Genomic DNA, 112343 nt, shown 5'->3' with positions numbered 1-112343 from the left:
CAGGCCCAGGCCGAAGAGGACGGCGCCGACCGAGCCGAGCGCCACGCCCTGCGCGGCGAGCACCCACCGCAGCCAGACCGGCATGGTGCGGCGGGCGGCTCCCGGTACCCGGCTCCCCCGCTGCCGGACGAGGACCACGACGCCGCACACCGGCACCGTCAGGTACACCGCCACCCACACCCAGGCCGCCGCCCGAGCTCCGGGATCCGCGGCGGTGAGGTGCAGCCGGTGCGCGTGCCAGTACGTCGCGGCCAGGGTGAGGACCGTGAACGCGGTGACCGTCCCCACCGCGACGCGGACCCGCTCCCACGAGCGCTGCCGCAGGGACAGCACCGACAGGACGAAGCCGGCGGCGTACGCGGCGCCCAGGAAGGCGGCGGTCGGCCGGGCCTGGATGGTCCACGCCCAGTGGCGGTCGGTCTGCCCGCCCTGGACCAGCAGCTGGTGGGTGGCCAGGGCGGTGAGCAGCGCGAAGGCGGTGAGCAGGCGCCGCGCGCCGGCCCTGAGGGAGTCCTCGTCCGGCCGCGCCGTCGGGCGAGTGCCCCGCCCGCGCCCGGCGTCGATCGGTGCCACGGTGCCGGTCATGCGCCCGGTCCGCGTCGTCGTGCTGGTGTCCACGTCATGCGACGACGGTGTGCCCGGACCGTTGCAGGCCCGCTGCAATCCGCGTGGAGCGTCGCGCAACCCGGCTGTCACACCGGGGGGCAGCCGGGGTCGTGGGGCCCTCCGGGCCCTTGACGGGCCGCGGCACCGGCGCGACCATCGGCTAACACCGTTAGCCGAACGCGAGGTCGACATGAGCAAGCGACTGACCAGCGAGATCGACGTCGACGCCCCGCCCGAGCGGGTGTGGGAGGTCCTGACCGCGTTCCCGTCCTACGCCGACTGGAACCCCTTCATCGTCCGCGCCGAGGGGGAGGCGCGGGCCGGTGCGCGACTGACCCTGCGCATGCAACCGGTCGGCGGGCGGGCGATGACCCTGCGGCCCACGGTGGTGGAGGCGGTCGGCGGGCAGCGGCTGCGGTGGCTCGGCCGGCTGGGGGTGCCCGGCCTCCTCGACGCCGAGCACTCGTTCCGCCTCGAGCCCCGCCCCGGCGGGCGTACCCACCTCGTGCAGGACGAGGTCTTCCGGGGTGTGCTGGTGCCGCTGGTCGGCCGCTCGCTCGACCGCGGCACCCGGCCCGCCTTCCGGCTCATGGACCGGGCGCTCAAGGAGCGGGCCGAGGGCTCGCGGACGTCACCGGGTGCGTGAGCTCGGCCCGCGCGCCCGGGAGATCGTGGCCACCGCGCGCGAGGTGCTGGAGAGCGAGGGCCCCCGGGCGCTGACGATGCGCCGCATCGCCGACGAGCTGGGCATCCGGGCGCCGTCGCTCTACAAGCACGTCCCGCACAAGACGGCGCTGGAGACCGCGATCGTCGTCGACGGCTTCCAGGAGGCGGCGCAGCGGTTCGAGGCCGCCGTCGACGGCGCCGCCGATCCGCTCGGCGCCTTCGTCGACGCCTACCGCGCGTTCGCCGCCGCCCATCCGCACGTCTACCGGCTGATGACCCAGCGCCCGCTGCCCCGCGACGACATGCCCCCCGGCCTGGAGGCGCGGACCGCGGCCCCCCTCCTCCGGGCGGTGGGCAGCCCCCAGCGCGCGCGGGCGGCGTGGGCGTTCGTCCACGGGATGACCGTGCTCGAGCTCGATGCCCGGCTGCCGGACGACGGCGTGACCGAGGACGCCTGGCGGGAGGGGATCGCGGCCTTCCGCCCGCCGCCGCCTGCAGCAGGTCGCCCCGAGGAGCACTGAGCCGGCCCGGCGGACCTGCTGTGGCGCGGTCGCACCACACCAGGTCCGCCGGCTGCCGGTCCGCGGTCTACGCGTCGGGCGCCACCAGCTCGGGCAGCTCGGCGTCGAAGAGCGCCGCGAAGGCCTCCGCGGACAGGATCGCCCCCTGCGGTCGCGCGTCGTTGGCCAGGGCGGCCGCCCAGGCGGAGGCGCGCATCCGCTGCTGCGGGGTGCCGTGGTGGCCGGGGTCGTCGAAGAAGCAGTCGCCCACCTCGTAGAAGGTCTGCTCGGCCTCCAGCACCCGGCGGGTGTTCAGCGCCAGCCCGCGGGCGTGGACGGCGTAGTAGGTGGCGTAGGCGTCGGCCATCAGCTCGGTGCGCCGGGTCGCCTCGGCTCCGGTCAGCGGCGAGTCGAACAGGCCCAGCTCGAACTGGATGTGGTGGGCGAACTCGTGCGCCAGCACGAGGCGGGGGCCGACGTCGCCGATGCCGATGGCCTCGAGGAAGTCGATGACGCCGTCACCCATGATGATCTTGTCGGGGATCGAGGCGAACAGCGGGTCGGTCTCCCCTTCGCCACTGAAGGCGAAGGCGTTCAGGGTGAAGATCGGGTTGTCGCCGCCCTGGAACGCCGGGACCGAGGCGACGGTGTCGGCGATGTACTGAGCGCGCGCGGCGGCGTCGGCCTCGGTGTACCCGAAGGCCACGACCAGCACCCGTGCCACCCGGTCGACGTCGAGGAGGACGTCGCCGTGCATGGCGAGCAGCTGGATGTCGGAGGAGTCGATGTCCCAGAACCGCCGCAGGTCGCGGAAGGTGTTCTGCAGCTGCCGGGCCTGGCCCTCGAGGGCGTACTCGGGGTCGGAGGCGGTCCCGAAGAGAAGGGCGTCGTACGTCGGGATGTCGAGGGCCTCGGTGGTGAGCAGGAACTCCAGGTCGGACTCGGTGAGCTGGCCCAGCAGCTCCTCGAAGTAGGCGTCGAGCGCGGTGGGGCCGCAGACGTAGTCGCCCGGGTCGATCGCCTGCTCGACGATCCGGTGAGCGGGCGACTCGATGTCGGACCGGCTCGGCGGTGCGGCCGAGGCGGTCGGCGCCACGAGGCCGACCGAGAGGAGGACGGTGGCGAGGAGGACGAACGCCCCGCGCAGCCGGGTGATCACCATGGGACTCCCTGTCATCGTCGCCGACGAGGGTGCCGGCAGCGGATGTGAGCCGCGTCACCCTAACGGGCGATGGCGTTCCGCGGGAGCGGCGTCACCCCCGGCTCGACCTCCGGCTCCGGACCCGGTGTCCGGCGGGCCGGCCAGGAGCCGCTCCCCGCGGTCCCGTCGCTCACCGGCACGCTCCCGCAACAGGCGGGCCAGCGCCGGGCTGCTGACGGAGTCGGCGCGGCGCTCGAGGAGCTGCGCGGTCGCCAGCTCGTCGGCCGCACGCTGCATCCGCAGCAGCCGCCGGAGCTGCTCGTGCCGGTTCAGCGGTCGGCACCCGCCGTCGGCGGACGTGACCCCGTCCTGGTGGCCCCTGGTCATTCGCGTGCTCCACATCCCTGTCGTTCCCCGTGCACCGGTGACGACGCGGTGGTGCCGATCGCATGACGCGGAGCAGGTGGTCACCCGGACAGCCGGCGCGGTCGCATCTCCGTTCCGTGGCAGGGTCTGCCGCGTGAGCCTGACCCTGCTCGACTGGCGGCGCCTGGTCGCCGAGCTCTACGCCCGGGTGCGGGCGGCCGACGACCCCGAGGAGGGCTGGCGGGCCTGGGGCGCCGGCCGCGACGCCCTCTTCGTCGGCCACCCCGACTCGCCGCTGGACGAGGCCGGCCGCGCTCGCGGTGGTCTCCCCCTGGCGCCCTACGACCCCGCACTGCGCTTCCGCGCGCGGCTGGACACCGACGTCGAGCCGGCCCGCCTCCAGCTGCCCACCGCGGACGACGGGGTCGTGGCGATGGACCGGATCGGGCGGGTCACCCTGGGCGACCTCGGTCGGCTCGACGTCTGGTGGCTGGGCGGGTACGGCGGCGGGGTCTTCCTGCCGGTGCGCGACGCCAGCGCCGGGACGACGACCTCCGGCGGTGGCCGCTACCTGCTGGACACCATCAAGGGCGCCGACCTGGGCGGAGACGCGAGCTCGCTGGTGGTCGACCTGAACTTCGCCTACCACCCGTCGTGCACCTACGACCCGCGCTGGTCGTGCCCGCTCGCCCAGGAGGGGAACCGGCTCGACTCCGTGGTCGCCGCCGGGGAGCAGCTCCCCCCGGGCGGCTGGTACTGACGGCTGTCACACGTTGAAGCGGAACTCCACGACGTCGCCGTCGGCCATGACGTAGTCCTTGCCCTCGATGCGCACCCAGCCGCGGGACTTCGCCTCCGCCACCGAGCCGGCCTCCACCAGCTGGTCGTAGGAGACGACCTCGGCCTTGATGAAGCCGCGCTGGAAGTCGGTGTGGATGACCCCGGCGGCCTGCGGCGCGGTGGCGCCGACCGGGATGGTCCAGGCCCGCGCCTCCTTCGGCCCCGCCGTCAGGTAGGTCTGCAGGCCGAGCGTGCGGAAGCCGACCTTCGCCAGCTGGTCGAGGCCCGGCTCGCTCTGCCCGATCGACTCCAGCAGCTCCGCGGCCTCCTCGGCCGGCAGCTCGACGAGCTCGGCCTCGGTCTTGGCGTCGAGCAGGATCGCCTCGGCCGGCGCCACCAGCGCGCGCAGCTCCGCGATGAGCGACTCGTTGGCCAGCTCGTCGGCGTCGACGTTGAAGACGTACAGGAACGGCTTGGTCGTCAGCAGCGTCAGCTCCCGCAGCGGCGCGGGGTCCACCCCGGCGGCGAACAGCGTCTGCCCGGTGTTGAGCACCTCGACGGCGGCCTGCGCGGCCGACAGCAGCGCCGCGCGCTCCTTGTCCTTGCGCGCCTCCTTCTCCAGCCGCGGGATCGCCTTCTCCAGCGTCTGCAGGTCGGCGAGGACGAGCTCGGTGTTGATCGTCTCGATGTCGTCGCGCGGGGAGACCTTGCCCTCCACGTGCACGACGTCGGGGTCGCTGAACACGCGGATCACCTGGCAGATCGCGTCGCTCTCGCGGATGTTGGCGAGGAACTTGTTGCCCAGCCCCTGCCCCTCGCTGGCACCGCGCACGATGCCGGCGATGTCGACGAACGACACCGTCGCCGGCACGACCTTCTGCGAGGAGAACAGCTCGGCGAGCTTGGCCAGCCGCTCGTCGGGGACGCCGACGACGCCGACGTTCGGCTCGATCGTGGCGAAGGGGTAGTTGGCCGCCAGGACGTCGTTCTTGGTCAGCGCGTTGAACAGCGTCGACTTGCCGACGTTGGGCAGCCCGACGATCCCGATGGTGAGACTCACGCGTACTTCCTCGCTTCGCTCGTCGTCCGCGTTCGTCGGACTGCTGTGCCTACCGCCGAGCTCGCAAGCTCGCTCGGGCAGATCCAGCCTACGGGCCGCGGCGCGCGCGGACCGGGCACCCACGGATCCGGCTGCGAGACGTGCGAGGCTCGTCACCCCCTCGCCCCACCCCTGGAGGTCCCGTGTCCCAGGCGCCGACGGTGACGTCGCGGCACGCCACCGCCGCCGGTCCCCTCCCGGCGCACGCACGGGTGGTCGTCGTCGGCGGCGGGTTCTCCGGCATCGGCACCGTCGTCGCCCTGAAGCGGGCGGGCATCGACGAGGTCGTCGTCCTGGAGCGGGCCGACAGCCTCGGCGGCACCTGGCGGGACAACACCTATCCGGGCGCCGCCTGCGACGTGCCCAGCCACCTCTACTCGTTCTCCTTCGCGCCCAAGCGCGACTGGTCGCACGTCTACTCGCGGCAGGCCGAGATCCGGGAGTACCTCGAGCAGGTCGCCGCCGACCACGGCGTCCTCCCCCACCTGTACTGCAGCACCGACGTCGTCTCCGGGCAGTGGGACGACGACGCCCTGCTGTGGCGGCTGGAGACCTCGCGCGGCAGCCTCACCGCCGACGTCGTCGTGAGCGGCGCGGGCGGCCTCGTCGAGCCGCACCTCCCCGACGTGCCGGGCGTGGAGACCTTCCGCGGCCCGTCGTTCCACTCCGCCCGCTGGGACCACTCGGTCGACCTCGCCGGCAGGCGGGTCGCCGTCGTGGGCACCGGCGCCTCGGCCGCCCAGTTCGTGCCCGAGCTGCAGGCGACGGCGGCGGAGGTGGTCGTCTTCCAGCGCACCCCACCGTGGGTGATCGCACGGGCCGACCGCGCCTACAGCGACCGCGAGCACCGGCTGCACGCCGGGGTGCCGGGCTTCCTGCGGCTGGCCCGCGGGCTGCAGTACTGGTCCCGCGAGGCCCGGCTGCGCGCGTTCATCGGCGGTGGGCGGCTGCGCGGCCTGTTCGAGAAGCAGGCGCTGCGGTTCCTCGAGCAGGAGGTGCCCGACCCGCGGCTGCGCGCCGCGCTCACCCCGGACTACGCCATCGGCTGCAAGCGGGTGATCGTCAGCGACGACTACCTGCGCGCCCTGACCCGGCCGAACGTGCGGGTGGTCGCCTCGCCGGTCACCGAGGTGCGCCCGCACGCGGTGGTCGCCGCCGACGGGACCGAGCACGAGGTCGACGTCGTCGTCTACGGCACCGGCTTCCGGGTGATGGACATCCCGCTGGCCCACCGGCTGACCGGCCGCGAGGGACGCACGCTGCACGAGGAGTGGGCGCGCTCGGGCGTGCAGGCCCACCGCGGCACCACCGTGGCGGGCTTCCCCAACCTGTTCCTGCTGCTCGGCCCGAACACCGTGCTCGGCCACAACTCCGTGGTGATCATGATCGAGGCGCAGATCGGCTACGTCGTCGCGGCGCTGCAGGCGGTGCGGGAGGCCGGCGCCGACGCGCTCGAGGTGCGGCGGTCGGCGCAGGAGGCCTACAACGCGCGGCTGCAGGCCGAGCTCACCGGCACCGTGTGGAACGCCGGCGGCTGCCGGTCCTGGTACCGCGACGCGCAGGGGCGCAACTTCACGCTCTGGCCCACGCACACGCTCCCCTTCGTGCGCCTCATGCGGCGGTTCGACGCCGAGTCCTACGAGCTGCGCGCCGCCCGGCGCGTTCCCGTCCACGCCTGACCACCCGGGAGTCCGTCCCCATGCGCCCGTCCACCGCCGCCGCTGCCGGCCTCGTGGCCCTCGCCGCCGGTGCGGCCCTCGCCCGCCGCCGCGCCGCCCGTCCGGCCGGGACCCCGGACCTGCCCCCGCCGCCAGAGGGGCGGCTGCGCACGGTGACCACCGAGGACGGCGTCGCGCTGCACGTCGAGGAGTTCGGCGCGGAGCAGCCGGTCGCCACCGTCGTGCTGGCGCACGGGTACGTGCAGTCGTCGCGGCTGTGGGCCGGGCAGGTCCGCGACCTGCTCGAGGCGCGCCCCGACCTGCGGGTGGTCACCTACGACCACCGCGGGCACGGGCGGTCCGGGGCGACGACGCGCGACCGCGCCACCATCGAGCACCTCGGGCGCGACATGGCCCGCGTGGTCGAGGAGGTGGCCCCGGCCGGTCCGGTCGTCGTCGCCGGGCACTCGATGGGCGGCATGAACTCATGGCGCTGGCCGAGCAGCGGCCCGACCTGTTCGGGAGCCGCGTCGTTGGGGTGGCCTTCGTCGGCACCAGCAGCGGGGGCCTGGACGCGGTCACCTACGGGCTGCCGGCGCCCGTGGCCCGCGTGGTCAAGCGGCTGCTGCCGGTGCTCAACGAGCGCGCGGTGCGGGCCGAGCAGGCGGGCAGGCCGCGCGCCGTCGGCCCGCTGGACATGAGGCTGATCTTCAGCGGCACCGCCGACCCGGCCGACGTCCGGCTGGCGATGGAGGTGCACCGCGCCTGCACTGCGGAGACGGTGGCCGCCTTCCTGCCCACCTTCTCCGACCACGACCGCGCGACGGCGCTGGCGGCGCTCGCGGAGGTGCCGGCGCTGGTGGCCGTGGGCGACGCCGACCGGCTCTGCCCGGTCGAGCACAGCCGCGCGATCGCCGACGCGCTGCCGCTGGCGGAGCTGGCCGTCTACCCCGGTGTCGGGCACATGGTGCAGCTCGAGCGCCGTCCCGAGGTCAGCCGGCGACTGCTCGACCTCGTCGACCGGGCCCTCGCGAGGGCTCCCGAGTCGGTGGACGTGACGCCGTGAACCGCCCGGTCGACCTCGCCGCGGTGCTGGCCACGGTCGACCAGCCGTGGTCGCCGCGGACCGTCGCGGTGCTCAACGACTACGACGTCCGCGTCGTGCACACCCGCGGCGAGTTCACCCGCCACAGCCACCCGGGAACCGACGAGGTCTTCCTCGTCCTGTCCGGCTCGCTGACCATCCGCATGGACGACGGCGACGTCACGCTCGGCCCGGGCCAGCTCTACGTGGTGCCGCGGGGCACGCCGCACCAGCCGTACTCGCCCGAGGGCGCGCAGGTGCTGCTGATCGAGCCGAGCGCGACGGTGAACACCGGCGACACCCCGAGCGAACTCACCGCCGAGCGCCGGGTGGTCGAGCCGTAGCGGTCAGGCGGCGGGTGCCAGCGGCGTCAGGGCGGTGATCTCGGTGCCGTCGGGCCGGTAGGTGCGCCACCGGCCGTCGGGTTGTCGTGCGACCCGGAAGCCGTGGTGGTCGGCCCTCGCGTAGGGGCCCGCCGCGAGCTGGCGAGTGGCGGGGGAGGCGGGGGTCCTTCCACCAGTGCACCAGGTGGTGCACGTCCGCCCAGTGACTCGGCGGTGCTCGCGGGCCCCTGCACCAGTGCGTCGGGCAGGCCGGCGTCGAGGGCTGCGCTGACGACCTGCAGGCGCAGGGCGGCCTGCCCGTCCCGCGCGGCGCGCCACCGCGCGCGGAGGTCACCCGTCCGCAGCAACCGGACCAGCGCGCGGGGACCGATCAACCCGGCCATGCGGTCACCCTGTCGGTCCCACAAGCGACCAGCCAGGGTCCGGAGGCCGGGTGAGGTGCCAACAGCGCAACACAGGCACTCACCGGGCCGGGGTCGGGTGCCATCTCCACTACAAAGGCACCTACCGGGCGCCGGGGCCGGGGAGCAGGCCGCGCTCGACGGCGACCATGACCGCGCGGGTGCGGTCGTCGACGCCGAGCTTGGCGAACACCCGCAGCAGGTGTGTCTTCACCGTCGCCTCGCCGATGAACAGCTCCCGGCCGATCTCGGCGTTGGTCAGCCCGCGCGCCACCCCGGCGAGCACCTCGAGCTCGCGGGCGGTCGGCGCCTCCACCGTGGGCGCGCGCAGCTGCGACACCAGCCGGGCGGCCACCGGCGGGGCGAGCACCGTCTCCCCGCGCGCGGCCGCGCGGACGGCGTCGGCGAGCTGCGGCAGCGGGGCGTCCTTGAGCAGGTAGCCGGTCGCCCCGGCGGCCACCGCCCGCACGATGTCGGCGTCGGTGTCGTAGGTGGTGAGCACCAGCACCCGGACGGCGGGGTGCGCGGCGGCGAGCCTCTCGATCGCGGTGACGCCGTCCATGCGCGGCATCCGCAGGTCCATGAGGACGACGTCGGGCGAGAGCGCCGCGACCTGCGCGAGCGCCTCCAGCCCGTCGCCGGCCTCCCCGACGACGTCGAGGTCCTCCTGCGCCGCCAGCCAGCCGACCAGTCCGCCGCGCACCACCGGGTGGTCGTCGACCACGAGCACCCTGATCACGAGCCCGGCACCCGCACCGTCACGCGCGTGCCCGAGCCCGGCGCGGAGGCGACGTCGACCTCGCCGCCGACCTGCGCGACCCGCCCGCGCAGCCCCTCCAGGCCCGAGACGGTGACCGCCGACGGGTCGAAGCCCACCCCGTCGTCCTCCACGTGCACCGACACCTGCCCGCCCACCCGCGCCAGCCGCAGCACCACCGCCGAGGCCGCGGCGTGCCGGCGGACGTTGGTCAGCGCCTCCTGGGCGCCGCGCAGCAGCACGACCTCCTCGTCGGTGCGCAGCGCGGGCACGCCGTCGAGCGCCCCGGTGTCCACCCGCACCTGCAGCCCGGTCTCGCGGGCGAACCGGGCGGCCAGCCGCTGCAGCGCCTCCACCAGGGTCGACCCGTCCAGCGCCACCGGCCGGAACGCCGCCACCACGGCGCGTGCCTCGGCCAGGTTGTCGCGGGCGACGTCCTCGATGACGGCCAGCCGCTCCAGCGCGGCGTCGGGGTCGGCGCGCAGCAGCGCCGCCGCCGTCTGCGCCTGGACCACGATCGAGGTGTAGCCCTGCGCCAGCGTGTCGTGCACCTCGCCGGCCAGCCGCTCCCGCTCGGCGAGCACCCCGCGCTCGCGCTCGGCGGTGGCCAGCTCCGTCCGGGTGGCCTCCAGCTGCGCGATCAGCGAGGCCCGGTCGGCGCTCTGCCGCAGCACCTGGCTGATCCACAGCCCGAGCGCCAGGCTGAAGGCCAGGCTGACCACCGACTCGCGCAGCACCTCCAGCGTGGTCTCCCCCGCCCCCGCCTGCGCCAGCGGCCCGATCGCGCTGGCCACGGCCAGCAGCACCGTCCAGGCGACGCCGGTCGGCGTCCCCTGGACGACGAACCAGACCTGCGGGTAGGCGAGGAAGAGCAGGAACAGCAGCCCCGGCGCGAGCCACCCCAGCAGCCCGAAGCAGGCGACCACGACGCCGAGGTGGACCAGGGCCCGGCGCGGGTGCCCACCGCCGACGGCCGGCCCGCCGGCGAGGACGTAGGACAGCGCCAGGGCCCCGAGGACGGCGAGCACCGGCCCCTGCTCGCCCGCGTCGGTGACCTCGCCGGAGACCACGCTGACCACCGCCAGCGACCACAGCACCGCCGAGATGACGTGCATCCCGACGACGGTGGCCCGCCACCCGCGCGCGGACAGCGGCTCGCCGCCCTCCTCGCCCGAGGTGGGGAGGAGGGCGGCGGCCAGGGAGCGCCGCAGGCTCATGCCGTGCGGCGCCAGCGGAAGGCGCGGGCACAGACCACGAGCCCGATGATCACCCATGCGGCCAGCACCAGGGCAGTGGTGCCGTGCTCCCAGCTGCCGGCCGGCTCCACCGCGGCGGCCGAGTCGGGCAGGAACACCGAGCGCATGCCCTGCACCATCCACTTGAGCGGGAAGACCGCGGCCACCTCCTGCATCCACGGCGGCAGCTCGGAGAAGACGAAGAAGACGCCGGAGAAGAACTGCAGCACGACGGCGAAGGCGCTGATCCCGTTGCCGACCGACCGGCTGCTGCCGACCGAGGCGACCGCGATCCCGAGCACCGTGCCCGCCACCGCGCCGCCGACGGCCACCCAGGCGAAGGTCAGCCAGCGGCCGGGCTCGGTGGGCAGGGACACGTCGAAGGCCGTCGCGGCCACGGTGAGCAGCAGCGCCAGTTGCAGGACCGTCGTCACCAGCACCTGCCCGGCCTTGCCGAGGAAGTAGCCGAGCGCCGGCGTGCCGAGCGTCTGCAGCCGGGCGAGGTCGCCCCGGTCGCGCTCCTCGGCGATCGCCGTGCCGACCGCCTGGAAGCTGGTCAGCATGATCCCGGTGGCCGCGATCCCGGCGAGGAAGTACTGGGCGAAGGGCACCCCGCCGGGCCGGTCCTCGCCCTCGAACACGGACGCGAAGATCAGCAGCATCACGATCGGGTAGGCGAAGGAGAACACCACCTGCGCCGGGTCGCGGACGAACAGGCGCAGCTCCATCCCCGTGCGGGCCAGGCCGATGGCCGCGGCCGACGGCGGCGCCGGGCGGGTGCGGGGCGGGGTCAGGACGGCGGTCATCGGGGCTCTCCCTCGGGGGTGGCGGTGGCGCCGACCAGGGAGAGGTAGACCTCCTCCAGGTCGGGCCGGGTGACGGTCAGGCCGGGCACCTCCCCGGCGGGGTGCGCGGCGAGCAGGTCGCGCAGCACGGCCGCCGGCTCGCGGGTGACCACCTCGCGGACGGCGCCGTCCTCGGTCCAGCGCACGGTGGCCACCCGCCGCAGGTCCGCGCCGAGCTCGGCGGGCGGGGCGACCTCGACCAGCCGGCCCGCGGCCAGCACGCCCACGCGGTCGGCGAGCTCGGCGGCCTCGTCCAGGTAGTGGGTGGTGAGGAGCACGGTGGTGCCGGCCGCGCGCAGGCCGCGGACCAGCCCCCAGAACGAGCGCCGGGCGACCGGGTCCATGCCGGTGGTGGGCTCGTCGAGGAACAGCAGCTCCGGCCGGCCCTGGATGCCGAGGGCCACCTCCAGCCGCCGCCGCTGCCCGCCGGACAGCCGCGACACCCGGGTGCCGGCGGACTCGGCCAGCGCGACGTCGGCGAGCAGTTCGGCGGTGGGCACCGGCGTGGCGTGGTAGCGGGCGAAGTGGTCGAGGGTCTCGCGGACGGTGAGCGCGTTGCCGGCGCCGGTGGTCTGCCCGACGACGCCGGTGCGGTCGCGCCAGGCCCGCCCGGCGCGCGCGGGGTCCTCGCCCAGGACGGTGACCTCGCCGCCGTCGCGGGTGCGGACCCCCTCGAGGACCTCGACGGTGGTCGTCTTGCCCGCGCCGTTGGGCCCGAGGAGGGCGAAGACCTCCCCGCGCCGGACGTCGAGGTCGAGGCCGTCGACCACGGTCCGGCCGCCGTAGCGCTTGACCAGCCCGCGCACGCGGACCGCGTCGTCGTCGCGCACCCCTGCCGCGGCGGGCGCCGTCTGCATCGCTGTCATGGCACGAGCCTGGCGGCCCGGGGCCGCGGGCGGTACGGCCGTTCCGTGGGCCGGTGCGTCCACCGGTCGGTGGACGCACCGGCCGGGGTCAGCGCGACAGGCCCTGCCAGCGGCGCACCGCCAGCGCGGCGAACACCACGGTGAGCAGCACCGGCCAGGCGACGGCGAGCAGCGCGGCGTGCCCGGTGGCCCACCCGCCGTCGGGGACGGGGACGCCGGTCAGCTCCCGCACGGCGGTCACGGTGGCCGCCACCGGGTTCCACTCCGCGAGCGTCCCCAGCCAGGCCGGCATCGAGGAGACCGGGACGAAGACGTTGGAGAGGAAGGCGAAGGGCCACACGAGGACCTGCACGGCGGTGACCAGCGCGGGGTCGCGGGTCAGCAGCCCGAGCCAGATGCCCACCCACAGGAAGCCGACCCGCAGCAGCAGGAGCAGCGCGGCCGCGCCCAGCAGCCCCGGGCCGGGGTCCGGGCGCCAGCCCACGGCGAGCCCGGCGAGCGCGACGACGGCGAGCCCGGCGACCGAGGCCGCGAGGTCGGCCAGGCACCGCCCGGTCACCACGGCCGACGGCGCCATGGGCAGCGCGCGGAACCGGTCGGTGACGCCGCGCTGGGTGTCGGTGACGACGGCGGTCATCGTCCCCTCGAGCCCGAACAGCATGACCAGCGCGAGCATCCCCGGGACCATGAAGTCGCGGTAGCTGCCGCCGGGCACGGGGATGCCGCCGCCGAGCAGGTACACGAAGGTGACCATCAGCAGCACCGGGAACAGCAGGGTCGCGAGCAGGCCCGCGGGCTGCCGCCGCCAGTGCGCGACGTCGCGGCCGGCGACGGTGAGCGCGTCGGCGACGGCCCACCGCAGCCGCCCGGCGGTCCCCTCCCCGACCGCGGTCACGCCGGCACCTCCTCGGCCGCCCGGTCGCGGCCGGTGATGCGCAGGTAGGCCTCGTCGAGCGTGGCCGGCCGCAGCACCAGGTCGGCGACGTCGATCCCGGCGCCGTCGAGCGCGCGGACCACGTCGCCGACGACGCCGGCCCGCCGCGACACCGGCACCGTCACGCGCGCCCCCTCGTCGCGGCCGCCCGGCAGCGGGGGCCCGGCGGCCACCCGCTCGGCGAGGGCGGCGGCCTCCGCGGCGCGGCCCGGGTCGGCGACGACCAGCTCCAGCCGGTCGCCGCCGATGGCCGCCGTCAGCTCCCGCGGGGTGCCGGTGGCGACGACCCGGCCGGTGTCGAGCACGGCCACCCGGTCGGCCAGCCGCTCGGCCTCCTCCAGGTACTGGGTGGTGAGCAGCACCGTCGTCCCCCGGGCCACCAGGCCGCGCACCGCGTCCCACACGTCCCGCCGGCCGGCCGGGTCCAGCCCGGTGGTCGGCTCGTCGAGGAACAGCACCCGCGGCTCGAGCACCAGTCCGGCGGCGATGTCGAGCCGGCGGCGCATGCCGCCGGAGAACTCCCGGACCGGCTGGTCACCGGTGTCGGGCAGCCCCGCCAGTGCGAGCAGCTCGGCGGCGCGCCGGCGGGCGGCGGCCCGGTCGAGGTGGTGCAGCCGGCCGAAGAGCACCAGGTTGTCGCGGGCACCGAGCACGTCGTCGACCGTGGGGTGCTGGCCGACCGTGCCGATCCGGCGGCGCACCTCCCGCGGCCTCGCGACGACGTCGACACCGGCGACCTCGACCCGGCCGCCGTCGGGGCGCAGCAGCGTCGTGGCGATGCGGACGGCCGTCGTCTTGCCCGCGCCGTTGGGCCCCAGCAGCGCGCACACCTCCCCGGGCCCGACGTCGAGGTCCACCCCGTCGAGCACGGCCCTCCCCCCGTACCTCTTGACCAGTCCCCGGATCCGCACCGACGCGTCCACCCGCCACCTCCGTACACCGTACGACATTCTGCCCGGGCAGTACCGTACGCCGTACGGAGACGGCCGTGCAACCGGATGGGGGAGGCTGCAGCCATGGCGACGGAGTCCACGTCCGGCGGGGACCCCGCCCGCACCATGGCCCTGCTCTGGCGGAGCCCGGACGGCGCCGGCCGCCGTCCCGGCCCCCGTCCCGGCCTCGACGTCGACCGGGTCGTGGCGGCCGCGGTCGAGCTGGCCGACCGCGAGGGACTGGCCGCGGTGACCGTGCGCCGGCTGGCCGCCGAGCTCGGCGTCGGCGCGATGACGCTCTACACCCACGTCCCGGGCAAGGGCGAGCTGGTGGCCCTCATGCACGACGCCGTCCTCGGCGAGCTCTACCCCGAGCCCCCGGCCGGCGACTGGCGGGCGCGGCTGACCGCCGTCGCCCGGGCCAACTGGGACCTCTACGTGCGCCACCCCTGGGCGGCCTCCGTGGGCACCGGCCGGCCGGTCCTGGGGCCGAACCTGATGCGCCGCTACGACCTGGAGCTGGCCGCCGTCGACGGCCTGGGCCTGTCGGAGGTGGAGATGGAGCTGGTGGTGACGGTGGTCGGCGGCTTCGTCCGCGGCACCGTCGGCGGGCTGCACGACAAGGACGCCGCCGAGCGGGACAGCGGGCTCACCGAGGACGAGTGGTGGGCGGCCACCGAGCCGCTGGTCGACCGGGTCTTCGACGCGGCGCGCTTCCCCACCGCGGCGCGGGTCGGCCCGGTCGCGGGGAACGAGCTCGGCGGCTACTCCCCCGAGCGGACCTTCGAGTTCGGGCTGGCCCGGCTGCTCGACGGGATCGCGGTGCTCGTCGAGCGGTGAGTCAGCTGCCCGCGCCGAGCACCGGCCGCCCGGCCAGCGCGCCGACCACCTCGACGGCGTCGTCCCACCAGCGCTGGTAGTGGTACGGGTCGGCGTTGCGCTGGGTGCGGTGCGCGGCGATCGTCGGCGGCAGCGCGCGCCAGCCGGGCACCTCCTGCAGCGCGCGGAAGAAGTTGGTGGCGCTGGTGGTGGGGTCCATCCGGTCGGCGTAGCTGCCCCAGGCGCCGTTGTCGCGCTGCTGGAACAGCCCCCGGGAGTCCGGGCCGGCGGCGTCGCCGTGGTCGAGGACGCGCAGCGAGGACTCCCCCATCGCGGTCATCACCCCGACCACCTGCGCACAGGTGTCCAGACCCAGGTCGGCAGCGGCGTTGACGATCGCCGCCGCGTTGGCCAGCTGCTCCCCGGCGTACCCGGCGACCGGCCCCTCGGGCACCGCCGCCGGGTCGACCCGCACCGCCGGCTCCGCCGCCGCGCACTCGGCCGACGGCGCGGGCTCCGCCGTCCCCTGCCGGACCGCCAGCACGGCTCCTCCGGTCAGCAGGACGACGGCGAGCACGACGAGGAGGAGGCGGGGTCGCCCGGCCGGGGGGCTCGGCTGCACACCCGTCCAACGGGCGGCGACGCGGCAGGGTCCCCGCGCTACTGCACCGGGGCGTCCGGCGGCGGCAGCTGCACGCGCAGCTGCTCGTCGACGGAGCTCACGCCCGGGACGGCCAGCAGCGCCGGGCGGGCGTCGACCGGCGCCCGGCCGGTGATCAGCCCGAGCGTGCCGAGCACCCGGTCGACCTGCAGGCCCGAGTCGCGCAGCGCCCGGGCCACCTCGTCGAGGTCGGCCCGGTGCCCGTCGTCGACGGTGACGCTGAACCGCGCCAGCGGGGAGCCCACGGCCGGAGGCTACGCCGCCCGAGGGCCTCCGAGGCGGCGAGCCGTGATGGCGGCGTCCCACGGGGTGACGACCGGCTGCGTGCCGGCCCCCTGGCGAGACGTCGCCGGCACCTCCGTCGTGTCGGCGAGTAGGCAGGCCGGGTCGCTGCACGGCCGGACGACCAGGAGGTCCCGATGACCGACGACGCCGAGCAGATCAGGACGCTGGTCCGGCGGCTGGAGGACGCGATGAACACGCGCCGTCCGGACCTCCTCGACGACGTCCTCACCCCGGACGTCACCCGGCACTGCCAGGCGACTCCACACCTGTCGATCACAGATCGTGAGCAGTTCAAGGAGTTCCTGCGGCAGGACGCGGAGGCCTTCCCGGACAACGTGCAGACGTTCACGCAGGTCCTGGTCGACGGTGACCGGGCGGCCGTGTGGGCGACCTACGAGGGCACCCAGACCGGGCCGCTGGGCCCCTTCCCGCCGTCGGGGGAGAAGGCGCGGTTCGACTTCGCCGGCGTGTTCCGCATCCAGGACGGCCGGATCGCGGAGATGTGGCTGATCTGGGACAACGTGACGGTGCTGTCCCAGCTGGGCCACTTCCCGGGTTGACCGCCGAACCCGGCGGCGGGGATCACCGGACCCCCGCGGGAGCACGTGCCCGGACCGACGTCAGCCCGCTCCGGCGCCCTCCTGCGGCGCCAGCGCCAGCCCGCCACCGACGTCGGCCGACGGCTCGGTCAGCCGCCGGGCGGCCTGGGTGAGCGTGGCCCACAGCTCGAAGCCGCGCCGCCCGGTGGCCTCGGCCCACAGCGCGGCCAGCCCGGCCACGTGCGGGGTGGCCATGCTCGTGCCGCTGATCGTCTCGTAGCGGGTGGGCATGGGCCAGGTCGACAGCACGTCCACGCCGGGGCCGGCGACGTCCACCTCCCCGCCGGGCACCGGCAGGCTGCGCGCGGAGAACCAGGCCGTGGCCAGGCTCGCGTCGAGCGCGCCGACGGCGAGGATCTCCACGCTGTTGGCCGGGGCGCCGACGAAGCCGAAGTCGCCGGCGCGCCGGTCGGCGTTGTTGCCGGCCGCCGCCACGATCAGCGACCCCTGCTCCAGCGCCCGCCGCCCGGCGGCCGAGTAGGGCGGGTGGGCCTCGGCCACGTCGGCCCCCAGGGACATCGAGACGACGGCGCAGCCGTTGGCGACCGCCCAGTCGATGCCGGCCAGGATGCCGCCGTCGTCGCCGCTGCCCTCGTCGCTGAGCACCTTGCCGACGTACACCTCCGCCTTCGACGCGACCCCGTACCGCGGGCCGGCCGGGGGCACCCGCGGGCCGCAGGCGGTGCCGGTGCAGTGGGTGCCGTGGCCGTGGCCGTCCTGCGCGCTGGTCACCCCCTCCACGAAGGACTCCGCGGTGACCTGCCGGCCGGCGAAGTCGGGGTGCGCGAGGTCCAGGCCGGTGTCGAGGACGGCGACCCGGATGCCGCGGCCGGTGAACGGCGACGTCGTCGCCTGCACCGCCTGCACGCCCCAGGTGGCCGCCGCGGTGTCCTCGAACACCGGCGGCGCGGGCGCGGCGCCGTCGCCGCCGGTGCCGACGAGGCGGCCGGCGAGGTCGGCCACGCCGTCCCGGTAGCCGCGGACGTAGGCGTCGTCGGGCAGCACGTGGTGCACCAGCTCGGGCGACACCGACAGCACCGGCCGGCGCAGCGCACCCACCTGGTCCGGCGGGGCGGCGACCACGGCGATGCCGAGCCGGGAGAACACCGTGGCGCCGGCCTCGCGGAGGGTCTGCGCGGAGACCCGCCCGGCGGTGAAGTCGCGGGAGTCGGCGACGTCGGAGATCCCGGCGGCCGACCAGTCCACCGGCTCGTCGGCCGCGTCGGCGAAGACGACCACCTGCCGGCCGGTGGTCTGCACGGGCAGGCGGAGGTGGCGGCGCGCGGGCACGGACGGATCGATCACGGTTCCCCCTGGTCGGCGGCCCGGGCGGGAGCGCGGGCGGTGCGGGCAGTCTGCTGCGGGGCAGTGACAGCCGCACCCGGACACCGGCCCACGGTGGCGTCCGAATCCCGCCAGTCCCCGCCCCGGCGCGGTGCCATGCTCGGAGTCGTGACCGCCTCCCTCGACACCGACCGCTGCTACCGCGCGGTCGCCAGCCGGGACGCCCGCTTCGACGGCTGGTTCTTCACCGCCGTGCGCACCACCGGCATCTACTGCCGCCCGTCGTGCCCGGCGCGCACCCCGGCCGCCGCCAACGTGACCTTCTACGGCACCGCCGCCGGCGCGCAGGCCGCCGGCTACCGCGCCTGCCGCCGCTGCCGCCCCGACGCCGTCCCCGGGTCCCCGGAGTGGGACGTGCGCGCCGACGTCGTCGCCCGGGCCATGCGGCTGATCGCCGACGGCGAGGTCGAGCGGGCCGGCGTCCCCGGCCTGGCGGAGCGGCTGGGCTACTCCGAGCGCCAGGTGCACCGGCTGCTGGTCGGCGAGCTCGGTGTCGGTCCGCTCGCCGTCGCGCGGGCCCAGCGCGCCCAGACCGCCCGCGTGCTGATCGAGACCACCGACCTGCCGATGGCCGACGTCGCCTTCGCCGCGGGGTTCGCCAGCATCCGGCAGTTCAACGACACCCTCCGGGAGGTCTTCGCCTGCACCCCCAGCGAGCTGCGCAGCCGCCGGCGCGGCGGCGACCGCGGTACGCCCGGCTGGCTGACGCTGCGGCTGGCCGCCCGCGCCCCGTTCGACGCGGCCGAGGTGCTGACCTTCCTCGGCGCGCACGCCGTCCCCGGACTCGAGGAGTGGGACGGCACCACGTTCTCCCGCGTCCTCGACCTGCCCGGCGGGCCCGCCGTCGTCCGCCTCTCCCCCGCCCCCGACGGCGGCCCCGCGGTCACGGCGCGGCTGCTGCTGACCGACCTGCGCGACCTGCGCGCCGCCGTCCCCCGCTGCCGGCGGCTGCTCGACCTCGACGCCGACCCCGCCGCCGTCGACGACGCCCTCGGCGCCGACCCCGCGCTGGCCCCGCTGGTCGCCGGCGCGCCCGGCCGCCGCGTGCCCGCCTCGCCCGACGCCCCGGAGGCGGCGGCGCGCGCGGTCCTCGGCCAGCAGGTGTCGGTGGCCGGCGCGCGGACGCTCACCGCGCGCGTCCTCGCGCTGGCCGGCACGCCGCTGGCCGAGCCGGTCGGCACCCTCACCCACGCCTTCCCGCGGCCCGCGGCGCTCGCGCAGGCCGACCTGTCCGCCGTCGGGCTCACCGGCGCCCGCAGCCGCACCCTGACCGGGCTGGCCGCGGCGCTGGCCGACGGCCGGGTGGCCCTCGACCCGGGCTGCGACCGCGAGGAGGCCGTCCGCGACCTGCTGGCGCTGCCGGGCATCGGCCCGTGGACGGCGGCGGTCGTGGCGATGCGCGGCCTCGGCGACCCCGACGTCTGGCTCCCCGGCGACCTCGCACTGCGCCGCTCGCTCGCCGCCCTCGGCAGCTCCGACGCCGACGCCGCGACCCGCTGGCGGCCGTGGCGCTCCTACGCGGTGGTGCACCTGTGGTCGCTGGCCGCGCCCGCCCTGTTCACCCGCTCCCCCGCCCCCACGCCCGATCGGAGTGCGTCATGACCTCGTCCGCCCGCTACGCCACCGTCGCCACCCCGCCCGGCCCCTTCACCGTCGTCGTCACCCCCGGCCCCGACGGCGGCGACGTCGTCCTCGCCGCCGGGTGGACCGGCGACGTGGCCGACCTGCTGCCCGTCGTCCACCGCACGCTGCGGCCCACCCGGGTCGAGCGGGTGGAGCACCTGCCGGTCCTCGACGCCGTCGAGGCGCACGCGTCCGGCGACCTGCGCGCGATCGACGACGTCCCGGTGCAGCAGCGCTCCGGGCCGTTCCTCGAGGAGGCGTGGGACGTGCTGCGCACGGTGCCCGCCGGGCAGCCCGACACCTACGCCGCCTTCGCCGCCCGCTGCGGGCGGCCGGCCGCGGTGCGCGCGGCGGCCAACGCCTGCGCCCGCAACGCCGCGGCGCTGTTCGTGCCCTGCCACCGGGTGCTCGGCTCCGACGGCGGCCTCGGCGGCTTCCGCTGGGGCACCCCGGTCAAGCGCTGGCTGCTCGACCACGAGGCCGAGCACGCCCCCGTCCCCGCCTGAGCGGTGCCTCCGTGGCGCCATCGGCACCCACAGGTGCCTTTGTAGCGCTATCGGCACCGACAGGTGCCTTTGTAGCGCTGTCGGCACCGCCTCACGGGGGATGTCGGTGAGCTGAGGCACCCTGCTGCTCGTGGACGCCGCCTCGCTCCTCCTCGGCCTGCTGCTCGGCGCGCTGCTGGGAGCGGCCGTCGTGCTCGGCGTCGTCGCGATGGTCTCCCGTCGCCGGCCGGCCGGTGACGCCCTCGAGCCGGTGCACGAGTCGCTGGACCACCTGCACCGGCTGCTGGCCGGCATCGAGCGCGACCGCGCCACCGCCCACGGCGAGCTGCGCGAGCAGATGGGCACCGTCGGGCAGACCAGCGCGCTGCTGCGGCAGGAGACGGCGGCCCTGGTCCCCGCGTTGCGCACCCCGCACGTGCGGGGCCGCTGGGGCGAGGTGCAGCTGCGCCGGGTCGTGGAGGTGGCGGGGCTGCTCGAGCACTGCGACTTCGTCGAGCAGCCCTCCTCCACCAACGACGAGGGCGCCGGGGTCCGGCCCGACCTCGTGGTCACCCTCGCCGACGGCCGCCAGGTCGTCGTCGACGCGAAGGTCCCCTTCGCCGGCTACATCGAGGCCGTGCAGGCCACCGACGAGGCCGTCCGGGTCCAGCGCGTCGCCACGCACGCCCGGCAGCTGCGCGCGCACGTCGACGCGCTGGCCGCCCGCCGCTACCCCACCGCCTTCCGGCCCGCCGCACCGTTCACCGTGCTGTTCGTCCCCTCCGACGGCTTCCTCACCACGGCACTGGAGGCCGAGCCGGCGCTCCTGGAGTACGGCTTCGGCCGCGACGTCGTCATCGCCACCCCCAGCACGCTGCTGGCGCTGCTGCGCACGGTGGCCCACTCGTGGCGGCAGGAGCGGCTGGCCCGCGACGCCGACCAGGTCATCGAGGTCGGCCGCCGGCTGCACGCCCGCCTGACCACGCTCTCGGGGCACCTGACCCGGCTGGGGGCGGCCCTGGGCACCACGCTCACCCGCTACAACGAGACGGTGGGCTCCTACGAGCGCTCCGTCCTCGCCGCCGCGCGCCGCTTCGACGACCTCGGCGTCGGGGAGGCGGCGGTGCCATCGCCGCCGGAGGTCGAGGCGGTGGTGCGGCAGCTGCGGCCCGCCGCCGACGACGCGCCCGACGCCCCCGGCACGGCCGCCGACGACACCGCCGCGGACGACGTCCCGCTGCGCTGGCGGCTCACCGACGGAGGCTGAGCGGCCCGGCCGCCCGCGGCGGCGCCCGTCCCGGCGGTCGCGCTGGACCCCTCCGTCACACCCATCCCGCGGCCCACCCAGAGTTGCCAAATCGACACGGTGACGTGTCGAGAGTCCACACCGGAAGGTGCCCCGCCGCAGGGCCTGCCGTCGCTACGGTGTGCACCGGGACCGGCCCGGCACGGGACGGCGGACGGGACGGGGAGGTGGCCATGGCCTCGGCGAGCGCAGCCGACACCTGGCGCGACAGCGGGGTCCGCGGGCAGCGCCCCCTCGCCGGCGCGCCGGCTCCGCGCCCCGACCTCCCGCGGCACGACGCGACGCCCGCCCGGGCCTCGCGCATGTCGCTGCCGCCGGTTCCCCCGCCGCACCCCCGCGGCCGCCCGGGCGGCTCCGGTCACGGCGCGGGCACGGGGCACGGCCGTCCGGTCCCCGACTCCCGGCCGCCGGCGATCCGCCCGGGGCAGCGCCCCCCGCAGCCGGGCCCGCCCCCGGTCGCCGGCCGCGACGGCACGCAGGCCCCGCCGCGGCACAGCCGGCCGGTCGAGCGCGTACCGGCCCGCGACGCCGGTCGGAACGCGGTCCCCGGCCGCGGGTCGCGCGGCTCGTCCCGCCGCACCCCGCCCGACGGCCGCCGCGACACCGGGCTGCGCGGCGTCCTCGCCGTCCTCGGCGTCTTCGTCATCACCCTCGCCGGCGGTGCCGTCGACTCCTTCCTCGCCGTCGGCCTGGGCACGCTCACCCTGGTCACCCTGGTCGCGGCCACCGCCGTCGGCACCCTGCTGGTGCGCCCGCGCGACCTGCTCACCGTCGTCTGCTGCCCGCCGCTGGTCTTCGTCGCGGTCGCCGCGGTCAACATCGGCCTGGCGCCGTCGGCGAGCTTCACCCTCCCGACGCTCGCGACGATCCTGATCCGCGGCTTCCCCACCATGGCCGTGGCCACCGGTGTCGCCGTGGTGCTGGCCGTTGTGCGGTGGGCCGCCAAGCGCTGAGCGTGCGACGCGAGAAGGGCCCCCTCCCGTCCGGGAGGGGGCCCTTCTCGTGTCGGTGGCGGCCGCTCAGCGGGCGGGACGGGCGGACTCGCCGCGCTCGGGCCGCAGCTCGCGGGGCAGCGCGAAGACCAGCCGCTCCTCGGCGGCCTTGACCGTCTCGACGTCGGGGTAGCCGCGCTCGGCCAGCCAGTCGAGGACCTCGCCCACCAGCACCTCGGGCACCGACGCGCCGCTGGTGACGCCGACGGTGGACACACCCTCGAGCCAGGCGGGGTCGATCTCGGCGGCGTAGTCGACCAGGTGCGCGTCGCGGGCGCCGGCCTCCAGCGCGACCTCGACCAGCCGCACCGAGTTCGACGAGTTGGTGGAGCCGACGACGACCACCAGGTCGCACGCGGGCGCCATCTGCTTGACCGCCTGCTGCCGGTTCTGCGTGGCGTAGCAGATGTCGTCGCTCGGCGGGGACTGCAGCCCCGGGAAGCGGGTCCGCAGCTGGTCGACCGTGGTGAGCGTCTCGTCGACCGAGAGCGTCGTCTGCGAGAGCCACACGACCTTCTCGGGGTCGCGGACCTGGACGTTCGCGACGTCGTCGGGTCCGTCGACGAGCTGGATGTGCGACGGCGCCTCGCCCGAGGTGCCCTCGACCTCCTCGTGGCCGCGGTGGCCGATCAGCAGGATGTCGTAGTCGTCGCGGGCGAACCGCTTGGCCTCCTGGTGCACCTTGGTGACCAGCGGGCAGGTGGCGTCGATGGTGCGCAGCTGCCGGGCGGCGGCCTCCTCGTGGACGGCCGGGGAGACGCCGTGGGCGCTGAAGACGACGACCGAGCCCTCGGGCACCTCGTCGGTCTCGTCGACGAAGACGGCGCCGCGCCGCTCCAGGGTGGCCACCACGTGCTTGTTGTGGACGATCTGCTTGCGGACGTACACCGGGGCGCCGTGGATCTCCAGCGCCCGCTCGACGGCCACCACCGCCCGGTCGACGCCGGCGCAGTAGCCCCGGGGATCGGCCAGCAGGACCCGTCCGCGCTGATCAGCCATGACCTCATGGTAGAGAGCGGGCCCGCTGACCCCCGGTGTTCGCCCGCTCACACCGGGCCTCCGCCGCGGGCCGCCCGTGGGAGACGCTGGTCACGCCGCCGCGAGGAACTCCCCGCCCGACCGGGTGGCCCCCGCCGGGGCCGTGGTGCCGACCCGCAGACCCTGCGGCAGGCTGGGTGCATGTCCCGTGAGATCCCCGAGCCGGTCCGCGCCACCGTCGGACTGGCGGCCACCGTCCTCGACGACGTCCGCAGCCTCCCCCGGACGCTGCCGGGTCTGCCGGTGCGCATCGTCGGCATCGCGCTGCAGGCGGCGATGAAGCTGCAGCAGCAGTGGTCGGGGCTGGTGGCCCGCGGCGACGAGGTGCTCACCGGGATCCGCGGCGACCGCGAGCCGGGCATGGCCACCTTCGACGACGACGAGGACGAGCAGCCGGCGGGCACCGGGCTGGTGGCCCAGCCGATCGACGTGCTCCGCGACTCCGCGTTCGACCGCGCGCCCGACGTCGACACGACCGGCATCTCCGACGAGGAGGTCGCCACCCTCCCCGGCGACCCGGCCGCCGACGCCGTCGTGGCCGCCGTCGAGGACACCGCCGCGGCGCTGCGCGAGCCCGACACCGTCACCGAGCTCACCGAGGTCGACGTCATGGAGATCGACGTCGACACCGACGCGGCCGGCCTGGTCGACGACGAGCTCGCCGGCCTGCCGCCGGAGCCGTCCCCGGCCGCGGTGGTCGCCGCCGTCGAGGACGTCACCGACCAGGTCCTGGGCGCCGAGGAGGCCGAGGCGGCGCTCGGGGCCGCCGACTCCGCGCTCACCGCCGAGGACGCGCTGGAGAGCGCGCTGCTCGAGGCCGAGGGCACCGACGCGACCCCCGCGGCCGGCGCACCCGACGACACCCCGGCCGCCAGCGACCCGGGGGGCTCTCCGGTCGGTGAGCTCGCCGGCGCCCCCGACGTGGGCAGCGACGACACGACGACGCCCGACGCCGCCGACTCCGGCACCCCCGACACCGACATCGGCCTCGCCGACGCAGCCGCCGCGGCCGACACCACCCCCGACGCCACCCCCGAGGCCGACACGGCCGCCGAGGTCGACGTGATCGGCCCCGACGGGGAGGTCACCACGGTCGAGGGCACGGTCACCGACGAGGGCGTCGTCGCCCCCGAGGGCGGCCAGGACACCGGCCAGGACACCGGCCAGGACACCGGCCCGGACACCGGCCAGGACACCGGGGCACAGGACACCGCGACACAGGACACCGTGACCGACGAGAGCGGCACCCCGGTCGCGGCGGCCACCGGCGTGCGCACCGATGTCGGGGAGACCGACACCGCCGAGGAGGACGCCGCGCGCGCCGAGGGCGCGGCCGTCGACGCCGTCGGCGGGGACTCCGCCGCGCCCACCGACGACCCCGAGGGCGGCAGCGACGTCTCCGGGTCGCAGGCAGCCGGGACGGCGCCGGTCGAGGGCTACGACTCCTTCACCATCGCCCAGCTGCGCGGGCGGCTGCGCGGCTACCAGCTGGCCACCGTCCAGGACCTGCTCGCCTACGAGGAGGCCACCCGCAACCGCTCGCCGTTCGTCACGATGCTGCGCAACCGGCTGGAGAAGCTCGAGCAGCAGGCGGTCGACGCCAGCCCGCTGCAGCCCCGGGGATAGGCGTAGAACGGCAGACGGCCCGGGACCCCGCTCCGGGGTGCCGGGCCGTCGTCGTCACCGGCGCCTGGCACAGTCGCGGGCATGACCGCCCCCTCCTCCCCCGAGGCGCCCTGGCCGGTGCGCACGGTGGCCCGAAAGGTCGCCGAGTGGATCGGCCGGCTCGGTGAGGTGTGGGTCGAGGGGCAGGTCGCCCAGCTCAGCCGGCGCAGCGGCGCCGCGACGGTCTTCCTGACCCTGCGCGACCCCGCCGCCGACCTGTCGGTGCCGGTCACCTGCGCCCGCGACGTCGCCGACCGGCCGGGCCTGGAGCTCACCGAGGGCGCCCGGGTGATCGTGCGGGCCCGGCCCGACTACTACATCGCCCGCGGCTCGTTCTCCCTGCGCGCCACCGAGATCCGCGCCGTCGGCCTGGGCGAGCTGCTGGCCCGCATCGAGCGGATCCGCCGGCTGCTGGCCGCCGAGGGCCTGTTCGACGCCGCCCGCAAGCGCCCGCTGCCCTTCGCTCCCGCCGTCGTCGGCCTGGTCACCGGCAAGGACTCGGCCGCCGAGCGCGACGTGCTGGTCACCGCGCGGCGGCGCTGGCCGGCGGTGCGCTTCGCCGTCCACCACAGCCTGGTGCAGGGCGTCAACGCCGCGGCGTCGGTCATCGACGGGCTGCAGCGGCTCGACCGCGACCCGGAGGTCGAGGTCATCGTCCTGGCCCGCGGCGGCGGGTCGGTGGAGGACCTGCTGCCGTTCTCCGACGAGGGGCTGGTCCGCGCCATCGCCGCCTGCCGCACCCCGGTGGTCACCGCCGTCGGCCACGAGACCGACACCACGCTGGTCGACCACGTCGCCGACGTCCGCGCCGCCACCCCCACCGACGCCGCGCACCGCGTGGTGCCCGAGATCGGCGAGCAGCGCCGGCTGGTCGACGGGTTGCGCGCCCGCGCCCGGCACCTGCTCACCGTCCGGGTCGAGCAGTCCGAGCGGTGGCTGGAGAGCGTCCGCAGCCGGCCGGTGCTGGCCGACCCCGAGCGGCTGCTGCACGGCCGGGCCGACGACGTCGCCGCGCTGCGCGACCGGGCCCGCCGCACCCTCACCCACCGGGTCGAGACCGCCGAGCGCGACCTCGAGCACGCCCGGGCGCGGGTCGCCGCCCTCTCCCCGCAGGCGACGCTGCAGCGCGGCTACGCGCTCGTGCAGCGGGCCGACGGCGCGCTGGTCCGCGAGCCGGGCGAGGTGGCCGACGACGAGCGGCTGTCGGTGCGCGTCGCGGGCGGGCGGCTGCCGGTGCGGGTCGACAGGCAGGATGGGCACCCGTGAGCGAGCAGCCGACCGAGCAGCCAGCCGAGCAGCCGACGCAGACCTACGAGCAGGCGCGCGAGGAGCTGGCCGACGTGGTGCGCCGGCTGGAGGCCGGCGGGCTGACGCTGGAGGAGTCGCTGGCGCTGTGGGAGCGCGGCGAACAGCTGGCCGAGCTGTGCCGGCACTGGCTCGACCGCGCCCGCGAGCGGCTGGCCGCCGCCACCCCGGCCGAGCGGCAGGACTGAGCGCTCAGCGCACCACGACGGGCGCGAGGGAGCCGGCCACCGTCTCCAGCTCGTCGTCGTCGGCCGAGCCGGTGACCATCGTGGTGACGCCGCCGTCCTCGACGGTGAGCACCGTCTCGCCGCGGTCGCTGGTCAGCCGGGTCCACGTGCGGTCGCCGAGCTCCACGGTGCCGTCCTCCTCGGCGCCGTCGAGCACCGCGGTCAGCCGCTCGGCGCGGGGGTCGTCGGTGGTCAGGAAGCCCGCGTACTCCTCCGACGGCGTCACGTAGCCCACCTCCAGCGTCACCGGCGCGCCGTCGACGGCCTCGCCGGCGTCGGTCCGCGCGCTCGTCGGCCGGTAGCCGTCGGGCAGCCCGGTGGGGACCTCCACGGGGTAGGACGCCCGGGTGGCGGCCAGCTGCACGGTGCTGGAGGGGTCGATCGCCCGGACCGGGTCCACGTCGCCCTGCCGGAAGGCGATCCAGCCGACGACCAGCAGGCAGGCGACCACCAGCGGCAGCAGCGACCGGACCATGTTCGCCGCGCTCATCCGGTTGGCCCGCTCGACGGCCGACGGCGCCGGCGGCGGCTGCTCCGGCGCGAGCTGGTCCTGGGTGGGCTGCTGCTGGGCAGGCGGCTCCTCGGGGGCCTGCCGGCCCGACGGCCCGGTCGTGGTCATACCCCTAGGATCGCAGCACCGATCCAGAACCCCGTCGCTCCACATCCCGACGCACCGCCCGCCCGACCGGCACCGGGACCGGGGTGGCCGGAACGGTGGGCACCGGCGACGCTGCCGACGTTGGAGGTCCCGTGATCCTTCCCGTGCCCGACGGCCCCGTGCCCCCCGCTCCCCGCGTGAGCACCTTCCGCACCGACCGCCCCGCGCCCGACCGCAACCTCGCCCTCGAGCTCGTGCGGGTCACCGAGGCCGCCGCGATGGCCGCCGGCCGCTGGGTGGGCCGCGGCGACAAGAACGGCGGCGACGGCGCGGCGGTCGACGCCATGCGCGCCCTCATCGGCACGGTGACCATGCGCGGCGTCGTCGTCATCGGGGAGGGCGAGAAGGACGAGGCGCCGATGCTCTACAACGGCGAGCAGGTCGGCGACGGCTACGGCCCCGAGTGCGACGTCGCCGTCGACCCCATCGACGGCACCACGCTCATGGCCAAGGGCATGCCCAACGCCATCGCGGTCATGGCCGTGGCCGACCGGGGCGCCATGTACGACCCCTCGGCCGTCTTCTACATGGAGAAGATCGCCACCGGGCCGGCCGCCGCCGACGTCGTCGACATCACCGCGCCGGTCGCCGAGAACGTCCGCCGGGTCGCGAAGGCCAAGCACAGCTCGGTCGCCGACGTCACCGTCTGCATCCTCGACCGGCCGCGCCACGAGCAGCTCGTGCACGAGGTCCGCGAGGCCGGCGCCCGCATCAAGTTCATCTCCGACGGCGACGTCGCCGGCGCGATCGCCGCGGCCCGCGAGGGCACCGGCGTCGACCTGCTCATGGGCATCGGCGGCACGCCGGAGGGGATCATCGCCGCCTGCGCGCTCAAGTGCATGGGCGGCGCGCTGCAGGGCCGGCTGTGGCCCAAGGACGACGAGGAGCGGCAGAAGGCGCTCGACGCCGGCCACGACCTCGACCGGGTGCTGCAGATCGACGACCTGGTCCGCGGCGACGTCTTCTTCGTGGCCACCGGCATCACCGACGGCGAGCTGCTGCGCGGCGTGCAGTACCGGTCCGGGGGCTGCACCACGCAGTCGCTGGTGATGCGCTCGCGCTCGGGCACCATCCGCTCCATCGACAGCCTGCACTCGCTGGAGAAGCTGCGCGCCTACTCCGCGGTGCCCTTCGACCGCTCCCACGAGGACGACTGAGCGACCCGACGCCCCCGGCCGCCGGGTCTCAGCCGAGCCGCGCCTCGCAGGTGCCCTGCTCCTCGTAGGGCAGCCGGCCCGCGCACGTGCCGGCGTAGTCCTCGTAGGGCGAGCCGATGGGGGTCTCCAGCCACAGCCGGTCGCAGGCCGCCCAGTCCCCGGCGAAGCAGGCCTCGGCCAGCGGCTGGAAGGTCGCGTCGTCGCCCAGCCCGGTGGGCGGGGTGGGCTCGGCCGGCGTGGTCGTGCCCAGCCGCTCCTGGCAGGCGTTGGTCTGGTACGGCACGCGGCCGGCGCAGGTGCCGGCGTACTGCTCGTACTCCGAGCCCGAGGGGGTCAGCCGCCACAGCTCGTCACAGGCCGCGAAGTCCCCGTCGAAGCAGGCCTGGGCCAGCGGCTGGTAGGTGGCGTCGTCGCCCAGGCCGGTGGGCGGCACCGGCGCCGCAGCGGACCCGCCACCGGGGCTCGGCGGGGGCGGCGGCGGGCTGGACGACGACGGGGTCGGAGGCCGCGGCGCGCTCGAGGTGGACGGGCTCGACGACGAGCTCGACGACGACGGCCCGGCGGAGGACGAGGAGGCGCTCGTCGTCCGGGGCGGGTCGGCGACGGGGGTGTCGCCGTCACGGAGGAGGAAGAACAGCAGCGCGGCCAGACCGGCGACCACCAGGACACCGACGACGCCCAGCACGACCGCCAGGTTCTTCCGCTTCTGCGGCGGCGGCTGCTGGCCGTACTGCGGGCCGTACTGCTGCTGGCCGTACTGCTGGCCGTACTGCTGGCCGTAGCCCGGCGGCTGGCCGTACGGCTGGTTCGGGTCGTGGCCCTGTCCGTACTGCTGTCCGTACGGCTGGCCGTACTGCTGCGGGAACTGCTGCGTCGGGTCGTAGCCGGGCTGCTGTCCGTACGGCTGGCCGTACTGCTGCGGGTACGGCTGGCCCGGGTCGGGCCGGCCGAGGGGGGCGGTCTGCTCGCGCGGCTCCCCGCCGTGCTGACCGGGCCGGAACTGCGTGGTGGGCGGGGCGGGCTGACCGAGCTGCCGCGTCGGCTCCTCGGGCTGACCCCACCCCTGCTGCCCGGGCCGCCGGCCCGCGGGGTCGTCGCCGCCCTGCGGCGGGTACGGCGGCTGCGACATCGCGGGAGCTCCTCGGTACGGGTGCTGGCGGGGCCAGGCTAGGTCCGCAGGACCGGCGGCGACCAGCACGTCCGGGTCACGGGACGGCTGCGACCCGGCTCCCCCGCCCCGCTACTCCAGCTCGGTGCAGTACACGACCGACCAGGCCTTGACCCGGCCGCCGCAGGTGAGGGCGTACTCCTCGTAGTCCGACAGCGGTGGGGAGTCGGCGAAGAGGTCGTCGCAGGACTGCAGGTCGCCGTCGAAGCACTGCTGGGCGTAGCCGTCGAGCACCGGGTCGGGTCCGAGGTCCCCGGGTGCCACCGGGGCGGACTGCTCGACCTCCCCGAGGGTCCCGCCCACGAACGGATCGGTGGCACCGCCGTAGAGCGCGTCGGCCACCGACGTCCCCATGGCCTCGCCCGCCGCCCGGCCGGCGTCCTCCGCGACGCCGCGCAGCAGCACCGCCGCGACGACGGCGGCGAGGACGAGACCCACCACGAGCCCGGCGGCGACGACCGCGGCGCCGCCCAGACCCGCCCGGGCCGCGGGCACCTCCGGCGTGGGGAGAGGGGCCAGTGGCTGGCCGGCGGCGGGATCCCACGTCCCCCAGGGCGTCCAGCCCCCGACGGGGACCGTGCCGGGTGCGGGGTGGTGCGGGTGGGTCACGGAGCCTCCTGGGACGGGGGTGTCCGGCGCACGGTAGGAGTCCGGCCGACGCGGGCCGGGGTGCCGCTCCGGGCCCGGGGGCAGCAGGGGCGCAGGGGGTCCTCCTAAGGTCACGGCTGCAGCACAGAACCCACCGACACCACACGGGAGCCAGCGTGGCCGCCGAGCAGGACCACCGCATCGAACGAGACTCCATGGGGGAGGTCCGTGTGCCCGCGTGGGCGAAGTGGCGGGCCCAGACGCAGCGCGCCGTCGAGAACTTCCCCATCTCCGGCACGCCCGTCGAGCGCGAGCTCATCGCCGCCCTGGCCGCCATCAAGGGCGCCGCGGCGCGGGTCAACGCCGACCTCGGGGTGCTCGACGGCGACGTCGCCGCCGCCATCGCCGACGCCGCGGCCGAGGTGGTCTCCGGCTCGTGGGACGACCACTTCCCCATCGACGTCTTCCAGACCGGCTCGGGCACGTCGAGCAACATGAACACCAACGAGGTCATCGCCACCCTGGCCACCGAGGCCGGCGGCACGCCGGTGCACCCCAACGACCACGTCAACGCGTCGCAGTCGTCCAACGACGTCTTCCCCTCGGCCATCCACGTGGCGGCCACCCGCGCGATCGTGCGCGACCTGGTGCCGGCGCTGCAGCACCTGGAGGCCTCGCTGTCGCGCAAGGCGCGGGAGTTCGCCGAGGTGGTCAAGAGCGGCCGCACCCACCTCATGGACGCCACCCCGGTCACCCTCGGCCAGGAGTTCGGCGGGTACGCCGCCACCATCCGCTACGGCGTCGAGCGGCTCGAGGCCTCGCTGCCCCGCATCGGTGAGCTGCCGCTGGGCGGCACCGCCGTCGGCACCGGGATCAACACCCCGCCCGGGTTCGCCGCGGCGATCATCGAGCGGCTCGCCGCGGAGCTGGAGCTGCCGCTGACCGAGGCGCGCGACCACTTCGAGGCGCAGAGCTCCCGCGACAGCCTCGTGGAGGCCTCCGGGCAGCTGAAGACCATCGCCGTCGGCCTGGTGAAGATCGCCAACGACCTGCGCTGGATGGGCTCGGGCCCGCGCACCGGCCTGGCCGAGATCAACCTCCCCGACCTGCAGCCGGGCAGCTCGATCATGCCGGGCAAGGTGAACCCGGTGATCCCCGAGGCGACCATCCAGGTGGCCGCGCAGGTGATCGGCAACGACGCCGCGGTCACCTTCGCCGGCACCACCGGCGTCTTCGAGCTCAACGTGACCCTGCCGCTGATGGCGCGCAACGTGCTGGAGTCGATCCGCCTGCTGGCCAACGTCAGCCGGGTCCTCGCCGACCGCTGCGTCGACGGGATCACCGCCAACGTCGAGCGCTGCCGCGAGTACGCCGAGTCCTCGCCGTCGATCGTCACCCCGCTGAACCGGTACATCGGCTACGAGGAGGCGGCCAAGGTCGCCAAACAGTCACTGGCGGAGCAGAAGACGATCCGCCAGGTCGTCCTCGAGCGCGGCTACGTCGAGCAGGGCAAGCTCACCGAGGCCCAGCTCGACGAGGCCCTCGACGTCCTGTCGATGACCCACCCCTGACCCGCCGGTGACCCTCCGCCGGGTGGGCCGGGACGCCGGCCCACCCGGCGGGATGACCGTCCGTGTCGTCGGACGGGCCCGACGCCAGTAGCGTCGGACCACCATGACCGAGACAGCCAGCGCCGCAGCCGACAGCGCCGCGGCCGACCGCGCCCCCGAGGTATCTCTCCGGCACCCGGGAGGTGAGCTCCCGCTGCGCGTGGTGCCCGCGACGGAGGGGTCCGACGGGCTCGACGTCTCCAAGCTGCTCGCCACGACGGGCCAGGTCGCCCTCGACATCGGCTTCGTCAACACCGCCTCGTGCACCTCGGCGATCACCTACATCGACGGCGACGCCGGCGTCCTGCGCTACCGCGGCTACCCGATCGACCAGCTGGCCGGGAAGGCGAGCTTCCTCGAGGTCACCTACCTGCTGATCTACGGCGAGCTGCCGACGGCCGACCAGCTGGCCGAGTTCGACAGCCGGCTGCGCCGGCACACCCTGCTGCACGAGGACCTCAAGCAGTTCTTCCGGGGCTTCCCGCGCGACGCGCACCCGATGCCGGTGCTGTCCTCGGCGGTCAGCGCCCTGTCGACCTTCTACCAGGACTCGCTGGACCCCTTCGACGCCGAGCACGTGGAGATCTCCACCATCCGGCTGCTGGCCAAGCTCCCGACGATCGCCGCCTATGCGTACAAGAAGTCCGTCGGCCAGCCGTTCCTCTACCCGGACAACTCCCTCGGCCTGGTCGAGAACTTCCTGCGGATGACCTTCGGCTTCCCCGCCGAGCCCTACGAGGTCGACCCCGAGCTGGCCGCCGCGCTCGACATGCTCTTCGTGCTGCACGCCGACCACGAGCAGAACTGCTCGACGTCGACCGTGCGGCTGGTCGGCTCCTCGCACGCCAACCTCTTCGCCTCGGTCTCGGCCGGCATCAACGCGCTGTTCGGCCCGCTGCACGGCGGGGCCAACCAGTCGGTGCTGGAGATGCTGGAGTCCATCCAGCGCGAGGGCGGGGACATCCCGGCGTTCGTCGAGCGGGTGAAGCGGAAGGAGCCCGGCGTCAAGCTGATGGGCTTCGGCCACCGGGTCTACAAGAACTACGACCCGCGCGCGGCGATCGTGAAGCAGACCGCCGACACCGTGCTCGACAAGCTCGGCGGGGACAACCAGCTGCTCGACCTGGCACGCCAGCTCGAGGAGATCGCGCTGTCCGACGACTACTTCGTCGAGCGCAAGCTCTACCCGAACGTCGACTTCTACACCGGGCTGATCTACCGGGCGATGGGCTTCCCGACGCGGATGTTCACCGTGCTGTTCGCCCTCGGCCGGCTGCCCGGCTGGATCGCGCAGTGGCGGGAGATGATCGACGACCCGTCCACGAAGATCGGCCGGCCCCGGCAGGTGTACACCGGCGAGACCGAGCGGGCCTTCGTCCCGCTCGACGAGCGCTGACGACGGCGCCGGTGGGCGGCGAGCCGGCCGAGGACCTGCTGGTCCTGCCCCCGATCCCCCTGGCGACCGGCCGCCTGCTGCGTGACGACGACGACCGGGTGCGGGTGGTCACCGCCGTCGAGCTCGTGGTGTCCACCGCGGACGGGGGCGAGCACCGCATCGCCCTCGTCCCCCGGCACGGCGGCTGGTGGCCCCCCGACCGCTGACCTCCCCCGTGCACGTCCGCGGAAGTGCCCGGACCGGGTCGGCCCCACGGGTGCACTTCCGCGGACGTGCACCTCCCTGGCGTCCCCCGGGCGGGCGCACCTCCTCCCCCGCAGGGGTGAGGTCGCCCGCCCGCTCCCTCCTCCGGGTCCCCCGACCGGTCGATCCGACGGCGAGCGCTCCACGGCCCCGCGCCGCGGAGCCGGCCACGCCAGTCGAGACCGCCGGGGGACCACGCCGTGCCTGCACCGCGCACGCCCGCTCCCCCGGGCACCCCCGCCGCCGGCCCCCGCCGCGAGCTCACCGCCCGCGAGGCCGAGGCCCTGCGTGCGCTGCTGGCCGCCCGCGCCGCCGGACGCCCGGGCACGAAGCGCCCCGCGACCCGCACGGGGTCGCGCAGGCGCAAGCGCACCGCCCGCCGCCGCACCCTGCGCGCGCGGCTGCGCGGCCCCTGGCGCACCCGGCTGCTCGTCGTCGGGCTGGCCACGCTGCTGGTGCCCGCCCTGTCGGTGCTGCTGGCCCCCACCACCTCCGCGCCCGGCTCGGCCTCGGTGGCCGGCGACCCGGCCCGGCTCGCGCTGGCCGCCCGCAGCACGCTGCTGCAGGACGCCGACGCCTATCGCCGGCTGCAGGCCGAGATCGGCGCCCGCCGCGCCCAGCTCACCGACGCCACCGCTGCCGCGCAGGCCGCCCGCGCCGCCGTGGCCGCGGAGCGGGGCACCGTCGGCGCCGCCGCGGCCGACCTCTACCGCGCCCCGGCCACCGGGCGGATGCCGGTGCTCGCGCTCGACGCCGACGCCCCGGGCACGACCTCCGGCGTCCTGTACCTGCAGGCACTGGCCGACCGCGCCGACGGCGACCGGGAGGCCGCCGTCGTCCGGGCCCGGCGCGCCGCGGCCACCGCCGAGGCCGCCGAGGAGCGCGTGGCGACGGCGCAGGCCGCCCTCGACGGCGCCACCGCGCAGGCGCGCACCCTGCTGGCCGGGGTCCGGGAGACCGCCGGCGACCTCGGGCTCGACGTCGCCGCGCAGCTGGCCGCGCTCGACACCGTGCCCGCGGCCGGAGAACAGCAGGCGCGCAACGCCGCGGCGCTGCAGCGCTGGCAGGCCTCCCTCGCCGAGCTGGCGTCGGCCGGCATCGAGCCGCCGCCGGCCGCCGAGCTGGCCGACCCGACCCGGCTGCCCGACGGCTTCTCCCCCGCCCTGGACGCCGCCGGGCAGGCCGTGCCCGGGGTGGCGTGGGCCGTCGCCGGCAACCACCCGGTCACGGTGCTCCCCGCCGAGACGGTGGCCGCGGTCAGCAGCGCGCTGTCGCTGGCCGGGCGGCCCTACGCCCCCGGTGCCGCCGGACCGGACGGCTTCGACTGCGGTGGCCTCACCGCGGCGGCGTGGCTGCTGGCCGGGTACGACCTGCCGGCCACCGCGGCCGGGCAGTGGGCGTCGGCCGCGGTCGTGCCCGCCACGCAGCTGCAGGTCGGCGACCTGGTCGTCTCCGACGGCGGCTCCGACGTCGGCCTGTATCTGGGCGAGGGCGAGGTGCTGGGCGCCTCGGCCGCCACCTACCGGGTGGGCGTCCGGCCGCTGCCCGACGACGCCCGCGCGGTCCGGGTGACCGTGCCCGCGCCGGCGCAGCCCAACGCGCCCCTGCCGGCGACGGCGTCGGGACGGGGTGCCTGTGGCGCTCCCCCGCCGCCGGCCGGACCGGTCAGCCCCGCCTGGGGCGGCTGGGGCAACGGCCGGATCCCGGTCGAGGCGCTGTGCCCGATCGCCCGCGGCCACGCGCTGCGCTGCGACGCCGCGGCCGGGTACGCCGCCCTGGCCGCGGCCTACGAGGCGCAGTTCGACCGCCCGCTGTGCATCACCGACTCCTACCGGTCGATGACCGCGCAGGTCGACGCCTTCCGCCGCAAGCCGGCGCTGGCCGCGGTGCCGGGCACGTCGAACCACGGCTGGGCGCTGGCGGTCGACCTGTGCGGCGGGATCAACGTCGCCGGCACGCCGCAGTGGCGGTGGATGACGGAGAACGCGGGGCGGTTCGGGTTCGTCAACCCCGACTGGGCCCGCCCCGGCGGGGAGAAGCCCGAGCCCTGGCACTGGGAGTTCGGGACCCTCCTCTGAGCGGTCTTCGCCTGTCGAGATCGCGCGATCTCGACGCGCGGAGCGCCCAGGGGCGGCGAGATCACGTGATCTCGACGGGCCGGGAGCCTCGTTCTAGAGCCAGCGGAGGGCGGCCAGGCCGGACCAGGGCAGCCGCACGCAGGCCTCCCCGGTCAGGGCGGCCAGCCGGTCGGCCACCCCGGCCACCGCACAGGCCAGCGGCCGCGCCGGCGTGACGACGACGTGCGGGTCGCGCAGTGGCAGCCCGGCGTCGGCGATCCGCGCGAGCAGCCGGTCGGGCGCGGCCAGCGCGGCGGTGGCCAGCACCGGCGCACCGGGGTGCGACCACAGCGCCACCGGGCCCTCGACCCGCAGCACACCGCCCGCGTCGGCGGCGCGCGCGGTGGCACCGGAGCGGGTGCGGGCGACGACGTCGGCGTCGGCGCGGTCCGACGGCGTCCACGCGACGGTGCGCTCACCGCGGCGGACGACGACCCGCCAGCCGACGGCCGACCGCGCCCCGTCGGCCCAGTCGAGCACGGCGACCCCGGCGCGCGCGGCGGCGGCGTCGCTGACCGGGCGCCCGGTCACGACGGCGGTCAGCGCGGCGGCGACGCCGTCGGCGGTGGGCGCCACGCCGGCGTCGGTCATGTCCTCGGCGAGGTCGCGCAGCGGCAGGCGGGTGCGGCGCTCGTCCTCGGCGAGGACCAGCACGGGGCCGCCGGAGGGGTCGGTCAGGACGGCCGCGCGCAGGCTCCCGGTGGCCAGCGCCGGCAGCACCGTCGCGGCGGCGGCGCGGACGTCGTCGACGGCGACCGCGGCCGGGCGCAGCCGGGCCAGCAGGCCCGAGGCCGGGCGCAGCGCGCGCGAGGGCGTCACGGGCGGCGTCCCGCCAGGGCGGCGCGCAGCGCAGCCGGCAGCGCGGCGAGGCCGAACACGCTGTCGAGCTCCTCGGCCGACAGCCGCACCGGCAGCACGTCGTCGGGCCAGCCGGTCACCCGGCGGACGCGGGCCGCGGGGCCGGGCCAGACGGCCTCGCGCGCGGCGGCGACGTGGAGCTCGGTGAGCACGTCGGCGAGGTGGACGGCGTCGACCGGGTGCAGCTCCGGGGCGGCCAGCGAGGCCCGCACGACGGTGGCCAGCAGCTCGCGGTCGGCCGCCGAGAGCCAGTGCGGCAGCAGGACGACGGCGGGGTCGCCCGCGGGCAGCACGCTCACCGCACCCTCCCCCGTCGGCGCATCGGGTCCCGGCCGCGCGGCGCGGCGGCGGGCCCTCCCGGTTCCGCTCTGGATATCGGCAGGCGAGAGCCGGGGTGTACCCGTCGGTGGCGGACTCCTGTGGTCCGTCCACCCACGCGTCACTCGGACAGCTCGGTCAACCGGTCCTTGAGCGCCCGCTCGACGCGGTCGGCGTGCACGTTCATGTTGCGGACCGAGGTCCCGAGGTCGGCCGACACCTGCGTCTTGGTCTGCCCGCCCCAGGTCGTCAGGTACCAGGTGGCCCAGCCGAGCACGTTGGGCTGGGCGGCGCGCTGACCGCGCGCGGCGGTCGGGTCGGGGGCGCAGGCGGCGGTCAGCGCGTGCGACAGCAGCGTCTGCTCGGCCTCGTCCATGATCTGGTCGGGCGCCTCGGTGGAGTCGGGCACCAGCACCTCGGCCGCGTCGGGCCCGCCGTCGAGGGACTGCAGGTTGCGCAGCCCCGAGAGCGTGGCGACGGTCTGCGCGTTGCGGCGCAGCGTCTCGACGCTCTGCCCCAGGTAGGCGGCGAGCTCCCGCTCGGTGGGCCGCCGCTGGTGCTCGGCCTGGAACGCGGCGATCGCCTTCTGCTGGCGGTTCTCGGTGTCGGCCGCCGTCCGGCCGTGGGCGCTGCGGCCCAGGTCGTGCACCCACTTCGACAGCTGGGTGGCGAGGAAGGCCCCGAACGGCACGCCCTTGGTCTCGTCGTACTGGCCGACGGCCTTGAGGATCCACTCGGCGACCTGCTGGTGCAGGTCGTCGGGGTCGGGCACGTGCATCCGCAGCGTGCTGGAGTTGCGCTGCAGCCGCTTGAGGCTGACCGGGTGGTAGTGCCGGCACAGGTCCTCGAGGAAGGCGGGGGGCAGGTCGCGTGGGGCGCGGCGGCGCACGCCGGCCTCGGCGCGCAGGCCCACGGTGGCGCAGCCGCGGCCGGCGCACCACGCGCGGACCCAGTCGGCGAGGACCTGGCCCTGGCCGCAGGGGCCGTCGACGCGGTAGAGCCCCTCCCCCTCGTCGTGGCTGACCGTGACGCCGTCGGGCAGGTCGGCGCGGAACTCGGCGAGCGGCAGGTCGCGGTCGACCCGGAAGTGCACCCGGTCGCGGGCGGTGATCGGGACGGCCGCGAAGCCCTCGGCCTCGGGGATGCCGCCGAAGACGAGCGGCGCGCGGGTGCCGGCGTCGGCCGGGCGGTCGGCAGCGGAGGGAGTCACCGGGGTCTCCAGTCGATCGCGGGGAAAGGCGACGGCAGGCGAGGTACTGGAACGGCCCTCCTGCAGGGGCCCGCCACGAGCGGAGCGAGTGGCGGGGGGCAGGAGGGTCCTTCTTCAGACGGCGGCGTACGCGACCGGGGCCGGCTCGAGCAGGTCGTCGGCGACCTGCAGCAGGGCCTCGGCGGCGGCGCGCTCGGCGACGGCCGGCTCGGTGGCGTAGACCGGCATGTGGTCGTAGAGCACGGTGAAGACGTCGCTGACGAAGGCGTACGCGGCCTGCGCCTGCGGCGAGAAGCGGGCGATGGCGGCGCGGGGGCCGAGCTCGACGCCCACGGTCACCCGGACGACGCGCTCGTCCTTGGCCAGGCCGGTGACCGAGAAGGCGACCGCGGGGTGCGCGGCGGCCAGGGCCGACAGCTCGGCCAGGCAGCGGCGGGTCGACCCGCGGCGCGGCCGCAGCTGCACGTGCACGACGACGGTCTCGTCGGCCTGCGGGATCTCTGCCATCACGCTCTGCTGCATCTCCATCGCCCCCTGTGTCGTGCTCGGGGGCAACTCTGTCGCAGAAGCGGACAGTGATGGGCACACAACTCGCCGTGCCCTCTGCAATCCGCGGGCAGACCTTCGTCAGGTCTTGCCCGTGCGGAGCGGGCCTCCGCCGGGACGGGCCCGCGCTCCGGCAGGAGTTGCCGAGGCGCGGGCCGGCCGTCCGTGCGAGTCGTGCCAGTCGTTCAGTGGCCGCGGGCCTCCGGCGGGGCAGGGGGACCGCCGGCCGCGGGGGCGAAGGCGGCGAGGGCGCCGAGGGTGTCGGCGGTGACCTGGGCGGCGAGCAGGTTGGCCTCGGCGATCTGCCGGTAGACCTCCTCGCGGTGGATGGTCACCTCGCGGGGGGCCTTGAAGCCGAGGCGGACGGTGCCACCGCGGACCTCGACGACGTGGACCTCGATGTCGTCGCCGATGCGGATCGTCTCGCCGACGCTGCGGGTGAGTGTGAGCACGGGTACCCCTCCATGGGTGTGTGGTGGCCCTCCTGGCGCGGGCCCCGTCCGAGGAGGACGGGGTCCCCTCCTCCTATCGGCGCAGGGGACGCCGGATCGGAAGACGGCCGTCGGGCAGGACCACCTGGCCGGCCCGCCAGTTCGCCGGGTTGAGCACGACCGGCGCGCGCAGGTTCGCCGTCGCCGCCGCCACCCCCTCGGCCGGGACGGTGACCAGGCAGAAGAGCAGGGCGTCGGCGGCGTCGTCGAGGTCGAGGTCGGCGAGCACCTGCCGCGGCAGGGACGGCGTGTAGTCGGGGAACCACCGGGCCGGGGGGATGGCCAGGAATCGCGGACCGTCGGTGTCCATCGACTGCAGCCAGAACAGCAGGCCGTCCCCGTCGGCCGTGACGAGCACGTAGTCCCGGTAGTCGGGGAAGCCGGGCAGCGGCGCGACCATGCCCAGCAGCGGCAGGGTGACCACGGGGGCGAGCGTCACCGGAGGAAGTCCACGAGCGAGGGCTGCACGACCTGGGCGGTGGCCTGCAGCGCCGCCTGGTAGCCGGTCTGCTGGAACTGCAGCTGCATGATCGTCTTCGGCAGGTCGACGTCCTCGACGTTCGCCAGCTGCTTGTCCAGCGAGAGCCTGCGGTCGGAGTTGACCTGCGCGGCGTTGTCGACCCGGGCGGCCCGCGCGCCGACGGTGGCCGCCGCGGTGAGCAGCCGGTCGATGGCGGCGTCGAGGTCGGTGAGGTCGCCCTGCACCGAGGAGCCGGCGACCACGTCGGTGGCGATCCGGCCGACGACGGTGAACAGGTCGCTCCCGGGCGGGCCGAAGGCCTCCGGGCCGGTCACGTCGATGCGGACCCGCTCGTCGTGGGAGATCCGCCGGGTGATGGGGACGACGCCGGTGCCGTCGGCGCTGCCGACGCCGAGCCAGGTGCCGTCGGCCCGGTAGGCCTTCGTCCCGCTGGTGATGCCCCCGAAGACCGGGCGGCCGTCGACGTTCTCGTTGGCCAGGCCGAGCAGGCTGTCGCGCAGCGCGGAGACCTCGGCGGCGATCGCGGTGCGGCCGGCCTCGGTGAGGGTGCCGTCGTTGGCGGCCTGCACAGTGAGGTCCCGGACCCGGCGGACCTGCGCGACCATGCTGGTCAGCGCGGTGTCGGTGGTCTCCATCCAGCTCTGCGCGTCGGAGATGTTGCGCGCGTGCTGGACGGCGGCCGCCTGGTCCTTGCGGATCTGCATCGAGCGGTTGACGGCGGTCGGCGAGTCCGACGGCTTGCTGACGACCTTGCCCGAGGTGAGCTGCTCCTGGAGCTTGCCCAGCTCGGCCAGGTTCCGGTTGAGCCCCTGCAGGGCGGTCTGCGCGACGGCCCGCTGCGTGATGCGCATCCCGGTCACCGGCCCACGGTGCCGGTGCGGTTGATGAGGGTGTCCAGCGCCTGGTCGATCGCGCTCACCATCCGCGCGGCGGCGCTGTAGGCGTGCTGGAAGGAGAGCATGTTCGTCATCTCCTCGTCGAGGCTGACCCCGGACACCGACTCGCGGGCGGCGTCGACCTGGGCGGTCACCACCGACTGGACCTCGACCTTGCGCGTGGCCACCGCCGCCTGGACGCCGAGGGCGACGACGAGCTTGCGGTAGGTGGCGTCGAGCCCGTTCGGGGCGAGGCTGAGCTGGGCCAGCGCGTCGGCGTTGTCGCCGTCGGCCGAGGGGGCGTTGCCGGCGTCGGCGGGCTTGGTCCGCGCGGCGGCGACCTGCTGGGGGGTCAGCGGGCGCAGCGTCAGGTTCGCGGCGGTGACCGCAGTGCCGCCGGCGCCGTCGTCGAACAGCGGCTGCCCGGGGTTGCCGTCGTCGTCGTAGCCGGCGGTGTGTGCGGTGTTGAACGTCGTGGCGACCGACCGGGCGAAGGCGTCGAGGTCCGCGCGGTAGCCGGGCACCGTCTGCGTCAGGGCGGTGAGCTGGCCGGCGGCCGTGCCACCGGGGCGCAGCGTGGTCCCGCCGGGGGCGGTGACCAGCCGCGGGGCGTCGGTGCCGACGCCGTCGGCGTCGTCGCTGCCGGCCAGGCGGATGCCGGTGCTGGTGCTGCCCGAGACCAGGCTGGTGCCGCCGACGGTGACGTCGACGACGCCGTCGGCGCGCGGCACGCCGGTGGCGCCGATGCTGGTCGACAGCTGCAGCACCAGCGCGTCGCGGCGGTCGGCGAGCTCGTTGACCGGCAGGCCGGCCAGCGTCGCCTGCCGGATGGCCCCGTTGAGCTCGGCGACGGAGGCCGCGGCGGTGTTCACGTCGGCCACCAGCGCCTGCACGCCGTCGCGGGTCTGGTCCCACTGCTGGTCCAGCGCGGCGCGGGTGGCGCGGACGCCGTCGGCGAGGACGTCGAGGCGCTCGAGCACGGCGCTGCGGGCGGCCTCGGTGCGCGGGCTGTCGGACAGCTCGGAGAAGGCGCTCCAGACGTCGGAGAGCATGGCCTGGATGCCGCTGTCGCCGGGCTCGCGGAAGGCGTCCTCGACCCCCGAGAGGGCCTCGGCCTCGGCGGTGAGCCGCGAGCCGGTGGAGACCTCGAGCTGGGCGCGGGCCTCGAGCAGGGCGTCCCGGACGCGCCGCACCTTCGAGGCGTCCACGCCGCCGTCGACGGCGGTGCTCACCGAGTGGACGGCCGGGACGGCGGTGCCGCCCATGGCGGCGAGGTCGACCCGCTGGCGGGAGTAGCCGGCGGTGTTGACGTTGGCGATGTTCTGGCCGGTGACGTCGAGGCCGCGCTGGGCGCCCCACAGCGCCGTCGACGCGGTGTTCAGGCCGGAGAACGAACTCACAGGGCACCGTCCAGGGTCACCGCGCGGGAGGAGCCGGCCTCGGAGCGGCCGGTGGCGCCGTAGGTGCCGGCGGAGGGGTGGCGCACCGACAGCAGCGCGTCGCCGATCGCGGCCAGGCCGCCCTCGATGAGCTCGCGGTTGGCGTCGGAGAGGCTGCGCAGGTCGGTGACGAGCACCAGCAGCGCCTCGTGGTGGCGGGCCAGCAGGTCGTTCCACGGCGCCGGGGCGGCCTCGGCCAGCTGGCGCAGCGAGGGGTTGACCCCGGTGCCCAGCCGGACGGCGATCGCCTCGGTGGCCGCGGCGCGCTCGACCTCGAGCGTGCGCAGCTGGTCGAGGACCACCTCGATCTCGTGGGCGATGCGCGCCAGCCAGCGCGTCTTGCCCGACAGGATCAGGTACTGCTTCTCCTCCGCCTTGAACAGCAGCAGGTCGAGCAGCTCCTGCTCCCGCCACAGCAGCGTCGACAGGTGCTGGTAGTCCACGTCCGCCACCGCCTCCCTCGTCACCGGCGGGGGCCTCCCGCCGTCCGCGCCATGCCCTCGGACCGTCGGCAGCGGGCAACGGCCCCTCAAGCCGAGATCGCAGGATTGGCAGGAGTTGTGCGTCCGGGGCGGGAGGGTCCCTGCCGAGTAGGGCACCGTGCCAGCTGCCCGCTCCCCGGTGACCGAGCGTCCCGTCTCCGCGCGCCCCGCTCCCCCGCTGTCCGCTGCCGCCGCGCGGCCCGAGGTGCCGCGCGCGGACGCCCTGCGGTCGGAGGCCGAGGTCGCGGCCGTCGTGACCGAGCACCTGCCGCTGTGCTCCTTCGCGGTCAACGCGGTGGCCTCGCGCATCTCGCTGCCCGGCCACGTCAGCCGCGAGGACCTGCTCTCCTGCGCCAAGGTGGCGCTGGTCGAGGTGGCCCGCCGGTTCGACCCGTCGGCCGGCGCCACCTTCGCCACCTACGCCCTCCCCCGGCTGCAGGGCGCCGTCCTCGACGAGCTGCGCTCGGGGGACTGGGCCAGCCGTTCGGTGCGGGCGGCCGCCCGCCGCACCGACGCCGCGGCCGACGCGCTGACCGTCCGCCTGGGCCGTCCGCCCACGCGCGAGGAGCTCGCCGCGGACCTGGGGGTGCGCCGCGAGGAGCTCGAGGCGCTGCAGGTCGACGTCCACCGCGCGGTGATGGTCAGCATCGACGCCGAGACCGGCGGCGAGGGCGGCACGCTGGACCTGCCCGACCCCGGCGAGTCGCCCGAGCGGGCGGTGCTGCGCGGGGAGCGCGCCCGGTACCTGCAGGACGCCATCCGCGCGCTGCCCGACCGGCTCGACGAGGTCGTGGAGCGCAACTTCTTCGGCGGGGAGTCGCTCACCGACATCGCCGCCGACCTCGGGGTCACCCTCTCCCGCGTCTCGCAGATGCGCGCCCGGGCGCTGACCCTGCTGCACGCCGCGATGAGCGAGGTGTGGGAGGGCCGTCCGGTGCCGGCCGACGGCGGGGTCCGCGCGCGCAACCAGCAGCGGCTCTACGTCGACCGGGTGGCCGGGCGCGCCGTGCCGACGGTCCCCGCCCCCCGTCCGGCGCCGGCCCGCGCCGCCGCCCTGCGCTACGGGATCGCCCGCCCGGCCTGAGCCGCTCGCACACGACGGCGCCCCGGGTCCTCGCGCGAGGACCCGGGGCGCCGTCGTGTAGGGGCGCGGGACGGGGTCAGCCGGCGGCCTCGCGGTCGAGGACGTCCCAGACCGGCGAGTCCAGCAGCGCCTCGAGGGCGTCGAGCGTGCCGGCCTCGCAGGACAGCGGCGTGCCCACGGTGATCCCGGCGACCCGCGGCGCCTCGGACTCCAGCGACAGGTCGCCGCAGTCGGCCGCCGTCTCGCCGTTGGCGGCCAGCACCGCCTCGATCTCCGCGACGCTGCGGGTGCCCTCGGCGTCGTCGCCCTCGACGAAGGGCAGGCTGACCCGCAGCCGCGCGTGGCCGCCGGCGAGGGCGACCAGCCGCGAGGTCCAGGCCGGGTGCGCCTCCCACCCGCCGGCGACGCGGACGCCGAGGCGGGTGCCGTCGGCGTCGGTGGCCACCTGCAGGTCGAACTGCAGCCGCCGGTCGAGCCGGTCGGCCACCGGGGCGGAGTAGGAGTCCACGGGCAGGTCGACGTCCTGGCCGGTGAGCGAGCGGGCCATGAAGCCGACCAGCCGGGCGCCGTGGCCGGCGTCCTCGATGCGCTGCGGGTACTCGGCGAGGTCGGCGGCCGGCACCGACCGCGCCTGCGCGTAGAGCGCCTCGAGGTCGGCCGCCCAGGCCGGCCCGGAGTGGACGGCCAGCACGTCCGCACGCGCCCGGCGGCCGCGGTCGCGGCGCAGGTCGGGGTCGGCGGCCAGCCGGGCGAGCTCGGCGAGGTAGCCGGCCTCGGTGGTGGTCACGTGCCCGCTGTCGTCCAGGCCCGGTGAGTTGGCGTGGTAGAGGTGCCCGTAGCCGTCGTGGACCTGCAGGGACAGCGGCGGCAGCCCGGCCGCCGCTGCCTCCAGGATGGAGGTGCTGCTGGTGATGGGGAACGAGTCGAGGTAGAGGTCCATCGCCGGGTACAGGGCCTCGGGGTCGGGCACCACGCCCAGCGCCAGCACCCGCCCCGGGAAGCGCCGGGCCAGCTCGGCCCACTCGCCGGCCGCCGACGGGCCGACGACGACCACGACCAGCGCGGGCACGTGTGCCAGCGCGCGGGCGTGCAGGTCGGCCAGCCCGGTGCCCCACAGTGGCGCGGTCTTCGCGGCGCTCGCCACGGTCACGGCCGCGACCTGGTCCTCGCGCAGGCCCAGCGCCTCGCGCATCGCGGCGCGGCCGACCGGGGCGGGCTGGTCGTCGATCGGCAGCGGCAGCCGGCCCAGCCGCTCCTCGCGCACGCCGCGCAGCTCGGCGGTCACCCGACGGGCGATGCCGCGGTGGTCCATGACGACGTCGGCGGCGCCCAGACCCAGCCAGAACACGTGGTCGGCGTGGTTCTCCAGCACGATCGGCGGGCGGGGGCCGGGCAGGTTGGCCGCGGCCAGCGTCACCGCGTCGGTGGGGTGGACGTGCAGGACGACGACGTCGGCGGAGTCCATGAGCCGGCGCAGCGCGTGCGCCCGACCGGTCAGCGAGCCGTGCGCCCGGGCGAGGTCGAACACCCGACCGCCACGGGACCCGGCCGCCGTCCGCAGCGCGTCGGGGACCTCGCCGTGCTGGCCCACCACGGCGACGTCGGCGCGCCGGGGGTCGCGCTCGATCCACCGCCGGGCCAGCCGGGTGTGCCCGCCGACGGGGTAGGCCTCGGTGAGCACGTGCAGCACCCGGCCGGTGTCGCGGTCGGCGTCGACCCACGCCGCGCCGCCGCCGCGGGCGGTGTCGACCACCAGCCGCTCCAGCTCCGGGTCGGCCAGCAGGTCGGTGGCGGCGAACCAGGCGTGGTTGGCGACGAGGGTGGCGGCGACGAGCACGCGCTCGAGGTCGCCGTCGCGGGCCGCGCCGCGGACCACCCGCAGCAGCCGGTCGTGGTCGGCGCGGTGGGCGCGCACCCGCGACAGCGCGCCGGCGGTACCCGTCGCGGTGGTCGTTCCGGCCGCGCTCACGCGCCGATCCGATCGGCCCGGGTGCGCTCCTCGCGCGCCCGCCGCCAGGCGGCCGCCCAGAGCTCGGCGGTGTGCTCGGTCAGGTGGCGGGCGAGGACCTGCTCGCGGGCGGCGGCGGCCTGCTCGCGGCGCCAGTCGGCGTCCTCGATCGCCCGCGTGAGGGCGGTGGCCCAGTCGCGCGGGCGCTTGGCGCGGTAGCCCAGGCCCAGCCGCTCGTACTCGGCGCTGGGCGAGCGGACGGAGAAGACGCCGCGCGCGGAGTACTCCAGCGGCTTGAGCCAGCTCTTGCAGCTGTTGAAGGTGTCCAGGCGCAGCGGCGCGATGCCGATGTCGAAGCGCTCGCCGAGCGCGGCCGCGTAGCCGTCGACGTCCATCACCCAGGGGAACTCCACGGGCTCCTCGGACAGCCGCAGCCGCTCGCCGGCGTTGCCGGCCTGGCCCAGGATGGCGAACCGAGCGTGGCCCGGGTGCCGGTCGAGGGCCTGCTGCAGCCCCGAGCCCATCTCCTGCAGGTCGTAGGGGTGGCTGCCGACCGTGCCGGCCCAGCCGACGGTGAGCACGTCGGGCTCGCGCTCGTAGGCCGGCGGGAGCTCGGCGACCCGCCGCGGGATCGCGTTGGGCACCACGACGCCCCGCCCGCGGGGGGCGAACTGCAACAGGTTCGGCGTCGAGACGGTGACCAGGTCGGCCTCGCGGGCGATCGCCTCGGCCAGCCGGCCCACGCCGCGGCGCACCAGCACCTCGTGACCCTGGTGGCCGGGCGGCAGGGCGGTCAGGTGGTCGTCGAGCTCGACGACGACGGCGACGCCCTGGGCCTGCAGCAGGCGCAGGCACTGCAGCATCTCCCGGGTCTTGGGCAGCTGGAGGACGACGACGTCGGCGCCCTGGGCGTCGACCTCACGGACCACCAGCGGGCCGTCGGGGTCGGCCGGGTCGGGGGCCATGACCGTCTGGAGCCCGTGCTGGACGGTCACCGAGACGCCGAGCCCGGCCTCCTCGACGGCCCGGGCCGGCTCGGCCATGCGGTGGTACATCGAGCCGGTGAACACGGTCGTGGTCAGCAGCACGTTCATGGGCACGTCCTCACCGCGCTCGGCAGGAGCGCTGGGTCGCGACGCCCGGCGGGCGGGCCGGCCGGGCAGGGGGAACGACGGCGCGAGGGCGTCCGGGGACGGACGGGCACCTCGGCGGTGCGGCCCACCATCCCGGCCCGGCCGCACCCGGCTCCCCGCGGCCGGGCGGGACACGCCGCCCCGCGCCCCGTCCGTCACACCCGTCCGTCGCGTCCCCGCCGGGCCCGCCCTCGCCGGAGGGAGGTGATCGAGAAATGTCCCGGGTTCGCCTCAAGGTCGGCCCGGCCCCGGCCGTAGACCCCTGTGCACGACCCGCAGCACGGATGCAGCGGGATCCCGAACAGCCCCGATTCCAAGGAGGAACACCATGGGTCTGCGCGTCAACAACAACATCGCCGCGTTCAACGCCTACCGGAACCTGAACGTGACCGATGGTGCGATGAGCAAGTCCCTGGAGAAGCTCTCCAGCGGCCTGCGCATCAACCGGGCCGCCGACGACGCGGCCGGCCTGGCGATCTCCGAGGGTCTGCGCTCGCAGATCGGTGGCCTCAAGGTCGCCGTCCGCAACGCGCAGGACGGCATCTCCGTCGTCCAGACCGCTGAGGGTGCGCTCACCGAGACGCACTCGATCCTGCAGCGCATGCGCGACCTGGCGGTGCAGGCGGCCAACGACGGCGCCCTGAGCGACACCGACAAGGCCAAGGCCAACGAGGAGTTCCAGGCGCTGAAGTCCGAGCTGGACGACATCGCCGGCAAGACGACCTTCAACGGCACCAAGCTGCTCGACGGCAGCTACTCCTCGAAGGCCTTCCAGGTGGGCTCCAACGCCGGCGAGACCCTCACGGTCTCCGTGGGCGACATGGACGCCGCCGCCCTCGGCGCCTCTGGTGCCATCGGCTCCGCGTCGGGCGCCTCGGCGGCCATCACCGCCATCAACACCGCCATCGGCACCGTCTCCACCGAGCGCGCCAAGCTCGGTGCGGTGCAGAACCGGCTCGAGCACAAGATCAACAACCTGAACGCCACCGTCGAGAACCTGACCGCGTCGGAGAGCCGCATCCGCGACACCGACATGGCCCAGGAGATGGTGTCCTTCACCCGCTCGCAGATCCTGTCGCAGGCCGGCACCGCGATGCTGGCGCAGGCCAACCAGAGCTCGCAGGGCGTCCTGCAGCTCCTCCGCTGACACCGGCCCCACCCGGGGCCCGACCAGCGAGCGCAGCACCACCCGGTGAGGGGGGAGGCCCTGGCCTCCCCCCTCACTGCACACCCGGGCCGGGTCACACCCGCCCCACCCGACCCCTGACCTGGGAGGCACCGCGATGGTGAGCCTGAGCGTCGACGGCCTGGTCTCCGGCCTGGACACGACCGGACTGATCACCCAGCTCGTGGCCGCCGAGGGGGTCGTGCAGACCCAGCTCAAGACCCGGCTGACCCAGACGCAGAAGGCCGCCGAGGCCTACCGCTCGATCAACACGAAGGTCGACGCGCTGCGCTCCGCCGCCGAGGAGCTGACCAAGGGCGGCACCTGGACCGCCGCCAAGGCGACCAGCTCGAGCACCGCGGTCGCCGTCGCCGTCACCGGCACGCCGCAGCCCGGCTCGATCACCTTCACCGTGACGTCGGTGGCCGCCGCGCACACCGTCGTCGGCGCCACGCAGAGCGCACCCCCCACCACGGCCGGCGTGTACTCGAGCCTGACGGTGTACGGCCCCGACGGCACCACGCCGAAGGGCACCGTGGCGGTCGGCGGGACCGGCTCGCTCAACGACGCCGCCGCCGCGATCAACGCCGACACCACCCTCGGGCTCAACGCCACCGTGCTGCAGGTCGAGCCGGGCAAGTACGCGCTGCAGGTCAGCGCCAAGGCCACCGGCGCGGCCGCGCGGTTCTCCCTGGGCACCGGCTCGGCTCCCGCGACCGGCTTCACCACCCTGCGCCAGGGCAAGGACGCCAAGATCACCCTCGGCGACGCGACGTCGCCGCTGCCGATCACCTCCGCCACCAACACCTTCACCGGTGTCATCCCCGGCGGCACCCTGACGGTCACCCGCGAGGACGCCACCCCGGTCACCGTCGACGTCAGCGCCGACCCCGACGCCGTGGCCGCCAAGGTGCAGGCCTTCGTCGACGCCGCCAACGCCGCGCTGGGCGAGATCGCCAAGCACTCGGCCAACGGCAAGGACTCCACCGCCGTCCTGCGCGGCGACAGCAACCTGCGCCGGCTCAGCGACCAGATCCTCACCGCGGTGTCCGACGCGGTCGGCGAGGACTCCCCGGGCGTGGCCGGCGTCCAGCTGACCCGGGACGGGAAGGTCCAGTTCACCAAGGACCGGTTCCTCACCCGGCTGCAGGCCGACCCGGCCGCACTCCAGCGCCTGTTCACCGACACCGAGGCCACCGACGGCGCCGACGGCGTGGCCACCCGCGTGCAGACGCTGGCCAAGCAGCTCACCAACGTGACGACCGGCTCGCTCACGCTGCTGGCCCGAGGCCGCGACGACCTGGCCAAGGACATCGAGACCCGCATCGCCGACTGGGACCTGCGCCTCGCCGCCCGCAAGGAGGCCCTCACCCGCCAGTTCACCGCCATGGAGACCGCGCTGAGCTCGCTCAAGCAGCAGTCGTCCTGGCTGGCCGGCCAGCTCTCCTCGCTCGCCTGACCCGCCCACCCGATCCCGCTCCCCCACGTCTGACGCAGGAGATCGACCGATGACCGCCGCTTCCCTCCGCTCCCGCTACCTCGGCGACGCCGTGGCCACCGCCTCGCCGCAGCAGGTGCTGGTCATGCTCTACGACCGCCTCGCCCTCGACCTCGAGCGGGCCCAGGCCGCGCTCGCCCAGGGCCGCCGCGCCGACGCGCGCGAGCAGGTCCGCCACGCGCAGGAGATCGTGTTCGAGCTGCTCGGCAGCCTGCGGGTCGACGCCTGGGAGGGCGGTCCGCGCCTCGCCGCGCTGTACCAGTGGCTGATCGCCGAGCTCAACCAGGCGATGGTCAAGCAGGACGGCGGCCGGATCGCCTCGTGCCTGAAGGTGGTCGAGCCGCTGCGCGACGCCTGGCGGCAGGCCGCCGCGAGCCTGGCGAGCACCGCATGACCGCGCCGCGCTCCGCCGAGGAGCAGCGGCGCACCGAGTGGGCCGCCGCCCTCGAGGAGATGGAGGTCGAGGTCCTCGACGCCGAGCGCTCGATCCGCGGCGACCGCGCCGACGAGATCGCCGCCTGGGGCCGGCGCATGGAGGACTGGACGCCGCCCACGATGCTCGGGCCGCTCCCGCCGGACCTGCGCGAGCGCGCCGCGCGGCTGCTGCAGCACCAGCTCGCCGTCGCCGAGGAGCTCGTCGAGCGGATCACCCAGTCCCAGCGCCAGCGCGACGTCGCCGCCCGCATGGCCTACCGCCCCCGCCCCGTCGCGGCCTTCGTCGACAGGGCGCTCTGACCGCCCCTAGCACGTCTGCACAGCTCCCGACACGGCCGGGTCCGCCTCACGGCGGGCCCGGCCGTCGTCGTCCCGCCCCGGCAGTGCCAATAGCGCTACAAAGGCACTCGTAGGGCAAGGGGGCGTCCCCTGGGGTGCCACTAGCGCTACACGGGCACCTCGTGGGGCACGGGGGCCTCCCCCGGCTCGTCCCCCTCGGTCGCGCCGCCCGTCACACCGGTCACCCGTGTCACGGAGTGTCGTCAAGGTCTGACGGAACGCTGCCGATGACGACCCTGCACGGACAGCACCACTCTCGCCACGGATCGGCGGCCCCACCCCTCGCGCTCGCGCGCGGGGGTCCCCGACGTACCCGGAGGCACCCCGTGTCCTGCCGTCCTGCCCACCGGCGGTCCGCCCGATGATCGGCGACGTCACGACGGCGACGCTGCACGCGGCGCTGAGCGGCCTGGCCCAGCGCCAGCGCGTGACGGCGGACAACATCGCCAACGTCCAGACGCCGGGCTTCCTCGCCGGCCGGACCGACTTCGAGTCCTCGCTGCGCGCCGAGCTGCGCCAGGGCCGGACGCCGACGGTCTCCGGTGGCTCGATCGCCCGCTCGCTGGAGCCCACGCGGACGGACGGCAACAACGTGAACCTCGACAGCGAGACGGTCATCGCCACCGAGACCGGCCTGCGCTACCAGCTCGCGCTGACCGCGCTCGACGGCAAGTACAGCGGTCTGCGCACGGCCCTCAGGACGGCGTGACGTGTTCGACAGCATCGACATCTCCGGGTCCGGACTGTCGGTCCACCGCCGCTGGATGGACGCCGTCTCGGACAACATCGCCAACGTCAACACCGTCAGCTCGACCGACGGCGAGGCGTTCCGCGAGCGCATGGTCGTCGCGCAGGCCGTGGACTACGGCTCCGGCGAGGGCGGCGTGCGCATCGCCGGCGCGGAGTTCGGCAGCGGCGAGGGTCGGCTGGTGTACGAGCCCGACCACCCGCTGGCCGACGCCGAGGGCTACGTGCGCTACCCCGACATCGACCTCGGCGACCAGATGACCCAGCTGATCATGGCCCAGCGCGGCTACCAGGCGAACCTGGCGTCCCTGGAGCGGGCGACCTCCGCCTACCAGGCCGCCCTGCAGCTCGGGAAGGGCTGACCGTGACGTCCCCCATCGGCGGCATCTCGCTGCCCACCGTCCCGACCGTCGGCCCCCTCCAGGGCGCCGGGGCCACCCAGGCCGCGCAGGCCGGGCAGCCGGCGCCCGGTGCCTCCGGCGAGGGCTTCGCCGCGGCGCTCACCGGGGCGCTCGAGCAGCTCGGGGCGCTGCAGTCGACCCGGGACGAGCTGGCCGTGCAGGCCGCCACCGGCGACCTGCGTGACGTGCACGACTACATGATCGCGGCCCAGGAGTCCTCCGTGGCCACCGAGATGGTCGTGACCCTGAAGAACAAGGCCGTCGAGGCCTTCACCGAGATCATGAGGATGCCGGTCTGATGCCTCCCGCACTGGCGGGGCCGCTGGCGAAGGTGCGCGGCACCCTGGCCACGATCAGCCTGGGCCAGAAGGTCGTCATCGGCCTGCTGGTCGCCGGGCTGGCCCTCGGCGGCTTCGTCTTCTACCGCTGGGTCACGACGCCGACCATGGCGCCGCTGTTCTCCAACCTCGCCTCGACCGACGCCTCCGCGATCGTCGAGGAGCTCAACGCCGGCGGCGTCGCCTACGAGCTCGCCGACGGCGGCCAGACGATCCTGGTCGCCAACGACGCCGTCTACGACCTGCGGCTGCAGATGAGCGGCAAGGGCCTGCCCGCCGGCGCGGAGACCGGGTACGCGCTGCTCGACGAGCAGGGCATCACCACCAGCGAGTTCCAGCAGCAGGTGCAGTACCAGCGCGCCATCGAGGGCGAGCTCGCCAACACCCTCGAGGCGCTCGACGGCGTCTCGCAGGCGGTCGTGCACGTGGCGCTGCCCGAGGAGGAGGTGTTCGCCTCCGACGAGGCCGAGCCGACCGCCTCGGTGCTGCTCGACGTCGAGCGCGGCACGCAGCTGACCGGTGAGCAGGTCGCCTCGATCACCAACCTGGTCTCCTCGAGCATCGAGGGGATGGAGCCCGAGCAGGTCACCGTCAGCGACTCGTCCGGGCAGCTGCTCTCGGCCGCCGGGACGGGGCTGACCTCGGCCGCCGGCGACGCACGCTCGCAGATGGAGTCGGACTACGAGACCCGGCTGGCCGCCAACGCGCAGGCCATCCTCGACCGGGTGCTCGGCCCCGGGCACGCGGAGGTCTCGGTGCGCGCCGACCTCGACATGTCGCAGCGCGACAGCACGGCGACCACCTACGGCTACACCGACGGCACCCCGCCGGTGTCCCAGCAGAGCTCGACGGAGACCTACACCGGGGACGGCACCGCCGTGGGCGGCGTGCTGGGCCCGGAGAACACCGCCGACGCCGCGAACGGCACCGGCGGCGGGCAGGCGGAGTACTCGACGGAGTCCTCGACGTCGAACAACGCCGTCGACCAGACGGTCACCAACACCGTGACCGCGCCCGGTGAGGTCAAGCGGCTCACCGTCGCCGTCGTCATGGACGACACCGTGGCCGGCGGGCTCAACCAGGCGCAGGTCCAGGACCTGGTGAGCAACGCGGTGGGCCTCGACGAGGCCCGCGGCGACGACATCAGCGTCGCCTCGCTGGCCTTCGACACCGAGGCCGCCGACGAGGCCGCCGCGGCCATGGCCGAGGCCCGCGAGGCCGAGCAGCAGGCCCAGATGTGGTCGCTGATCCGCACCGGCGGCATCGCCCTCGGCATCGCGCTCCTCGTCCTGGTCGTCTGGCTGCGCTCGCGCCGCCGCGGCGACGACGAGGAGGACGAGGACGACGAGCCCTACGAGATCGACGACGGCCTGATGGCCGAGCTGGAGCGGCTGCGGGTGGCCAGCTCCCGCGACGACACCGCCGTGCTGGACACCCGTGCACTGGAGCTGGAGGCCGCCGAGCGCCAGCGCGTCCGAGGGGAGATCGCCTCGATGGTCAGCGAACGTCCCGACGAGGTGGCGCAGATGCTGCGCGGCTGGCTGAGTGACGTCCGATGACGCTGGCCAGTGTCGAGCAGCTCGTCGGCGCGGGCGGGACCAACCTGCCCGCCCTGCCGCCTGCGCCCCCGCGCCCGGAGATGCCGGGCCTGCGCAAGGCCGCCGTCTTCCTCGCCCAGATGAGCAAGGAGGAGGCCGGGCTGCTGCTGTCCAAGCTCAACGCCCGCGAGGTCGAGGCCCTCACCCGCGAGATCATGAAGCTGGGCACCGTGGAGCCCGAGGACGTCGACGGCGTGCTGTCGGAGTTCCACACGATGATGGCCGCCCAGCGCTTCGTGGGCCGCGGCGGCGTCGACTTCGCCCGCGAGATCCTCGCCGCCGGGCTGGGCGAGGACAAGGCCGAGGGCATCCTCGCCCGGCTCAACGTCGTCTACACCGAGGTGCCCTTCGCCTCGCTGCGCAACGCCGACGTCCGCCAGCTGGTCACCTTCCTCAAGGACGAGCACCCGCAGGTCATCGCGCTGGTGCTGGCCCACCTGTCGGCCGGGCAGTCGGCCGAGGTGCTCTCCGGGTTCGGCCCGGAGCAGCAGGCCGAGGTCGCCCACCGGATCGCCACGATGGACCGCACCTCCCCGGAGATGGTCCGGCTGGTCGAGGAGGAGCTCAGCCGGCGCATGGGGTCGCTGCTGGCCCACCAGGACATGTCCACCGTCGGCGGCGTCGAGACCCTCGTCGAGATCATCAACCGCTCGCCGCGGCCCACCGAGCGCTCCATCCTCGAGTGGCTGGACTCCTCCGACCCGGAGCTGGCCGAGCAGGTGCGCGCGCAGATGTTCGTGTTCGAGGACATCGTCACGATCGACGACCGCTCCATGCAGCTGGTGCTGCGCGAGGTCGCCTCCAGCGACCTGGCCACCGCGCTCAAGGGCGTGCGCCCCGACGTCCGGGACAAGGTGGTGCGGAACCTCTCCGAGCGCGCGGCGGAGAACCTCGCCGAGGAGATCGAGCTGCTCGGCCCGGTCCGCGCCCGCACCGTGGAGGAGTCGCAGGGCAAGATCGTCGCGGTCATCCGCACCCTCGAGGAGCAGGGCGTGCTGACCATCTCCCGCGGCGGGGACGATGAGTTCGTCTCCTGACGAAGGACGCCTTGAAGGACCCCGTCCCCCCCACCGCTCGCAGGCTCGCGGCGGGCCCCTGGACGGGGCCGACCGGGGCGTGCGGCGGTCGGTGCTGCTGCGCGGCGCCTCGGCCAGCGCGGCGGCGCCCTACCGGCAGGTCGCCGGGACGACCGTGCCGCCGGTCCCCCGGCCGGCCCCCGCGCCGGCGCCGGCCGGTCCCTCGCCGGTGGTCGCCTCCGCCCCCGAGGTCACCGTCGAGCGGCGGACGGCGAGCCGCCGCGCCGCCGACGTCCCGGTGCCCAACGGCCGCGGCGTGCTGCGCCTGGGCGACGTGTACGCCGAGGAGCTGACCCGGCTGCGCGAGTTCGCCCGCCAGGAGGGCTTCGCCGCCGGGCACGCCGAGGGCGTGGCCGCCGCCGGCCAGGTCGTCGCCGAGGCCGAGGCCGCCGCGGCCGCGCGGCTGGCCGACGTGCAGGCCCGCTGGGAGCGCCGCATGGCCTCGGCCACCGCGGCCCTCGCCGCCGCCGTCACCGCGCTGGAGGCCGCCGCCGTGCCCACCGCCGACGACGTCCGCGACACCGTGCTCGACGGCGCCCTGGGCCTGGTCGAGGAGCTGCTCGGCCGCGAGCTGTCGGCCTCGACCAGCGCCGGCCTCGACGCGGTGCGCCGCGCCCTGACCCTCGTCCCCACCGACGCCCCCGCCGTGGTCCGGCTGCACCCCGACGACCTCGCCGAGATCCCCCCGCACGCCCTCGCCGCGCTCCCCCCGACGGTCACCGTCGTCGGCGACGACGCGGTCGAGCGGGCCGGGGCGGTCGCCGAGTGCGGCCCACGCCGGGTCGACGCCCAGCTGTCGACGGCGCTGGCGCGGGTGCGGGCGGTGCTGTCGGGCGGGGGCCCGTCCTGATGTCCACCGCCGCCGTCCTCTCCCGTGCCCGGCTGGCCGCCCGCCCGCAGCTGACCGGCTCCGTCGTCGGCGCCATGGGGCTGACCCTCACCGTCGAGGGCGTCGTCGCCGCCGTCGGCGACCTGGTCGAGGTGGGCGCGGGCCTGCTCGCCGAGGTCGTCGCCGTCTCCCGCGACCGGCTGACCTGCATGCCGCTGGGCGAGATCTCGGGCGTGCACGCCGGCGCGCCGGTGCGCGCCACCGGCATGCCGCTGCAGGTGCCCGTCGGCGAGGCGCTGCTGGGGCGGGTGCTCGACGGGCTGGGCCGCCCGGTGGACGGGCTGGGCCCGCTCGGCGCCGGGGTGGACTGGGTGGACCTGGCCAGCGAGACCCCGCACGCACTGTCGCGCCGCCGGGTGGAGGAGCCGCTGCCGGTCGGCGTCCGCGCGCTGGACACCCTCGTGCCGGTCGGCAAGGGGCAGCGACTGGGCATCTTCGCCGGCTCCGGCGTCGGCAAGTCCACGCTGCTGGCGCAGATCACCCGGGGCACCGAGGCCGACGTCCGGGTCATCGGGCTGATCGGCGAGCGGGGCCGGGAGGTCAAGGAGTTCCTCGAGGAGAACCTCGGCGCGGAGGGGATGGCGCGCACCGTCGTCGTCGTCGCCACCTCCGACGAGCCGCCGCTGGTGCGGCTCAAGGCCGCGTTCGTGGCCACCCGCATCGCCGAGGGCTTCCGCGACCAGGGCCGCGACGTGCTGCTGCTCATGGACTCCATCACCCGCACCGCGATGGCCCAGCGCGAGGTGGGCCTGTCGGCCGGGGAGCCGCCGGCCACCCGCGGCTACCCGCCGAGCGTATTCGCGATGATGCCGCGGCTGCTGGAGAAGGCCGGCCCCGGCGCCACCGGGTCGATCACCGGGCTCTACACCGTGCTCGTCGAGGGCGACGACCACAACGAGCCGATCGCCGACACCGCCCGCTCCATCCTCGACGGGCACGTGGTGCTCACCCGCCGGCTGGCCACCGCCGGCCACTTCCCCGCCGTCGACGTGCTCGAGTCGATCTCCCGGGTCGCCGGCGCGGTCACCGCCCCGGCGCGGATGGCCGACGCCCGCGAGATGCGGCGGCTCATGGGCGCGCTGCGCGACGTCAAGGAGCTCGTGGAGATCGGCGCCTACCAGGCCGGCAGCGACCCGCTGGTCGACCGCGCCCGGATGCTCTCCCCCGCCATCGACGCCTTCCTGCGCCAGTCGCTGGAGGACAGCACCGCCCCCGACGACGCCTGGGCGATGCTGCACCGGCTCGTGACCGCGGGCTGACGTGGGCAAGCGCGCCGCCTTCCGCCTCGAGCCCGTGCTGCGGGTGCGCGCCGCCGCCGAGGAGGCCGCCTCACGGGCGGCGGCCGAGGCCGAGGCCGCCGCCCGCGACGCCGCCGCCCGCGCCGAGGAGCTGGCCGCCGCGCTCGCCGGCCGGGTGCCGCCCGCGTCGTCCCCCGCCCACGTCTTCCTCGCCGCGATGGTCGCATCGGCGGCCGCGGCTGCCGATGTAGCAGCCGCACGGTCGACGGCGCAGGCCTCGGCCGAGCAGGCGGACCTGCTGCGCCAGCGGTGGACCGCCGCCGCCCAGGAGACCCGGGCGCTGGAGAGGCTGCGCGAGCGGCACCTCCTGGCACTGCGGGCCGCCGAGCTGACCGCCGAGGAGCGCGCGGTCGACGACCTGGTCACGCGCCGGCACGCGGTGCGGGCCGCCACCGACGACGGGGAGGAGGAGCCGTGGAGGGCCTGACCGCGGTGCACGGCCGGATCGCCGAGATCCAGAACCGAATCCTCACCCTGGCCTCGGCCTCGTCGACGTCGACGTCCGCCGCGGCGTCGACCGCGTGGGCGAGCGCCGCGGCCACCGCCGGGCTCACCGGCACGTCCCCGGCGGGCGCCACCGGCGCGACCGCGACCGCCGGCGGCGGCCCGGAGGGGCAGGTGGTGGCCGCCGCGCAGCGCTACCTCGGCGTGCCCTACGCCTGGGGCGGCACCGACCCGTCGGTGGGCCTGGACTGCTCGGGCCTGGTGCAGCGCGTCTTCGCCGACGTGGGCATCGGCCTGCCGCGCACCAGCTCCCAGCAGGCCACCGCCGGCACCCCGGTCGCGAGCCTGGCCGAGGCCCGCCCCGGCGACCTGGTGTTCTTCGACAACTCGCCGTCGCGTCCCGGCATCGACCACGTCGGCGTCTACGTCGGCGACGGGAAGATGATCGCCGCGCCGCAGGAGGGCGACGTCGTCCGGGTGCAGGACGTGGGCACCCCGTCTGTCATCCGCCGCGTGCTGCCCGCCGCGGCCGCCGCTCCCCAGGCAACCGGTGGGGCCGGCCTGGCCGGGGTCCCCTACGCCGACCTGTTCACCGCCGCCGGCGCCCGCCACGGCGTCGACCCGGCGCTGCTGGCCGGGGTGGCGGAGGTGGAGTCCGGCTTCGACTCCTCCGCCGTCTCCCCCGCCGGCGCCACCGGGCTCATGCAGTTCATGCCGGCCACCGCGGCCGGCCTCGGCGTCGACGCGTCGGACCCGGCCTCGGCGGTCGACGGCGCGGCCCGCTACCTGCGCCAGCTCACCGACCGCTTCGGGTCCACCGACCTGGCCCTGGCCGCCTACAACGCCGGGCCGGGCGCGGTGGCCCGCGCCGGCGGCGTCCCGCCGTACGCCGAGACCCAGTCCTACGTCCGCAAGGTCACCAGCGCCGCGGAGGCCTACTCGTGACAGCACCCGCCCTGCCCGCCGTCCTCCCGGCGGCGCCGCCCGCGACGCCGTCGACCGCGCCGTCCGGCCCGTCGCCGGAGTTCGCGTCCGCCCTCGACGGCGCCGTGGCCGACCGCGGCCGCCCCGGCGACCGTCCCGGCCGGGCCGTCGGCCGCGACGGCGACCGACCCGGCCGCGCCGTGGACCGCGACGGCGACCGACCCGGCCGCGCCCTCGGCCGGGACGGCGAGGCCGCGCCCCCCGAGGACGACCCGGCAGCCGTCCCCGCCGGTGAGGACGCCGCCGCGGCGACGCCCGCCGCCGCGGCCGGGGCCCTGCCCGCCGGCTGGGCGCTGGCCCTCGCCCTGGGGACCGCGGTGCCTCCCTCGACCGCCGCCGGCACCCCGGCCGAGGGCACGCCGGCCGTCCCGGCCGCGCCCGCTGCCGCCGCGCACGGCGCGGTCGCCGACGGCACGGTCGCCGTCCCCGGCGTCGCCGACGGCCTGCCCACCGGCGCGGTCCCCGCCTCCGGGGGCACCCTGGTGCCGGCCGCCGTCCCGCCGGACGGCACCGTCCCCGCGACCGCTCCCCCGGCCGCCGTCCCGGCCGCTGTCCCGGCTCCGGATCCCGCCCCGGCCGGGCTGCCCGCCGGGCTCGTGGTCGTGCCCGCCGCCGACCCGGCCCCGGTCGTGCCGTCACCTCCCGCCGTGGTGCCCGTGCTCGCCGGTCCGGCGCCACGGCCGGAACCGGCCGCCGTTCCCGCGCCGGCGCAGCCCGAGCCGGCGGCGTCCGACGCCGCACCGGCCGGCACCGCGCCGGCCGCCGCCCCGTTCCCCGCACCGGCCCCCGCTCCGGCGGTGCCGGCCGTGGCCGCCGCACCGCGGGCCGACGTCCCGCAGCCGCCGGTCGCCGCCCAGGTCGCCCCCGCCGTCGCCACGCTGGCCTCCGGGCCCGACGGCACGCACACGATGACCCTGGTGCTCACCCCGGAGATCCTCGGCCGGGTCGAGGTCCGGGTCACCGTGCACGCCGGCACGCTCGACCTGAGCCTGCGCGGCGTGTCCGACGCCGGCCGCGCCGCGCTGCTCGACGCCCTGCCCGACCTGCGCCGCGACCTGGAGTCCGCCGGGCTGACCTGCTCGCGGCTGCAGGTCGACCGCGAGCAGGCGGGCTCGGGCTCGTCGCAGGCGCAGTCCGGCTGGCAGCAGTCCCAGGAGCACGGCCGCGGTCAGGGCCGCGGTCAGGGCCACGGCCCCGCCGACGACCGCGGCCGCCCGTGGCTGCGCACCGACCCCGACGGGAGCCGACCGGCTGCCGCCGCGACCCACCCCGCGTCGAGCGCCCTCGACGTGCGGGCCTGAGAGGAGCCGACGATGACCGGACCCGTGGGCGGCGTGGGCAGCACCTCCGCTCCCGTTGCCCAGACCGCCACCAGCTCTGTGGACCGCGCCGACCAGATGGGCAAGGACACGTTCCTGCAGCTCCTGGTCGCGCAGATGAAGTACCAGGACCCGGGCAACCCCACGAGCACGACCGAGTTCATGTCGCAGACGGCGACCTTCACCCAGGTGGAGAAGCTCGAGGAGATCGCCTCGCAGAACGCCGCGCTGCTGTCCCTGCAGCGGTCGCTGTCGGCCGGTGCCCTGGTCGGCCACGCGGTCAGCTGGACCGTGGAGGACGGCACGACGCAGACCGGGACGGTGTCCTCGGTCCGCTTCGGCGACGACGAGCCGCTGGCCGTCGTCGGGGGCCAGGAGGTCCCCCTCGGCCGCCTGACCGAGATCTCCCTGCCGGCCCAGCCCGGCGCCTGACCCCCGCTCCCCTCCGAGAGGACCCTCCCGTGCTGCGCTCGATGTTCTCGGCCATCTCCGGCCTGCGTGCCCACCAGACCAAGCTCGACGTCACCGGCAACAACATCGCCAACGTCAACACCGTCGGCTACAAGAGCTCCCAGACCGTCTTCGAGGACACCCTGTCCCAGGTCGTCCGCAACGGCTCGGCGCCCACCGACCAGACCGGCGGCACCAACCCGGCGCAGGTCGGCCTCGGCGTCAAGGTCGCCGGCATCACCACCAATTTCGGCCAGGGCTCGACGCAGAACACCGGCCGCTCCACCGACTTCATGATCAGCGGCGACGGCTTCTTCGTGACCCGGGCCGGCAATGAGAACCTCTACACCCGCGCCGGGTCCTTCGACTACGACGGCGCCGGCAACCTCGTCACCCCCGACGGCGCCCAGCTGCAGGGCTGGCTGGGCCAGGACGGGCGCGTCGACACCAACGGCGCCCTCGGCCCGCTGACCATCCCCTTCGGCCAGGTCATGCCCCCCACCCCGACCCGCACGGGCACGGTCAGCGGCAACCTGTCGACGTCGTCGGTCGTCGCCTCGGCCGGGCCGCCGGTCGTCGAGGCCACGGCCGTGCAGACGCAGGTCACCGCCTACGACTCGCTGGGCACCGCCCACCAGATCGCGCTGACCTTCACCAAGACCGCCGCCAACCGCTGGTCGGTGGCCGCCTCGGAGAACGGCACCCCCATCGGCACCGCCCAGACGCTGAACTTCAGCGCCTCCACCGGCCTGGCCACCGGCGACACCAGCTTCGAGCTCGGGGTCACCGGCGCCAACTGGCCCGGCGGCATCGCCATCGACCTGTCCGGGATGACCGAGTTCGGCGGCAAGACCGCGCTGACCCCGAGCGGTGTCGACGGCAACGCCATGGGCACGCTGCAGTCGATCTCCCTCAGCGGCGACGGCACGATCATGGGCGTCTACTCCAACAGCCTGCGCGAGCCGATCGGCAAGCTCGCCCTGGCCACCTTCGCCAACCCCGGCGGCCTGTCGAAGGCCGGCAACACCAGCTACCGGGTGGGCGACAACTCCGGTCAGCCGGTGATCGGCGAGGCCGGCACCGGCGGCCGCGGCTCGCTGACGGCCGGCGCGCTGGAGATGAGCAACGTCGACCTGGCCGAGGAGTTTACCGGCCTGATCGTCGCCCAGCGCGGTTTCCAGGCCAACAGCCGCGTCATCACCAGCTCCGACGAGGTGCTGCAGGACCTGGTCAACCTCAAGCGCTAGTGGATGGACCCCACACAGGGGTCCACCACGTCACCAGCCCGCGGCCCGGCACCCGTTCCCCGGGGTGCCGGGCCGCGCCCCGTCGTCGCCCAGGTGCGTTTGTCGCGATGAAGGCACCTCCCCCAGGTGCATTTGTCGCGACAAAGGCACCTCCCCAGGTGCCGCCACCCGGCCGGAGGCACGGGCGAGGCGCCTGGGACGGCGGTGCCGCGTCACCCGCCGGGGTGGTGCGGCGGGCCGTGTTCGGCTCAAGCAGTCCTGGCGCGGGACCGATGGTCCCTGCAGCCGCTTCCCCTCTCCGCACGAGCAGAAGGACCCACCCGTGATCCGTGTGACGCGCCTGAACGGGGAGCACTTCGCGCTCAACCCCGACCTCATCGAGCGCGTGGAGGGCCACCCCGACACCGTGATCTCCCTGGTCGACGGCACCCGCTACGTCGTCAGCGAGGGCGTCGACGAGGTGCTCGACGAGATCCGCGAGTACCGGGCGAGCATCCTCGCCACCGCCTACGCGATGGACCGCGGCACCTACCGCACCAGCAGCGGCCCCACCGCCGCGGACGACACCACGACGGCCTCCGTCGTCCCCTTCCCGGCCCGTGAGGAGCGCTGATCCGTGGACCCCGCCACCCTCGTCGGGTTCGTCGTCTCGATGGTCGCCCTCCTGGCCTTCATGGTCCTGGAGGGCTCGGACCCGACGACGCTGCTGTTCCTCCCCGCGATCGTCCTGGTGATCGTCGCGACCTTCGGCGCGGCGATGTCCAGCCAGACGCTCGACGACCTCAAGAAGCTGCCCGCCTGGTTCAAGCTCGCGGTGGTGCCGGCCAAGGTGCCGCCCGCCGCCGACCAGATCAAGGTCCTGGTGGGCCTCGCGGAGAAGGCGCGCAAGGAGGGCCTGCTCGCGCTCGAGGCGCAGGTCAAGGCGATCGAGGACCCGTTCCTCAAGCGCGGGCTGCAGATGGGCATCGACGGCACCGACCCCGAGGAGCTGCGCGCGGTCCTCGAGAGCGAGATCGCCGCGAAGAAGGCGGAGGACAAGGTCGCCGCCAAGTTCATGAACGCGATGGGCGGCTACGCGCCGACCATCGGCATCGTCGGCTGCATCGTCGGCCTGATGAACGTCATGGGGAACCTCAGCAACCCCGAGGCGCTCGGCCCGATGATCGCCTCGGCGTTCGTCGCCACGCTGTGGGGCGTCATGGCGGCCAACTTCTGGTTCCTGCCGATGGGCGCCAAGATCCTGCGCGTCAGCGAGCTGCAGGCCGCGCAGATGGAGCTGCTCGTCGAGGGCATCGCCGAGATCCAGGCCGGCACCAGCCCGCGCGCCGTCCGGCTCAAGCTCACCTCCCTCATCCCGCCCAGTGAGGTCGCCAAGGAGGCCGCGTGAGTGGCGGCCACGGCGGCCGCCGGCGGGGGAAGAAGCACGAGGAGGAGGAGCACGAGAACCACGAACGGTGGCTGGTGTCCTACGCCGACATGATGACGCTGCTGCTCGTCCTCTTCGTGGTCCTCTTCGCGATGAGCCAGGTGGACAAGGAGAAGTTCGCCGCGCTGGCCAGCGGGCTCTCGCAGGCCTTCGGCGCCCCGGTCACCGCCCTGCAGGGGCCGGCGGGCAACCCCGAGGCCTCGGTCCTCGACTCCCTCGACGCCGCCGTCGACGTCCAGATCCCGCCGGCCCCGGCCGCGCAGGACTCCGTCGACGCCGCGGCCGCCGAGGCCGCCCGGCAGGAGGCCCAGCGGGTCGCCGCCGAGGCGCGGGCGGAGTACGACGAGCTCGCCGCCGTGCGCGCCGCGATCGACGCCGCGCTCGCCGCCGCCGGTCAGGCCGGCACCGCGCGCTACGAGATCGACGAGCGCGGCCTGGTCGTGCACATCGTGTCCGACCCGGTGCTGTTCGGGCCCGAGGAGGCCGACCTGCAGCCCACCGGCCGCGCCGTCCTCGGGGCCGTCGCCCCCGCGCTGGCCGGCGTGCCCAACCAGCTCGCCGTCGAGGGGCACGCCAACTCCCTGCCGGTCACCCGCGGCGGGCCGTGGCCGTCGAACTGGGAGCTGTCGGCCTACCGCGCCACCACGGTGGTCCGCTTCCTCGCCGCCTCGGGGGTCCCCCAGGAGCGGCTGCAGGGCACCGGCTACTCCGACACGCGGCCGATGGTGCCCGCCTCCGACCCCAACGCGCTGTCCCTCAACCGCCGCGTCGACGTCGTCGTGCTGTCCGACGCCTCCGCCGAGGCGCGGGAGCTGCTGCCCGGCCTCGACGCACCCGCACAGGAAGGCATCCCCCAGTGAGCTCGACGACCAGGACCAAGAAGGACAAGGAGGCTCCCGCCGAGGGCGAGGAGCCGAAGGGCGGCGGCCGCAAGAAGCTGCTGCTGGTGCTCGTCGTGCTGCTGGTCGCCCTCGGGGCCGCGGCGTACTTCTTCCTCTTCACCGGGGAGGCCGAGGCCGAGGAGCCGGTGGCCGGCGAGGTGGTCGCGCTCGAGCCGGTGACGGTCAACCTGGCCGGCGGCGGCTACCTCAAGATCGGGATCAGTCTGCAGACGACGGAGGACGCCGCCTCCGGTGGCCACGGCGGTGGCGGGGTCGACGGGTCCAAGGCCCTCGACCTGGTCATCTCCACCTACTCGCAGGCCCAGCCGGCCGACGTCACCGGGGCCCGCGAGGCGCTCAAGGAGTCGCTGGAGCAGAAGATCGTCGAGGCCTACACCGACGAGGGCGTCGAGATGGTCATGGGCATCTACTTCACCGAGTACGTCACCCAGTAGCCCCGGCCGAGGGTGTGCGCCCGCGCCGCGTCCCGGGCCCGGGAACCCGGCCCCGGCGCACACCCTCGCTCCGCGCCGGTCACCCAGTGACCTCCTGACGCACCACCCGTCACACCCTCCCCGGCTGACCGGCGGCGCCCCGCGCCGCCGGTCAGCTCGCGTTCGGGGCCCGCCGATGAGGAGGCCGTGACCCGCCCCGAGAACGCGACCGTGCCCGCCGGGCACGGGCCGCAGTCGCCGGCCGTGGGCGGCCGCAGCCGGCGCGGTGCGCCCCGCACCTACGACTTCCGCCGCCCGACCAAGCTCTCGCGCGAGCACGTCCGGGTGCTGCAGATCGCCCAGGAGGCCTTCGCCCGCCAGGCGACGACGGTCCTCACCACGATGCTGCGCACCGGCGCCCGCATGGAGCTGCTGGGCATCGAGCAGCACTCCTACGACGACTTCGTCGCGACGCTGCCCGACCCCTCGTTCCTGACGACGTTCGGCATGGACCCGCTGGCCGGCAAGGGCCTGCTGGCCTACCCGCTCGACATCGCCATGGCCGCCGTCGACCACATGCTCGGCGGCTCCGGTGCCGCCCATCAGCCCGAGCGGCCGATGACGGCGATGGAGACCACCATCACCCACTCGCTGCTCACCCGGCTGCTGCAGGAGTTCGCCGCCGCCTTCCAGCACGTCAGCGACCTGCAGCCGGAGATCGACGGCATCGAGTACAACCCCGCCCTGGCGCAGGCCGCGGCCGGCTCGGACACCGTCATGGTGGCCCGCTACACGCTCTCGATCGGCAGCCGCGAGGGCGCCGCCGCGCTGGTGCTGCCGTTCTCCTCGTTCCACCAGGCGCTGGACAACGCCGCCTCCCCGCAGCTGTCGGAGTCCGCACAGCGCAAGCGGCAGCGGGCCGCCGAGCTGCTCGCCGAGCGGCTGGAGCTGGTCCCGGTCGACGTGAGCGTGCGGTTCTCCCCGCTCGAGGTGTCCTCGGAGGACCTGCTGTCGCTCACCGTCGGCGACGTGCTGCTGCTGCGCCACCCGCGTGACGCGCCGCTGGAGGTCACCACCAACGACGCCGTGTTCGCCCACGCCATCGCCAGCAACCACCGGCGCCGGCTGGCCGCCGCCATCGTCCCCGCCCCGTCGGCCCCGAAGGACCTCGCATGACCGCCACGCTCGACCACTCCCAGGCCTCCGAGGCCATCACCAGCGTCGTGGTGGCCGCCGCGCGCGCGGCCGGCGCCCTCGTCCCGGCCGGCGCCGAGCTCGTCGCCGGCGCCGCGGTCACCGACCCCGACGCCGTCCCCGTCCCGCCGGCCGCGGCTGCCGCGGTCAGCGCCCGGCTGTCCGGGGAGGTCACCGGCGACGTCGTCCTGGTGCTCTCCGCCGAGGTCGTCGAGGCCCTGGACAACTCCCCCGTCGGCCCGATGGACGTCGCCACCGCGCTGCGCCCCGCGCTGGAGGCGGCCGCGGCCACCCTCGGCCGGGTCCGCGTCGACAGCGAGCGCACCGAGGACCCGGTCACCGCCCTCGACGGGCTGCGGGACAAGGGCATGCTCGTGGCGGTGCCGCTGGCCGCCGGCGCCGAGCACGTCGCGACGCTCGCGCTGCAGGTCACCCTGCCGACGACGCCGCGCGCCCGGCGCGGCAGCCTGGACCTGCTGCGGCACGTGGCCATGGAGGTCACCGTCGAGATCGGCCGCACCCGGATGACCGTCGGGGAGCTGCTGTCGCTGCACCCGGGCGAGGTGGTGGAGCTCGACCGCGCCGCCAGCGCCCCGGCCGACCTGCTGGTCAACGGCACGCTCATCGCCCGCGGTGAGGTCGTCGTCGTCGACGAGGACTTCGGCCTGCGGATCAGCGAGATCGTGACCGACGCGGCCGCCGGGCTCGGGCAGGACCAGCCGTGACGTGGATGGTCGTGCGGCTGCTGCTGTCGCTGGCCTTCGTCGGCGGCGTCCTGTGGTTCGCCGCGCGGCTGGCGAAGAAGCGCGGCCTGGGCTCCTCCGGGGGCCTGGTCGAGGTCGTCGCCCACCAGCGGATGGGCCGCGCCAGCACCGTCAACGTGCTGCGCATCGCCGACCGGGTGCTCGTCGTCGGCGCCACCGAGCAGCAGGTCACCCTGCTCGCCGAGCTCGACGGCGAGGCGGTCGAGGCCACCCTCGCCGAGCGCGCCGAGGCGGGCGCGGCGGGCCGCCCGCCGGCCCTGCACGCCACGCCCGGCCGCGTGGGTGGCGCGGTCGCCGGGTCGGTGCTCGACCGCGGCGCCTGGTCGGCCCTGGTGGGCCAGCTGCGCGAGCGGACGGTCCGCCGCTGATGGACCGCACGCGCCGCGCCGCCGTCGTCGCCGCGGCCCTGCTCGGCTGCGCCGTCACCGGCGTGCTGCTGGCCGGGCCGGCCGCCGCGGCCCCGACCGCGCCCACGCCGCCGACCGCGCCGACCGTCCCCGCCGTCGACGGCGGCGTGGACATCTCCGTGGGCAACGGCAGCCCCAGCACCTCGATCACGCTGATCCTCGCCGTCACCATCCTGTCCGTGGCGCCGTCGGTGCTGCTGCTGGCGACGTCGTTCACGAAGATCGCGATCGTCCTGTCGCTGACCCGCAACGCGCTGGGCCTGCAGCAGTCACCGCCGAACTCGGTGCTCACCGGCATCGCGCTGTTCCTGACGCTGTTCGTCATGGGCCCGGTGTTCTCCGACGTCAACGAGGTCGCCGTCCAGCCCTACATGGACGGCACGATCACCGTCTCGCAGGCCTACGACGCCGGCGTCGTGCCGCTGCGGGAGTTCCTGCTCTCCAACACCCGTGACGACGAGCTCGAGCTGATGGTGGGCCTCTCCGGCGAGGAGCAGCCCGAGGACCCGGCGTCGGTCAGCATGACCACGCTGGTGCCGGCGTTCGTCCTCTCCGAGCTCAAGAGCGCCTTCATCATCGGGATCGTCGTGTTCATCCCGTTCCTGGTGCTCGACATGCTGGTCAGCGCCGCGCTCATGGCGATGGGCATGATGATGGTGCCGCCGTCGGTGGTGTCGCTGCCGTTCAAGCTGCTGCTGTTCGTGGTGGTCGACGGGTGGGCGCTGATCACCACCGCGCTGGTGGGGTCGTACTCGTGAGCGAGCTCGCGAGCTCACGCGTGGGCACAGCACCCCCGGGCACGATGACGACGAGCGACAGCGAGGAGCCGTCGTGACCGACGCCGACGTCACCGAGATCGCCGTCGAGACCATGACGGTGGGCGCCAAGGTCGCCGCCCCCGTGCTGCTCACGGCGCTGCTGGTCGGGTTCCTCATCTCGCTGTTCCAGGCCGCGACCCAGATCCAGGAACCCACCCTGTCGTTCGTGCCGAAGATGATCGCGGTCTCCATCGCGCTGCTGGTCACGGGCAACTGGGTGCTCGCCGAGATGGTGAGCTTCACCGAGCACCTGTTCGACCAGCTGCCGCGCCTGCTCGGGCGGACCTGACCGGATGGACCTCGAGGTCCCGGCGGTCACCCTCGCGGCCCTGCTGCTCGCCACCGCCCGCGCGGCCGGGTTCGTCCTGCTGGCCCCGCCGTTCAACACCCGCACCATCCCGGCGCCGGTCAAGGGCGCGCTGGCCCTGGCGCTGTCGGTCGCGCTGGTCGACCGCGTCGCCCCGGGCCTGCCCGAGCCGACCGCCGGCTTCCTCGTGGTCACCGCCGTCACCGAGGTCGCCATCGGCGCGGCGCTGGGCTTCGTCGTCCAGCTGTTCTTCACCGCGGTGCAGTTCGCCGGGGAGCTCATCGACGTCACCGGTGGCTTCACGCTGCAGCCGGCCTACGACCCGCTGGCCATGACGATGAACTCCGTCATGGGCAAGCTGCACTCGCTGCTGGCCACGACGCTGCTGTTCACCAGCGGCGGGCACCTGCTGCTGGTGCGCGGGTTCGCCACCTCCTACGAGGGCCTGCCGGTGACCGGCGGATACCCCGCCGGGTCGATCGGCGAGGTCGTGATGACGGCGTTCTCGATGATGTTCCTGGCCGCGCTGCAGATCGCCGGGCCCATGGTGGCGGTCCTGTTGCTGGCCGACGTCGCCCTCGCCCTGCTGTCGCGGGCGGCGCCGGCGCTGAACATCTTCGCGATCGGCTTCCCCGTGAAGATCATGCTGACCCTGGCCCTGCTCGGGCTGACCTTCCCCCTGCTGCCCTCGGCGCTCGACGCCCTGCTCGAGGAGGCCACCCGCGCCGTCGTCGGACTCCGGAGCGGGTGAGGCCCGGTGGCCAAGGACGGACCGGGCGGTGAGAAGACCGAGAAGCCCACTCCCAAGCGCCTGAAGGAGGCGCGCAAGGAGGGGCAGATCCCCCGCACCCAGGAGCTGGGCACCTGGGCGGGGGTCGCGGTGGCCAGCGCCCTGCTGCCGATGATGGTCGGAAACACCTTCGACGAGGTCGGCCGGCTCTTCCTGCAGGTCGGGGCGGTGGTCGAGGACCCCCGGGTGGAGCGGGTCGACCCGCTGCTCGGCCAGGCGCTGTCGGCCTTCCTCGCGACCGTGCTGCCGGTGGCGCTCGCGCTGCTGCTCACCGGCGTGCTCGCCTCGGCCGCGCAGGGCGGGGTGGCGCTGGCGACCAAGGGCATGAAGCCCACGCTGAAGAAGCTCAACCCCTTCCCGGGGATGAAGCGGATGTTCGGCACCCACGGGCTGTGGGAGGCGGCCAAGGCGGTCATCAAGACGATCGCCCTCGGCGTCGTCGTGGTGACCACCAGCGACCGGGCGCAGGAGCTGGTCTCGGCGTCGGGCGCGCTGCCGCTGTCGGCGGTCACCGCCGCCGTCGCCGACTCCGCCGTCCTGATGTTCCGGGTCGTGGCGGTCACCGGCCTGGTCATCGCGGTCGCCGACTACGTCGTGGTCCGGGTGCAGACCACGAAGAAGCTGCGGATGAGCAGGTACGAGGTCGAGCAGGAGCACAAGAACTCCGAGGGCGACCCGCACGTGAAGGGCCAGCGCCGGTCGATGCAGCTGGCGATGTCGCGCAACCGGATGATGGCCGAGGTCGCCGAGGCCGACGTCCTGCTGGTCAACCCGACGCACGTCGCCGTCGCGCTGCGGTACCAGCCCGAGCGCGGCGCCCCGCGCGTGGTGGCCAAGGGCGCCGACGAGGTCGCCGCCCGGCTGCGCGAGCGGGCCGCCGAGGCGCGGGTGCCGATGGTGCAGGACGTGCCGCTCGCCCGGGCGCTGCACGCCTCCTGCGAGCTCGGCCAGGAGGTGCCGCCGCAGCTGTTCACCGCCGTCGCGCGGGTGCTCGCCTTCGTGATGCAGCTGGGCGCGCGCGGCGTGCGCGGCGGCTTGCACCGCCCGGGGTTCGAGGCGCCCGACGTCACCGGGCTGCCGCGGGCCGGCCGGCGGAGGGCGCCGATCGCCTCCTGACCCGTGCACTTCCGCGGAAGTGCCCGGGTGGTGGGGCGGCTGTGACGGGTGGGCCGAACGCGGTCGGTGCCCCCGTGCGGGCTGCCGATGGAGGCTCCGTGCGAGGGATGACCAGGGCCGCCGTGCCGATCGGCGTCGTGGCCATCGTCCTCATGCTGGTCGTGCCGCTGCCGGCGGCGTTCCTGGACCTGCTGCTGGGCCTGAACATCACCGCGTCGCTGCTGATCCTGCTGGTCGCCATGCAGATCCGGCGGCCGCTGGACTTCGCCGTCTTCCCGTCGCTGATCCTCATCGCGACGCTGTTCCGGCTGGCCCTCAACGTCTCCTCGACCCGGCTGGTGCTGAGCGACGGCTACGCCGGCAAGGTCATCGAGGCCTTCGGCCACTTCGTCATCGGCGGCTCGCTCGTCGTCGGCCTGGTGATCTTCGTGATCCTCACGATCATCCAGTTCGTCGTGATCACCAACGGTGCCGGCCGCGTGGCCGAGGTCGGCGCCCGCTTCACCCTCGACGCGATGCCAGGCAAGCAGATGGCCATCGACGCCGACCTCAACGCCGGCCTGATCAACGAGGAGCAGGCGCGCAAGCGGCGCTCGGAGGTCACCAGCGAGGCCGACTTCTACGGCTCGATGGACGGCGCCTCGAAGTTCGTCAAGGGCGACGCGATCGCGGCCATCATCATCACGCTGATCAACCTCGTCGGCGGGTTCGCCGTCGGTGTCGTGCAGAAGGGCATGGCGCCGGGCGAGGCGGTCTCGACCTACTCGCTGCTCACCGTCGGCGACGGCCTGGTCTCCCAGATCCCCGCCCTGCTGCTGTCCACCGCGACCGGCATCATCGTCACCCGCTCGGCCTCCGACGGGGACATGGGCAGCGACCTGCTCGCCCAGCTCGGCCGGTTCCGGCAGCCGGTCCGCATCGCCGGCGGCGCCGCGCTCGCCCTCTGCCTGATCCCCGGCCTGCCGAAGCTGCCGTTCCTGGTCATCGGTGGCGCCTTCCTGCTCATGGCCGCCCGCATGCAGGAGGTCCCGGCCGACGACGAGACCGCGCCGGCCGCCGAGGCCGACGACGAGCCGCGGCCGGACTCCCCCGAGGCGATCGCCGAGCGGATGCGGGTCGACCCGCTCGAGCTCGAGGTGGCCTTCGACCTGGTCGACCTCGTCGACACCGCCCGCGGCGGCGACCTGCTCGACCGCGTCAAGGCGCTGCGCCGGAAGGTCGCGATGGAGACCGGCCTGGTCATCCCGCTCGTGCGCACCCGCGACAACCTCGACCTGCCGGCGTCGCAGTACGTCATCTGGCTCAACGGCGTCCCCGCAGCCAAGGGCTCCTCCCCCGCCGGCACCGTGCTGGCCATCGGCGACGCCCTCGACGGCCTGCCCGGCCGCCCCACCCGCGAGCCGGTCTTCGGCCTGCCCGCCAAGTGGGTGCCCGCCGAGCTGCAGCGGCAGGCGGAAATGGCCGGCGCCACCGTCGTCGACCGCTCCTCGGTCATCACCACGCACCTGGCCGAGGTCGTCCGCCAGCACTCCGCCGACCTGCTCGGCCGCGAGGACGTCCGGCTGCTGGTGGAGATGGTCCGCCGCAGCCACCCGGTCGTCGTCGAGGAGCTCACCCCCGCGCTGCTCACCCTCGGGGAGATCCAGCGGGTGCTGCACGCGCTGCTCACCGAGAACGTGTCCATCCGCGACCTGGTGCGCATCTTCGAGGCGCTGTCGCTGCGGGCGAAGACGTCGACCGACCTCGACGGCCTGGTCGAGGCCGTGCGCTCGTCGCTGGGCGCGGCGATCAGCCACCCCTACGTCACGCCCGACGAGCGGCTGCACGTGCTCACCCTCGAGCCGGCGTTCGAGCAGCGGCTGCTCGAGGCGGTCCGGCACGGCGACGGCGGCCAGGTGCTGGCGCTGGACGCCGGCTCGGTCGACGCGCTGGTCACCGGCTGCACCGGGCTGCTCGAGGTCGCCGAGAACCACGGCCTCTCGCCGGTCCTGGTCTGCTCGCCGCAGGTCCGCGCCGCGCTGTCCCGCCTGGTCCGCCAGGTGCTGCCCCGGCTGCCGGTGATCTCCTACGCGGAGGTCTCCCGGACGGCCCAGATCGAGTCCCTGGGAGTGGTGAGCGGTGCCGTTGCCATCCGTTGAGGCGCCCACGCCGGAGGCCGCGGTGGCCGCGGCGCGGGAGCGTTACGGCAACGCCGTCCGGATCGTCGGCGTGCGCCGCGTCCGCTCCGGCGGGGTGCTCGGCTTCTTCGCCACCGAGCGGTTCGTCGCCGAGGTGGAGGAGGTCGAGCCGGCCCGCCGCGCCCCGGCGTCGCGGTCGGAGTCGGCCCGGCGCATCGAGGCCGCGCTCAGCCGCGACCCCGGACCGCTGGCCGACACCGGCGCGTTCCTGCGCGCCACCGAGCTGCACCGGTCCCGCCCGGCGGCCGCCCGGACCGCCGCGCTCCCCGACCCGGTCGAGGAGCTGGCCGGCCTGCTCGGCTCCGGCGGCGCCGGCCCGGACGTCGACCTCTACTCGCGGACGTCGGTGGCCGCCGGCCGCGGCACCGCTCCCGGTGCGGCCGCGTTCCGCCCGGCCGCGGTGACCCGCGCGGCTGCCGCCCGTCCCGCTGCCGCCACGCCGACCCCCGCCGCTGCCCCCGCCGCTGCGGCTGCCGCGCCCCGCCGGGCGCCGAGGACCGCGGTGCGCCCGCCGGCGACGCCGGCCGGACCCGTCGGCCCCTCGCCGTTCACCGCCGCGCTCGCGCAGGTGGTGGCCGGCGACCGCGAGGTCCGCGAGGCCGTGGACGACGCCGTCCGCGTCGCGGCCGCCTCGTCCGCCGCGGAGGCGCTGCGGGCGCTGACCGAGGCCGCGGTGGCGACGTCGACCGCGCCCGAGCCGCCCTCGTCCCCTGAGCCGCTGCCGGAGCCGGAGGTCCCCGCGTCCCGGTCGGTGCTGCGCACACCGGCGCCCGCGCCCGCCGGTCCGGCGGTGCCGCTGGCCGCCGCCCTGGCCGCCGCGATGGCCGCGCCCGCTCCTGCGCCCGCCCCGGCTCCTGCGCCCGCCCCGGCCCCTGCGCCCGTCGCCGAGGAGCCCGTCGCCGAGGAGCCCGCGGCCGAGGAACTCCCCGCCGAGGAGCCCGCGGCCGAGGAACTCCCCGTCGAGGAGCCCGCCGGCGAACGGCCCGCCCCCGACCTGGACATGTGGGCCGAGCCGGTCCCCGCGCCGCGCGTCGCCGCTCCGGCCGAGCGGGTGGCCGAGCCCGAGCCGGTGGCCGAGGAGCCCGCCGTCGTCGAGGAGCCCTTGGCCGCGCCGGGCGACGAGGACTCCCTGCTCGACGAGCTGCTCGGCGGCACCGGGCCGGCCGCGGAGGAGGCGCCCGCGCAGGTCGCGGAGGTGCCGGCCGACGACTTCGCCACAGACGTGCTGCCGGCCGTCGTCGTGGAGCCGATCGAGGTGCCGGCCGCGCAGCCGGTGCCCGCTCCCTGGGCCGACCCGGACCCCACCGAGCCGACCACCGGCCGCGAGGAGGCCATCGCCGAGGTGCTGCGTGCCGCGCTGGCGCACGACACCCCTGACGACGCGCTGACCGACATCCTCCGCGGCGTCCTCGCCAGCGCCTCGACGCAGGGCGGCGTGCACCGCGGCCGGCCGCCGGTGCCGGTCACCGCCCAGCGCCTGGACCGCGAGCCGGCCTGGGTGGAGACCTCCGCCGAGAGCGACGAGTGGGAGGCCGAGGTCGAGGAGGCCGAGGAGGCCGGCACCGAGCTCGTGGCACTGGCGCCCACCGCCAGCGACCCGGCGCCGCTGCTCTCCGACGCCACCGCCGTCCTGCCCCCGCTCTCCCTGCTGCCGCCGACCCCCGGCACCGCGCTGGCCGTGCCGCCGCTGCTGGCGCGCCCGCCGGTCCCGCCGCGCCGCCTCCCGCCGGTGCCCGGGCACGCCGTCGCCCGGGTGGCCGCCCCGCAGCGGCCCACCGGGCTGGCCACGGTCACCCGGCTGCCGGTCGACACCCGCGCGGGCCGCGTCGTCGTCCCCTCGGTGCGCGAACGCGCCGCGGGCGGGCGGGCCGGACGCGACCTCGTCGACCCGCGGGCGGTCGAGGCGGCCCGCGTCGTCGCCCGGCTGCGGGGCCTCGGCGTGCCCGAGGACCTGCTCGGCGGGGGCTTCGCCGCCGACGTCGCCGCGCACGGCACCTACGCCGCGCTGACCCGCGCACTGCGGTCGCTCCCGGCCGCCCCGGCCGCGCCCGCCGGCGCCGGTGAGGTGCTGCTCGTGGTCGGTCCCGGCGTCGAGACGCTCGCGGCCGCCCGGTCGCTGTCGGTCTCGATGCGCCTGGACGCCGACCGGCTGCAGTGGGCCACCCGCGGCGACCTCGCCGCGCTCGCGCCCGAGGCCGGCCGGATCACCTCCGTCGACACCGCGATCGAGCGCAAGCAGGACGCCGCACGGGCCGGGACGCCGACCGTCGTCGCCGTCGACGCCCCCATGCGCGCCGGTGGCCGCACCTGGCTCGAGCAGGTCACGGCGATCTTCTCGCCGTCGGCGGTCTGGGCCGTCGTGGAGGCGACCCGCAAGCCCGAGGACGTCGGCCCGTGGCTGGACGGGCTGCCCCGGGTCGACGCGCTCGTCGTCCAGGACACCGACCTCACCGCCGACCCCGCGGCCGTGCTGGGCCGCACCAGCGTGCCGGTGGCCCTCCTCGACGGCGTCCGCGCGACCGCGCACCGCTGGGCGTCGCTGCTGTGCGAGCGGCTGGAGACCGCTGAGGCATGAGCCCGCTGCGCTGGGACGTCCTCGCGGTGGGGTTCCTCCTGGCCCTGCCGGTGCTCGCGCTCGGCGTGCGCGGCGACTTCTCGCCCGACGAGGTCGCCGCCCGGCTGCCCTGGTGCCTGCTGGCCGGGTGGGGCGCGGTGGCGCTGCTGCGCTACGCCGCGACGCCGCCCCGCACCCCGCCGGCGCGGCGCGCCACCGAACCGGCCCCCGAGGCGGAGGACCCCACCCCCTGACCGGCGGTACGCGGTCCACAGGACCGGCGGCCGTCCACGGACCTGCTGACCGGACACCGGCCGCGGGGCTCCGGCACGACGCTGGCCGCATGCCGTCCGAGGAGCAGACACCGCTCGTCCTGCGTCGCCACCTGGTCACCGGCGGTTGGACCGACGACGAACTCGCCCGCGCGCGACGCTCCGGCGGGCTGTCGCGTGTACGCCGCGGGGCCTACGTCGAGGGCGCCGTCCCCACCGCTGCCGCGGTCCGCCACCACCTGCTGGTCCGGGCCACCGTCGCCGGTTTGCGGCGCGACGCCGTGGTCAGCCACGAGTCGGCGGCCGTCCTGCACGGGCTGCCCGCCTGGGGACTGCGTCCGGGCCGCGTGCACGTGACCCGGCGTCCCCCTGCCTCCAGCGACGTCAGCCGCACGTTGCGCTGCCACGTCGCCCGGCTCGGGGACGACGAGGTCACCACGGTCGGGGGGATCCCCGTGACCGGTCCCGTCCGGACGGCGCTCGACCTCGCCCGTTGCCTGCCGTTCGAGGTGGCGGTGGTCGCGCTCGACGGGCTCCTCGCCGCGCGGCCGACCGCCGCAGGTGCCCTGCAGGACGGGCTCGCCCGTGCGGCCGGGATCCGCGGCAGCCGTGCCGCGGCGCGGGCCGTGGCCTTCGCCGACGGGCGCAGCGAGAGCGTCGGCGAGAGCCGCAGCCGGGTCCTGCTCCACCGGCTGGGCTGGCGCCCAGCGACCTCCAGCACCCGGTGCGCTCGGCCGACGGGACGCTGCTCGGCCGAGCCGACTTCGCGTGGGAGGCCGGGCGGCTGCTCGGGGAGTTCGACGGGCGGGTGGAGTACGGGCGGCTGCTGCGACCCTCCAGTGCGCTGGCCGACCGCGTCCGGCGGGCCCTGCGGCTGCGCCGGCGCCCCGGCGCGTGAGGGCACTGCCGGGGTTCCTCGTGCACTGCCGGCCCTGCAGCACCGGCAGTGCACGAGGAACGCCCGCAACCCGCCCCGGGAACGGGCGGGGGCTCAGGACGTCAGAGCGGGAGGTCCTCCAACATCTCGGTGACCAGCGCGGCGATCGGCGAGCGCTCGGAGCGGGTCAGCGTGACGTGGGCGAACAGCGGGTGCCCCTTGAGCTGCTCGACCACCGCGGCGACGCCGTCGTGCCGGCCGACCCGCAGGTTGTCCCGCTGGGCGACGTCGTGGGTGAGCACCACCCGCGAGCCGCTGCCCAGCCGGGACAGCACGGTCAGCAGCACGCCGCGCTCGAGGGACTGCGCCTCGTCGACGATCACGAACGAGTCGTGCAGCGACCGGCCGCGGATGTGGGTCAGCGGCAACACCTCGATCAGCTCCCGCGAGGCGATCTCGTCGAGCACGTCCCGGGAGACCAGCGCGCCGAGGGTGTCGTAGACCGCCTGCGCCCAGGGCGACATCTTCTCGCCCTCGCTGCCGGGCAGGTACCCGAGCTCCTGCCCGCCGACGGCGTACAGCGGCCGGAAGACGACGACCCTCTTGTGCGCCCGCCGCTCCATCACCGACTCCAGGCCCGCGCACAGCGCCAGCGCCGACTTGCCGGTGCCCGCGCGCCCGCCCAGCGAGACGATTCCGACGTCGGGGTCGAGCAGCAGGTCCAGCGCGACCCGCTGCTCGGCCGAGCGCCCGTGCAACCCGAACGCCTCGCGGTCGCCGCGGACCAACCGCACCTGCTTGTCCGGCGTCACCCGCCCCAGCGCCGACCCGCGCGAGGACAGCAGCACCAGCCCGGTGTGCGCCGGCAGCTCCGCGGCCGCGGGCACGTACATCTCGCCGGCGTCGTAGAGCGCTGCCATCTCGGCGTCCTCGAGACCCACCTCGGCCATGCCGGACCAGCCCGCGTCGACGGCGTCGAGCGCCCGGTACTCGTCGGTGTCCAGCCCGACGGCGGCCGCCTTCACCCGCAGCGGCACGTCCTTGGTGATCAGGCAGACGTCGCGTCCCTCGGCCCGCAGGTTCAGCGCCACGACCATGATCCGGCTGTCGTTGCTGTCGTTGCGGAAGCCGGCCGGGAGCACCGCGGCGTCGCTGTGGTTGAGCTCGACGTGCAGCGTGCCGCCGTCGTCCCCCACCGGGACCGGCGCGTCGAGGCGGCCGTGCGCGACGCGGAGGTCGTCGAGCAGGCGCAGCGCCTGGCGCGCGAACCAGCCGAGCTCGGGGTGGTGCCGCTTGTCCTCGAGCTCACCGATCACCACGAGCGGCAGCACCACGTCGGCGTCGCCGAAGCGCAGCAGCGCGCGCGGGTCGGAGAGCAGGACGGAGGTGTCGAGGACGTACGTGCGGCGAAGAGTCACGAGTCGTCTCCCCTGAGGTGCCGGACCGCACCCCTTCTCGAAGGTGGCCGGGCCCCGGCACAGGGGCCGGGAACCGGCCCCCTGGTCGACGAGAACGTCAGCACCAACCGGGCCTCCCGTGGACTCCGGGGCGGGCCCGTCGTCCACCCCGGACGCTAGAGCGGGGAGGTGACAGTCACATGACGAGGAGGCGGCGTGTCCTCCGTCGGGGGGACCCAGCCGTCCCAGCCGTCCCACCAGCGGGTCAGCTCGACTCCCGCCGGAACCGCCGCACGCCGAACCACCAGCCGAGCGCCGCCATGGCCAGCGTGAGCCCGAGGCCCCACCACGCCGTCGCCGAGGTGTAGGAGCCGTCGAACAGCGAGCGCACCCCCTCGACGACGTGCTTGAGCGGGTTGACGTCGCTGACCGCCTGCAGCCACCCGGGCGCCAGGCTCATCGGCAGCAGGATCCCCGACAGCAGCAGCACCGGCAGGACGACGGCGTTGAGCAGCGGCGCGAAGGCGTCCTCGCTCTTGAGCGTCAGGGCCAGCGCGTAGGACACCGCGGAGAACGCCGCGCCCAGCAGCGCGACCAGGGCCAGCGCCAGCACCACGCCCACCAGCGGGGCCCGCAGGCCGAGCGGGAGGGACACCAGCACCAGCACGGTCCCCTGCACCAGCAGGACGACGACGTCGCGCAGCACCCGGCCGAGCAGCAGCGCGGTCCGGCTGGCCGGGGTGACCCGCTGGCTCTCCACGACGCCGGCCCGCCACTCGGCGATGAGGCCGAACCCGACGAACAGCGCCCCGAAGATGCCGAGCTGGACGAGGATCCCGGGCACGAACACCTGGTAGGCGTTGCCCGACCCGAGCTGGCCGGACAGCGGCTCGAGCAGCGGCCCGAACAGCAGGATGTAGAGCACCGGCTGGGTCAGCCCGATCACCACCCACGCCGGGTTGCGCAGCGACAGCCGCATCGCCCGGGCGAAGACGGTCCAGGTGTCGCGGGCGACGCTGTTCGTCGCGACGGGCAGGCTCACTGCAGGGCTCCTTCCGGTTCGGGGAGCGCCGCCGGCGCCCCCTCCTCGCGCAGCGACCGCCCGGTCAGCCCCAGGAAGACGTCGTCGAGGCTGGGCCGGCGGCTCTCGACGCCGACCACGCCGATGCCCGCGGCGTCGAGCTCGCGGACCAGCTGCACCAGCGCGCTGCCGCCGTGGGGCACCCGCGCGACCACCCGGTCCCCGTGCACCTGCGGCGGCTCGGCGCCCGGCAGCCCGGCGACCAGCCGCGCCAGCTCACCGGCCCGGTCGGCGCGGGCGGCGGTGACGGTCAGGACGTCGCCGCCGACGCGGGACTTCAGCGCGTCCGGGGTGCCCTCGGCCACGATGGCGCCGCGGTCGATGACGAGGATCCGGTCGCACAGCGCGTCGGCCTCGTCGAGGTAGTGGGTGGTCAGGAAGACCGTCGTCCCCCGCTCCTCGCGCAGCCCCCGGACGTGCTCCCACAGGTTCGCGCGGGCCTGCGGGTCCAGGCCGGTCGTCGGCTCGTCGAGGAACACCAGCCCCGGCTCGTGCACCAGGCCCATCGCGATGTCGAGGCGGCGACGCTGGCCCCCGGACATGGCCTTGGGCTTGCGCTCCCACAGGCCCTCCAGGTCCAGCTCGGTGAACAGCCGCCGGCCGCGGGCGACGGCGTCGGCGGTGCTCATGCCGTAGAGCCGGCCGTGGTCGACGACCTCCTCGCCGGCCAGCGCCTCCGGCTGCGTGGAGCCGCTCTGCGACACGTAGCCGATGCGCCGGCGCACGCCCACGGGGTCGGCCAGCAGGTCGCAGCCGGCCACCGTCGCGGTGCCCGCGGTGGGCGTCAGCAGCGTGGTGAGCATGCGCAGGGTGGTGGTCTTGCCGGCGCCGTTGGGCCCCAGGAAGCCGACGATCTCACCGGCCGCGACGTCGAGGTCCACCCCGGTGACGGCGTGGACCTCCTGCTTCCTCCTGCGGAAGGTGCGGGCCAGCCCGCGTGCCTCGATCACGGGAGGCAGTGTTCAACTTTGACTACCAGGCGGTCAACCCGTTTCCGGCGCGTCACCGAGGACGGCCGGCGGCCAGATCCCGTCGGCCGGGAGGTCGGGCCCGGGCTCCTCGCCGGCGAACCGGTAGTGACCGGCGTCCAGGCGCCCGCACACCTCGCGCACCCAGGCCCGCTCGCCCTCGATCCAGTGACCGGTGACGGCGAACAGCTCGGCGGTGCTCGCGGGCGCGAGCCGGCCGGTGGCCAGCGCCCGCAGCCGGGCCGCGGTGGCCGAGGCGGCCGCCTCCAGCTGCAGGGCGCGGGCCCGGAACGCCTCGCGCACCTCCGCCCGGGGCAGGACGGTCACGAAGCACAGCCCGGCCAGCAGCCGGGAGGGGTCGCCCGGGTCGGGCTCGCGCAGCGCCAGGTCCAGCAGCCGCCGGAACTCCACCTCGCCGTCGGGGGTCAGCCGGTAGGACACCGGCTCGCCGGGCAGCTCCTCGACCAGGCCGAGGCCGGCCAGCGTGCGCAGTCCCGAGTAGATCGACCCCGGCTTGACGTGCGCCCAGTCCTCGACCTGCCAGCTCAGCAGCTCACGGCGCAGCAGGTAGCCGTGCACCGGCTGGAAGACCCGGACGGCACCGAGCAGCAGCAGCCGCGTGGTGGACATGCGCCCACTCTGCCCGCCGGCCGCTGGCGCACGACAGCGCCGTCACTCGCGCCGGCGGTCCCGGGGCACCTCGGGCAGCCACCGCAGCTCGCGGGTCCGGGGCGTGCGCGGGGGCCCGCCGTCGTCCGGCGGTGGCCAGCCGGCCAGGTCGTCGTCGGGAGGCCAGTCGTCCCCGCCCCGGGGGCGGTCCCGGGCGGCGCGGCCGCCGCGGGGCCGCAGCGCCACCAGCGCCCACAGCACCGGGACGAGCAGCACCGGCCACTGCACCCGCAGGTCACCGACCCGCAGCAGACCGGCTAGCAGCAGCGCGAACAGCCACCCCGCCGTCCACAGCCCGAGCAGGCGGGCCTCCGGGGGGTCGCGGCGCGGCACGGTTCAGGCGGCCGACAGCTCGGCCGCGACGACGGCGGGGGTCAGCGGCTCGTCGAGCAGGCGCACGAAGCGCCCGGCGACGTCCTGCTCGGCGGGGCGGGCGGCCAGCCAGCGGTGCAGCAGGTCGTAGCCCTCGACGTAGGTGGTGATGTAGGCCCGCCACAGCGGGTGGGTGAGGAAGCGCAGCTGCTGGCGGGCCCGCTCGGCGCTCACCAGCGACCAGCGCTGGATGTAGGCGGCCACCTCGTCGGCGTCGGCCCCGCGGTCGTGCAGCAGCACGGCGGCGTCCTGGCGGACCCGGTTCAGCGGCGCGGCGGCCGCGGCGATCCGCTCGGCGAGGTGCCCGTCGAACCGCAGCCCGAGGTCGCCGAGCACCTCCGCCGACCACGGCCCCCAGCCCTCGCCGACGGCGGCGTCGACGCCGAGGTCGGCCAGCCCCTCGGCCATGAGGCACTCGGGGGTGTTGACCAGGAAGACGGTGTGCTCGAGGTGACCGGCGCGCTCCACGAGGCCGCGCTCCTTGCGGCAGTGCTCGGTGTGGTGGCCGGGGTAGGACTCGTGCGCGACCAGGTGCACCAGCTGGCTGAGGCGGTGCGGCAGGTCGGCGTTGATCGCCACCCGGGAGCGGAAGTCGCCCTCGTAGTAGTTGAACCCCGACCACGGCTTGTCGGTGACCACCTCGTAGCGCACCGTCTCGGCCTCCGGCAGCCCGTACCGGCCACGGACGCGGTCGCGCAGCGCGCTCGACAGCGCGTGCACCGCGGTCTCCAGCCGCTGCGGCGGGCACTCCTCGCGGCGCCGGTGGGCCGCGTAACGCTCGGCCAGCCCGCCCTCCCCGGGCAGCAGGGTGTCGAGCTCGGCGTGCGCGGCGGCGTAGGCGGCCGGGTCGCCGAGGGTGAGGTCGACCTGGAAGTAGCTGCGCACCTCGTCGAGGAAGGCGACCGGCTCGCCGTTCATCTTCCGGGCGGTGCACTCCAGGCCGGTGAGCTGGCCGCGGAGGAACGCGGCGCGGTCGGCCGGCAGCCCCGCGGCGTCGAGCTCCCCGAGCAGCGCGCGGGCCCGGTCGCGCAGCCCCCACGGCGTGGGCGCGGGCTCGCTCTCCACCTCGGCGCGGATCCGCTTCTCGCCGGTGTAGGCGTCGACGAAGCCGGACTCCAGCCGGTCGAACCGCAACCCCAGCCGGACGTACTCGAGGGGGAGGTCGACCGCGCCGGATGCCATGGGCGCCAGTCTCTCAGCCCCCGAAGCGGCGGTGCCGTGCAGCGTAGGCACGCAGCGCCCGCAGGAAGTCGACCCGGCGGAAGTCGGGCCAGTAGACGTCGGTGAAGTGGAACTCCGAGTGCGCCGTCTGCCAGAGCAGGAAGCCCGACAGCCGCTGCTCGCCGCTGGTGCGGATGACCAGGTCGGGGTCGGGCTGGCCGCGGGTGTAGAGGTGCTCGGCGATGTGCTCGACGTCGAGCACCTCGACCAGCTCGTCGAGCGAGGTGCCGCGGGTGGCGTGCTCGGCCAGCAGCGACCGGACGGCGTCGGCGATCTCCCGCCGCCCGCCGTAGCCGACGGCGAGGTTGACGTGGGCCCCCGGCCGGCCGCGGGTGACCTCCTCGGCCTGCTTGAGGACGGCGACGGTCTCGGCCGGCAGCAGCTCCAGGGCGCCGACCGGCCGCAGCTGCCAGCGCCGGTCGGGCGCGGAGAGGTCCTCGGCGACGCCCTCGATGATCCGCAGCAGCGGGGTGAGCTCCGGCTCGGGCCGGGAGAGGTTGTCGGTGGAGAGCAGGAAGAGCGTGACCACCTCGACGCCGGCCTCGTCGCACCAGCCGAGGAAGGAGGCGATCCGGTCGGCGCCGCGCCGGTGCCCGGCGTTGGGGTCGAGCAGCCCGGTGGCCCGCGCCCAGCGCCGGTTGCCGTCGATGATCGCGCCGACGTGGCGGGGCACGGCGGCCCCGAGCAGCTGTCGCGCCAGGCGCCGCTCGTAGAGCTGGGTCAGCGCGTCGCGGACCCACTGACGCGCCCCCACGGGGTCCAGCGTAGGGCCCCCGCGACCCCGCCGTTCCGGCGGCGCACCACCCCCTCCCCGGCCTGCGGCGTTGCCAGCGACCTCACAGCCGCGTCGCGGTGCACGCCTCCCTACGCCTCCGTAACCTCGGGGCATGAGCACAGCCCCCGACGACCTCCAGCCCGTCCGGGTGGAGGCCGACGACGCCGAGATCGAGGCGCCGCGGGGCGCCGCCGTCGGCACCGTCCTGGCGGAGGGCGAGGCGGTCCAGCACACCTGGACCGCCGCGGACTTCGCCGACTCCGACTGGGAGCACCCCGACACCCGGCCGCGGATGCGCGGCTGGCTGCACCTGTTCGCCTTCTTCGGCGCGATCGTCGCCGGCGCCGTCCTGATCCCGCTGGCCGCGGTGCTCGGGGCACGGTCGGGGTTCTCGGTCGCCGTCTACTGCCTCACCATCTGCGGCCTGTTCGGGATCAGCGCGCTCTACCACCGCCGTCGCTGGTCACCGCGCGGCTGGAAGGTCATGAAGCGGCTCGACCACTCCATGATCTTCCTGTTCATCGCCGGCACGTACACGCCGTTCTCGCTGCTCGCCGTCGACCAGCCGACCGGGTACTGGGTGCTGGCCGGCGTCTGGGCCGGGGCGCTGGCCGGCGTCTGCCTCAAGCTGACCTGGCCCACGGCGCCGCGGTGGCTCGGCGTGCCGCTCTACGTCGGCCTGGGCTGGGTCGCGGTCTTCATCCTCACCGACATCCTGCACATCGCCGGCGTCACCTCGCTGGTGCTGCTCGCCGTCGGCGGGGTGCTCTACACCCTCGGCGGGGTCGCCTACGCGGTGAAGTGGCCCAACCCGGTGCCGGGCGTGTTCGGCTACCACGAGGTCTTCCACGCGATGACGATCGTGGCCGCGATCTGCCACTACATCGCCGTCTACTTCGCGATGTACAACTCGCCCTTCGTGTGACCCGGGTCCGTGCACTTCCGCGGAAGTGCACGGGCTCAGGCGAACAGCGGGCGCTCGTCGAAGCGGCGGGACACCCGGCCGGCCAGGCGCCAGGCGCGCGCGACGGCGTCGCGGTCCTCCTCGGTGACCAGGTTGCCCATCACCCGCAGCGCCACGGTCATCAGCGCGCGCGAGCGCATGCCGACCGGGCCGGCCGCGGGCAGCAGCCGGGGCAGGGTGAGCAGCCCGGCCAGCCGGCGGGCGACGGAGAACGCCTCGCCGTAGTGCCGCCGCAGCGTGGCCGGCCAGGCCGCCGACCAGTCGTGCTCGCCGAGCATCCCGGCCAGCGTCCGGCCGGTCTCCAGGCCGTAGTCGATCCCCTCGCCGTTGAGCGGGTTGACGCAGCCGGCCGCGTCGCCGACGAGCGCCCAGTTGCGCCCGGCGACGCCCGACACCGCCCCGCCCATCGGCAGCAGCGCCGAGGCCGGCGCGTGCACCGGGCCGTCGAGCCGCCAGTCCTCGCGGCGGGCGGTGGCGTAGGTGCCGAGCAGCGCCTTGAGCTGCACCCCGGCCGGGCGGCGGGCCGTGGCCAGCGTGCCGACGCCGATGTTGACCTGTCCGGCGGCCTCCCCCAGCGGGAAGACCCACCCGTAGCCCGACAGCAGCGCCCCGTCGGCGTCCCGCAGTTCCAGGTGCGAGGAGATCCACTCGTCGCCGCTGCGCCCGGAGGTGACGTACCCGCGGGCGGCCACGCCGTAGGCGGTGTCGCGGTGCCACTGCCGGCCGAGCCGGCGACCCAGCGGCGAGCGGGCGCCGTCGGCGACGACCAGCCGCTCGCAGCGCACGGTCGAGCGCTCCCCGCCGACGTCGAACACGACGCCGGTGACGCGGTCCCCGTCGCGCTCGACGTCGACCGCGCGGGCGCCCTCCAGCGGGGTGGCGCCGGCCTGCACGGCGCAGCCGCGGATCCGGGCGTCGAGCTCGGTGCGCGGCACGGCGCTGCCGTGGTCGGGGAAGGCCCCGCCGGGCCAGGGCAGCTCCCACACCCGGCCGAAGCCGGCCGCCCGCAGGCCGCGGTTGCGGGCCCGCCCGCGCGCCCAGTCGCCGAGGCCCAGTAGGTCGAGCTCGGCGACCGCGCGCGGGGTGAGCCCGTCGCCGCAGGCCTTGTCGCGGGGGAAGACGGCGGCGTCGGCGAGCAGCACGTCGTGCCCGGCGCGGGCCGCCCACGCCGCCGCACCCGAGCCGGCCGGGCCGGCCCCCACCACGAGGACGTCGGTCGCGGACGGGACGGCGGAGGGGGCGAGCACGCCCCCAGTGTCCCTGCTCAGCGGCGCGTGCCGGCCGGACGGCGGAACCGGGCTGCCGGCCGCGGGGCCGGCAGCCCGGCCGGTGTCACAGCTCGGGCCCGCGGGCGCGGACCTCCTCCACCGAGGCCATGGCGTCGCGGAGCTCGGTCAGCCAGGCGTCGGCGTGCTGGCCGACCAACCGCACCGCCCACACCAGCGCCTCGGAGCGGGAGCGGGCGACCCCGGCGTCGACGAGCGTGTCGAGGACCAGTCGCTCGGGCTGGCGCAGCCGGGTCATCACCGGCACCGAGGCGTTGGTGAACAGCTCGCGAACCTCGCCGCAGGCGGCGCCCCAGGCCACTGAGCGGCCGTAGCGGGCCTGGGCGGCGTCGGCGATGGCCATGCGCTGCTCACGGGTGTCCTCCCGGAAGCGGGAGATCCGCCCGGACCGGGCGGCGGTGGGGTCACCCTCACCGGCGTCGGGCTCGGCCAGCGGGCCGACGACGGTGATCTCGTCGCGGTCGACGGTGATCTCGACGGGCCCGGTGAACCAGCCGTCGGGCAGCCGGCCGGCGAACCAGCCGGCCACCTCGGCCCGGTCGACCGGCGGCGGCCCCTCGGCGCCGCGGCCGCGCCCGCCGGGACCGCGGCCCCGGAACCCGGGGGCACCCATGCGGGCGAAGGGGTGATCGGCGAAGCGGTGGTGTCCGTGCACGGGATCCTCCTGGGATGCCTGCTGATTACACGCTTACACGGTAGCGCCGTCGCGCGGTTGCAGCACTACGCCGAGAGCGGACGACGACGCCGCGTCACACGTCCGTGACCCTGGCGCCAACTGCCGTGTCGTGTCGCTCTCAAACGCCGCTTCTTCGTCACATCGTGCCGACGCGCGGCGCCTCGGATCGACATCTACGGGCACGTCCGGCCATGGCGCCGCGGAACGTGTCGGCGGACTCTCACCTCGTCCGCACCACCCATCCCCCTGACGCCGGGAGACCTCCGTGAGCACCACTCGCACCCGCGCCGCCGTCGTCCTGGCCGCCGCGGCGGCCGTCGTCACCGGCGGCGTCCTGCCCGCCTCTGCCGCGCCGGGCTGCAGCACGGTCTGGGGCTCGCTGCCCGAGTCCGTGTCCGACGACGGCGGCGGCACGCTGGACGGCGTCCGCGCCGGCCGGCACACCTGCTACGACCGGCTGGTGCTCGACCTCGACGGGATCGACGCGTCCGCCGTGTCCTACGACGTGCGCTACGTCAGCCAGGTCGTGCGGGACGGCTCGGGCATCCCCGTCCCCCTGCGCGGCGCCGCCGACCTGCAGCTGATCGTGCACACCCCCGCCTACGACGACCGCGGGGCGGCCACCTACGACCCGGCCGACGACGCCGAGGCCGTGGACGTGACCGGCTACGACACGTTCCGCCAGGTGGCCTGGGCGGGGTCGTTCGAGGGGTCGAGCACCGTCGGCCTCGGCGTCCGCGCCCGGCTGCCCTTCCGGGTGCTCGTCCTGGACGGCCCGGGCGACGGGTCACGCCTCGTCGTCGACGTGGCCCGCACCTGGTGAGCCGCCCGGGCGGGCCCGCCGGCGTCAGCGCGCCGGCGGGTCCGTCCGGCCGTCGGTGTCCTTGGGGCCCTCGATGGCCCGCGGCGCCCGGCGCAGCGTGTCGAGCAGGTCCTGGCCGGGCTGCCGGGGCTCGACGAGGTCGGCCGGGGTGTCGGGGACGACGACGCGCGGGCCGTCCTCCTCGTCGAAGCTGCGCGGGATCCGCTTGAGGTGCCGGCTCATCGACCTGACCAGCAGCGCCGTGGCCAGCAGCAGCACGAGGATGAGGAACAGCCCGAGCGGGCCGGACTTGCCGACGTCCTCGGGCAGCTGCTGCTCGGCGGCCAGCACGGCCGTGGCCAGCGCGCTCACGGGACCCGCACCTCGCTGCGGATGCCGGTGAACAGGTCGTCCTCGGGGAGCGTCGAGTCCACCAGCGAGCGCGCCAGCTCGTAGTCCTCGGTGGGCCACACCCGCTGCTGCACGTCCATCGGGCAGGCGAACCAGCGGCCGGTCGGGTCGATCTGGGTGGCGTGCGCGATGAGCGCGGCGTCGCGGACCGGGAAGTACTCGGCACAGGGCACCCGGGTGGTGATCCGGTGCGACACGTCCCGCTCGGGGTCCCAGGAGGCGAGCCACTCGGCGTAGGGCGACTCCGCGCCGGCCTCGAGCATCGCCTCGTGCAGCGCCCGCATCCGGGTCAGCGTGAAGCCCATGTGGTAGTAGAGCTTGCTCGGCTGCCAGGGCTCCCCGAGGCCGGGGTAGCGCTCCGGGTCGCCGGCGGCCTCGAAGGCCACCACGGAGATCTCGTGGGTCTTGATGTGGTCGGGGTGCGGGTAGCCGCCGTTCTCGTCGTAGGTGAGCACCACCTGGGGACGGAACCGCCGGATGACCTCGACCAGTGGCGCCGCGGCCTCCTCGGTGGGCACCAGCGCGAAGCAGCCCTCCGGCAGCGGCGGCAGCGGGTCACCCTCGGGGAGGCCGGAGTCGACGAAGCCGAGGAACTCCTGCTCGACCCCGAGGATCTCGCGGGCGCGGGCCATCTCCTCGGCGCGCAGCTGGGGCAGGCGCTCCCAGATCTCGGGACGGTCCAGTGCCGGGTTGAGCACGGAGCCGCGCTCACCACCGGTGCACGTCGCCACCAGCACCTCGACGCCCTCGGCGACGTACTTCGCCATCGTCGCCGCGCCCTTGCTCGACTCGTCGTCGGGATGGGCGTGCACGGCGAGCAGGCGCAACGGGTCTGCTTCGGTCACCCGACCAGTGTCCCCCGCGGTGGGGACGGCACGCCGCGGCGCGGTGGTCCGGACGGGTGGATGTGCTGCTCCTCACGCCGCCCGCGGGTAGCGTGCTCGCTCCCCTGCCACGCCGCCGGGTCGGTGCAGGGGCCCTCCGGCCGGTGTTAGCTTGGCCGGATCGACGTCGACCGTCTCCCGGCCGGGAGACGGCCCCCGAGCCGCAGGAGTACCCCGCGTGACCACCCCCACTGAGAACGAGCAGGGCATCTGGCTGACCCAGGAGGCCCACGACCGGCTGAAGGCCGAGCTCGACCAGTTGGTGGCCGGCCGGCCCGCCATGGCGGCGGAGATTAACGCCCGCCGCGAAGAGGGCGACCTCAAGGAGAACGGCGGCTACCACGCAGCCAAGGAGGAGCAGGGCAAGCAGGAGGGCCGGATCCGCCAGCTGACCGACCTGCTGCGCAAGGCCCGCGTCGGCGAGCCCCCCACGACGGCGACCACCGCCGAGCTCGGCACCGTGATCACCATCCGGTTCCAGGGCGACGAGGAGACCGAGAAGTTCCTGCTGGGCTCCCGCGAGATCGCCGGCACCACCGACCTCGCCGTCTACTCGCCGGAGTCGGCGATGGGCTCGGCGATCCTCGGGGCGAAGCCGGGCACGACGGTCACGTACAAGGCGCCCAACGGCCGCGACATCACCGTCGACGTCGTCGCCGTCGAGCCGTTCGTCCCCTGACCGGGGCGCGCCCGTGCGCACGGCCCGCTCCCGGCGGGCGGAGAACACCGGCTTCACCTGCGGGTGGTGCCACGCGGAGGTGCCGGCGAACACCGACGGGCACTACCGCAACCACTGCCCGTACTGCCTGTGGTCGCTGCACGTCGACGACCTGCCCGGCGACCGGGCCAGTGAGTGCCGCCAGCTGATGGAACCCGTCGGGCTGGTGGAGAAGTCGGGCAAGGGCTGGCAGGTGGTGCACCGCTGCACGGCGTGCGGCCACCGCCAGCCCAACCGGCTCGTCCGCGACGGCGAGGCGCCCGACGACCTGGACCTGGTGCTGCACCTGCCCTGGCTGTGACACCGTCGGCCTACCGGCCGACACCGCGGCCAGGTGCCGTCCCCGGCTGCCGTGGAGCCGCTGCGCCGCGCCTGCGCGGACCCCTCCGGGGCCCACTCGGCAGGACACGGCCTCGGCAGGACACGGCCTGAGCGCCCTAGCTGTACCCGGCCATCAGCCCCCGTCGGCGCAGCAGCGGGCCCGGGTCGGCGTCGCGCCCACGGACGGCGCGGAAGGCCTCCAGCGGGTCCACCGACCCACCGCGGGACAGCAGCCGCTCCCGGAAGACGTCGCCGTTCTCCCGCCGCAGCCCGCCGTTCTCCCGGAACCACTCCACGGTGTCGGCGTCGAGCACCTCCGACCAGATGTAGGAGTAGTAGCCGGCCGCGTAGCCGCCGGCGAAGACGTGCTGGAAGTAGGTCGTCCGGTAGCGCGGGGGCACGAGGTCGAACGCGACGCCGGCCTCCTCCAGCGCCCGCCGCTCGAACTCCGCGGGGTCACCGATCTCGGTCTCCGGCGTGATCCGGTGCCAGGCCTGGTCGAGCAGGGTGGCGGCCAGGTACTCCAGCGTCGCGAAGCCCTCGCCCCACAGCCGGGCGGCGTCGATCGCCTCGACGACGGCGGCCGGCAGCGGCTCCCCGGTGTCGACGTGCCGGGCGTAGTGCGCGAGCACCTCCGGCCACAGCGCCCACATCTCGTTGACCTGGCTGGGGAACTCGACGAAGTCGCGGGGTACCGCGGTGCCGGCGAAGCGCGGGTAGGTCACCGCCGAGCTCAGCCCGTGCAGCGCGTGGCCGAACTCGTGGAAGAGCGTGTCGACCTCGTCGAGGGTCAGCAGCGTCGGCCGGCCGGCGGGCGGCGGCGCCACGTTGAGGTTGTTGACGACGACCGGCCGGGTCCCCAGCAGCCGCGACTGGGTGACGAAGGAGCTCATCCAGGCGCCGCCGCGCTTGCCCTCGCGGGCGAGGAAGTCGCCGAGGTAGAGCCCGACCTGCTCGCCGTCGGCGCCGGTGACCTCCCACACCCGGACGTCGGGGTGGTAGCCGGCGAGGTCGGGGCGGGGTGTGAACCGGAAGCCGTAGAGCAGCTCCGCGGCGCGGAAGACGCCGTCGACGAGGACCCGGTCCAGCTCGAACCACGGCCGCAGCGCCGCACGGTCGACCGAGTACCGCTCGGCGCGCACCCGCTCGCTGTAGAAGGCCCAGTCCCAGGGGGCGAGCTCGGTCACCCCGTCGCGGGCGGCGACCTCGGCGAGCTCCTGCGCCTCGGCCCGCGCGTTGGCCAGCGACGGGCCGACCATCGGGGCGAGCACCGCGTCGACGGCGGCGGTGCTGCCGGCCGTCTGGTCGGCCAGCACCAGGTCGGCGTGGGTGGCGAAACCGAGCAGCCGCGCCCGCTCGGCCCGCACCCGGGCGATCCGGGCCGCCACCGGCCCGTTGTCGTGCTCCCCGGCCGACGCCCGGGTCACCGACGCCTCGAAAACCCGGCGGCGCAGCCCGCGGTCGCGCAGCTTGGCCAGCACCGGTTGGCCGGTGGGCAGCAGCAGCGGGAGCAGGTACCCGTCGAGACCGCGGTCGGCGGCGGCCCGCGCCGCGGCGGCGACCTCCTCCTCGCTCAGCCCGTCGAGCTCGGCGGCGCCGGCGACCCGGACGGCGGCGGCCTCGGTGGCCAGCTGCAGGTTCTGCCCGAACCGGGTGGACAGCTCCGACAGCTCCCGGTTGAGCTCGGACAGCCGGGCGCGGCCGGCGTCGTCGAGGCGGGCCCCGGCCAGCACCCGGTCGAGGTGGTGGCGCTCGACCAGCCGCACCGCCTCGGCGTCCAGACCGGAGTCGTGCCGGGCCTCGTGGACGGCGTCGACGCGGGCGAAGAGCACCGGGTCGAGGCGGAGGGCGTCGGCGTGTGCGGCCTCCAGCGGGGCGAGCTCCCGCTCGATCTCGCGCAGCCGCGGGCTCGACAGCGACGACGCCAGGTTGCCGAACACCGCACCGGCCCGCCGCAGCAGGGCACCGGAGCGCTCCAGGGCGACGATCGTGTTCTCGAGATCGGCCGGCTCGTCCGACGCGGTGATCGCGTCGATCTCCCCGCGCTGCTCGGCCATCCCGGCCAGCACCGCTTCCCGGCAGTGCTCCAGGGTGACCTCGGCGAAGGGCGGGAGCCGGTAGGGCAGCGGCGACTCGGTCAGCAGCGGGTTGTCGGCGGACACGGCGGGGGCGGGCGCGGCGCTCATCGCCGCCCATCGTGCGCCATGACACTGCGGTCCTCCGGACCGCACCGCGGCCAGGTTCCCTCCCCGGCCGCCGCGGAGCCCCACCCGCCGCTCCTCGCGGAGGCCTCCGGCCCCCACTCGTCCCGGCGACGGGCGGAGCCCGTGGCCCTCCGTCAGCGGCTGGCGGTCCGCCGGTAGATGCGCACCGACGTCGGGACGAACACCGCCAGCAGCAGCGCCGACCAGATCAGCGTGTACAGCACCGGGTGCTGCAGCGACCACGCGTCGGAGGTCTCCAGCACCGGCGCGGTGTTGCCGAACAGCTCCCGGGCGGCCTGCACCACCGCCGACACCGGGTTCCAGTCGGCGATCGCCTTGAGCACCGTCGGGAAGTTGTTGGTCGGCACGAACGTGTTGGCGATGAACGTCAGCGGGAAGATGACGATGAAGCTCGCCTGCTGCACCACCTCGGGGGTGCGCACCAGCAGCCCCACGGTGGCCATCAGCCAGCTCATCGCGTAGGCGAAGAGCAGCAGCAGCGCGAAGCCGGCCAGCGCCTCCCCCAGGGAGGACCGGATCCGCCAGCCCACGATGAACCCGGTCACCCCCATGACGACGATCGACAGCGCGTTGAGGCCGAGGTCGGCGACCGTGCGGCCGACGAGGACCGCCGAGCGCGCCATCGGCAGGGACCGGAAGCGGTCGATGAGCCCCTTCTGCAGGTCCTCCGCCAGGCTCGCCCCGGTGATGGTGCTGCCGAAGACGATGGTCTGGGCGAAGATCCCGGGCAGCAGGAACTCCGCGTAGCTGATGCCCTGGATGGGGATGGCGCTGCCGAACACGTAGCGGAACAGCAGCACGAACATGATCGGCGACAGGGTCGCGAAGACGATCAGCTCGGGGACCCGCTTGACCTTGACCAGGTTGCGGCGGGTGATGGTCAGGCCGTCCTCGACGGCCACGGAGAAGGCGCTCACCGGGCACTCCCTGCGGTCTCGGCGGGGGTCCGCCCGGCGGGCTCCCGGTCGTCGGTGCCGTCCTCGGCCGCGTGGCCGGTCAGCGTGAGGAACACGTCGTCGAGGTCGGGCCGGCGCAGCCCGACGTCGAGGACCTCCACGGAGCTTCCGGCCAGCAGCCGCAGCGCCTCCGCCAGCGCGTCGGTGCCGCCCCGCACCGGCACGCTCAGCCGGCGGGTCTGCTCGTCGGCGTGCGTGTCACCGGCCGCGAGCGGCTCCAGCAGCCGGGCGGCGTCGGTGAGCTCGGCCGCCGAGCTCACCGTCAGCTCCAGCCGCTGGCCGCCGACCTGCGCCTTGAGCTCGTCGGCCGTGCCGCGGGCGATGACCCGGCCGCGGTCGATGACCACCATGCGGTCGGCGAGCCGGTCGGCCTCCTCGAGGTACTGGGTGGTCAGCAGGATCGTCGTCCCCCCGCCGGCGAGGTCGGCGATGAACTCCCACATCGCCAGCCGGCTGCGCGGGTCGAGCCCGGTGGTGGGCTCGTCCAGGAACAGCACCCGTGGCCGGGCGATGAGCGAGGCGGCGATGTCCAGCCGCCGGCGCATGCCGCCGGAGTAGGTCTTCGCCGGGCGGTCGGCCGCGTCGGTGAGGTCGAAGCGCTCGAGCAGCTCACCGGCCCGGGCCCGCGACTCGCGCCTCCCGAGCCGGTACAGCCGGCCCACCATCTCCAGGTTCTCGAACCCGGTGAGGTACTCGTCGACCGCGGCGTACTGCCCGGTCAGCCCGATGACCGAGCGCACCCGCCCGGGGTCGCGCAGCACGTCGATGCCGACGACCTCCGCGCGCCCGGCGTCGGGCGCCAGCAGCGTGGTGAGGATGCGGACGACGGTGGTCTTGCCTGCACCGTTGGGCCCCAGCAGGCCGAGGACGCTGCCCTCGGGGACCGTGAGGTCGACCCCGGCCAGGGCCGTGTTGGACCCGAATCTCTTCTGCAGTCCCTCGACGAGGATCGCGTCGCTCATGCCGGCGAAACTAGGTGTGAGCACCGACACTTCCCGAGCCCCGTTCGCCCGGGGCGAACGCCCGTTCGTCTGCTGTTCGTCTCCACGACACCTCTCCCGGTCCCGGCCGCCCGACGCGGCCCGGAGCAGGGACGTGCCGGCGAACCGGAACTGAGCGCTCAGCCCTCGGAGACGGCGAACCCGGCCTCCTCGAGCGCGCCGACGACGGACCGCGCGTGGTCGGGGCCGCGGGTCTCGAGGACGACGAAGACCTCCACCTGACCGAGGTCGAGGCGGGTCGCGGTCCGCTCGTGCTCGACCTCCAGCACGTTGGCCCCCACGCCGGCCAGCACCGACAGCACCGCGGCCAGCGAGCCGGGCCGGTCGGGCACGCGCAGCCGCAGCCGCAGGTAGCGGCCGGCCGCGGCCATGCCGTGCTGCACGACCTTGAGCAGCAGCACCGGGTCGATGTTGCCGCCGGAGACCACCGCGACCACCGGCGGCCGGAACGCCGTCGGGTCGGCCAGCACCGCCGCCACCGCCGCCACGCCGGCCGGCTCGACGACGAGCTTGGCCCGCTCCAGGCAGAACAGCAGTGCCTGGGACATGTCCTCCTCGGTCACCGTGCGGACCTCGTCGACCAGGTCGCGCACGTGCGCGAACGTGAGCTCCCCGGGCGACCCGACGGCGATGCCGTCGGCCATCGTGGCCATCCCGGACAGCGCCACCGGCCGCCCCGCGGCGAGCGACCCGGGGAACGCCGCGGCCGCGGCGGCCTGCACGGCCACGACCCGCACGCCCGGCCGCCGCGCCTTCACCGCCGCCGCCACCCCGGACACCAGCCCGCCGCCCCCGGTGCAGACGACGACGGTGGCGACGTCGGGGCACTGCTCGAGGACCTCGAGGCCGACCGTGCCCTGCCCGGCGATGACGTCGGGGTGCTCGAAGGGGTGGATGAAGACCGCGCCGGTCTCCTCCGCGTGCGCGACCGCCGCCGCCAGCGCCTCGGTCAGGTCCGCCCCGCTCAGCCGCGCGTCGGCGCCGTAGCCGCGCGTGGCCGCCACCTTGGGCAGCGGCGCGGTCTCGGGCATGAACACCGTCGCGCGGATGCCGAGCATCCGGGCGGCGAGCGCGACGCCCTGGGCGTGGTTGCCGGCGCTGGCCGCGACCACGCCGCGCGCCCGCTCCTCGGGCGTCAGCCGGGACAGCCGGGTGTAGGCGCCGCGGAACTTGAACGAGCCGGTGTGCTGCAGGTTCTCGCACTTGAGGTGCACCGGGCCGCCCACCCGCTCGGCCAGCGCCCGCGAGTGCTCCAGCGGCGTCCGCCGGGCCACCCCGTCGAGCAGGGCGGCCGCGGCGGCGACGGCGTCCTCGGAGACCAGCTGCACACCCTCGTCGGGAACTCCCACGCCCGGGATCCTCGCAGGCCCGGCCCGCGGCGGACCGCCGCGGCCGTTCCCCGAACGTCCCCGCGCGTCGTACCGTGGCTGAGGTGACGGACGTCGCACCAGCGCAGACCCCACCCGCACCCACGACCCTCGGCGAGCTCCGCGCCTCCGGAGCCGTCTTCCGGCCGGTCAAGGCCGAGATCCGCGCCAACCTGCTCACCCGCCTCGGCGCCGGCGAGCCCACCCTGCCCGGCATCGTCGGCTTCGAGGACACCGTCGTCCCCGAGGTCGAGCGGGCGCTCATCGCCGGCCACGACCTCGTCCTGCTCGGCGAGCGCGGGCAGGGCAAGACCCGCCTCATCCGCACCCTCGTCGGCCTGCTCGACGAGTGGACCCCCGTGCTGGCCGGCAGCGAGCTCAACGAGCACCCGCTGCACCCGATCAGCGTCTGGGGACGCCGCCAGGTCGCCGAGCACGGCGACGACACCCCGGTCACCTGGCTGCACCGCAGCGAGCGGTTCGGGGAGAAGCTGGCCACCCCCGACACCAGCGTCGGCGACCTCATCGGCGACGTCGACCCGATCAAGGTCGCCGAGGGCCGCACCCTGGGCGACCCCGAGACCGTCCACTACGGCCTGGTCCCCCGCACCAACCGGGGGATCTTCAGCGTCAACGAGCTGCCCGACCTCGCCGAGCGCATCCAGGTCGCGCTGCTCAACGTGCTCGAGGAGCGCGACATCCAGATCCGCGGCTACCGCGTCCGGCTGCCGCTGGACCTGCTGCTGGTGGCCAGCGCCAACCCCGAGGACTACACCAACCGCGGGCGGATCATCACCCCGCTCAAGGACCGCTTCGGTGCCGAGGTGCGCACCCACTACCCGCTCGAGCTCGGCGACGAGATCCGGCTGCTGCGCCAGGAGGCCCAGACCAGCGGGCTCGGCGCGCCGACCGGGCACGACGCCTTCGACGCCCCCGTCGTCCCCGAGCACCTGCTGGAGATCGTCGCCCGGTTCACCCGGCTGGTCCGCGAGTCCAGCCACGTCGACCAGCGCTCCGGCGTCAGCGCCCGGTTCGCCATCGCCGGGCTGGAGACCGTCGCCGCCTCCGCCGTCCGCCGGGCCGCCGTCGCCGGGGAGACCCGCCCGGTCGCGCGCGTGGTCGACCTGCCGAGCGTCGTCCCGGCCAGCCGCGGCAAGGTCGAGTTCGCCGACTCCGGCGCCGACCCCGACGACGACCGGGAGCTGGAGGTGCTCGAGCACCTGCTGCGGCAGGCCACCGCGCAGACCTTCCGCGCCCGCTGCGGCGGGCTGGACCTGACCGGGCTGCAGGAGCACTTCACCGGCGGGGAGACCGTCGAGTCCGGCGAGCTGGTGCCCGGCGCGGCGCTGCTCGGCCAGCTCGGCACCATCCCGCGGCTGGCCGAGCTGCTCGGCCGCCTCGGCGTCCCCGAGGGCGAGCAGTCCGCCGAGCAGGCCGCGGCCGCCGTCGAGTTCGCCCTCGAGGGCCTCTACCTCACCCGCCGGCTGGCCAAGGACACCGACGGCACCCGCACGGTGTACGGGGCCTGACGGTGGTCCGCCCACGCCCCGGCAGGGGGTACCGGTACGGCCGCTGGCGGGGCGGCCCGGACCCGCTGGCCCCGCCCTACGACCTGGGCAGCGCCGTCGACGAGATCGGCGACTCGGTGCTCGGCGGCAGCGGCGTGCGGGAGGCGCTGCGGGAGCTGCTGCGCCGCGGCATGGACGGCCGCCGCGGCCTCGACGAGCTGCGCCGCTCGGTCCGCGAGCGGTTGCGGCAGGCCCGGACCGCCGGCCGGATGGACGGCACGCTGCAGGAGGTGCGCGAGCTGCTCGACCGGGCGCTGGACGCCGAGCGGCGCGCGCTGTTCCCCGACCCCGACGACGCCGCGCGGCTGGCCGAGGCCGAGCTCGACGCGCTGCCGGAGGACACCGCGGGCGCGGTGCGGGCGCTCAAGGACTACCCGTTCCGCTCCGCCGAGGCGCGGGAGGCCTACCAGCAGATCCAGGACCTGCTGCGGCGGGAGGTGCTCGACAGCTCCTTCGCGAACATGAAGCAGGCGCTGGAGAACGCCACCGAGCAGGACGTGCAGGCGGTGCGGGACATGGTCGCCGACCTGTCCTCGCTCATCGACGCGCACAACCGCGGCGAGGACACCGACGAGCGGTTCCGCGAGTTCATGGAGAAGCACGGGCAGTTCTTCCCCGACGACCCGCAGTCGGTGGACGAGCTGATCGACTCCCTCGCCCGCCGGGCCGCCGCGCAGGAGCGGATGATGGCCGGCCTCTCCCCCGAGCAGCGGGCCGAGCTGGCCGACCTGATGGCGCAGACGATGTCCGACCTCGGGCTGGCCAGCGAGATGGCGCACCTGCAGGACGCGCTGCGCCAGGCCCGCCCCGACCTGCCGTGGGGCCAGCGCGGGCAGGTGCCCGACGGCGAGCAGGCGCTGGGCCTGGGCGACGCCACCAGCGCCGTCGCCGAGCTCGCCGACCTCGAGGCGCTGTCCAACCAGCTCTCCCAGGGCTACGCCGGCGCCTCGCTGGCCGACGTCGACGAGGAGCTGCTGGAGCAGGCGCTGGGCCGCGACGCCGTCGCCGACCTCGCCGCGCTGCGGCAGCTCGAGCGCGAGCTGGAGCGGCAGGGCTACCTCAACCGGTCCGACGGCAAGCTGGAGCTGTCCCCCAAGGCGGTGCGGCGGCTGGGCGCGACGGCGCTGCGGCGGGTGTTCGCCGAGCTCGACGCCACCGGCCGCGGCGAGCACGACGTCGCCGACGCCGGCGCCGCCGGGGAGCTGACCGGCGCCTCGCGGGAGTGGCGGTTCGGCGACGAGCAGCCCCTCGACGTCGTCCGCACCGTCCGCAACGCGGTGCTGCGCACCGCCGGGGGCACGCGCGGGGACCGGCGGGTCCGCATCGCCGTCGAGGACTTCGAGGTGGTGGAGACCGAGCGGCGCACCGGCGCGGCCGTGGCGCTGCTGGTCGACCTGTCCTACTCGATGGCGCTGCGCGGCACGTGGGGTGCGGCCAAGTCGACGGCGATGGCGCTGCACTCCCTGGTGACCACCCGGTTCCCGCAGGACGCCATCCAGATCATCGGCTTCTCCTCCACCGCGCAGGTGCTGCGGCCGGAGACGCTGGCCGAGCTGTCGGTGGACACGCTGCAGGGCACCAACCTGCAGCACGGGCTGATGCTGGCCCGGCGCTTCCTCGCCCGGCACCGCGACGCCGAGCCGGTGGTCCTGGTGGTCACCGACGGCGAGCCGACCGCGCACCTGGAGGACGACGGCACGCCGTACTTCTGCTGGCCGCCGATGCCCGAGACGATCGCCCGGACCGTCGCCGAGGTGGAGCGGGTGGCGCGGTCGGGGGCGACGCTCAACGTCTTCGCCCTCGACCCGGAGCCGAGCCTGGTGCACTTCGTCCACGACATCACCGCGCGGGCCGGCGGCCGGGTCTTCACCCCCGACTCAGACCGGCTCGGCGAGTACGTCGTGGCCGACTACTTGCGCACGCGACGGGGCCGGCGAGCGCGCTGAGGCACAGGGAGCTCCCCGCACGTCCCGGGCCCCGTGACGTGCGGAGAGCTCCCTATGCCTGGGAGGAGCGGACCGGGTGGGACCCGCTCGAGCTGACCCCCGGGATCTCGCCGGCGCGGAAGGCGTCGACGAAGAGCCGGTGGTCCTCCTGCGTCTGGCGGGCGTAGGCGTGGGCGAAGCCGACCAGCTCGTCGAGGAACTCCTCGCGGCGGCCCCCCACCATCGCCGTGATCGCCTCCTCGGTCTGGAAGCCGACGAGGGCGTGGTCGCTGTCGGCGTCCCCGACGCAGTGCAGCTTCGCCGTCGCCCGGCCCAGCTGGGCCATGACCGGAGCGATCTCCTCGGGCTCGGTGAGGTCCTCCCAGTCCAGGTCGTTCTCGTAGGGCGAGAGCTCCTGGACGACGAAGCCGACACCGTCGATCTCGGTGTGGCCGAGGAACTGCGAGGCGTTGGACTGCAGCGCCCGCTGGCTGACCGCCGTCCGGTGCCCGTGGTGCTCGAAGTACTCGGCGATCCGCCGGTCGCGGACGATGCGGCTGGGCGCGGCGACGTTGCCCTGCTTCAGGGACAGCACGACGTCGTTCTCCAGCGCCTGGTCGTAGCCCTCGAGCAGCACGTTGTAGGCCGGCAGGCCCGCGCTGCCGATGCCGAAGCCACCGGTGCCGATGACGTCCTTGACGTCGTAGGCCACGTCGCGACGGCGCACCGGCGGCACCACCGTCGTCCGCCAGCGGTCCAGCGCCGCCAGCACCCGGTCGCGCTCGGCGTCGTCGAGCCGCCGCGCGCGGCCGCCGTCGGCGAAGCGGCGCTGGTAGTTCTCGACGACGGTCATCCGGTCCAGCAGCGCGGCGCGGGTGCGCGTGGTCGTCTCGAGGATGGCCTCGCGGACCGCGCCCTCGGTGTCGGCCGCGGTGAGGGCGAAGGTGCGGTCCTCGTCGGACCGGGTGAAGGCCTCGACCTGGTCGAGGTAGGCGGTCAGGTGGGTGCGGAGCAGGTCGGAGATGACGTCGTCACCCAGCGCCTTGCGCCAGGCGAGGAGGGCGAAACTGGCCGCGAACCGGCGCAGGTCCCAGGTGACGTGGCCCAGGTAGGCCTCGTCGAAGTCGTTGACGTCGAAGACGATCCGCCCGGCGCCGTCCATGTAGGTGCCGAAGTTCTCCGCGTGCAGGTCGCCCTGGATCCACACCCGGCTGGTGCGCTCGTCGGCCCACCGGTCCTCGAGGACGTCCATGTCGGCGTAGAACAGACACGCACTGCCCCGGTAGAACGCGAAGGGGTCGGCGGCCATCTTGCGGAACTTGGTGCGGAAGGCGTCGGCGTCGGCGGCCATCAGGTCGGAGAAGGCGTCGACCAGGACGTCGACGATCAGCCGCGACCGGTCACCCGACGTTCCTCCGGAAGCCACCCGCAGGGGGGATTCGGACACGGAGGGGACCGTAGAGGCTCGCTAGCCTGCTGGACAGGTGGTTGCACGGCGTGACGATCGGGGTGGCGGTGACTCGAGCGGGCAGGGCACGACGGCTGGTGACCGCCGCCGCCTACGGAGGTGGCGGGGTCGGCCTGGCCGGCGCCGCCCTGCTCGGGCTGCTGCGCTTGGAGGCCCGCTCGGCCCGGCGCCGGGTGGAGTCGCGGACGTCGAAGCAGCCGCCACCCTCGGGGAACGGCGTCTACGGCCGGGGCCGCGGCCGCGCGAAGCCGCTGGTGTTCACCGTGCTCGGCGACTCCAGCGCCGTCGGCCTGGGCGTCGAGCGCGCCGAGGAGACGCCGGGCGTGCTGCTCGCCGCGGCGCTGGCCGAGCTGGCCGAGCGCCCCGTGCGGCTGGTCCGCGTGGCGGTGTCGGGTGCGGAGTCCTGCGAGCTCGACCCGCAGGTCGAGCAGGCGCTGGCCGCCCGTCCCGACCTCGCGCTGATCATGATCGGGGCCAACGACGTCACCACCCGGACCCGCCCGGCGGTGTCGGTGCGCCACCTCGCCGACTGCGTGCGGCGGCTGCGGGAGGCCGGCGCCGAGGTCGTCGTCGGCACCTGCCCCGACCTCGGCACCATCCGGCCGATCGCGCAGCCGCTGCGGCTGCTGGCGCGGCGGTGGAGCCGGCAGCTGGCCGCGGCGCAGACCATCGCCGTCGTCGAGGCCGGCGGCCGCACGGTGTCCCTCGGCTCGGTGCTCGGCCCCTCCTTCGCCCAGGACCGGACGCTGTTCAGCGTCGACGAGTTCCACCCGAGCGCCGCCGGCTACGCCTCGGCCGCCGCCGTCCTGCTGCCCGCGCTCGCCGACGCCGTCGGGGTGTGGCCGGCCCGGGACGAGCAGCGGCGGCTGCGCGGCAGCTCGGTCCGCCCGGTGGCCCGGGCCGCCGCCCGCGCCGCGGGACGGGCCGGCACCGAGGTCCGCGCCACCGAGGTCCGCGGCTCGGCCGCCGGCCCCTGGGGCACCTGGGCGCGGCTCCTGCGCCGCCGGCCCAGCGACCTGCCGACGCCGGAGCAGGTCAGCGAGGCCGTGGAGATCCCGGTCGGTTGACCCGGGCCCTGCAGCGGGGTCCGGCGGCTACCCAGGAGTAGTTTCCGGGGTGACCCGACACCCGGTGCTCCCCGGCCGGGAGCCCGCCTCACCGCGGAGGACCCCATGCCCGAAGCCGTCATCGTCGCGACCGCACGCTCACCCATCGGTCGCGCGTTCAAGGGGTCGCTCAAGGACCTCCGTCCCGACGACCTGGCCGCCACGATCGTCCGCGCGGCGCTGGACAAGGTCCCGGCGCTGGACCCCACCGACATCGACGACCTGATCCTGGGCTGCGGCCTGCCCGGCGGCGAGCAGGGCTACAACATGGGCCGCGTGGTCAGCGTGCTGCTCGGCATGGACCACCTGCCCGGCACCACGATCACCCGCTACTGCTCCTCGTCGCTGCAGACCACCCGCATGGCCATGCACGCGATCAAGGCCGGCGAGGGCGACGTGTTCATCTCGGCCGGCGTCGAGATGGTGTCGCGCTTCGTCAAGGGCAACAGCGACTCGCTGCCCGACACGAAGAACCCGGCGTTCACCGACGCCGAGGCGCGGGTGGCCAAGGTCGCCGAGAGCGGTGCGGACTCCTGGACCGACCCGCGCGAGAGCGGCGACGTCCCCGACATCTACATCGCCATGGGCCAGACCGCCGAGAACCTGGCGCTGCTCAAGGGCGTGACCCGGCAGGACATGGACGAGTTCGCCGTCCGCAGCCAGAACCTGGCCGAGAAGGCCATCGCCGAGGGCTTCTGGGAGCGGGAGATCACCCCGGTCACCACCCCCGACGGCACCGTCGTCGGCACGGACGACGGCCCGCGCGCCGGCACCACCCTGGAGGGCATCTCCGGCCTCAAGCCGGTCTTCCGCCCCGACGGCCGGGTGACCGCCGGCAACGCCTGCCCGCTCAACGACGGCGCCGCCGCGGTGGTCGTCATGAGCGACACCAAGGCCCGCGACCTCGGCCTGACCCCGCTGGCGCGCATCGTGTCGACCGCGGTGACCGGCCTGTCGCCGGAGATCATGGGCTACGGCCCGGTCGACGCCTCGAAGCTCGCCCTGCAGCGGGCCGGGCTGACCATCGACGACATCGACCTCGTCGAGATCAACGAGGCCTTCGCCGCGCAGGTCATCCCCAGTTACCGCGACCTGGGCATCGACATCGACAAGCTCAACGTGCACGGCGGCGCGATCGCCGTCGGCCACCCGTTCGGCATGACCGGCGCCCGCATCACCGGCACGCTGATCAACGGCCTGCAGACGAAGGACGAGACCCTCGGCCTGGAGACCATGTGCGTCGGTGGCGGCATGGGCATGGCGATGGTCCTCGAGCGCCTCTCCTGAGGCCCTGACGCGGCGGGATCGCCGATCTCGTACGGCTCCGGGCAGGAGGCCGTACGAGATCGGCGATCTCGTCAGGGGCGCAGCCCCCGGACACGCCAGTGGCCCGGTCCCCGCGAGGGAACCGGGCCACTGGCGTCTGGTGGCCCCGCTGCCCCCCACGCCGAGCGTGGGAGGCAGCGGGGTCCTCGTCAGTTGTCCTGGAAGTAGGACAGCAGCCGCAGGATCTCCAGGTACAGCCAGACGACCGTGACCAGCAGGCCGAAGGCGATGTACCAGGCGAACTTGGCCGGGGCGCCGCGGCGGATGGCCTGGTCGGCCATGTCGAAGTCGAGCAGCAGCGAGAAGGCCGCCACCCCGATCACGACGAGGCTGAACACGATGGCCAGCGGGCCGCCGTCACGCAGGCCCAGACCGCCGGGGACGAAGAACGACACCAGCAGGTTGACCAGCACCAGCGCCAGCACGCCGAAGAGCGCACCGACGATCCACCGGGTCAGCTTGGGGGTGACCCGGATGGCACCGGTCTTGTAGACCACCAGCATGCCGGCGAAGACGCCGAAGGTGCCGATGATCGCCTGGATGACGATGCCGGGGTAGATGGTGTTGAACGCCTCGCTGATGGCGCCCAGCGCGACACCGTAGAGCGCGCCGTAGGACAGCGTGGCCACCGGGTTGGCGATCTGCTTGAAGCTGATCACCAGGCCCAGGACGAAGGCCACGAGCACGGCCGGCAGGGCGATGCCCCACGCGGCCTGTCCGGGCAGCGCCCAGACCGCGGCGGCGGCCAGGACGGTGACGAGGAACGACAGGCCCGTCTTCTGGACCACGTCGTCCATCGTCATGTAGCGCGTGGTCGGCGGGCTGAACGGCGCCGGGGCGCCGTACTGCTCGCCGTAGCCCTGCGGGGCGCCGTAGGGCTGCTGGCCGTAGGGCTGGGGCTGACCGTAGCCGGGAGCGGCGTAGCCCTGCTGGCCGTACGGCTGCCCGTACTGCTGGCCGTGGCCGGGAGCGCCGTACCCCTGCTGGCCGCCGCCGGAGGCGGCGTTGGCGAAGCCCCGGCCGAAGACCGGGTTGGAGCTGGGCATCGTCATCTCCTCGAGGTGACTGGTCGGTCGGTGGACTGCGTCCGCGCACCCCACTCGGTTGCTGTAACGCCGCAGGCGGCCTGCGCGTTCCGCACCGGCAGAGCTCACCCGAGGGGGTGGAGACGACCGTGGCGCCGCCCCCGAGTGGGGACGGCGCCACGGTCGCGGGCTCAGGCGGTCAGACCGCGTCGCCGCCGTGGTCGTGGCCGTCGTGCAGGCCGCCACCACCGGCCGGGTTGGGGTTCTCCGCCCGGAAGCGACGGTTGTCGGGATCACCCTCGAACGTGCCGCCCGGCACCGGCCGGCCCTGCACGCTGTTCACCCGCGAGGTGTCGTAGGACAGCGTCAGCACGGAGTAGGCGATGGCGTCGGAGTTCGTGTCCAGCGCCTCGGGGTCGACGTTGCCGATCGTGTCCCCGACCTGGTGGTAGTTCGGGTCGTAGGCGACGCCGGCGGTGCCGCCGTACAGCGGCACCTGGTAGTCCTTCTTGAGGACCTCGGCGCCGGTGAACAGCCCACCGGAGGGGATGTCGGCCTCGATGAACGCCTGGTAGTCGCTGCGCCCGCTGAACTCGGTGCCCTCGTACCACAGGCCCTGACGCTCGAAGTAGTCCTCGAGGACGTACTCGATCTGGTCCGAGCCCTCGGGGACCGGGACACCCGCCGGCGCCGGGAAGTCCGACTGGTCGCCGTCGTAGATGAACCGGGCGAAGTTCGGCGAGCCGACCATGTCGAAGTTCAGGTACAGCCCGATCTGCTCCCGCTGCTCCGGGGTCAGGGCACCGACGTAGTGCTCGGAGCCGAGCAGGCCGAGCTCCTCGGCGCCCCACCAGGCGAACCGGATGGTGTTCTCCGGCTTGACCTTGGTGATGTTCTCGGCGACCTCGAGGATCGCCGCGCTGCCGGAGCCGTTGTCGTTGATGCCCGGGCCCGCGAGCACGGAGTCGAGGTGGGCACCGGCCATCACCACGTTGTCCGAGGTCCGGCCGGGCAGCTCGGCGATGACGTTGTACGTGGTGCTGGTCTTGCTCGTCGAGTCGACGGCGATGTCGACGGTGGTGCCCGCGGCGGCGAGCTCTTGGCCCAGGGCCGTGGGGACGCCGATGACCGGGATGGTGATCCCCGGAGCGCCCAGGGTGCCGTTGAGCGGCCCCGCCGTGTTGTTGAAGACGATGACCGCGTCGGCGCCGGCGGCCTGGGCGTTCTGGGCCTTGATCGCGAAGGCGCAGCCGCCGCGCTGGACGAGGGCCACCGTGTCAGCTGCGAACCCGGTGAAGTCGGTGGCCTCGCAGCCGCTGCCGAGGCCCGAGCCGGCGAGGTCGACCGGGGTGACGACGCCGTCGTCGACCGTCCCGGCACCGGTGTAGGTCATCGGCGCGTAGTCGGTGCCGGCCGCGTACGTCGTCGCCGTGGGCGCGACCCGGCTGAACGAGCTGCTCCGCAGCTGGAAGAAGGGGAAGTCGAACGGCTGGACGGTGACGTCGTAGCCGACCGCCTCCAGCCGCCCCTTCACGTAGTCGACCGAGGCGTCGTAGCCCGGGGTGCCCGAGGCGCGGTTGCCCCCGTTGGCCTCGGCGATCCCCTGGAACACCTCCAGGTGCTCCATCACCCCCTCCAGCGTGACGCAGTCGGTCAGCTTGGCGACGGTGTTGTTGTTGCGGGTCTCGCAGCCGCCGGCAGCACCGGCGGGCAGCGCAGCGACCACGCTCCCGGCCAGCGCGAGCACGCCGGCGCTACCGATCACGGCGAGCCGTGACCGGCGGGACGGATGGACCTGGGTCATGGACGACTTCTCCTCGCGTACGGAGTGAGCTCCGGTGCTCACGAGGGGTCACCCTGTCAAATGGGTCACCGCGCGCGTCAAGACCTGTCTTTTCTTCGGTCCGTCGTGTAATGGACCGTCGATCGTGCGTCGCGGGGTGCCCCCGGTGGGACTCGAACCCACACTGCGACCCTTTTAAGGGGCCTGCCTCTGCCGATTGGGCCACGGGGGCGGGAGCGGGCCGCCGGCCCGCGAGGGAGTCAGCCGGCCTGCGCGCGGTCGCCGGCGGAGGGAGCGGGCAGGTGCCCGGCGCCGCCCAGACCCGCCGCGGTGACGAACTCCCGGCGCGGGTCCTGCAGCTGGCCGAGCGCGATGACCTCGCGGCGGAACACCGAGGCCATGGTCCAGTCGGCGACCACCCGCGCCTTGCGGTTGAACGTGGGCACCCGGCTGACGTGGTAGGTGCGGTGCATGAACCAGGCCGGCCAGCCCCGGAGCTTGACGCCGTACACCTGGGCCACGCCCTTGTACAGGCCCAGGCTGGCCACCGACCCGGCGTAGGCGTGCCGGTAGGGTCGCGGCCGCCCGCCGCGCAGCACCGCCACGATGTTGTCGGCCAGCCGCTTGGCCTGCCGGACGGCGTGCTGGGCGTTGGGCGCGGTGGTGGCGCCCGGCTCGTCCTTGGTCAGGTCCGGGACGGCGGCGAGGTCCCCGGCGGCCCAGGCGCCGTCGAGACCGCTGACCTGCAGCGTGGGCTCGCAGCGCACCCGGCCCCGCTGGTCGAGGGGCAGGTCGGTCTGCGCCAGCACCGGGTTGGGCTTGGTGCCGGCGGTCCAGACCAGCGTGTCGCTGGGGAAGGAATCGCCGTCGCTGAGCCGGACCACGCCGTCGTCGGACACCTCCTCCAGCCGGGTGTTCAGGCGCACGTCCATGCCGCGCGCGGTGAGCTGCCGGACCGTCCAGGCCGCCATGTCCAGGTCGACCTCGGGCAGGATCCGGCCGGTGGCCTCGACCAGCACCCAGCGCATGTCGCCCGGCGAGAGCCGCGGGTAGTAGTGGACGACGGCGTAGCGAGCCATGTCCTCGAGCTCGGCGAAGGCCTCGATGCCGGCGTAGCCCCCGCCGACGAAGGTGAAGGTCAGCGCGCGGGTGCGGACGGCGGGGTCGTCGGTCGAGGCGGCCGCGTCGAGCCGGGCCAGCACGTGGTTGCGCAGGAAGATGGCCTCGCCGACGGTCTTGAACCCGATGCCGTGCTCGGCCAGCCCCGGGATGGGCAGGGTGCGGGCCACCGACCCCGCGGCCATGACGAGGACGTCGTAGGAGATCTCGTAGGGGGCGCCCTCGGCGGGCGCGATGCGGGCCCGTCGCTGGGCGTGCGAGAGCCACACCACCGCGCCGGTGACCACCCGGCAGCGCGGCAGCGTGCGCCGCAGCGGGACCACCACGTGCCGCGGCTCCACCGAGCCGGCCGCCGCCTCGGGCAGGAACGGCTGGTAGGTCATGTGCGGCTGGGGGTCGACGACGACGACCTCCGCCTCGCCCCGCGACAGCCGCCTCTGCAGCCGCAGGGCCGTGTAGAGGCCGACGTAGCCGCCTCCCACGACGAGGACCACCGGACGGGACGCGCTACCCGGGCGAGACGCCATGCGCCCAGCCTAGGGGCGGACGGACCCGTCCTCCCCCCGTTCGACGCCGCTGCCGGCGAGCTCGGTGGCGCGGGCGAGCACCGCGTCGAGCATCGGCTCGGTGAGCCGCCCGGTGAAGGTGTTCTGCTGGCTGACGTGGTAGCAGCCGAGCACGGTGAGCTCGCCCCGCGGCCCGGAGACGGTCACCTCGGCACCGTGGGCGAACGCCGGGCGCGGCCGGGGCAGCGCGTACCCGGCCGCGGCCAGCACCGGCCACAGCGCCGTCCAGCCGAAGCCGCCGAGGACGACGGCGACCCGCAGCCGCGGCAGCAGGGCGAGCTCGCGGGCCAGCCACGGTGAGCAGGTGTCGCGCTCGGCGGGCGTGGGCGCGTTGTCCGGCGGGGCGCAGCGGACGGCGGCGGCGATGCGGACGCCGGTGACCGCCAGGCCGTCACCGACGTGGGTCGACGTCGGCTGGTTGGCCAGCCCCGCCCGCCACAGCGCGGCGAAGATCCAGTCGCCGCTGCGGTCGCCGGTGAAGACCCGGCCGGTGCGGTTGCCCCCGTGCGCGGCCGGCGCGAGCCCGACGACGGCGATCCGCGCGTCGGCCGGGCCCAGGCCGGGCACCGGGCGGCCCCAGTAGTCCTCGTCGCGGAAGGAGGCCCGCTTGACCCGGGCGACCTCCTCGCGCCAGGCCACCAGCCGGGGGCAGGCGCGGCAGCCCGAGATGCGCGCGTCGAGGACGGCGAGGTCCCGGGACGCCCGGGCGGAGCGCACGACGCCGGCCGGGGTGCGGGTGACGGGGAACCCCTGGGCGTCGACGGCCATTGCCCCAGTGGACCACCCAGCGGCCGATCTCCCCCTTTCTGGGGTCGGCGGCGGCGGTCGCCGTCCCTAGGCTCGGACCGGTCAGCGACCCGGCCGGACGGCGGGAGGCGCGGGGCGGACGAGAGGTGTCGACGGGTGAGTACAGCGGCGGGTGCACGCCGGATCGATCCGGGCCCCGCGGTCGGGCCGCAGCCGTCGCCGGTGCCGCCCTCCCCGGGCCGGCCGCGCACGGAGGTCGCCACCCGGCAGCGGGAGCTCGACGCCCTGGCCGCGGCCTGGGACGACCTGTGGCGCCGGACCCCGGCCGCGACCGCCTTCCAGAGCCACGCGTGGGTGAGCGCCTGGGCCCGCGGCTACGTGCGCGACGGGCGGCTCGCCGTCGTCACGGTGTGGGACGGCGACACGCTCGTCGCCGCCGCTCCGCTGCACCGGGTGCGCCGCGGCCCCGTCGCGGCCCTCGCGCCCCTGGGTGGCCCGCTGAGCGACGCCACCGACGTCCTGGTCGACCCGCAGGTGCCCGACGCCGGGGCCCGGCTGGCCGGCGCGCTGCTGCGGGTCCCCGGCTGGCGCGTCGTGGACCTGCCCGAGGTCCTGCCCGGCTCCGCCGCCCGGGAGTGGGCCCGGCACTGGCCCGGCCCGGTCCGCCGCGCGCCGTCGTCGCTGAACCTGCAGCTGCCCGTCCTGCCCCCGGCCGGGGTCCTCGCGCGGATCCCCACCCGGACGGCGGGGACGCTGCGCCGCAAGCTGCGCAAGATCGACAAGCTCGGCGTCGAGCGCACCGAGCTCACCCCCGACGCCGTCCCCGGCGCCGTCCCGGAGCTCATCCGGCTGCACGAGGCCCAGTGGGCCGGCCGGCGGGGGAACCCCGAGCACCTCACCGAGCGGTTCGCCACCTTCCTCACCGAGGCCCTCGGGCCGATGGTCGGGCGCGGCCAGGCCGTGCTGGTGGAGTACCGGCTCGACGGCCGGCTGGTGGCTGCCGAGGTCGACCTCGTCGGGCACCGGCAGCTGGCCTACTACCTGGCCGGGATCGACCCGGAGCTGCGGCAGCACGCCGACACCTCGGTGCTGCTCGTCAGCGGCGCCCTGGAGCTGGCCGGCCGGCTGGGGCTGGCGGAGTACTCCTTCCTGCGGGGCGACGAGGACTACAAGCTGCGCTGGCGCCCGGACCCGGTGACCGCCGAGCGCGTCCTGCTCGCCCGGCCGGGGCTGCTCGGGTCGGGCGGCTACTTCCTGGCGACCGCCGCCGCCTCCGCCGTCCTCACCCTCGCCCGGCGGGTGCTGACCGGCCGCGCGCGGGAGCTGGCCCGCAGCGCCATGCACCGCGTCCGCCAGGTCCGCGCGGGCGACTGACCGCGCCGGTGGCGGGCGGCCGCCGGGGTGGCAGGGCATGATCACCGCATGGCCAGGAAGACCAAGCCGCCGCTGACCTGGAAGCTGCTCGGGACCGGTGCCGCCACGCTGTCCGGCATCGCCGTCCGCAAGCTCACCGACGCGGCCTGGTACGCGGCGCGCGGCACGACACCGCCGAAGAACCCCGCCGCGCCCGGCGTCTCCTGGCCCGACGCGCTGGCGTGGGCCGCGTTCTCCGGCCTCGCGGTCGCCGCCGGCCGGCTGCTGGCCGCCCGGGGCGCCGCCGCGGCCTACCAGTCGCTGACCGGCAAGCTCCCGCCCGGCGTCAACGAGGCCGGCTGACCGGGGTCAGCCGCGCGCCAGCCCGAGCGCGATGCCGTCGAGGATGTCGTGCTCGCTGACGACGACCTCGTCGAGGGCGAACGCGTCCATCACCACCCGCAGCACCAGCGCGCCGGCGCCGATGACGTCGACCCGCCCCGGGTGCATGACCGCCTCGGCGGCGCGGCGCTCCCGGGTGGCGGTGAGCAGGCCGGCGGTGACCGAGCGGACCGCCGACACCGGGATCCGCGAGCCGTGGATGGCCGCGGCGTCGTAGGCCGGGAGTCCCAGCGCGAGCGCGGCCACGGTGGTCACCGACCCCGCCACGCCCACCAGCGTCGCCGTCTGCTCCACCGGCACCGCGGCGGCCACCTCGGCCAGCGCGGCGCGGATGTCGGCCTCGCTGCGGCCGATCTCGTCGGCGGTGGGCGGGTCGCCGTGCAGGTGCCGCTCGGTGAGCCGCACGCAGCCGACGTCGACCGAGCGCGCGGCGCGCACCCCCCCGGCGTCGCCGAGCACGAACTCCGTCGAGCCCCCGCCGATGTCGACCACCAGGTAGGGCGGGCGCGGCGGCGGGTCGCCGTGCGCGGCCGCGGCGGCGTCGAGCGAGGCGGTGGCGCCGAGGAAGGACAGCCGGGCCTCCTCGTCGCCGGGGACGACGTCGGGGAGCCGGCCGAGGGTGGCCAGGACCATCGCCTCGAAGTCGGCGCGGTTGGCCGCGTCGCGGGTGGCGCTGGTGGCCACCATCCGCACGGAGGTCGCGCCGAGGTCGCGGGCCTGGGCGGTGTACTCGGCGAGCACGAGGCGGGTGCGCTCGATCGCCTCGGGGGCGAGCCGGCCGGTGGCGTCGACGCCCTGGCCGAGCCGGACCACCTCCATGCGCCGCAGCAGGTCGGTGTGCGGGCCCTCGGGCGGCACGTCGGCGACCAGCAGGCGGATGGAGTTGGTGCCGCAGTCGACGGCGGCGACACGCGTCACGGGCGCTCCTCCCCGGGGAGCGCGCAGGGGCCCTGCGCCCACCACTCCCCCATCTCGGCCACCGCGCGGTCGCCGACCGGGTTGACGCCCGGACCCGCCGCCAGCGCGTGCGCGGCCAGCGCGTGCAGGCACTTGACGCGGTCGGGCATGCCGCCGGCGGTGTTGCGGGTGGGCAGCTCGCCGAGGGCGTCCCGCTCGGCGAGGTAGGCCTCGTGCGCGGCGCGGTAGGCCGCGGCCAGGCCGGGGTCGGTGCCGAGGTCGGCCTGCCACTCCCGCATCCGGCCGGCCGACTCCAGCCGGCTGGCCGCCGCGGAGGCGCGGGGGCAGGTCAGGTAGTACAGCGTCGGGAAGGGGGTGCCGTCCTCCAGCCGCGGCGAGGTCTGCACGACGTCGGGCTGGCCGCACGGGCAGCGGTGAGCCACCGCCCGCACCGCGCGCGGCGGCCGGCCGAGCTGGCGGCCGACGACCTCGCGCTCCTCGGGCGTGATCGGCTCCCGCACCCGCTCCCCCGGCGCGGTCACCGGCCCGCCTGGTCGGCCTCGGCGACCGAGCCGAGCAGCTCCTCGTACCAGGGCCGCGCGGTGGTGTCGGGGGCGTCGGGGAGCGTGCCGGCGTCGCCCTCGGCGGCCTCGCCGTCGACCACGACGACGAGCCGGTCGCCGGGCAGCACGTAGGCCAGCCGCTCACGGGCCTCGCGGGCGGCCCAGTCGGGGTCGGACTGGCGCGCCAGCTGCGCCTGGAGGTCGGCGATGCGCTCGTCGTGGGCGGTGCTCTCCGCCGCCAGCCTGGCGAGCTCCGCGCGGCCCTCGAGCCACTGCCGCACCGGCCCGGCCAGGGTGAGCGCCAGGAGCAGCAGCAGCCCGACGAGCAGCACGCCGCGGCCGGTGACCAGCGGGCGGCGGGCGGCCGCGGGACGCGACGCCTGCCGGGGCGTGCGCCGGCCCGGGCGGCGGGCGTCGGGCCGGCTCCCGGCGCCCGAGCGCGCCCCGGCCGGGATCGGCCGGGACGCGGCGTTCGACAGCGGCCGGCCGGTGGAACGCCGCCGGCCGGTGCCCGCGCTCACCTGCGTCAGCGGGCCCGCAGGCGCGGGAAGGCGGCCGCGCCGGCGTAGCGCGCGGCGTCGTCGAGCTCCTCCTCGATGCGCAGGAGCTGGTTGTACTTCGCCACCCGCTCGCTGCGCGCCGGGGCACCGGTCTTGATCTGCCCGCAGTCGGTGGCGACGGCGAGATCGGCGATCGTGGTGTCCTCGGTCTCCCCGGAGCGGTGGCTCATCATGCAGCGGTAGCCGTTGCGGTGCGCCAGGCCCACCGCGTCGAGGGTCTCGGTGAGCGTGCCGATCTGGTTGACCTTGACCAGCAGCGCGTTGGCGGCCCCGCGCTCGATGCCGTCGCCGAGGCGGGCGGGGTTGGTGACGAACAGGTCGTCGCCGACGATCTGCACCCGGTCGCCGAGGGCGGCGGTCAGGGCGATCCAGCCGTCCCAGTCCTCCTCCGACAGCGGGTCCTCGATGGAGACGATCGGGTAGGAGTCGACCAGGCCGGTGTAGTACTCGGTCATCTCCCCGGAGCTGAGCTGCCGGCCCTCGAAGGCGTAGGCGCCGTCGGTGTGGAACTCGGTGGCGGCGACGTCGAGGGCGAAGACGACGTCCTCACCGACGGTGTAGCCGGCCTGCTCCACGGCGCGGGAGATGAGGTCGAGGGCCGCGCGGTTGCTGTCCAGGTTCGGCGCGAAGCCGCCCTCGTCCCCCAGGCCGGTGGACAGGCCCTCCTTCTTCAGGACCGACTTCAGCGCGTGGTAGCACTCGGCGCCGGTGGCCAGCGCCTCCGCGAAGGTCGCCGCCCCGATCGGGGCGATCATGAACTCCTGGACGTCGACGTTGCTGTCGGCGTGGGCGCCGCCGTTGAGGATGTTCATCATCGGCACCGGCAGCAGGTGCGCCGACGGGCCGCCGACGTAGCGGAACAGCGGCAGGCCGGTGGAGTCGGCGGCCGCGCGGGCCACCGCGAGGCTCACGCCCAGGATCGCGTTGGCGCCGAGGCGGGACTTGTCGGGCGTGCCGTCGAGGTCGAGCAGCCGCTGGTCGACAAGACGCTGCTCGGTGGCCTCGTAGCCGACGAGCTCCGGGCCGATGACGTCGAGCACGCCGTCGACGGCGCGGGTGACGCCCTTGCCGCCGTAGCGCTCACCGCCGTCGCGCAGCTCGACCGCCTCGAAGGCGCCGGTGGAGGCGCCGCTGGGGACCGCCGCGCGGGCGATCGTCCCGTCGTCGAGGGCGACCTCGACCTCCACGGTGGGGTTCCCGCGCGAGTCCAGGATCTCCCGCGCGCCTACGGCGTCGATGCTCGGCACGGGTGCAGCCTAGCCAGCCCCGGCGCGGTCGTCCGTCCGCCGTGCGGTGGCGGCGCCCGGTGCGTCCCCGGGCTCCCGCCGCAGCCGGCCCCGCTCGTCGAGCAGGGCGAGGGCCGCGGGGTCGAGGTCGGCGAGCTCCCTGCTGAACAGGTACCCGGGGTCGACCGGCTGCCGGCCGAGCAGCCGCCCGACCGGGGCGAGCGCGCCGAACAGGACGCGCTGCACCCGCGGCGGCGGCGTGGTGAACACGATCGTGTCGCGGTAGGCGCGCAGCGTCACCGCCGCCTGCAGCAGGCGGGGCAGCCCCCGGGCGTCGACGAGGCCGTCGCGCGCCAGGCCGAACGTCGTGGCCACCACCCGGACGAAGCGGTCGCCGGGGGCGACCTCCACCAGGACCTGCGCCTCCTCGTCGCCGACCTGCCACCAGTCGTGGACGGTGCCCGGCGGGACCGCGGCCGACTCCCCCGGACCCAGGACGCTCTCCTCCTCGCCCACGAGGAAGGCGACCCGGCCGGCCAGCACGGAGAACCGCTCGGAGGACCCCGGGTGAACGTGCGCGGCGGCGACCCGGCCGCCGGGCCGGACGAACAGGTGGGCGACCAGTGTCCGGTCGGGGTGGCCCTCCGGGTCGGTGAGCAGCACCGCGCGCTCCCCGGTGCGGGGGTTGGTGAAGACCTCGCCCCGGCGGGGGGAGTGCACGGGCTGGGGGTCCATCGGCTCACCGTCCTGCCGTCGGCGCTCCGGTCATCCTGGCGCTCCCCGGGACGGGAGCGCCAGGGGCCCGGTCCCGCGCGCGACGGCGGGCAGCCGCTCCCCCGGCTCCTCCGGAGCGCGGGCCGCTGCCCCGCCGCGCACGGTCGCGGAGCGCCTGTAACGGAGCGGTCACGGTGCGGCCTCGGCGGAACCGATCCGGCGATAACCTCCCCGTGGCGGGCGTCTCCCCGACGTCTGCGCCGTCGGAGGACCCGATGACCGAGCGCCACCAGCAGCGACCCCCCGGGGACGGCGCCGGAGCCGCGCCTCCGCCACCCCGCGTGGACGACGGGACGGGTCCGACCATCCTCGGGTTCCCGCCGGACCCGGCCGAGGACGGCGACGTCGAGGACGTGGAGCCGGCCCCGGAGGGCACGGCCGTGGCCGGGGTGGCGGTCGGCCCCGGGCGGCTGGTCTACGTGCGGCGCCCCGACGTCGTCGCCGGGGTGCTCCTGCTGCTCGCCGGCGTCGCCGACGGGGCGAGCGTCTGGCTGCCGTGGGACCGGGGCGGGGAGACCACCGGCCTGGACCTGGTGGCGCGTGCCGTCGGCGCGGCCCGGGAGGGCGCCGCCGAGCTCGGGCGCACCGGCCTGTGGCAGCCGGCCACCGTGGCGGTCGGTGGCGCGGTGCTCGTCGTCCTCGGGCTCCTGGTGTTCCGTCCCGCGCGCGGCCACCGGGTGTCCGGGGTGCTGGCGCTGGGGGTCGCGCTGGCCGTGGCCGCCGCGGTCGTGGCCCGGCTGGCGGACGCCGGCTGGGACCCGCGCTCGCCCGGGTGGGGTGTCTGGTGCGCCGCCGCGGTCGCCGGTCTCGGCGTGCTCGGCGCGATGAAGGCGGTGCTCACCGCGCCCCGGGTCACCACGGCGCCGGCCGAGCGCCTGCTGGTCGGCTAGGTGTCGTGACCGGACAGGTTGTTCACGCGGCCAGTCGGCTGATCGGTGGGTGGCCTCCGAGGGCGGAGTGGCTGCGGGCAGTGTTGTAGTGCCTCAGCCAGGCGTCCAGGGCGGTGGTGCGCTGGTCGTTGCTGGTCCAGCCGGTGGCGTAGGCCCACTCGGTGCGCAGGGTGCGGTTGAACCGTTCGGCCTTGCCGTTGGTCCACGGGCGGCCGGGCTGGATGAACCGCCGAACGATGCCCAGCTCGGTGCAGGCGGTGATCCAGGCGTTGCCGCGGCGGTAGCTCATGGCGTTGTCGGTGAGCACCCGCTCGATGGTGACCCCATGCCCGGCGAACCAG

At 75.6% G+C, this 112343-nt stretch carries 117 protein-coding genes and 1 tRNA gene (1 of these 118 running past the window's edge); 64 read left to right on the top strand and 54 right to left on the bottom strand.

The genetic code is table 11. From position 1 onward, the window contains the following. On the bottom strand, positions 1–585 hold the 5' portion of the coding sequence (locus tag CHC04_RS13825) for a hypothetical protein (RefSeq protein WP_089404541.1). 318 nt of this gene lie to the left of the window's left edge; only the first 585 of its 903 coding nucleotides appear in the window; its start codon is at positions 583–585; its stop codon lies off the left edge, out of view. Between the two features lie 211 nt (positions 586–796). On the opposite strand from CHC04_RS13825, the gene CHC04_RS13820 reads away from it, so the two are divergent. Then, positions 797–1252, top strand: coding sequence for an SRPBCC domain-containing protein (locus CHC04_RS13820; protein ID WP_089404540.1), 456 nt, complete (start codon positions 797–799; stop codon positions 1250–1252). Further along, entirely contained in the window at positions 1245–1793 is a 549-nt protein-coding gene (locus CHC04_RS13815) for a TetR/AcrR family transcriptional regulator (protein ID WP_217897361.1), read from the top strand. The genes CHC04_RS13820 and CHC04_RS13815 overlap by 8 nt, the downstream gene beginning before the upstream one ends. 67 nt (positions 1794–1860) lie before the next feature. On the opposite strand, the gene CHC04_RS13810 is transcribed toward CHC04_RS13815, so the two are convergent. Beyond that, entirely contained in the window at positions 1861–2949 is a 1089-nt protein-coding gene (locus CHC04_RS13810) for a neutral zinc metallopeptidase (RefSeq protein ID WP_176449999.1), read from the bottom strand. Positions 2950–3433: 484 nt separating this feature from the next. Between CHC04_RS13810 and CHC04_RS24595 the strand changes: the two genes are divergently transcribed. Next, entirely contained in the window at positions 3434–4039 is a 606-nt protein-coding gene (locus CHC04_RS24595; protein ID WP_217897360.1) for a DUF1684 domain-containing protein, read from the top strand. Between the two features lie 6 nt (positions 4040–4045). On the opposite strand, the gene ychF is transcribed toward CHC04_RS24595, so the two are convergent. Then, entirely contained in the window at positions 4046–5119 is a 1074-nt protein-coding gene (gene ychF, locus CHC04_RS13800; RefSeq protein WP_089404537.1) for a redox-regulated ATPase YchF, read from the bottom strand. A gap of 182 nt (positions 5120–5301) precedes the next feature. On the opposite strand from ychF, the gene CHC04_RS13795 reads away from it, so the two are divergent. The 4 genes from CHC04_RS13795 to CHC04_RS13780 are packed head-to-tail and all read left to right on the top strand — an operon-like array spanning position 5302 to position 8244. Then, entirely contained in the window at positions 5302–6837 is a 1536-nt protein-coding gene (locus CHC04_RS13795; RefSeq protein WP_217897359.1) for a flavin-containing monooxygenase, read from the top strand. A 20-nt stretch (positions 6838–6857) separates the two neighbouring features. Beyond that, the gene (locus tag CHC04_RS25555) at positions 6858–7517 is read left to right on the top strand and encodes an alpha/beta hydrolase (RefSeq protein ID WP_089404536.1); all 660 of its coding nucleotides are present in this window, start codon (positions 6858–6860) and stop codon (positions 7515–7517) included. Next, positions 7514–7882, top strand: coding sequence for an alpha/beta fold hydrolase (locus CHC04_RS25550; RefSeq protein WP_425432457.1), 369 nt, complete (start codon positions 7514–7516; stop codon positions 7880–7882). The genes CHC04_RS25555 and CHC04_RS25550 overlap by 4 nt, the downstream gene beginning before the upstream one ends. Continuing rightward, complete coding sequence (locus tag CHC04_RS13780) at positions 7879–8244, top strand: cupin domain-containing protein (RefSeq protein ID WP_089404534.1); 366 nt, start codon at positions 7879–7881, stop codon at positions 8242–8244. Before CHC04_RS25550 ends, CHC04_RS13780 begins: the two co-directional genes overlap by 4 nt. Positions 8245–8748: 504 nt before the next feature. On the opposite strand, the gene CHC04_RS13775 is transcribed toward CHC04_RS13780, so the two are convergent. The 6 genes from CHC04_RS13775 to CHC04_RS13750 all read right to left on the bottom strand — a co-directional run bounded on the left by CHC04_RS13775 (position 8749) and on the right by CHC04_RS13750 (position 14205). Then, entirely contained in the window at positions 8749–9384 is a 636-nt protein-coding gene (locus CHC04_RS13775) for a response regulator (protein ID WP_089404533.1), read from the bottom strand. Continuing rightward, positions 9381–10619: a sensor histidine kinase gene (locus tag CHC04_RS13770; protein WP_089404532.1), complete on the bottom strand. Its 1239-nt coding sequence runs from the start codon at positions 10617–10619 to the stop codon at positions 9381–9383. The genes CHC04_RS13775 and CHC04_RS13770 overlap by 4 nt, the downstream gene beginning before the upstream one ends. Beyond that, the gene (locus CHC04_RS13765) at positions 10616–11443 is read right to left on the bottom strand and encodes an ABC transporter permease (RefSeq protein ID WP_089404531.1); all 828 of its coding nucleotides are present in this window, start codon (positions 11441–11443) and stop codon (positions 10616–10618) included. The genes CHC04_RS13770 and CHC04_RS13765 overlap by 4 nt, the downstream gene beginning before the upstream one ends. After that, on the bottom strand, positions 11440–12348 hold the full coding sequence (locus CHC04_RS13760; RefSeq protein ID WP_245817190.1) for an ABC transporter ATP-binding protein: 909 nt from the start codon (positions 12346–12348) through the stop codon (positions 11440–11442). The genes CHC04_RS13765 and CHC04_RS13760 overlap by 4 nt, the downstream gene beginning before the upstream one ends. An 88-nt stretch (positions 12349–12436) precedes the next feature. Continuing rightward, positions 12437–13243 (bottom strand): ABC transporter permease, encoded by an 807-nt coding sequence (locus CHC04_RS13755; protein WP_176450004.1) that lies wholly within the window; start codon positions 13241–13243, stop codon positions 12437–12439. Further along, positions 13240–14205 (bottom strand): ABC transporter ATP-binding protein, encoded by a 966-nt coding sequence (locus CHC04_RS13750; RefSeq protein WP_089404529.1) that lies wholly within the window; start codon positions 14203–14205, stop codon positions 13240–13242. Before CHC04_RS13750 ends, CHC04_RS13755 begins: the two co-directional genes overlap by 4 nt. 93 nt (positions 14206–14298) lie before the next feature. Between CHC04_RS13750 and CHC04_RS13745 the strand changes: the two genes are divergently transcribed. Further along, on the top strand, positions 14299–15054 hold the full coding sequence (locus CHC04_RS13745) for a TetR/AcrR family transcriptional regulator (RefSeq protein WP_089404528.1): 756 nt from the start codon (positions 14299–14301) through the stop codon (positions 15052–15054). A 1-nt stretch (position 15055) separates the two neighbouring features. Here CHC04_RS13745 and CHC04_RS13740 read toward each other — a convergent pair whose 3' ends face one another. Together CHC04_RS13740 and CHC04_RS13735 are read right to left on the bottom strand one after the other, a co-directional pair. Beyond that, the gene (locus CHC04_RS13740) at positions 15056–15610 is read right to left on the bottom strand and encodes a hypothetical protein (protein WP_141233806.1); all 555 of its coding nucleotides are present in this window, start codon (positions 15608–15610) and stop codon (positions 15056–15058) included. A gap of 83 nt (positions 15611–15693) precedes the next feature. Next, complete coding sequence (locus CHC04_RS13735; protein WP_089404526.1) at positions 15694–15939, bottom strand: hypothetical protein; 246 nt, start codon at positions 15937–15939, stop codon at positions 15694–15696. 174 nt (positions 15940–16113) lie between these two features. On the opposite strand from CHC04_RS13735, the gene CHC04_RS13730 reads away from it, so the two are divergent. Continuing rightward, entirely contained in the window at positions 16114–16539 is a 426-nt protein-coding gene (locus CHC04_RS13730; RefSeq protein WP_089404525.1) for an ester cyclase, read from the top strand. A gap of 60 nt (positions 16540–16599) precedes the next feature. On the opposite strand, the gene CHC04_RS13725 is transcribed toward CHC04_RS13730, so the two are convergent. Further along, positions 16600–17883 (bottom strand): S8 family serine peptidase, encoded by a 1284-nt coding sequence (locus CHC04_RS13725; RefSeq protein WP_089404524.1) that lies wholly within the window; start codon positions 17881–17883, stop codon positions 16600–16602. A gap of 147 nt (positions 17884–18030) precedes the next feature. On the opposite strand from CHC04_RS13725, the gene CHC04_RS13720 reads away from it, so the two are divergent. From CHC04_RS13720 to CHC04_RS13705, 4 genes are all read left to right on the top strand, one after another. After that, positions 18031–19524, top strand: coding sequence for an AlkA N-terminal domain-containing protein (locus CHC04_RS13720; RefSeq protein WP_245817189.1), 1494 nt, complete (start codon positions 18031–18033; stop codon positions 19522–19524). After that, the gene (locus CHC04_RS13715) at positions 19521–20051 is read left to right on the top strand and encodes a methylated-DNA--[protein]-cysteine S-methyltransferase (RefSeq protein ID WP_089404522.1); all 531 of its coding nucleotides are present in this window, start codon (positions 19521–19523) and stop codon (positions 20049–20051) included. Before CHC04_RS13720 ends, CHC04_RS13715 begins: the two co-directional genes overlap by 4 nt. Before the next feature lie 130 nt (positions 20052–20181). Continuing rightward, positions 20182–21297: a DNA recombination protein RmuC gene (locus CHC04_RS13710; protein WP_089404521.1), complete on the top strand. Its 1116-nt coding sequence runs from the start codon at positions 20182–20184 to the stop codon at positions 21295–21297. A 212-nt stretch (positions 21298–21509) separates the two neighbouring features. Next, the gene (locus CHC04_RS13705; RefSeq protein WP_141233805.1) at positions 21510–22289 is read left to right on the top strand and encodes a DUF6542 domain-containing protein; all 780 of its coding nucleotides are present in this window, start codon (positions 21510–21512) and stop codon (positions 22287–22289) included. 66 nt (positions 22290–22355) lie between these two features. Here CHC04_RS13705 and CHC04_RS13700 read toward each other — a convergent pair whose 3' ends face one another. Continuing rightward, positions 22356–23327, bottom strand: a complete 972-nt coding sequence (locus tag CHC04_RS13700) for a 4-hydroxy-3-methylbut-2-enyl diphosphate reductase (RefSeq protein ID WP_089404519.1) — start codon at positions 23325–23327, stop codon at positions 22356–22358. Between the two features lie 180 nt (positions 23328–23507). Between CHC04_RS13700 and CHC04_RS24200 the strand changes: the two genes are divergently transcribed. The 3 genes from CHC04_RS24200 (at position 23508) to CHC04_RS13685 (ending at position 26524) form a co-directional block, all read left to right on the top strand. Continuing rightward, complete coding sequence (locus CHC04_RS24200; protein ID WP_176450002.1) at positions 23508–24992, top strand: hypothetical protein; 1485 nt, start codon at positions 23508–23510, stop codon at positions 24990–24992. Between the two features lie 81 nt (positions 24993–25073). Next, positions 25074–26297 (top strand): exodeoxyribonuclease VII large subunit, encoded by a 1224-nt coding sequence (xseA, locus tag CHC04_RS13690; protein ID WP_089404518.1) that lies wholly within the window; start codon positions 25074–25076, stop codon positions 26295–26297. Continuing rightward, positions 26294–26524, top strand: coding sequence for an exodeoxyribonuclease VII small subunit (locus CHC04_RS13685; RefSeq protein ID WP_089404517.1), 231 nt, complete (start codon positions 26294–26296; stop codon positions 26522–26524). The genes xseA and CHC04_RS13685 overlap by 4 nt, the downstream gene beginning before the upstream one ends. A 4-nt stretch (positions 26525–26528) precedes the next feature. On the opposite strand, the gene CHC04_RS13680 is transcribed toward CHC04_RS13685, so the two are convergent. Next, on the bottom strand, positions 26529–27182 hold the full coding sequence (locus tag CHC04_RS13680) for a DUF4245 domain-containing protein (protein ID WP_089404516.1): 654 nt from the start codon (positions 27180–27182) through the stop codon (positions 26529–26531). A gap of 176 nt (positions 27183–27358) precedes the next feature. On the opposite strand from CHC04_RS13680, the gene glpX reads away from it, so the two are divergent. Next, positions 27359–28378: a class II fructose-bisphosphatase gene (gene glpX, locus CHC04_RS13675; RefSeq protein ID WP_281252238.1), complete on the top strand. Its 1020-nt coding sequence runs from the start codon at positions 27359–27361 to the stop codon at positions 28376–28378. A 28-nt stretch (positions 28379–28406) separates the two neighbouring features. Here glpX and CHC04_RS24195 read toward each other — a convergent pair whose 3' ends face one another. Beyond that, complete coding sequence (locus CHC04_RS24195) at positions 28407–29507, bottom strand: hypothetical protein (protein WP_089404515.1); 1101 nt, start codon at positions 29505–29507, stop codon at positions 28407–28409. 111 nt (positions 29508–29618) lie between these two features. Next, positions 29619–30155 carry a hypothetical protein gene (locus CHC04_RS13665; protein ID WP_141233804.1) on the bottom strand — a complete coding sequence of 179 codons (537 nt, stop codon included), beginning with the start codon at positions 30153–30155 and terminating at the stop codon, positions 29619–29621. A gap of 155 nt (positions 30156–30310) precedes the next feature. Here CHC04_RS13665 and CHC04_RS13660 point away from each other — a divergent pair, with 155 nt between their 5' ends. From CHC04_RS13660 to CHC04_RS13645, 4 genes are all read left to right on the top strand, one after another. Continuing rightward, complete coding sequence (locus CHC04_RS13660) at positions 30311–31705, top strand: class II fumarate hydratase (protein WP_089404513.1); 1395 nt, start codon at positions 30311–30313, stop codon at positions 31703–31705. A gap of 103 nt (positions 31706–31808) precedes the next feature. Continuing rightward, complete coding sequence (locus CHC04_RS13655; protein ID WP_089404512.1) at positions 31809–33140, top strand: citrate synthase; 1332 nt, start codon at positions 31809–31811, stop codon at positions 33138–33140. An 11-nt stretch (positions 33141–33151) separates the two neighbouring features. Then, positions 33152–33346 (top strand): hypothetical protein, encoded by a 195-nt coding sequence (locus CHC04_RS13650; protein ID WP_089404511.1) that lies wholly within the window; start codon positions 33152–33154, stop codon positions 33344–33346. A 237-nt stretch (positions 33347–33583) separates the two neighbouring features. Further along, positions 33584–35461 (top strand): NlpC/P60 family protein, encoded by a 1878-nt coding sequence (locus CHC04_RS13645; protein ID WP_089404510.1) that lies wholly within the window; start codon positions 33584–33586, stop codon positions 35459–35461. Positions 35462–35554: 93 nt separating this feature from the next. Here the strand turns inward: CHC04_RS13645 and CHC04_RS13640 are convergent, their stop codons facing one another. From CHC04_RS13640 to CHC04_RS13600, 9 genes are all read right to left on the bottom strand, one after another. Continuing rightward, entirely contained in the window at positions 35555–36319 is a 765-nt protein-coding gene (locus CHC04_RS13640) for a hypothetical protein (protein WP_089404509.1), read from the bottom strand. Continuing rightward, on the bottom strand, positions 36316–36657 hold the full coding sequence (locus tag CHC04_RS13635; RefSeq protein WP_089404508.1) for a hypothetical protein: 342 nt from the start codon (positions 36655–36657) through the stop codon (positions 36316–36318). Before CHC04_RS13635 ends, CHC04_RS13640 begins: the two co-directional genes overlap by 4 nt. 140 nt (positions 36658–36797) lie before the next feature. Continuing rightward, positions 36798–37886, bottom strand: a complete 1089-nt coding sequence (locus CHC04_RS13630; protein WP_089404507.1) for a sigma-70 family RNA polymerase sigma factor — start codon at positions 37884–37886, stop codon at positions 36798–36800. A 114-nt stretch (positions 37887–38000) separates the two neighbouring features. Further along, entirely contained in the window at positions 38001–38393 is a 393-nt protein-coding gene (locus CHC04_RS13625) for a hypothetical protein (protein ID WP_217897357.1), read from the bottom strand. Positions 38394–38617: 224 nt separating this feature from the next. Beyond that, entirely contained in the window at positions 38618–38884 is a 267-nt protein-coding gene (gene csrA / locus CHC04_RS25330; RefSeq protein WP_089404506.1) for a carbon storage regulator CsrA, read from the bottom strand. A gap of 73 nt (positions 38885–38957) precedes the next feature. Beyond that, entirely contained in the window at positions 38958–39362 is a 405-nt protein-coding gene (fliW, locus tag CHC04_RS13615; RefSeq protein ID WP_089404505.1) for a flagellar assembly protein FliW, read from the bottom strand. Continuing rightward, positions 39359–40255, bottom strand: a complete 897-nt coding sequence (gene flgL, locus CHC04_RS13610) for a flagellar hook-associated protein FlgL (RefSeq protein WP_089404747.1) — start codon at positions 40253–40255, stop codon at positions 39359–39361. Before flgL ends, fliW begins: the two co-directional genes overlap by 4 nt. A gap of 5 nt (positions 40256–40260) precedes the next feature. Next, the gene (flgK, locus tag CHC04_RS13605) at positions 40261–41679 is read right to left on the bottom strand and encodes a flagellar hook-associated protein FlgK (RefSeq protein WP_089404504.1); all 1419 of its coding nucleotides are present in this window, start codon (positions 41677–41679) and stop codon (positions 40261–40263) included. Further along, a complete protein-coding gene (locus tag CHC04_RS13600; protein ID WP_245817188.1) occupies positions 41676–42170 on the bottom strand; it encodes a flagellar protein FlgN in 495 nt (164 codons plus the stop codon). The genes flgK and CHC04_RS13600 overlap by 4 nt, the downstream gene beginning before the upstream one ends. Before the next feature lie 148 nt (positions 42171–42318). Between CHC04_RS13600 and CHC04_RS13595 the strand changes: the two genes are divergently transcribed. Beyond that, complete coding sequence (locus CHC04_RS13595) at positions 42319–43284, top strand: sigma-70 family RNA polymerase sigma factor (RefSeq protein ID WP_089404503.1); 966 nt, start codon at positions 42319–42321, stop codon at positions 43282–43284. A 76-nt stretch (positions 43285–43360) separates the two neighbouring features. Here CHC04_RS13595 and CHC04_RS13590 read toward each other — a convergent pair whose 3' ends face one another. Both CHC04_RS13590 and CHC04_RS13585 read right to left on the bottom strand, forming a co-directional pair. Then, positions 43361–45253 (bottom strand): glycosyltransferase family protein, encoded by a 1893-nt coding sequence (locus CHC04_RS13590; RefSeq protein ID WP_089404502.1) that lies wholly within the window; start codon positions 45251–45253, stop codon positions 43361–43363. After that, positions 45250–46326, bottom strand: a complete 1077-nt coding sequence (locus CHC04_RS13585; protein WP_089404501.1) for a glycosyltransferase family protein — start codon at positions 46324–46326, stop codon at positions 45250–45252. Before CHC04_RS13585 ends, CHC04_RS13590 begins: the two co-directional genes overlap by 4 nt. A gap of 367 nt (positions 46327–46693) precedes the next feature. On the opposite strand from CHC04_RS13585, the gene CHC04_RS13580 reads away from it, so the two are divergent. From CHC04_RS13580 to CHC04_RS24190, 31 genes are all read left to right on the top strand, one after another. Then, positions 46694–47512: a flagellin N-terminal helical domain-containing protein gene (locus tag CHC04_RS13580; protein WP_217897356.1), complete on the top strand. Its 819-nt coding sequence runs from the start codon at positions 46694–46696 to the stop codon at positions 47510–47512. A 136-nt stretch (positions 47513–47648) separates the two neighbouring features. Continuing rightward, on the top strand, positions 47649–48989 hold the full coding sequence (fliD, locus tag CHC04_RS13575; RefSeq protein WP_089404500.1) for a flagellar filament capping protein FliD: 1341 nt from the start codon (positions 47649–47651) through the stop codon (positions 48987–48989). A 49-nt stretch (positions 48990–49038) separates the two neighbouring features. Next, positions 49039–49422 carry a flagellar export chaperone FliS gene (gene fliS / locus CHC04_RS13570; protein WP_089404499.1) on the top strand — a complete coding sequence of 128 codons (384 nt, stop codon included), beginning with the start codon at positions 49039–49041 and terminating at the stop codon, positions 49420–49422. Beyond that, positions 49419–49763 (top strand): hypothetical protein, encoded by a 345-nt coding sequence (locus CHC04_RS13565; protein ID WP_089404498.1) that lies wholly within the window; start codon positions 49419–49421, stop codon positions 49761–49763. The genes fliS and CHC04_RS13565 overlap by 4 nt, the downstream gene beginning before the upstream one ends. A gap of 400 nt (positions 49764–50163) precedes the next feature. After that, positions 50164–50511 carry a flagellar basal body rod protein FlgB gene (flgB, locus tag CHC04_RS13560; protein WP_089404497.1) on the top strand — a complete coding sequence of 116 codons (348 nt, stop codon included), beginning with the start codon at positions 50164–50166 and terminating at the stop codon, positions 50509–50511. A 1-nt stretch (position 50512) separates the two neighbouring features. Beyond that, a complete protein-coding gene (gene flgC / locus CHC04_RS13555) occupies positions 50513–50911 on the top strand; it encodes a flagellar basal body rod protein FlgC (protein ID WP_089404496.1) in 399 nt (132 codons plus the stop codon). A gap of 2 nt (positions 50912–50913) precedes the next feature. Next, positions 50914–51249: a flagellar hook-basal body complex protein FliE gene (gene fliE, locus CHC04_RS13550; RefSeq protein ID WP_089404495.1), complete on the top strand. Its 336-nt coding sequence runs from the start codon at positions 50914–50916 to the stop codon at positions 51247–51249. Next, complete coding sequence (gene fliF, locus CHC04_RS13545) at positions 51249–52847, top strand: flagellar basal-body MS-ring/collar protein FliF (RefSeq protein ID WP_089404494.1); 1599 nt, start codon at positions 51249–51251, stop codon at positions 52845–52847. Before fliE ends, fliF begins: the two co-directional genes overlap by 1 nt. Next, complete coding sequence (fliG, locus tag CHC04_RS13540; protein ID WP_089404493.1) at positions 52844–53923, top strand: flagellar motor switch protein FliG; 1080 nt, start codon at positions 52844–52846, stop codon at positions 53921–53923. The genes fliF and fliG overlap by 4 nt, the downstream gene beginning before the upstream one ends. A gap of 79 nt (positions 53924–54002) precedes the next feature. After that, positions 54003–54812 carry a FliH/SctL family protein gene (locus CHC04_RS25325; protein ID WP_281252237.1) on the top strand — a complete coding sequence of 270 codons (810 nt, stop codon included), beginning with the start codon at positions 54003–54005 and terminating at the stop codon, positions 54810–54812. Further along, positions 54812–56110, top strand: coding sequence for a FliI/YscN family ATPase (locus CHC04_RS13530; RefSeq protein WP_089404491.1), 1299 nt, complete (start codon positions 54812–54814; stop codon positions 56108–56110). Before CHC04_RS25325 ends, CHC04_RS13530 begins: the two co-directional genes overlap by 1 nt. A gap of 1 nt (position 56111) precedes the next feature. Further along, positions 56112–56576: a flagellar export protein FliJ gene (locus CHC04_RS13525; protein ID WP_089404490.1), complete on the top strand. Its 465-nt coding sequence runs from the start codon at positions 56112–56114 to the stop codon at positions 56574–56576. Continuing rightward, a complete protein-coding gene (locus CHC04_RS13520) occupies positions 56564–57538 on the top strand; it encodes an NlpC/P60 family protein (protein WP_089404489.1) in 975 nt (324 codons plus the stop codon). The genes CHC04_RS13525 and CHC04_RS13520 overlap by 13 nt, the downstream gene beginning before the upstream one ends. Further along, positions 57535–58878, top strand: coding sequence for a flagellar hook-length control protein FliK (locus tag CHC04_RS25320; RefSeq protein WP_089404488.1), 1344 nt, complete (start codon positions 57535–57537; stop codon positions 58876–58878). Before CHC04_RS13520 ends, CHC04_RS25320 begins: the two co-directional genes overlap by 4 nt. 12 nt (positions 58879–58890) lie before the next feature. Further along, on the top strand, positions 58891–59328 hold the full coding sequence (locus CHC04_RS13510; RefSeq protein ID WP_089404487.1) for a flagellar hook capping FlgD N-terminal domain-containing protein: 438 nt from the start codon (positions 58891–58893) through the stop codon (positions 59326–59328). Between the two features lie 29 nt (positions 59329–59357). After that, positions 59358–60593, top strand: a complete 1236-nt coding sequence (locus tag CHC04_RS13505; RefSeq protein WP_089404486.1) for a flagellar hook protein FlgE — start codon at positions 59358–59360, stop codon at positions 60591–60593. A 322-nt stretch (positions 60594–60915) separates the two neighbouring features. Beyond that, the gene (locus CHC04_RS13500) at positions 60916–61206 is read left to right on the top strand and encodes a flagellar FlbD family protein (protein WP_089404485.1); all 291 of its coding nucleotides are present in this window, start codon (positions 60916–60918) and stop codon (positions 61204–61206) included. 3 nt (positions 61207–61209) lie between these two features. Beyond that, positions 61210–61980, top strand: a complete 771-nt coding sequence (locus CHC04_RS13495; protein ID WP_089404484.1) for a motility protein A — start codon at positions 61210–61212, stop codon at positions 61978–61980. Further along, complete coding sequence (locus tag CHC04_RS13490; protein ID WP_089404483.1) at positions 61977–62879, top strand: flagellar motor protein MotB; 903 nt, start codon at positions 61977–61979, stop codon at positions 62877–62879. The genes CHC04_RS13495 and CHC04_RS13490 overlap by 4 nt, the downstream gene beginning before the upstream one ends. Then, positions 62876–63355, top strand: coding sequence for a flagellar basal body-associated FliL family protein (locus CHC04_RS13485; protein WP_089404482.1), 480 nt, complete (start codon positions 62876–62878; stop codon positions 63353–63355). Before CHC04_RS13490 ends, CHC04_RS13485 begins: the two co-directional genes overlap by 4 nt. A gap of 186 nt (positions 63356–63541) precedes the next feature. After that, the gene (locus CHC04_RS13480; RefSeq protein WP_245817187.1) at positions 63542–64510 is read left to right on the top strand and encodes a flagellar motor switch protein FliM; all 969 of its coding nucleotides are present in this window, start codon (positions 63542–63544) and stop codon (positions 64508–64510) included. Next, positions 64507–65253, top strand: coding sequence for a flagellar motor switch protein FliN (gene fliN, locus CHC04_RS13475; RefSeq protein ID WP_089404481.1), 747 nt, complete (start codon positions 64507–64509; stop codon positions 65251–65253). Before CHC04_RS13480 ends, fliN begins: the two co-directional genes overlap by 4 nt. A gap of 5 nt (positions 65254–65258) precedes the next feature. Continuing rightward, positions 65259–65660: a FliO/MopB family protein gene (locus CHC04_RS13470; RefSeq protein ID WP_245817244.1), complete on the top strand. Its 402-nt coding sequence runs from the start codon at positions 65259–65261 to the stop codon at positions 65658–65660. After that, the gene (fliP, locus tag CHC04_RS13465; RefSeq protein WP_089404479.1) at positions 65660–66457 is read left to right on the top strand and encodes a flagellar type III secretion system pore protein FliP; all 798 of its coding nucleotides are present in this window, start codon (positions 65660–65662) and stop codon (positions 66455–66457) included. The genes CHC04_RS13470 and fliP overlap by 1 nt, the downstream gene beginning before the upstream one ends. Before the next feature lie 73 nt (positions 66458–66530). Next, positions 66531–66806: a flagellar biosynthesis protein FliQ gene (fliQ, locus tag CHC04_RS13460; protein WP_089404478.1), complete on the top strand. Its 276-nt coding sequence runs from the start codon at positions 66531–66533 to the stop codon at positions 66804–66806. Between the two features lie 4 nt (positions 66807–66810). After that, positions 66811–67575, top strand: a complete 765-nt coding sequence (gene fliR, locus CHC04_RS13455) for a flagellar biosynthetic protein FliR (RefSeq protein ID WP_089404477.1) — start codon at positions 66811–66813, stop codon at positions 67573–67575. Positions 67576–67581: 6 nt separating this feature from the next. Then, complete coding sequence (locus CHC04_RS13450) at positions 67582–68730, top strand: EscU/YscU/HrcU family type III secretion system export apparatus switch protein (RefSeq protein ID WP_089404476.1); 1149 nt, start codon at positions 67582–67584, stop codon at positions 68728–68730. 107 nt (positions 68731–68837) lie between these two features. After that, positions 68838–70868 carry a flagellar biosynthesis protein FlhA gene (flhA, locus tag CHC04_RS13445; protein WP_089404475.1) on the top strand — a complete coding sequence of 677 codons (2031 nt, stop codon included), beginning with the start codon at positions 68838–68840 and terminating at the stop codon, positions 70866–70868. A 22-nt stretch (positions 70869–70890) separates the two neighbouring features. Beyond that, positions 70891–73482, top strand: a complete 2592-nt coding sequence (locus tag CHC04_RS13440) for a hypothetical protein (RefSeq protein WP_089404474.1) — start codon at positions 70891–70893, stop codon at positions 73480–73482. Next, on the top strand, positions 73479–73715 hold the full coding sequence (locus CHC04_RS13435) for a hypothetical protein (protein ID WP_089404473.1): 237 nt from the start codon (positions 73479–73481) through the stop codon (positions 73713–73715). Before CHC04_RS13440 ends, CHC04_RS13435 begins: the two co-directional genes overlap by 4 nt. Positions 73716–74457: 742 nt before the next feature. Continuing rightward, the gene (locus CHC04_RS24190) at positions 74458–74631 is read left to right on the top strand and encodes a hypothetical protein (protein ID WP_176450000.1); all 174 of its coding nucleotides are present in this window, start codon (positions 74458–74460) and stop codon (positions 74629–74631) included. Between the two features lie 101 nt (positions 74632–74732). On the opposite strand, the gene phoH2 is transcribed toward CHC04_RS24190, so the two are convergent. From phoH2 to CHC04_RS13395, 7 genes are all read right to left on the bottom strand, one after another. Then, on the bottom strand, positions 74733–76028 hold the full coding sequence (phoH2, locus tag CHC04_RS13425) for an RNA 5'-3' helicase PhoH2 (protein ID WP_089404471.1): 1296 nt from the start codon (positions 76026–76028) through the stop codon (positions 74733–74735). 244 nt (positions 76029–76272) lie between these two features. Further along, positions 76273–77049 carry an ABC transporter permease gene (locus tag CHC04_RS13420; protein ID WP_245817186.1) on the bottom strand — a complete coding sequence of 259 codons (777 nt, stop codon included), beginning with the start codon at positions 77047–77049 and terminating at the stop codon, positions 76273–76275. Continuing rightward, positions 77046–78038: an ATP-binding cassette domain-containing protein gene (locus CHC04_RS13415; protein WP_089404470.1), complete on the bottom strand. Its 993-nt coding sequence runs from the start codon at positions 78036–78038 to the stop codon at positions 77046–77048. The genes CHC04_RS13420 and CHC04_RS13415 overlap by 4 nt, the downstream gene beginning before the upstream one ends. Before the next feature lie 33 nt (positions 78039–78071). Next, entirely contained in the window at positions 78072–78686 is a 615-nt protein-coding gene (locus CHC04_RS13410) for a PadR family transcriptional regulator (protein ID WP_089404469.1), read from the bottom strand. A 42-nt stretch (positions 78687–78728) separates the two neighbouring features. After that, positions 78729–79058 (bottom strand): hypothetical protein, encoded by a 330-nt coding sequence (locus CHC04_RS13405; protein WP_089404468.1) that lies wholly within the window; start codon positions 79056–79058, stop codon positions 78729–78731. A 3-nt stretch (positions 79059–79061) separates the two neighbouring features. Then, the gene (locus CHC04_RS13400) at positions 79062–80279 is read right to left on the bottom strand and encodes a DUF885 domain-containing protein (protein WP_089404467.1); all 1218 of its coding nucleotides are present in this window, start codon (positions 80277–80279) and stop codon (positions 79062–79064) included. 13 nt (positions 80280–80292) lie between these two features. Continuing rightward, on the bottom strand, positions 80293–81072 hold the full coding sequence (locus CHC04_RS13395; RefSeq protein WP_089404466.1) for an isoprenyl transferase: 780 nt from the start codon (positions 81070–81072) through the stop codon (positions 80293–80295). Between the two features lie 133 nt (positions 81073–81205). On the opposite strand from CHC04_RS13395, the gene trhA reads away from it, so the two are divergent. Then, on the top strand, positions 81206–82018 hold the full coding sequence (gene trhA, locus CHC04_RS13390; RefSeq protein WP_089404465.1) for a PAQR family membrane homeostasis protein TrhA: 813 nt from the start codon (positions 81206–81208) through the stop codon (positions 82016–82018). Positions 82019–82053: 35 nt separating this feature from the next. Here the strand turns inward: trhA and CHC04_RS13385 are convergent, their stop codons facing one another. Both CHC04_RS13385 and CHC04_RS13380 read right to left on the bottom strand, forming a co-directional pair. Then, a complete protein-coding gene (locus CHC04_RS13385; RefSeq protein WP_089404464.1) occupies positions 82054–83304 on the bottom strand; it encodes a geranylgeranyl reductase family protein in 1251 nt (416 codons plus the stop codon). An 85-nt stretch (positions 83305–83389) separates the two neighbouring features. Continuing rightward, positions 83390–83998 (bottom strand): hypothetical protein, encoded by a 609-nt coding sequence (locus CHC04_RS13380; RefSeq protein WP_217897354.1) that lies wholly within the window; start codon positions 83996–83998, stop codon positions 83390–83392. Positions 83999–84284: 286 nt separating this feature from the next. On the opposite strand from CHC04_RS13380, the gene CHC04_RS13375 reads away from it, so the two are divergent. Further along, positions 84285–84842 (top strand): AMIN-like domain-containing (lipo)protein, encoded by a 558-nt coding sequence (locus tag CHC04_RS13375; RefSeq protein WP_089404463.1) that lies wholly within the window; start codon positions 84285–84287, stop codon positions 84840–84842. A gap of 24 nt (positions 84843–84866) precedes the next feature. Here CHC04_RS13375 and CHC04_RS13370 read toward each other — a convergent pair whose 3' ends face one another. Together CHC04_RS13370 and mca are read right to left on the bottom strand one after the other, a co-directional pair. After that, the gene (locus tag CHC04_RS13370; RefSeq protein WP_245817185.1) at positions 84867–85193 is read right to left on the bottom strand and encodes a hypothetical protein; all 327 of its coding nucleotides are present in this window, start codon (positions 85191–85193) and stop codon (positions 84867–84869) included. Then, positions 85190–86077 (bottom strand): mycothiol conjugate amidase Mca, encoded by an 888-nt coding sequence (mca, locus tag CHC04_RS13365; RefSeq protein ID WP_089404462.1) that lies wholly within the window; start codon positions 86075–86077, stop codon positions 85190–85192. Before mca ends, CHC04_RS13370 begins: the two co-directional genes overlap by 4 nt. A 217-nt stretch (positions 86078–86294) precedes the next feature. On the opposite strand from mca, the gene greA reads away from it, so the two are divergent. Next, positions 86295–86795, top strand: coding sequence for a transcription elongation factor GreA (greA, locus tag CHC04_RS13360; protein WP_089404461.1), 501 nt, complete (start codon positions 86295–86297; stop codon positions 86793–86795). Between the two features lie 13 nt (positions 86796–86808). After that, positions 86809–87135, top strand: a complete 327-nt coding sequence (locus CHC04_RS13355) for an RNHCP domain-containing protein (protein WP_089404460.1) — start codon at positions 86809–86811, stop codon at positions 87133–87135. A 136-nt stretch (positions 87136–87271) separates the two neighbouring features. Here the strand turns inward: CHC04_RS13355 and CHC04_RS13350 are convergent, their stop codons facing one another. The 4 genes from CHC04_RS13350 to ilvA form a co-directional block, all read right to left on the bottom strand. Continuing rightward, positions 87272–89341: a M3 family metallopeptidase gene (locus tag CHC04_RS13350; RefSeq protein WP_089404459.1), complete on the bottom strand. Its 2070-nt coding sequence runs from the start codon at positions 89339–89341 to the stop codon at positions 87272–87274. A 152-nt stretch (positions 89342–89493) separates the two neighbouring features. Further along, positions 89494–90297, bottom strand: coding sequence for an ABC transporter permease (locus tag CHC04_RS13345; protein WP_089404458.1), 804 nt, complete (start codon positions 90295–90297; stop codon positions 89494–89496). Then, entirely contained in the window at positions 90294–91298 is a 1005-nt protein-coding gene (locus CHC04_RS13340) for an ATP-binding cassette domain-containing protein (RefSeq protein WP_089404457.1), read from the bottom strand. Before CHC04_RS13340 ends, CHC04_RS13345 begins: the two co-directional genes overlap by 4 nt. Before the next feature lie 158 nt (positions 91299–91456). Continuing rightward, the gene (gene ilvA, locus CHC04_RS13335; RefSeq protein ID WP_245817184.1) at positions 91457–92686 is read right to left on the bottom strand and encodes a threonine ammonia-lyase; all 1230 of its coding nucleotides are present in this window, start codon (positions 92684–92686) and stop codon (positions 91457–91459) included. Positions 92687–92769: 83 nt separating this feature from the next. Here ilvA and CHC04_RS13330 point away from each other — a divergent pair, with 83 nt between their 5' ends. Both CHC04_RS13330 and CHC04_RS13325 read left to right on the top strand, forming a co-directional pair. After that, positions 92770–94233 (top strand): sigma 54-interacting transcriptional regulator, encoded by a 1464-nt coding sequence (locus tag CHC04_RS13330; RefSeq protein ID WP_245817183.1) that lies wholly within the window; start codon positions 92770–92772, stop codon positions 94231–94233. Positions 94234–94235: 2 nt separating this feature from the next. Then, entirely contained in the window at positions 94236–96218 is a 1983-nt protein-coding gene (locus tag CHC04_RS13325; protein ID WP_089404454.1) for a VWA domain-containing protein, read from the top strand. A 52-nt stretch (positions 96219–96270) separates the two neighbouring features. Here the strand turns inward: CHC04_RS13325 and CHC04_RS13320 are convergent, their stop codons facing one another. After that, the gene (locus tag CHC04_RS13320) at positions 96271–97644 is read right to left on the bottom strand and encodes a DUF2252 domain-containing protein (protein ID WP_217897353.1); all 1374 of its coding nucleotides are present in this window, start codon (positions 97642–97644) and stop codon (positions 96271–96273) included. 98 nt (positions 97645–97742) lie between these two features. On the opposite strand from CHC04_RS13320, the gene CHC04_RS13315 reads away from it, so the two are divergent. Continuing rightward, a complete protein-coding gene (locus CHC04_RS13315) occupies positions 97743–98732 on the top strand; it encodes an SGNH/GDSL hydrolase family protein (protein WP_245817182.1) in 990 nt (329 codons plus the stop codon). 105 nt (positions 98733–98837) lie between these two features. Next, entirely contained in the window at positions 98838–100058 is a 1221-nt protein-coding gene (locus CHC04_RS13310) for an acetyl-CoA C-acetyltransferase (protein ID WP_089404453.1), read from the top strand. 188 nt (positions 100059–100246) lie between these two features. Here the strand turns inward: CHC04_RS13310 and CHC04_RS13305 are convergent, their stop codons facing one another. The 5 genes from CHC04_RS13305 to CHC04_RS13285 form a co-directional block, all read right to left on the bottom strand. Next, positions 100247–101143 (bottom strand): Bax inhibitor-1/YccA family protein, encoded by an 897-nt coding sequence (locus CHC04_RS13305; protein ID WP_089404738.1) that lies wholly within the window; start codon positions 101141–101143, stop codon positions 100247–100249. Between the two features lie 178 nt (positions 101144–101321). Then, positions 101322–102926 (bottom strand): M28 family metallopeptidase, encoded by a 1605-nt coding sequence (locus CHC04_RS13300; RefSeq protein ID WP_089404452.1) that lies wholly within the window; start codon positions 102924–102926, stop codon positions 101322–101324. A 137-nt stretch (positions 102927–103063) separates the two neighbouring features. Then, positions 103064–103137: transfer RNA gene (locus CHC04_RS13295), tRNA-Leu, on the bottom strand. A gap of 28 nt (positions 103138–103165) precedes the next feature. Next, positions 103166–104551, bottom strand: a complete 1386-nt coding sequence (locus tag CHC04_RS13290; RefSeq protein WP_089404451.1) for an NAD(P)/FAD-dependent oxidoreductase — start codon at positions 104549–104551, stop codon at positions 103166–103168. A gap of 9 nt (positions 104552–104560) precedes the next feature. Next, positions 104561–105358, bottom strand: a complete 798-nt coding sequence (locus CHC04_RS13285) for a uracil-DNA glycosylase (protein ID WP_089404450.1) — start codon at positions 105356–105358, stop codon at positions 104561–104563. A 201-nt stretch (positions 105359–105559) separates the two neighbouring features. Between CHC04_RS13285 and CHC04_RS13280 the strand changes: the two genes are divergently transcribed. After that, on the top strand, positions 105560–106711 hold the full coding sequence (locus CHC04_RS13280) for a GNAT family N-acetyltransferase (protein WP_089404449.1): 1152 nt from the start codon (positions 105560–105562) through the stop codon (positions 106709–106711). A gap of 48 nt (positions 106712–106759) precedes the next feature. Then, positions 106760–107053 carry a DUF4235 domain-containing protein gene (locus CHC04_RS13275; protein ID WP_089404448.1) on the top strand — a complete coding sequence of 98 codons (294 nt, stop codon included), beginning with the start codon at positions 106760–106762 and terminating at the stop codon, positions 107051–107053. 6 nt (positions 107054–107059) lie between these two features. On the opposite strand, the gene CHC04_RS13270 is transcribed toward CHC04_RS13275, so the two are convergent. From CHC04_RS13270 to CHC04_RS13250, 5 genes are read right to left on the bottom strand one after another with little or no spacing between them, the layout of a single operon-like run. Beyond that, positions 107060–108010, bottom strand: coding sequence for a Ppx/GppA phosphatase family protein (locus CHC04_RS13270; RefSeq protein WP_089404447.1), 951 nt, complete (start codon positions 108008–108010; stop codon positions 107060–107062). Beyond that, positions 108007–108531 (bottom strand): DUF501 domain-containing protein, encoded by a 525-nt coding sequence (locus tag CHC04_RS13265; protein WP_245817181.1) that lies wholly within the window; start codon positions 108529–108531, stop codon positions 108007–108009. The genes CHC04_RS13270 and CHC04_RS13265 overlap by 4 nt, the downstream gene beginning before the upstream one ends. Further along, positions 108528–109073 carry an FtsB family cell division protein gene (locus CHC04_RS13260; RefSeq protein ID WP_245817180.1) on the bottom strand — a complete coding sequence of 182 codons (546 nt, stop codon included), beginning with the start codon at positions 109071–109073 and terminating at the stop codon, positions 108528–108530. The genes CHC04_RS13265 and CHC04_RS13260 overlap by 4 nt, the downstream gene beginning before the upstream one ends. A gap of 5 nt (positions 109074–109078) precedes the next feature. Then, positions 109079–110359: a phosphopyruvate hydratase gene (eno, locus tag CHC04_RS13255; RefSeq protein WP_089404445.1), complete on the bottom strand. Its 1281-nt coding sequence runs from the start codon at positions 110357–110359 to the stop codon at positions 109079–109081. A gap of 9 nt (positions 110360–110368) precedes the next feature. Next, on the bottom strand, positions 110369–111073 hold the full coding sequence (locus CHC04_RS13250; protein ID WP_089404444.1) for a cupin domain-containing protein: 705 nt from the start codon (positions 111071–111073) through the stop codon (positions 110369–110371). A gap of 320 nt (positions 111074–111393) precedes the next feature. Here CHC04_RS13250 and CHC04_RS13245 point away from each other — a divergent pair, with 320 nt between their 5' ends. Then, complete coding sequence (locus tag CHC04_RS13245) at positions 111394–112002, top strand: hypothetical protein (RefSeq protein WP_245817179.1); 609 nt, start codon at positions 111394–111396, stop codon at positions 112000–112002. Positions 112003–112024: 22 nt separating this feature from the next. On the opposite strand, the gene CHC04_RS13240 is transcribed toward CHC04_RS13245, so the two are convergent. After that, positions 112025–112343: integrase core domain-containing protein (locus CHC04_RS13240; protein WP_141233802.1), on the bottom strand; the 319-nt coding region annotated here is incomplete at its 5' end.

Origin of the sequence: Geodermatophilus saharensis (assembly GCF_900188205.1) — a bacterium.
Taxonomy (GTDB): Bacteria; Actinomycetota; Actinomycetes; order Mycobacteriales; family Geodermatophilaceae; genus Geodermatophilus; species Geodermatophilus saharensis.
Note: the sequence above shows the minus strand (reverse complement) of the source record. Positions and strands in the feature narration are given on the sequence as shown.

Excerpts from the sequence above, each read along its gene's own strand:
- CHC04_RS13250 (WP_089404444.1), bottom strand. The coding sequence starts at position 111,073 with ATGGACCCCCAGCCCGTGCACTCCCCCCGCCGGGGCGAGGTCTTCACC.
- fliD (WP_089404500.1), top strand. The coding sequence starts at position 47,649 with ATGGTGAGCCTGAGCGTCGACGGCCTGGTCTCCGGCCTGGACACGACC.
- CHC04_RS13310 (WP_089404453.1), top strand. The coding sequence starts at position 98,838 with ATGCCCGAAGCCGTCATCGTCGCGACCGCACGCTCACCCATCGGTCGC.
- CHC04_RS13700 (WP_089404519.1), bottom strand. The coding sequence starts at position 23,327 with ATGGCTGATCAGCGCGGACGGGTCCTGCTGGCCGATCCCCGGGGCTAC.
- CHC04_RS13810 (WP_176449999.1), bottom strand. The coding sequence starts at position 2,949 with ATGACAGGGAGTCCCATGGTGATCACCCGGCTGCGCGGGGCGTTCGTC.
- xseA (WP_089404518.1), top strand. The coding sequence starts at position 25,074 with ATGACCGCCCCCTCCTCCCCCGAGGCGCCCTGGCCGGTGCGCACGGTG.
- CHC04_RS13585 (WP_089404501.1), bottom strand. The coding sequence starts at position 46,326 with ATGAACGTGCTGCTGACCACGACCGTGTTCACCGGCTCGATGTACCAC.
- CHC04_RS13470 (WP_245817244.1), top strand. The coding sequence starts at position 65,259 with ATGGTCGTGCGGCTGCTGCTGTCGCTGGCCTTCGTCGGCGGCGTCCTG.
- CHC04_RS13290 (WP_089404451.1), bottom strand. The coding sequence starts at position 104,551 with ATGGCGTCTCGCCCGGGTAGCGCGTCCCGTCCGGTGGTCCTCGTCGTG.
- CHC04_RS13770 (WP_089404532.1), bottom strand. The coding sequence starts at position 10,619 with ATGAGCCTGCGGCGCTCCCTGGCCGCCGCCCTCCTCCCCACCTCGGGC.
- fliR (WP_089404477.1), top strand. The coding sequence starts at position 66,811 with ATGGACCTCGAGGTCCCGGCGGTCACCCTCGCGGCCCTGCTGCTCGCC.
- CHC04_RS13715 (WP_089404522.1), top strand. The coding sequence starts at position 19,521 with ATGACCTCGTCCGCCCGCTACGCCACCGTCGCCACCCCGCCCGGCCCC.
- CHC04_RS13820 (WP_089404540.1), top strand. The coding sequence starts at position 797 with ATGAGCAAGCGACTGACCAGCGAGATCGACGTCGACGCCCCGCCCGAG.
- CHC04_RS24200 (WP_176450002.1), top strand. The coding sequence starts at position 23,508 with ATGTCCCGTGAGATCCCCGAGCCGGTCCGCGCCACCGTCGGACTGGCG.
- fliS (WP_089404499.1), top strand. The coding sequence starts at position 49,039 with ATGACCGCCGCTTCCCTCCGCTCCCGCTACCTCGGCGACGCCGTGGCC.
- CHC04_RS13410 (WP_089404469.1), bottom strand. The coding sequence starts at position 78,686 with ATGTCCACCACGCGGCTGCTGCTGCTCGGTGCCGTCCGGGTCTTCCAG.
- CHC04_RS13435 (WP_089404473.1), top strand. The coding sequence starts at position 73,479 with ATGAGCCCGCTGCGCTGGGACGTCCTCGCGGTGGGGTTCCTCCTGGCC.
- fliP (WP_089404479.1), top strand. The coding sequence starts at position 65,660 with ATGGACCGCACGCGCCGCGCCGCCGTCGTCGCCGCGGCCCTGCTCGGC.
- flgL (WP_089404747.1), bottom strand. The coding sequence starts at position 40,255 with ATGCGCATCACGCAGCGGGCCGTCGCGCAGACCGCCCTGCAGGGGCTC.
- flhA (WP_089404475.1), top strand. The coding sequence starts at position 68,838 with ATGACCAGGGCCGCCGTGCCGATCGGCGTCGTGGCCATCGTCCTCATG.
- CHC04_RS13745 (WP_089404528.1), top strand. The coding sequence starts at position 14,299 with ATGGCGACGGAGTCCACGTCCGGCGGGGACCCCGCCCGCACCATGGCC.
- fliG (WP_089404493.1), top strand. The coding sequence starts at position 52,844 with ATGACGCTGGCCAGTGTCGAGCAGCTCGTCGGCGCGGGCGGGACCAAC.
- CHC04_RS13765 (WP_089404531.1), bottom strand. The coding sequence starts at position 11,443 with ATGACCGCCGTCCTGACCCCGCCCCGCACCCGCCCGGCGCCGCCGTCG.
- CHC04_RS13730 (WP_089404525.1), top strand. The coding sequence starts at position 16,114 with ATGACCGACGACGCCGAGCAGATCAGGACGCTGGTCCGGCGGCTGGAG.
- CHC04_RS13530 (WP_089404491.1), top strand. The coding sequence starts at position 54,812 with ATGTCCACCGCCGCCGTCCTCTCCCGTGCCCGGCTGGCCGCCCGCCCG.
- CHC04_RS13680 (WP_089404516.1), bottom strand. The coding sequence starts at position 27,182 with ATGACCACGACCGGGCCGTCGGGCCGGCAGGCCCCCGAGGAGCCGCCT.
- fliN (WP_089404481.1), top strand. The coding sequence starts at position 64,507 with ATGACCGCCACGCTCGACCACTCCCAGGCCTCCGAGGCCATCACCAGC.
- CHC04_RS13275 (WP_089404448.1), top strand. The coding sequence starts at position 106,760 with ATGGCCAGGAAGACCAAGCCGCCGCTGACCTGGAAGCTGCTCGGGACC.
- CHC04_RS13510 (WP_089404487.1), top strand. The coding sequence starts at position 58,891 with ATGACCGGACCCGTGGGCGGCGTGGGCAGCACCTCCGCTCCCGTTGCC.
- CHC04_RS13285 (WP_089404450.1), bottom strand. The coding sequence starts at position 105,358 with ATGGCCGTCGACGCCCAGGGGTTCCCCGTCACCCGCACCCCGGCCGGC.
- CHC04_RS13760 (WP_245817190.1), bottom strand. The coding sequence starts at position 12,348 with ATGACAGCGATGCAGACGGCGCCCGCCGCGGCAGGGGTGCGCGACGAC.
- CHC04_RS13400 (WP_089404467.1), bottom strand. The coding sequence starts at position 80,279 with ATGGCATCCGGCGCGGTCGACCTCCCCCTCGAGTACGTCCGGCTGGGG.
- fliF (WP_089404494.1), top strand. The coding sequence starts at position 51,249 with ATGCCTCCCGCACTGGCGGGGCCGCTGGCGAAGGTGCGCGGCACCCTG.
- CHC04_RS13705 (WP_141233805.1), top strand. The coding sequence starts at position 21,510 with ATGGCCTCGGCGAGCGCAGCCGACACCTGGCGCGACAGCGGGGTCCGC.
- CHC04_RS25550 (WP_425432457.1), top strand. The coding sequence starts at position 7,514 with ATGAGGCTGATCTTCAGCGGCACCGCCGACCCGGCCGACGTCCGGCTG.
- flgB (WP_089404497.1), top strand. The coding sequence starts at position 50,164 with ATGATCGGCGACGTCACGACGGCGACGCTGCACGCGGCGCTGAGCGGC.
- CHC04_RS13340 (WP_089404457.1), bottom strand. The coding sequence starts at position 91,298 with ATGAGCGACGCGATCCTCGTCGAGGGACTGCAGAAGAGATTCGGGTCC.
- CHC04_RS13655 (WP_089404512.1), top strand. The coding sequence starts at position 31,809 with ATGACCGAGACAGCCAGCGCCGCAGCCGACAGCGCCGCGGCCGACCGC.
- CHC04_RS13625 (WP_217897357.1), bottom strand. The coding sequence starts at position 38,393 with ATGGCAGAGATCCCGCAGGCCGACGAGACCGTCGTCGTGCACGTGCAG.
- CHC04_RS24195 (WP_089404515.1), bottom strand. The coding sequence starts at position 29,507 with ATGTCGCAGCCGCCGTACCCGCCGCAGGGCGGCGACGACCCCGCGGGC.
- CHC04_RS25555 (WP_089404536.1), top strand. The coding sequence starts at position 6,858 with ATGCGCCCGTCCACCGCCGCCGCTGCCGGCCTCGTGGCCCTCGCCGCC.
- CHC04_RS13305 (WP_089404738.1), bottom strand. The coding sequence starts at position 101,143 with ATGCCCAGCTCCAACCCGGTCTTCGGCCGGGGCTTCGCCAACGCCGCC.
- CHC04_RS13565 (WP_089404498.1), top strand. The coding sequence starts at position 49,419 with ATGACCGCGCCGCGCTCCGCCGAGGAGCAGCGGCGCACCGAGTGGGCC.
- CHC04_RS13580 (WP_217897356.1), top strand. The coding sequence starts at position 46,694 with ATGGGTCTGCGCGTCAACAACAACATCGCCGCGTTCAACGCCTACCGG.
- CHC04_RS13300 (WP_089404452.1), bottom strand. The coding sequence starts at position 102,926 with ATGACCCAGGTCCATCCGTCCCGCCGGTCACGGCTCGCCGTGATCGGT.
- CHC04_RS13350 (WP_089404459.1), bottom strand. The coding sequence starts at position 89,341 with ATGAGCGCCGCGCCCGCCCCCGCCGTGTCCGCCGACAACCCGCTGCTG.
- trhA (WP_089404465.1), top strand. The coding sequence starts at position 81,206 with ATGAGCACAGCCCCCGACGACCTCCAGCCCGTCCGGGTGGAGGCCGAC.